The 113,399-nt window shown below is 65.1% G+C and carries 97 protein-coding genes (2 of these 97 running past the window's edge); 58 read left to right on the top strand and 39 right to left on the bottom strand.

From position 1 onward, the window contains the following. The 4 genes from lptB to ACFPQ5_RS24290 form a co-directional block, all read left to right on the top strand. On the top strand, nucleotides 1–368 hold the end of the coding sequence (gene lptB / locus ACFPQ5_RS24305) for an LPS export ABC transporter ATP-binding protein (protein ID WP_379761644.1). 394 nt of this gene lie to the left of the window's left edge; only the last 368 of its 762 coding nucleotides appear in the window; its start codon lies off the left edge, out of view; the stop codon is at nucleotides 366–368. Nucleotides 369–393: 25 nt separating this feature from the next. Further along, entirely contained in the window at nucleotides 394–1,860 is a 1,467-nt protein-coding gene (locus tag ACFPQ5_RS24300) for an RNA polymerase factor sigma-54 (protein WP_379761642.1), read from the top strand. A 63-nt stretch (nucleotides 1,861–1,923) separates the two neighbouring features. Continuing rightward, nucleotides 1,924–2,280, top strand: a complete 357-nt coding sequence (gene hpf, locus ACFPQ5_RS24295) for a ribosome hibernation-promoting factor, HPF/YfiA family (RefSeq protein ID WP_136219999.1) — start codon at nucleotides 1,924–1,926, stop codon at nucleotides 2,278–2,280. Between the two features lie 116 nt (nucleotides 2,281–2,396). Continuing rightward, nucleotides 2,397–3,482: an enoyl-CoA hydratase/isomerase family protein gene (locus ACFPQ5_RS24290; RefSeq protein WP_379761639.1), complete on the top strand. Its 1,086-nt coding sequence runs from the start codon at nucleotides 2,397–2,399 to the stop codon at nucleotides 3,480–3,482. Between the two features lie 181 nt (nucleotides 3,483–3,663). Here the strand turns inward: ACFPQ5_RS24290 and rapZ are convergent, their stop codons facing one another. The 5 genes from rapZ to ilvA all read right to left on the bottom strand — a co-directional run bounded on the left by rapZ (nucleotide 3,664) and on the right by ilvA (nucleotide 9,167). Beyond that, on the bottom strand, nucleotides 3,664–4,527 hold the full coding sequence (rapZ, locus tag ACFPQ5_RS24285) for an RNase adapter RapZ (RefSeq protein WP_379761637.1): 864 nt from the start codon (nucleotides 4,525–4,527) through the stop codon (nucleotides 3,664–3,666). A gap of 151 nt (nucleotides 4,528–4,678) precedes the next feature. Beyond that, a complete protein-coding gene (hprK, locus tag ACFPQ5_RS24280) occupies nucleotides 4,679–5,614 on the bottom strand; it encodes an HPr(Ser) kinase/phosphatase (RefSeq protein ID WP_056345175.1) in 936 nt (311 codons plus the stop codon). A 43-nt stretch (nucleotides 5,615–5,657) separates the two neighbouring features. After that, nucleotides 5,658–6,140, bottom strand: a complete 483-nt coding sequence (locus ACFPQ5_RS24275) for a PTS sugar transporter subunit IIA (protein WP_379761634.1) — start codon at nucleotides 6,138–6,140, stop codon at nucleotides 5,658–5,660. Between the two features lie 344 nt (nucleotides 6,141–6,484). Beyond that, nucleotides 6,485–7,315, bottom strand: a complete 831-nt coding sequence (gene queF, locus ACFPQ5_RS24270; protein ID WP_379761632.1) for an NADPH-dependent 7-cyano-7-deazaguanine reductase QueF — start codon at nucleotides 7,313–7,315, stop codon at nucleotides 6,485–6,487. A gap of 319 nt (nucleotides 7,316–7,634) precedes the next feature. Beyond that, a complete protein-coding gene (ilvA, locus tag ACFPQ5_RS24265; RefSeq protein ID WP_379761630.1) occupies nucleotides 7,635–9,167 on the bottom strand; it encodes a threonine ammonia-lyase, biosynthetic in 1,533 nt (510 codons plus the stop codon). A 180-nt stretch (nucleotides 9,168–9,347) separates the two neighbouring features. On the opposite strand from ilvA, the gene ACFPQ5_RS24260 reads away from it, so the two are divergent. The 5 genes from ACFPQ5_RS24260 to ACFPQ5_RS24240 all read left to right on the top strand — a co-directional run bounded on the left by ACFPQ5_RS24260 (nucleotide 9,348) and on the right by ACFPQ5_RS24240 (nucleotide 15,381). Beyond that, nucleotides 9,348–9,851, top strand: a complete 504-nt coding sequence (locus ACFPQ5_RS24260; RefSeq protein WP_379761628.1) for a YqaA family protein — start codon at nucleotides 9,348–9,350, stop codon at nucleotides 9,849–9,851. A 39-nt stretch (nucleotides 9,852–9,890) separates the two neighbouring features. Further along, nucleotides 9,891–10,310 (top strand): GFA family protein, encoded by a 420-nt coding sequence (locus tag ACFPQ5_RS24255; RefSeq protein ID WP_379761626.1) that lies wholly within the window; start codon nucleotides 9,891–9,893, stop codon nucleotides 10,308–10,310. 216 nt (nucleotides 10,311–10,526) lie between these two features. After that, the gene (locus ACFPQ5_RS24250) at nucleotides 10,527–14,534 is read left to right on the top strand and encodes a DUF3683 domain-containing protein (RefSeq protein WP_379761624.1); all 4,008 of its coding nucleotides are present in this window, start codon (nucleotides 10,527–10,529) and stop codon (nucleotides 14,532–14,534) included. Then, nucleotides 14,531–14,953 carry an HIT family protein gene (locus ACFPQ5_RS24245; protein ID WP_379761622.1) on the top strand — a complete coding sequence of 141 codons (423 nt, stop codon included), beginning with the start codon at nucleotides 14,531–14,533 and terminating at the stop codon, nucleotides 14,951–14,953. The genes ACFPQ5_RS24250 and ACFPQ5_RS24245 overlap by 4 nt, the downstream gene beginning before the upstream one ends. A 5-nt stretch (nucleotides 14,954–14,958) precedes the next feature. Further along, nucleotides 14,959–15,381 carry a gamma-butyrobetaine hydroxylase family protein gene (locus ACFPQ5_RS24240; RefSeq protein ID WP_379761620.1) on the top strand — a complete coding sequence of 141 codons (423 nt, stop codon included), beginning with the start codon at nucleotides 14,959–14,961 and terminating at the stop codon, nucleotides 15,379–15,381. A 284-nt stretch (nucleotides 15,382–15,665) separates the two neighbouring features. On the opposite strand, the gene ACFPQ5_RS24235 is transcribed toward ACFPQ5_RS24240, so the two are convergent. Both ACFPQ5_RS24235 and ACFPQ5_RS24230 read right to left on the bottom strand, forming a co-directional pair. Further along, on the bottom strand, nucleotides 15,666–15,869 hold the full coding sequence (locus tag ACFPQ5_RS24235; protein WP_379761618.1) for a cold-shock protein: 204 nt from the start codon (nucleotides 15,867–15,869) through the stop codon (nucleotides 15,666–15,668). 251 nt (nucleotides 15,870–16,120) lie between these two features. Further along, nucleotides 16,121–18,331, bottom strand: a complete 2,211-nt coding sequence (locus ACFPQ5_RS24230; RefSeq protein WP_379761616.1) for a hybrid sensor histidine kinase/response regulator — start codon at nucleotides 18,329–18,331, stop codon at nucleotides 16,121–16,123. A gap of 167 nt (nucleotides 18,332–18,498) precedes the next feature. On the opposite strand from ACFPQ5_RS24230, the gene ubiE reads away from it, so the two are divergent. The 9 genes from ubiE (at nucleotide 18,499) to nudB (ending at nucleotide 26,918) form a co-directional block, all read left to right on the top strand. After that, nucleotides 18,499–19,233, top strand: a complete 735-nt coding sequence (gene ubiE / locus ACFPQ5_RS24225) for a bifunctional demethylmenaquinone methyltransferase/2-methoxy-6-polyprenyl-1,4-benzoquinol methylase UbiE (RefSeq protein WP_379761614.1) — start codon at nucleotides 18,499–18,501, stop codon at nucleotides 19,231–19,233. An 18-nt stretch (nucleotides 19,234–19,251) separates the two neighbouring features. After that, nucleotides 19,252–20,223: a Tim44 domain-containing protein gene (locus ACFPQ5_RS24220; RefSeq protein ID WP_379761612.1), complete on the top strand. Its 972-nt coding sequence runs from the start codon at nucleotides 19,252–19,254 to the stop codon at nucleotides 20,221–20,223. A gap of 107 nt (nucleotides 20,224–20,330) precedes the next feature. Further along, nucleotides 20,331–21,038, top strand: a complete 708-nt coding sequence (locus ACFPQ5_RS24215; RefSeq protein WP_379761610.1) for a ubiquinone biosynthesis accessory factor UbiJ — start codon at nucleotides 20,331–20,333, stop codon at nucleotides 21,036–21,038. After that, nucleotides 21,038–22,606 carry a ubiquinone biosynthesis regulatory protein kinase UbiB gene (gene ubiB / locus ACFPQ5_RS24210; RefSeq protein ID WP_379761608.1) on the top strand — a complete coding sequence of 523 codons (1,569 nt, stop codon included), beginning with the start codon at nucleotides 21,038–21,040 and terminating at the stop codon, nucleotides 22,604–22,606. The genes ACFPQ5_RS24215 and ubiB overlap by 1 nt, the downstream gene beginning before the upstream one ends. Continuing rightward, nucleotides 22,590–23,204: a methyltransferase gene (locus tag ACFPQ5_RS24205; RefSeq protein WP_379761606.1), complete on the top strand. Its 615-nt coding sequence runs from the start codon at nucleotides 22,590–22,592 to the stop codon at nucleotides 23,202–23,204. Before ubiB ends, ACFPQ5_RS24205 begins: the two co-directional genes overlap by 17 nt. A 338-nt stretch (nucleotides 23,205–23,542) precedes the next feature. Further along, entirely contained in the window at nucleotides 23,543–23,857 is a 315-nt protein-coding gene (locus ACFPQ5_RS24200) for an FmdB family zinc ribbon protein (RefSeq protein WP_379761604.1), read from the top strand. Between the two features lie 49 nt (nucleotides 23,858–23,906). After that, on the top strand, nucleotides 23,907–24,494 hold the full coding sequence (locus ACFPQ5_RS24195; protein ID WP_379761602.1) for a DUF502 domain-containing protein: 588 nt from the start codon (nucleotides 23,907–23,909) through the stop codon (nucleotides 24,492–24,494). Between the two features lie 91 nt (nucleotides 24,495–24,585). Beyond that, a complete protein-coding gene (gene aspS, locus ACFPQ5_RS24190) occupies nucleotides 24,586–26,379 on the top strand; it encodes an aspartate--tRNA ligase (RefSeq protein ID WP_379761742.1) in 1,794 nt (597 codons plus the stop codon). Nucleotides 26,380–26,468: 89 nt separating this feature from the next. Then, on the top strand, nucleotides 26,469–26,918 hold the full coding sequence (gene nudB, locus ACFPQ5_RS24185; protein WP_379761600.1) for a dihydroneopterin triphosphate diphosphatase: 450 nt from the start codon (nucleotides 26,469–26,471) through the stop codon (nucleotides 26,916–26,918). Here the strand turns inward: nudB and ACFPQ5_RS24180 are convergent. From ACFPQ5_RS24180 to ACFPQ5_RS24160, 5 genes are read right to left on the bottom strand one after another with little or no spacing between them, the layout of a single operon-like run. Next, nucleotides 26,912–27,523, bottom strand: a complete 612-nt coding sequence (locus ACFPQ5_RS24180) for a pyridoxamine 5'-phosphate oxidase family protein (protein ID WP_379761598.1) — start codon at nucleotides 27,521–27,523, stop codon at nucleotides 26,912–26,914. The genes nudB and ACFPQ5_RS24180 overlap by 7 nt on opposite strands. 38 nt (nucleotides 27,524–27,561) lie before the next feature. Next, the gene (locus tag ACFPQ5_RS24175; RefSeq protein ID WP_379761596.1) at nucleotides 27,562–28,332 is read right to left on the bottom strand and encodes an IclR family transcriptional regulator; all 771 of its coding nucleotides are present in this window, start codon (nucleotides 28,330–28,332) and stop codon (nucleotides 27,562–27,564) included. A gap of 53 nt (nucleotides 28,333–28,385) precedes the next feature. Then, on the bottom strand, nucleotides 28,386–29,720 hold the full coding sequence (locus tag ACFPQ5_RS24170; RefSeq protein ID WP_379761594.1) for an MFS transporter: 1,335 nt from the start codon (nucleotides 29,718–29,720) through the stop codon (nucleotides 28,386–28,388). Between the two features lie 35 nt (nucleotides 29,721–29,755). Beyond that, entirely contained in the window at nucleotides 29,756–30,769 is a 1,014-nt protein-coding gene (dmpG, locus tag ACFPQ5_RS24165) for a 4-hydroxy-2-oxovalerate aldolase (RefSeq protein WP_379761740.1), read from the bottom strand. 20 nt (nucleotides 30,770–30,789) lie between these two features. Continuing rightward, a complete protein-coding gene (locus tag ACFPQ5_RS24160; RefSeq protein WP_379761592.1) occupies nucleotides 30,790–31,731 on the bottom strand; it encodes an acetaldehyde dehydrogenase (acetylating) in 942 nt (313 codons plus the stop codon). A gap of 132 nt (nucleotides 31,732–31,863) precedes the next feature. Between ACFPQ5_RS24160 and epsC the strand changes: the two genes are divergently transcribed. From epsC to ACFPQ5_RS24110, 10 genes are all read left to right on the top strand, one after another. After that, nucleotides 31,864–32,781, top strand: a complete 918-nt coding sequence (gene epsC / locus ACFPQ5_RS24155) for a serine O-acetyltransferase EpsC (RefSeq protein WP_379761590.1) — start codon at nucleotides 31,864–31,866, stop codon at nucleotides 32,779–32,781. A 564-nt stretch (nucleotides 32,782–33,345) separates the two neighbouring features. Beyond that, a complete protein-coding gene (locus ACFPQ5_RS24150) occupies nucleotides 33,346–33,549 on the top strand; it encodes a hypothetical protein (protein WP_379761588.1) in 204 nt (67 codons plus the stop codon). A gap of 99 nt (nucleotides 33,550–33,648) precedes the next feature. Then, nucleotides 33,649–34,461 carry an endonuclease/exonuclease/phosphatase family protein gene (locus ACFPQ5_RS24145; RefSeq protein WP_379761587.1) on the top strand — a complete coding sequence of 271 codons (813 nt, stop codon included), beginning with the start codon at nucleotides 33,649–33,651 and terminating at the stop codon, nucleotides 34,459–34,461. Nucleotides 34,462–34,465: 4 nt separating this feature from the next. After that, a complete protein-coding gene (gene clsB, locus ACFPQ5_RS24140; RefSeq protein WP_379761586.1) occupies nucleotides 34,466–35,626 on the top strand; it encodes a cardiolipin synthase ClsB in 1,161 nt (386 codons plus the stop codon). Nucleotides 35,627–35,637: 11 nt separating this feature from the next. Further along, nucleotides 35,638–36,024: an RNA-binding S4 domain-containing protein gene (locus ACFPQ5_RS24135; RefSeq protein WP_379761585.1), complete on the top strand. Its 387-nt coding sequence runs from the start codon at nucleotides 35,638–35,640 to the stop codon at nucleotides 36,022–36,024. Between the two features lie 300 nt (nucleotides 36,025–36,324). Further along, nucleotides 36,325–36,927, top strand: coding sequence for a TetR/AcrR family transcriptional regulator (locus ACFPQ5_RS24130; RefSeq protein ID WP_379761584.1), 603 nt, complete (start codon nucleotides 36,325–36,327; stop codon nucleotides 36,925–36,927). A gap of 59 nt (nucleotides 36,928–36,986) precedes the next feature. Further along, nucleotides 36,987–38,777: an acyl-CoA dehydrogenase C-terminal domain-containing protein gene (locus ACFPQ5_RS24125; RefSeq protein ID WP_379761583.1), complete on the top strand. Its 1,791-nt coding sequence runs from the start codon at nucleotides 36,987–36,989 to the stop codon at nucleotides 38,775–38,777. Nucleotides 38,778–38,797: 20 nt separating this feature from the next. Continuing rightward, nucleotides 38,798–41,215, top strand: coding sequence for a 3-hydroxyacyl-CoA dehydrogenase/enoyl-CoA hydratase family protein (locus ACFPQ5_RS24120; protein ID WP_379761582.1), 2,418 nt, complete (start codon nucleotides 38,798–38,800; stop codon nucleotides 41,213–41,215). 16 nt (nucleotides 41,216–41,231) lie between these two features. Continuing rightward, a complete protein-coding gene (locus ACFPQ5_RS24115) occupies nucleotides 41,232–42,428 on the top strand; it encodes an acetyl-CoA C-acyltransferase (RefSeq protein ID WP_379761581.1) in 1,197 nt (398 codons plus the stop codon). 173 nt (nucleotides 42,429–42,601) lie between these two features. Beyond that, nucleotides 42,602–43,375: an enoyl-CoA hydratase gene (locus ACFPQ5_RS24110; RefSeq protein WP_379761580.1), complete on the top strand. Its 774-nt coding sequence runs from the start codon at nucleotides 42,602–42,604 to the stop codon at nucleotides 43,373–43,375. Between the two features lie 117 nt (nucleotides 43,376–43,492). Here the strand turns inward: ACFPQ5_RS24110 and ACFPQ5_RS24105 are convergent, their stop codons facing one another. From ACFPQ5_RS24105 to ACFPQ5_RS24090, 4 genes are all read right to left on the bottom strand, one after another. Beyond that, nucleotides 43,493–43,984, bottom strand: coding sequence for a hypothetical protein (locus ACFPQ5_RS24105; protein WP_379761579.1), 492 nt, complete (start codon nucleotides 43,982–43,984; stop codon nucleotides 43,493–43,495). A gap of 267 nt (nucleotides 43,985–44,251) precedes the next feature. Then, nucleotides 44,252–46,252 (bottom strand): MHYT domain-containing protein, encoded by a 2,001-nt coding sequence (locus tag ACFPQ5_RS24100; RefSeq protein WP_379761578.1) that lies wholly within the window; start codon nucleotides 46,250–46,252, stop codon nucleotides 44,252–44,254. 115 nt (nucleotides 46,253–46,367) lie between these two features. Continuing rightward, entirely contained in the window at nucleotides 46,368–47,606 is a 1,239-nt protein-coding gene (locus ACFPQ5_RS24095; RefSeq protein ID WP_379761576.1) for an MFS transporter, read from the bottom strand. 97 nt (nucleotides 47,607–47,703) lie between these two features. Next, on the bottom strand, nucleotides 47,704–48,102 hold the full coding sequence (locus tag ACFPQ5_RS24090) for a hypothetical protein (RefSeq protein ID WP_379761575.1): 399 nt from the start codon (nucleotides 48,100–48,102) through the stop codon (nucleotides 47,704–47,706). A gap of 256 nt (nucleotides 48,103–48,358) precedes the next feature. Between ACFPQ5_RS24090 and ACFPQ5_RS24085 the strand changes: the two genes are divergently transcribed. From ACFPQ5_RS24085 to ACFPQ5_RS24055, 7 genes are all read left to right on the top strand, one after another. Then, nucleotides 48,359–50,761 (top strand): sensor domain-containing protein, encoded by a 2,403-nt coding sequence (locus ACFPQ5_RS24085; RefSeq protein WP_379761574.1) that lies wholly within the window; start codon nucleotides 48,359–48,361, stop codon nucleotides 50,759–50,761. Between the two features lie 215 nt (nucleotides 50,762–50,976). Further along, nucleotides 50,977–52,623, top strand: coding sequence for an acid phosphatase (gene acpA / locus ACFPQ5_RS24080; protein WP_379761573.1), 1,647 nt, complete (start codon nucleotides 50,977–50,979; stop codon nucleotides 52,621–52,623). A 255-nt stretch (nucleotides 52,624–52,878) separates the two neighbouring features. Next, nucleotides 52,879–53,703, top strand: coding sequence for a DUF4142 domain-containing protein (locus tag ACFPQ5_RS24075; RefSeq protein WP_379761572.1), 825 nt, complete (start codon nucleotides 52,879–52,881; stop codon nucleotides 53,701–53,703). A gap of 145 nt (nucleotides 53,704–53,848) precedes the next feature. Next, entirely contained in the window at nucleotides 53,849–54,415 is a 567-nt protein-coding gene (locus ACFPQ5_RS24070) for a DNA-3-methyladenine glycosylase I (RefSeq protein ID WP_379761571.1), read from the top strand. Further along, nucleotides 54,412–56,067, top strand: a complete 1,656-nt coding sequence (gene mnmC1, locus ACFPQ5_RS24065) for an FAD-dependent 5-carboxymethylaminomethyl-2-thiouridine(34) oxidoreductase MnmC1 (protein ID WP_379761570.1) — start codon at nucleotides 54,412–54,414, stop codon at nucleotides 56,065–56,067. The genes ACFPQ5_RS24070 and mnmC1 overlap by 4 nt, the downstream gene beginning before the upstream one ends. Before the next feature lie 94 nt (nucleotides 56,068–56,161). Beyond that, nucleotides 56,162–56,869, top strand: coding sequence for a sensor histidine kinase (locus tag ACFPQ5_RS24060; RefSeq protein WP_379761569.1), 708 nt, complete (start codon nucleotides 56,162–56,164; stop codon nucleotides 56,867–56,869). After that, nucleotides 56,866–58,548 carry a tetratricopeptide repeat protein gene (locus ACFPQ5_RS24055; protein ID WP_379761568.1) on the top strand — a complete coding sequence of 561 codons (1,683 nt, stop codon included), beginning with the start codon at nucleotides 56,866–56,868 and terminating at the stop codon, nucleotides 58,546–58,548. The genes ACFPQ5_RS24060 and ACFPQ5_RS24055 overlap by 4 nt, the downstream gene beginning before the upstream one ends. 198 nt (nucleotides 58,549–58,746) lie before the next feature. Here the strand turns inward: ACFPQ5_RS24055 and ACFPQ5_RS24050 are convergent, their stop codons facing one another. Beyond that, nucleotides 58,747–62,010 carry a patatin-like phospholipase family protein gene (locus ACFPQ5_RS24050; RefSeq protein ID WP_379761567.1) on the bottom strand — a complete coding sequence of 1,088 codons (3,264 nt, stop codon included), beginning with the start codon at nucleotides 62,008–62,010 and terminating at the stop codon, nucleotides 58,747–58,749. Between the two features lie 131 nt (nucleotides 62,011–62,141). Continuing rightward, nucleotides 62,142–62,792, bottom strand: a complete 651-nt coding sequence (locus tag ACFPQ5_RS24045; RefSeq protein ID WP_379761566.1) for a PhaM family polyhydroxyalkanoate granule multifunctional regulatory protein — start codon at nucleotides 62,790–62,792, stop codon at nucleotides 62,142–62,144. Between the two features lie 111 nt (nucleotides 62,793–62,903). Between ACFPQ5_RS24045 and ACFPQ5_RS24040 the strand changes: the two genes are divergently transcribed. From ACFPQ5_RS24040 to ACFPQ5_RS24015, 6 genes are all read left to right on the top strand, one after another. Next, nucleotides 62,904–63,995 (top strand): DUF3108 domain-containing protein, encoded by a 1,092-nt coding sequence (locus ACFPQ5_RS24040; RefSeq protein ID WP_379761565.1) that lies wholly within the window; start codon nucleotides 62,904–62,906, stop codon nucleotides 63,993–63,995. 2 nt (nucleotides 63,996–63,997) lie between these two features. Next, nucleotides 63,998–64,750 (top strand): DUF3108 domain-containing protein, encoded by a 753-nt coding sequence (locus ACFPQ5_RS24035; protein WP_379761564.1) that lies wholly within the window; start codon nucleotides 63,998–64,000, stop codon nucleotides 64,748–64,750. Between the two features lie 198 nt (nucleotides 64,751–64,948). Beyond that, the gene (locus tag ACFPQ5_RS24030) at nucleotides 64,949–66,322 is read left to right on the top strand and encodes a hypothetical protein (protein ID WP_379761563.1); all 1,374 of its coding nucleotides are present in this window, start codon (nucleotides 64,949–64,951) and stop codon (nucleotides 66,320–66,322) included. Continuing rightward, nucleotides 66,315–67,013 (top strand): hypothetical protein, encoded by a 699-nt coding sequence (locus ACFPQ5_RS24025; protein ID WP_379761562.1) that lies wholly within the window; start codon nucleotides 66,315–66,317, stop codon nucleotides 67,011–67,013. The genes ACFPQ5_RS24030 and ACFPQ5_RS24025 overlap by 8 nt, the downstream gene beginning before the upstream one ends. 6 nt (nucleotides 67,014–67,019) lie before the next feature. Then, nucleotides 67,020–69,842 (top strand): ATP-binding protein, encoded by a 2,823-nt coding sequence (locus tag ACFPQ5_RS24020; RefSeq protein WP_379761561.1) that lies wholly within the window; start codon nucleotides 67,020–67,022, stop codon nucleotides 69,840–69,842. Between the two features lie 143 nt (nucleotides 69,843–69,985). Next, nucleotides 69,986–71,158, top strand: coding sequence for an ABC transporter substrate-binding protein (locus tag ACFPQ5_RS24015; RefSeq protein ID WP_379761560.1), 1,173 nt, complete (start codon nucleotides 69,986–69,988; stop codon nucleotides 71,156–71,158). 4 nt (nucleotides 71,159–71,162) lie between these two features. Here the strand turns inward: ACFPQ5_RS24015 and ACFPQ5_RS24010 are convergent, their stop codons facing one another. After that, nucleotides 71,163–72,056 carry a LysR family transcriptional regulator gene (locus ACFPQ5_RS24010; RefSeq protein WP_379761559.1) on the bottom strand — a complete coding sequence of 298 codons (894 nt, stop codon included), beginning with the start codon at nucleotides 72,054–72,056 and terminating at the stop codon, nucleotides 71,163–71,165. Nucleotides 72,057–72,166: 110 nt separating this feature from the next. Here ACFPQ5_RS24010 and ACFPQ5_RS24005 point away from each other — a divergent pair, with 110 nt between their 5' ends. After that, entirely contained in the window at nucleotides 72,167–74,053 is a 1,887-nt protein-coding gene (locus ACFPQ5_RS24005) for an FAD-binding monooxygenase (RefSeq protein ID WP_379761558.1), read from the top strand. Nucleotides 74,054–74,062: 9 nt separating this feature from the next. Here ACFPQ5_RS24005 and ACFPQ5_RS24000 read toward each other — a convergent pair whose 3' ends face one another. Then, nucleotides 74,063–74,575 (bottom strand): CcdC protein domain-containing protein, encoded by a 513-nt coding sequence (locus ACFPQ5_RS24000; protein ID WP_379761557.1) that lies wholly within the window; start codon nucleotides 74,573–74,575, stop codon nucleotides 74,063–74,065. Nucleotides 74,576–74,695: 120 nt separating this feature from the next. Here ACFPQ5_RS24000 and ACFPQ5_RS23995 point away from each other — a divergent pair, with 120 nt between their 5' ends. Further along, the gene (locus tag ACFPQ5_RS23995; protein WP_379761556.1) at nucleotides 74,696–74,866 is read left to right on the top strand and encodes a hypothetical protein; all 171 of its coding nucleotides are present in this window, start codon (nucleotides 74,696–74,698) and stop codon (nucleotides 74,864–74,866) included. A gap of 40 nt (nucleotides 74,867–74,906) precedes the next feature. On the opposite strand, the gene ACFPQ5_RS23990 is transcribed toward ACFPQ5_RS23995, so the two are convergent. Both ACFPQ5_RS23990 and ACFPQ5_RS23985 read right to left on the bottom strand, forming a co-directional pair. Beyond that, complete coding sequence (locus tag ACFPQ5_RS23990) at nucleotides 74,907–79,346, bottom strand: translocation/assembly module TamB domain-containing protein (RefSeq protein WP_379761555.1); 4,440 nt, start codon at nucleotides 79,344–79,346, stop codon at nucleotides 74,907–74,909. Further along, entirely contained in the window at nucleotides 79,346–81,193 is a 1,848-nt protein-coding gene (locus tag ACFPQ5_RS23985; RefSeq protein WP_379761554.1) for an autotransporter assembly complex protein TamA, read from the bottom strand. Before ACFPQ5_RS23985 ends, ACFPQ5_RS23990 begins: the two co-directional genes overlap by 1 nt. 163 nt (nucleotides 81,194–81,356) lie before the next feature. On the opposite strand from ACFPQ5_RS23985, the gene queC reads away from it, so the two are divergent. Next, nucleotides 81,357–82,067, top strand: a complete 711-nt coding sequence (gene queC, locus ACFPQ5_RS23980) for a 7-cyano-7-deazaguanine synthase QueC (protein WP_379761553.1) — start codon at nucleotides 81,357–81,359, stop codon at nucleotides 82,065–82,067. Here queC and ACFPQ5_RS23975 read toward each other — a convergent pair. Beyond that, nucleotides 82,064–82,441 carry a hypothetical protein gene (locus ACFPQ5_RS23975; protein ID WP_379761552.1) on the bottom strand — a complete coding sequence of 126 codons (378 nt, stop codon included), beginning with the start codon at nucleotides 82,439–82,441 and terminating at the stop codon, nucleotides 82,064–82,066. The genes queC and ACFPQ5_RS23975 overlap by 4 nt on opposite strands. A 206-nt stretch (nucleotides 82,442–82,647) precedes the next feature. Here ACFPQ5_RS23975 and ACFPQ5_RS23970 point away from each other — a divergent pair, with 206 nt between their 5' ends. The 3 genes from ACFPQ5_RS23970 to ACFPQ5_RS23960 all read left to right on the top strand — a co-directional run bounded on the left by ACFPQ5_RS23970 (nucleotide 82,648) and on the right by ACFPQ5_RS23960 (nucleotide 85,055). Then, nucleotides 82,648–82,869 (top strand): hypothetical protein, encoded by a 222-nt coding sequence (locus ACFPQ5_RS23970; RefSeq protein WP_379761551.1) that lies wholly within the window; start codon nucleotides 82,648–82,650, stop codon nucleotides 82,867–82,869. Between the two features lie 132 nt (nucleotides 82,870–83,001). Then, nucleotides 83,002–83,502, top strand: coding sequence for a hypothetical protein (locus ACFPQ5_RS23965; RefSeq protein WP_379761550.1), 501 nt, complete (start codon nucleotides 83,002–83,004; stop codon nucleotides 83,500–83,502). 170 nt (nucleotides 83,503–83,672) lie between these two features. Further along, nucleotides 83,673–85,055, top strand: a complete 1,383-nt coding sequence (locus ACFPQ5_RS23960) for a GAF domain-containing sensor histidine kinase (RefSeq protein WP_379761549.1) — start codon at nucleotides 83,673–83,675, stop codon at nucleotides 85,053–85,055. Nucleotides 85,056–85,226: 171 nt separating this feature from the next. Here the strand turns inward: ACFPQ5_RS23960 and ACFPQ5_RS23955 are convergent, their stop codons facing one another. Continuing rightward, on the bottom strand, nucleotides 85,227–86,729 hold the full coding sequence (locus tag ACFPQ5_RS23955) for an HD domain-containing phosphohydrolase (RefSeq protein WP_379761548.1): 1,503 nt from the start codon (nucleotides 86,727–86,729) through the stop codon (nucleotides 85,227–85,229). Between the two features lie 155 nt (nucleotides 86,730–86,884). Further along, complete coding sequence (locus ACFPQ5_RS23950) at nucleotides 86,885–87,631, bottom strand: DNA-formamidopyrimidine glycosylase family protein (protein ID WP_379761547.1); 747 nt, start codon at nucleotides 87,629–87,631, stop codon at nucleotides 86,885–86,887. 192 nt (nucleotides 87,632–87,823) lie between these two features. Here ACFPQ5_RS23950 and ACFPQ5_RS23945 point away from each other — a divergent pair, with 192 nt between their 5' ends. Further along, nucleotides 87,824–88,327 carry a DUF3016 domain-containing protein gene (locus ACFPQ5_RS23945; RefSeq protein ID WP_379761546.1) on the top strand — a complete coding sequence of 168 codons (504 nt, stop codon included), beginning with the start codon at nucleotides 87,824–87,826 and terminating at the stop codon, nucleotides 88,325–88,327. 199 nt (nucleotides 88,328–88,526) lie between these two features. Continuing rightward, entirely contained in the window at nucleotides 88,527–89,024 is a 498-nt protein-coding gene (locus tag ACFPQ5_RS23940; protein WP_379761545.1) for a DUF3016 domain-containing protein, read from the top strand. A 54-nt stretch (nucleotides 89,025–89,078) separates the two neighbouring features. On the opposite strand, the gene ACFPQ5_RS23935 is transcribed toward ACFPQ5_RS23940, so the two are convergent. The 8 genes from ACFPQ5_RS23935 to ACFPQ5_RS23900 all read right to left on the bottom strand — a co-directional run bounded on the left by ACFPQ5_RS23935 (nucleotide 89,079) and on the right by ACFPQ5_RS23900 (nucleotide 95,030). Further along, on the bottom strand, nucleotides 89,079–90,074 hold the full coding sequence (locus tag ACFPQ5_RS23935; protein ID WP_379761544.1) for a hypothetical protein: 996 nt from the start codon (nucleotides 90,072–90,074) through the stop codon (nucleotides 89,079–89,081). A gap of 40 nt (nucleotides 90,075–90,114) precedes the next feature. Beyond that, entirely contained in the window at nucleotides 90,115–90,600 is a 486-nt protein-coding gene (locus ACFPQ5_RS23930; protein ID WP_379761543.1) for a hypothetical protein, read from the bottom strand. A gap of 12 nt (nucleotides 90,601–90,612) precedes the next feature. Then, nucleotides 90,613–91,188 (bottom strand): RNA polymerase sigma factor, encoded by a 576-nt coding sequence (locus ACFPQ5_RS23925; protein WP_379761542.1) that lies wholly within the window; start codon nucleotides 91,186–91,188, stop codon nucleotides 90,613–90,615. 72 nt (nucleotides 91,189–91,260) lie between these two features. After that, nucleotides 91,261–91,704 carry a thioesterase family protein gene (locus ACFPQ5_RS23920; protein ID WP_379761541.1) on the bottom strand — a complete coding sequence of 148 codons (444 nt, stop codon included), beginning with the start codon at nucleotides 91,702–91,704 and terminating at the stop codon, nucleotides 91,261–91,263. 112 nt (nucleotides 91,705–91,816) lie between these two features. Next, complete coding sequence (locus ACFPQ5_RS23915) at nucleotides 91,817–93,280, bottom strand: PQQ-dependent sugar dehydrogenase (protein WP_379761540.1); 1,464 nt, start codon at nucleotides 93,278–93,280, stop codon at nucleotides 91,817–91,819. Between the two features lie 93 nt (nucleotides 93,281–93,373). Beyond that, the gene (locus ACFPQ5_RS23910; RefSeq protein WP_379761539.1) at nucleotides 93,374–93,673 is read right to left on the bottom strand and encodes a hypothetical protein; all 300 of its coding nucleotides are present in this window, start codon (nucleotides 93,671–93,673) and stop codon (nucleotides 93,374–93,376) included. Then, nucleotides 93,670–94,341, bottom strand: coding sequence for a hypothetical protein (locus ACFPQ5_RS23905; protein WP_379761538.1), 672 nt, complete (start codon nucleotides 94,339–94,341; stop codon nucleotides 93,670–93,672). The genes ACFPQ5_RS23910 and ACFPQ5_RS23905 overlap by 4 nt, the downstream gene beginning before the upstream one ends. A gap of 152 nt (nucleotides 94,342–94,493) precedes the next feature. Then, nucleotides 94,494–95,030, bottom strand: a complete 537-nt coding sequence (locus ACFPQ5_RS23900) for a peptidoglycan L,D-endopeptidase MepK (RefSeq protein WP_379761537.1) — start codon at nucleotides 95,028–95,030, stop codon at nucleotides 94,494–94,496. Nucleotides 95,031–95,207: 177 nt separating this feature from the next. Between ACFPQ5_RS23900 and ACFPQ5_RS23895 the strand changes: the two genes are divergently transcribed. Together ACFPQ5_RS23895 and ACFPQ5_RS23890 are read left to right on the top strand one after the other, a co-directional pair. After that, nucleotides 95,208–96,323, top strand: a complete 1,116-nt coding sequence (locus ACFPQ5_RS23895; protein ID WP_379761535.1) for a PQQ-dependent sugar dehydrogenase — start codon at nucleotides 95,208–95,210, stop codon at nucleotides 96,321–96,323. A gap of 55 nt (nucleotides 96,324–96,378) precedes the next feature. After that, on the top strand, nucleotides 96,379–96,969 hold the full coding sequence (locus tag ACFPQ5_RS23890; RefSeq protein WP_379761534.1) for an isochorismatase family protein: 591 nt from the start codon (nucleotides 96,379–96,381) through the stop codon (nucleotides 96,967–96,969). Nucleotides 96,970–97,131: 162 nt separating this feature from the next. Here ACFPQ5_RS23890 and ACFPQ5_RS23885 read toward each other — a convergent pair whose 3' ends face one another. Then, nucleotides 97,132–98,118 carry an LLM class flavin-dependent oxidoreductase gene (locus ACFPQ5_RS23885; protein WP_379761739.1) on the bottom strand — a complete coding sequence of 329 codons (987 nt, stop codon included), beginning with the start codon at nucleotides 98,116–98,118 and terminating at the stop codon, nucleotides 97,132–97,134. Between the two features lie 154 nt (nucleotides 98,119–98,272). Here ACFPQ5_RS23885 and ACFPQ5_RS23880 point away from each other — a divergent pair, with 154 nt between their 5' ends. Together ACFPQ5_RS23880 and ACFPQ5_RS23875 are read left to right on the top strand one after the other, a co-directional pair. Continuing rightward, nucleotides 98,273–99,493 carry a serine hydrolase domain-containing protein gene (locus tag ACFPQ5_RS23880; protein ID WP_379761533.1) on the top strand — a complete coding sequence of 407 codons (1,221 nt, stop codon included), beginning with the start codon at nucleotides 98,273–98,275 and terminating at the stop codon, nucleotides 99,491–99,493. A gap of 141 nt (nucleotides 99,494–99,634) precedes the next feature. Continuing rightward, on the top strand, nucleotides 99,635–100,351 hold the full coding sequence (locus ACFPQ5_RS23875; RefSeq protein WP_379761532.1) for a hypothetical protein: 717 nt from the start codon (nucleotides 99,635–99,637) through the stop codon (nucleotides 100,349–100,351). A 66-nt stretch (nucleotides 100,352–100,417) separates the two neighbouring features. On the opposite strand, the gene ACFPQ5_RS23870 is transcribed toward ACFPQ5_RS23875, so the two are convergent. The 5 genes from ACFPQ5_RS23870 to ACFPQ5_RS23850 form a co-directional block, all read right to left on the bottom strand. Beyond that, nucleotides 100,418–100,756, bottom strand: a complete 339-nt coding sequence (locus ACFPQ5_RS23870) for a zinc ribbon domain-containing protein YjdM (protein WP_379761531.1) — start codon at nucleotides 100,754–100,756, stop codon at nucleotides 100,418–100,420. Nucleotides 100,757–100,804: 48 nt separating this feature from the next. Continuing rightward, a complete protein-coding gene (locus ACFPQ5_RS23865) occupies nucleotides 100,805–102,424 on the bottom strand; it encodes a methyl-accepting chemotaxis protein (protein ID WP_379761529.1) in 1,620 nt (539 codons plus the stop codon). Between the two features lie 198 nt (nucleotides 102,425–102,622). After that, nucleotides 102,623–103,546: a bestrophin family protein gene (locus ACFPQ5_RS23860; RefSeq protein ID WP_379761528.1), complete on the bottom strand. Its 924-nt coding sequence runs from the start codon at nucleotides 103,544–103,546 to the stop codon at nucleotides 102,623–102,625. Nucleotides 103,547–103,769: 223 nt separating this feature from the next. Continuing rightward, nucleotides 103,770–104,348 (bottom strand): lipocalin family protein, encoded by a 579-nt coding sequence (locus tag ACFPQ5_RS23855; RefSeq protein WP_379761527.1) that lies wholly within the window; start codon nucleotides 104,346–104,348, stop codon nucleotides 103,770–103,772. Between the two features lie 111 nt (nucleotides 104,349–104,459). After that, complete coding sequence (locus tag ACFPQ5_RS23850) at nucleotides 104,460–104,969, bottom strand: host attachment protein (RefSeq protein ID WP_379761526.1); 510 nt, start codon at nucleotides 104,967–104,969, stop codon at nucleotides 104,460–104,462. Nucleotides 104,970–105,370: 401 nt separating this feature from the next. Between ACFPQ5_RS23850 and ACFPQ5_RS23845 the strand changes: the two genes are divergently transcribed. The 5 genes from ACFPQ5_RS23845 to ACFPQ5_RS23825 form a co-directional block, all read left to right on the top strand. Further along, nucleotides 105,371–105,571: a DUF2905 domain-containing protein gene (locus tag ACFPQ5_RS23845; RefSeq protein ID WP_379761525.1), complete on the top strand. Its 201-nt coding sequence runs from the start codon at nucleotides 105,371–105,373 to the stop codon at nucleotides 105,569–105,571. Nucleotides 105,572–105,684: 113 nt separating this feature from the next. Next, the gene (locus ACFPQ5_RS23840; protein WP_379761524.1) at nucleotides 105,685–107,613 is read left to right on the top strand and encodes a PQQ-binding-like beta-propeller repeat protein; all 1,929 of its coding nucleotides are present in this window, start codon (nucleotides 105,685–105,687) and stop codon (nucleotides 107,611–107,613) included. 340 nt (nucleotides 107,614–107,953) lie between these two features. Further along, nucleotides 107,954–110,602 (top strand): TonB-dependent receptor, encoded by a 2,649-nt coding sequence (locus ACFPQ5_RS23835; RefSeq protein WP_379761522.1) that lies wholly within the window; start codon nucleotides 107,954–107,956, stop codon nucleotides 110,600–110,602. Nucleotides 110,603–110,606: 4 nt separating this feature from the next. Continuing rightward, complete coding sequence (locus ACFPQ5_RS23830; RefSeq protein ID WP_379761520.1) at nucleotides 110,607–113,081, top strand: family 20 glycosylhydrolase; 2,475 nt, start codon at nucleotides 110,607–110,609, stop codon at nucleotides 113,079–113,081. Then, nucleotides 113,074–113,399: the 5' portion of an MFS transporter gene (locus tag ACFPQ5_RS23825; protein ID WP_379761518.1), read on the top strand. The gene runs 988 nt beyond the window's last position; the window shows 326 of its 1,314 coding nt (coding positions 1–326); the start codon lies at nucleotides 113,074–113,076; its stop codon lies beyond the right edge, outside the window. Before ACFPQ5_RS23830 ends, ACFPQ5_RS23825 begins: the two co-directional genes overlap by 8 nt.

Below are 113,399 nucleotides of genomic sequence, written 5' to 3'. Positions count from 1 at the left end.
CGCTGCTGGCCGAACTGCAGATCGAGAAGCTGCGCGAGAACCCGGCGCTGTCGCTGTCGGGCGGCGAGCGCCGCCGCGTCGAGATCGCGCGCGCACTGGCGACCAATCCGCGCTTCGTGCTGCTGGACGAACCGTTTGCCGGCGTCGACCCGATCGCCGTGATCGAGATCCAGCGCATCGTGCGCTTCCTGAAGGAGCGCGGCATCGGCGTGCTGATCACCGACCACAATGTGCGCGAGACGCTCGGCATCTGCGACCGCGCCTACATCATCAACCAGGGCGCCGTGCTGGCGTCGGGCCGTCCCGACGACATCATCGCGGACGAGTCGGTACGGCGCGTCTACCTGGGCGAACACTTCCGCATGTAGTAACGGATCAGAACCTAAGCGGACCATGAAACAATCCCTGCAACTCCGGACTTCGCAGCACCTGGCGCTCACGCCGCAGCTTCAGCAGTCGATCCGCCTGCTGCAGCTCTCCACGCTCGAACTGCACCAGGAGATCGAGCAGATCCTGTCGGATAACCCGCTGCTCGAACGGCTCGACGATCCGCTCGACCACTCGGTTCGCCTGCTGGCCGACGGCGCCATCAATGCCGCGCCGGCACCGAGCGAAGCGCCTGCGCCGAACGGCGAAGAAGGTGCTCCTGCCCCCGATGCGCCGGAAGGCGGCGAGGGCGGCGACGTCGAACGCGGCGAAGCCGAGGGCGAGTGGGGCGACCTTTCTCGCAGCGGCAATGCCGAAGGCGACGACGACGGCCGTCCGCAGCTGGGCGCGATGGGCGTGACCCTGCGCGAGCACCTGTGCGAACAGATCCGCGTCACCGCCGTCTCGGCGCGCGACCGCGCGCTGGCCGAACTGGTGATCGATGCCATCGACGACAACGGCTACCTCGAAGAGCAGCTCGACGAAATTCACGCGCGCCTGCCGAGCGAACTCGAAGTCGAGATGGACGAACTGCGCTGCGCGCTGGCGCTGGTGCAAAGCCTCGATCCGGTCGGCGTCGGTGCGCGCAGCGCGGCCGAGTGCCTGGCGCTGCAGATCCGCGCCATGCCCGGCGTGCCGCTGGTGACGCGGCGCATGGCTTTGAAGATCGTCGAGGGTTACCTGAACTGGTTCGCGCAGCGCGAATTCACCAAGCTGAAAAAGGCGCTCGACTGCGACGACGAAGACCTGCGCGAAGCGCAGGCCGTGATCCGCCAGTGCAATCCGCATCCCGGCGCGGCCTTCGCATCGAGCGTCTCGGACTATGTCGTTCCGGACGTTATTGTCCGCAAATCGAAGAACGGCTGGAGCGTCTCGCTGAACAACGAGGTGATGCCGCGCCTGCGTGTGAACAACGTCTACGCCAACCTGCTCAAGCAGGGAAAAGGCGAAGGCCAGATGAGCGCGCAGCTGCAGGAAGCGAAGTGGTTGATTAAAAATATGCGCCAGCGCTTCGACACGATCCTGCGTGTTTCGCAGGCAATTGTGGAGCGCCAGAAGAACTTTTTCAGCCATGGCGCGGTTGCCATGCGTCCCCTTGTGCTTCGCGAGATAGCTGATACACTAGGTCTACACGAGAGCACTATTTCTCGGGTAACAACTCAGAAATTCATGCTGACCCCGCACGGCATGTTTGAGCTGAAGTATTTCTTCGGAAGCCATGTCGCCACCGAAGCGGGGGGCGAAGCATCGTCCACGGCGATACGGGCGCTCATTGCGCAACTGACAGGAGCAGAGGACCCAAAGAACCCATTATCCGACAGCAAGATCGCGGAAATGCTCGGTGAACAAGGCATGGTCATTGCGCGCCGCACGGTTGCAAAATACCGCGAGGCACTCAAGATTCCTCCCGTCAGTCTCCGCAAATCCTTGTAACAGCGGCCCCCATGCGCACTCCTTGCGCGGCGCGGGCGCCGCTCACTTTTCAAAGGAGTGTGTATGAATCTCACTATCAGCGGTCACCACCTCGACGTCACCCCCGCCATTCGTGAATACGTACAGAACAAGCTGGAACGCATCACCCGCCATTTCGATCAAGTGATCGATTCCCATGTCATCCTCGCGATCGACAACCTGACTGAAAAAGACAAACGACAAAAGGCCGAGATCAACCTGCGCGTCTCCGGCAAGACGGTGCATGTGGAAAGTGTGGCGCAAGACCTGTACGCAGCGATCGACCTCCTGATGGACCGGCTCGACCGCCAGGTAATGAAATACAAGACGATGTTGAAGGACCATAGTCGTGAGGCGCTCAAGCGCCTGCCTGAAGGCGGAGAGGCCGCTGCCGCGATGTAATTCTCGGCAAGCAAGCACCGTCTGAACGAGGGCGCCGGAAGGGCGCCCTTTTCATTTTGTGCGCGGCGTAGGCGGGCTTGGGTAAAATGCATGTCTTTTCATCTATTGCGCTGACCATGACCGACCACGTCCTCACCCGCGTTGCCAACGGCACCGGCGTCATCACGCTCGACCGCCCGAAGGCCCTGAATTCCCTCTCCCTGGCGATGGTGCGCCGCCTCGCCGACATCCTGCTGGCCTGGCGCGACGACGCGACCGTGTCCGCGGTCGTGCTCGGCAGCAGCAGCGAAAAAGCCCTGTGCGCAGGCGGCGACATCCGCTTCTTCCACGAAGCCGGCCATGCCACGCCGACGGGCGGCAGCGCGCTGCTGGAAGATTTCTTCACCGAGGAATACGCGCTGAATCACCTGATCCATTTCTATCCGAAACCGTATATCGCGATTATGGACGGCGTCGTGATGGGCGGCGGCATGGGCATCGCCCAGGGCGGCCCTGAGACCGGCCTGCGCATCGTGACCGAGCGCACGAAGATGGCGATGCCGGAAGTGAACATCGGCCTGTTCCCGGACGTCGGCGGCAGCCATTTCCTGTCGCACGCGCCTGGTCAGCTGGGCAATTACCTGGGCCTGACCGGGCTGACGATCGGTGCGGCGGATGCGCTGTATGTCGGCCTGGCCGACGTGTTTATTCCGAGCGCGCAGCTGGGGGAATTGAATGCGTTGATCGACGCGACGCCGGGTGCGCAGCTGGCCGACGCCATCCGGGCCTTCGCCGCGCCATTTGCCCTTGACGCGGGCCAGAGCGTATTGGAAACGCAGCGCGCCGCGATCGACACCCACTTCGGTGCCGGCTCGGTGGCCGCCATCATGGCCTCGTTGGAAAAGGACGAGAATCCCTTCCTGCAGAAGGCCGTGGGGGCGATGCGCCAGCGTTCGCCGCTGATGATGTGCGTGACCTGGGAGATGCTGCAGCGTGGCGCGTCGCTCGACGTGGCCGACTGCCTGCGCATGGAACGCTCGCTGGTGCGCCGCAATTTCGACCACGGCGAAGTGCTGGAAGGCGTGCGCGCGCTGGTAATCGACAAGGACAATGCTCCGCAGTGGAATCCGCCGTCGCTGGAGGCGGTGACGCCCGAGATGGTGGATGCCTTCTTCGCGCCGGTGTGGCCGGATCACGCGCACCCGTTGCGGCATTTGGACTAACGATATGGACGCGCACTTGACGCGGAATCCGCGTCAAGAGAACCGTAGGGTGGGCACTCCGTGCCCACGCGGACGCCCCATTTGATCAGTGTTGGTGGTGACCGACGCCGAGCGGTGCGCACAGGTACGACCGCGTGGGCACGGTGTGCCCACCCTACAAAAGCGTTAAGGCCGCGGGTTTTTAAGACTGCTCGCGATGCCGCAGAACCACGCGTTCCGTATCGCCGAAGTAGGCCGCCAGCCGCTCGGCCATGTACACCGAGCGATGCTGCCCGCCCGTGCAACCCACCGCCACCGTCAGGTAGCTGCGGTTATCGGTCTTGAACGACGGCAGCCATTTCTCCACGAACTTGCAGATGTCGTTCAGCATCTCGGTCGCGCTCGGCTGGGCGTCAAGGAAGGCGATCACGGGAGCGTCCTTGCCGGTCAGCGGGCGCAGGGACAGGTCGTAATACGGATTCGGAATCGCGCGCACGTCGAACACGAAGTCGGCGTCGAGCGGGACGCCCACCTTGAAGGCGAAGGATTCGAAGAACAGGGTCAGCGGCGCGTGCTGGACTTCAGCCAGCTCCTTGATCCAGGCGCGCAGCTTATTTGCCGAGGCCTCGGACGTGTCGATCACGTGGCCCAGCTGCTCGATGGCGCCGAGGCGCTCGCGCTCTTCGGCGATGCATTCGATCAGGGTGCGGCGCGAGGCCGGGTTTTCGCCGGGACGCAGGGTGTGCGAGAGCGGGTGGCTGCGCCGCGTTTCGGAGAAACGGGCAACCAGGGAATGGGTGCTGGACGTCAGGAACAGCACCTTGACCTGGTGGCCTTCTTCCTTCAGCGTGCGCACCGTCAGCGGCAGTTCGGTCAGGGATTCAGAGCTGCGCGCGTCGACCGCGACGCCGAGCTTGCCCGTGCCTTCGTTTGAGACGGCCTTCACCAGATGCGGCAGTAAGGCCGGCGGCAGGTTGTCGACGCAGTAGTAACCTGCGTCTTCGAGAACGTTCAGGGCAACCGATTTGCCCGAACCGGAGATACCGGTGATGAGAACAATGTGCATGGCCCGATGATACCGCAACCGTTAGCGCTTTGTCGCCGATCGTCCCATTTTTGACCGGTTAGGCGTGCATGCGTTCCGATCACGCCAGTTAGTGGAGAATGCGCGGTGTAAGGTGGGCAGTCTCTGCCCACGCGGAACGATGAGTCGTGTTTCAATCTCCGCTCATCGCTTGTCTCTGCCGCTCCATGAATTCCTGCAGCGTATCGATCCCGCGCAGCTGCAGGATCGTGTTGCGCACCGCGGCCTCGAGCAGCACCGCGATGTTGCGGCCGGCGGCAACGGGAATCACGACCTTACGGATCGGCAGTCCCAGCACCTCTTCGGTCGGAAAGTGGAAAGGAAGGCGCTCGACTTCCTCGTCCAGCACGCCGCGTTTGACGAGGTGGACGATCAGTTTCAGGCGCATCTTGCGGCGCACGGCGGTCTCGCCAAAAATCGCCTTGATGTCCAGCAGGCCCAGGCCGCGCACTTCGAGCAGGTTCTGCAGCAGCGGCGGGCAGCGGCCTTCGATCATGTTCGGGGCGATGCGCGAGAATTCGACGGCGTCGTCGGCCACCAGCCCGTGCGAGCGCGAGATCAGCTCCAGGCCCAGTTCGCTCTTGCCGAGGCCGGAGTCGCCGGTAATCAAGACGCCGACGCCGAGCACGTCCATGAAGACGCCGTGCATGATCACGCGCTGGGCCAATTTCTTGGATAAGTAGACCCGCAGGAAGTCGATCACCTGCGCGGCCGGCAGCGGCGTCGAGAACAGGGGGATGTTCTGCTCGTCGCAGATGGCGAGGATGTCGGGCGGGGTTTCCAGGCCTTGCGCGATGATCAGGGCCGGCGGGCCGCCGCCGATCAGTTCGCCGATCACGTGGCTGCGCGAACTCGATTTGAGGCGATGGTAGTAATTCAGTTCCTGGTGTCCGAAGACCTGGATGCGGCCGGGGTGGATCAGGTTCAGGTGGCCGACCTGGTCGGCGGCCGAGGCGACGTCGCCGGAGATCAGCCGCTCGCCGCCGGGAAAGCCGGCGAACCAGCCCAGTTGCAGGCTGTCGCGGTTGTCGTCGTACAGCCGTTGGATGGTAAGCGGAGTCTGCAGCATGGCGTCGTCAGGGAAACTGGAGGGAGGAAGGTCTCCCCCGAGTTTAACCCAAGGCCTGCAAGCTAGGTTGCCAGTTGATAATACGTTCGTGGATCGAGCGTGGATCGGTATCGGTGGCCAGCGCCGTGCGGATGGCTTCGTCCGAGAACAGTTCCGCGATTTCCGACAGGATTTCCAGGTGCTGCTGGGTCACGTGATCGGGAATGAGCAGGAAGAACAGCAGGCTGACCGGCTGGCCGTCCGGCGATTCGAAGGGAATCGGCGAGGCCAGGCGCACGAAGGCGGCGATCGGCTGCTTCAGACTCTTGCTGCCCTTGATGCGACCGTGCGGCACGGCCACGCCATGGCCGAGACCGGTCGAACCGAGGCGCTCGCGCGCGAACAGGTTGTCGGTGACGGTCGAACGTGCGATCCCGCAGTTGTTCTCGAAAATCAGTCCGGCCTGTTCGAAGGCGCGCTTCTTGCTCGACACTTCGATGTCGAGCTGGACGTTATCGAGAGAGAGGATTTTGCTCAGATTGGTCATTTCACGCTTTTCATGTTGCGGCGCACGGGGGCCGACTTGCGGAGCGGAATTATAGGCCTGTTTTTTGGCCCTGTAATTCGATTTCGCGTCGGTATGCTACGCCTGTCGCCGGCCTATTTCGACCTTTCAGCCAGCAGTGTCGTGAGCGCTGTTTGCGCTTACGCAAGGGTCCACGCAATTTCCGATACGAAAATCCATGCCTCTTGGATGAAACAGGGGATAGACGACATATTCGCCGTGTTTTCCCCACATTTGCCTAAAACTTGTGCAGGCTGATCATAGGCTGCGACTGTTGTTTTTTCGTCAGTTTCTGTGGCTGGAAGGCGACAGAAAGACGACTCAGCTTACTGGCGTGCGCCGCGCAAATTGTGCGGACGTCCCGTGCTGAAATTCGCGCGCCAGGGATTGATGTCGAGCCCGCCACGGCGGGTGTAGCGCGCATACACGGCCAGCTTGCTCGGCTTGCACTGGCGCAGGATGTCGATGAAGATGCGCTCGACACATTGCTCGTGGAATTCGTTGTGCTCGCGGAAGCCGATCAGGTAGCGCAATAGCCCTTCCTGGTCGATTTGCGGACCGGCGTACTCGATCTGCACGCTGCCCCAGTCCGGCTGGCCGGTGACGAGGCAATTCGATTTCAGCAGGTTCGACACCAGGGTTTCCTCGACCGGCGCTTCCTCGAAATTGGCGGTGAGCAGGTGCGGCGCCGGTGCGTAATTGTCGATCTCGATGTCGAGACGGTCCAGCGACAGGCCTTCGAGCTCGCCCATTTTGAGCTTGCCGAAGTTTTCGGGCTCGGTGAGGGTGATGTGGACCGGTGCGCCGAAAGCGTTCGACAGGTCTTCACGCAGCAGCGCCAGCAAAGCCTCGGGGCCGGCCAGGCGGGTCTGGTTGAAGGAATTCAAGTACAGCTTGAACGACTTCGATTCGACGATGTTCGGCGAATCGGCCGGTGCGCTGACGGTCGCGATCGCTACCTGCGGCTTGCCGCGCATGTTCAGCCACGACAATTCGTAGGCGTTCCAGATGTCCAGGCCGAAGAAGGGCAGGGTGCCCTGGATTTCCAGCTCGTCGCGCTTTTGCTGGCGCGGAATCGGGAACAGCAGTTCCGGGGCGTACTGGGTCTGGTAGGCGGAGGATTTGCCGAGTGGCGATTGATCGGGGGTATTGTTCATGGTTTCGTCTCGATGGCCGGCGCTGCGAAAGACTGCCGGCCCGGCGGCGGCAAAGCGGGGTATCGTACACCTTTTAGGGACTGTATGCGTGTCCAGTGTGTTACGCGACATTTCGGCTTCAACGCAGGGTTGAAACGATGCGAGGTTTCTGGGGCCGCGTGACGCGTGGGCTCGGAGAGCCCGGTGAACCCGTCATTGATGCCATTGGCATCAATGACCCCGTACGATACACGACGGTCAAGGACGAAGTCCGCGGTGGCGGTACACCGTAGGGTGGGCTCCCCGAGCCCACGCGTTACGGACGTATCACCGGCCGCAATCACAAGAACAGCTTATAGACCGGATTCGCCGTCTCATCCCAATACCGATACCCCAGCGTCGCCAGGAACTGCCGGAACTCGTCCATCTCCCCGCTCGGCACCTGCAGGCCGACCAGGATGCGCCCCACGTCGCCACCCTGGTTGCGGTAGTGGAACAGCGAGATATTCCAGTTCGGCGCCATGCTGTCGAGGAAGCGCATCAGGGCGCCCGGGCGTTCGGGGAATTCGAAGCGGTACAGCAGCTCGTCGCGCGCCAGCGCACTTTTTCCGCCCACCAGGTGACGCACGTGCAGCTTGGCCAGTTCGTCGTGGGTCAGGTCGAGCGTGGCGAAGTCGTGCTGTTCGAAGGTATGCGCCAGCAGGCTTGACTCGCCGCGGCTGCCGACCTGCACGCCCACGAACACATGCGCCTGGCGCTCGTCGCTGATGCGGTAGGTAAATTCGGTGACGTTGCGCGGACCGACCAATGAACAGAAGCGCTTGAAACTGCCGCGCTGCTCGGGGATCGTCACTGCGAACATGGCTTCGCGCGCCTCGCCCAGTTCGGCGCGTTCGGCCACGAAGCGCAGGCGGTCGAAATTCATGTTGGCGCCGCAGGCGACCGCCACCAGGGACTCGTTCTTGATCGGCTGGCGCGCCATCTGCGAGCGCTCGACATAGGCCTTGGCACCCGCTACCGCCAGGGCGCCGGCCGGCTCGAGGATGGAACGGGTGTCCTGGAACACGTCCTGGATCGCCGCGCAGATCGCGTCGGTGTCGACCAGGATGATCTCGTCCACGACTTCCTTCGCCACGCGGAAGGTTTCCTCGCCCACCAGCCGCACCGCGGTGCCGTCCGAGAACAGGCCGACGTCCGGCAGCGTGACGCGTTCGCCCGCTTTTAAACTTTTCGCCATCGCATCCGAATCGATCGACTGCACGCCGATGATGCGGATGTCCGGGCGCACCGCTTTCACGTAGGCGCCGATGCCCGAGATCAGGCCGCCGCCGCCGATCGCGACGAAAATCGCGTGGATCGGGCCGGAGTGCTGGCGCAGGATTTCCATGCCGATCGTGCCCTGGCCGGCGATCACGTCCGGATCGTCGAAGGGGTGCACGAAAGTCAGCTTCTGTTCGCGCTCGAGCGTGATTGCGTGGTTGTAGGCGTCGGTATAGGAGTCGCCATGCAGCACGACCTCCACCGCATTGCCGCCGCGCGCTTTCACCGCGTCGATTTTCACCTGCGGCGTGGTGGTCGGCATCACGATCAGGGCGCGGCAGCCGAGGCGGGCGGCGGACAGGGCCACGCCTTGCGCATGGTTGCCGGCCGAAGCGCAGATCACGCCGCGCTTCAGGGCTTCCTGCGACAGATGCGCCATCTTGTTGTAGGCGCCGCGCAGTTTGAAGCTGAAGACGCTTTGCATGTCTTCGCGCTTGAAATAGATGCGGTTGCCGAAGCGCTGCGACAGGGTAGGAGCGAGTTCGAGCGGCGTTTCCTCGGCGACGTCGTAGACGCGCGCGGTGAGGATTTTCTTCAGGTAGTCGATAGTCATGGTCGGGATAGGAAAGTGTGTGGCCAGTGTCCTGGTTCCTGTGACGCGAGACTGATAACCGTGGCGGGTGACCGGGCTGCAGTGCGAGACGAAAGCCTGGATTGCAGGCACATCGTATCGTGTCGGGGCGATGTTTTTTCCTCATTATAATGGACGCCTCCAACTGACGAATCCTCACCGATGATCGAAACCGCTGTCCTCTGGCTGCTCAAGGTCCTCGCCGCTCCCACAGTCGGGCTCACGTCGGTCTTCCTCATCGCATTCGTTTCCGCCACCCTGGTCCCGCTCGGCTCCGAACCCGCCGTGTTCGCCGTCGTGAAGGCCAACGAGGCCATGTTCTGGCCGGCGATCCTCGTCGCCACCGTCGGCAATACCCTGGGCGGCGCCGTCGATTACCTGATCGGCTACCGCGCCAAGATCGCCTTTGCGCGCGAGCGCCAGAGCCGCTGGTTCGGCTGGCTGGCGAAGTATGGGTCGAAGACCATGCTGCTGTCCTGGGTGCCAGGGATCGGCGATCCGCTGTGCACGCTGGCGGGCTGGCTGCATTTGCCGTTCTGGCCGAGCGTGATGTACATGGCGATCGGGAAGTTCGGGCGCTACCTGACCATGACGGCGGCGCTGCTCTACGTGCCGGACGGCTTCTGGAAGCGGGTCGGCGACATGATCACGCAGGTAACCGGTTGAGTTAGACTTCTGTCATCATTTTGACAACAGGAGAGCAGGATGCACCAGGCGTCTTCCGGCAACTGCACATGCGGCGATATTCGATACAGGATTACGGGCCCGGCACTGCAAGTCGTCGCCTGCCATTGCGGCATGTGCCGGCGCATGACGGGCGCGCCGTTTTCTTCCTATGTCGTCGTCAAGGAAGCGGAGCTCGAGCTCGCCGCACAGGACGAGGCGCTTGCCAGTTACCCGGTCACGGAGCGCACCACGCGGCACTTCTGCCGCCGTTGCGGCACGCCGGTATTCAATGCCAATCCGCACACTTACCGGGGCTTGGCCATGGTGTATCTCGGCACCCTCCAGGGGCACGAGGCGCTGGCGCCGGGCATCGCGATCTATTGCGAGAACAAGCTGCCCTGGCTGAGTGTGTCCGAATCGGCCAGGCACTTCGACGCCGCACCGAAGCGCTCATCCTGAACTGGTTCGCGCAGCCCAGGCGATTCGGGTAGGACAGACGGTGGGCATATCTTCGATGCACGCGGGCTGATTTTTGCAAAGAAAATTTGCATGAAGGCGGCTGTGTGCATATTTTGTTGCTCAGCCGGCTTTTCGGAAAATTCCCCAGCCCAGCGTTGTGCGCCGCAATAAGCTAGAATGGTTGTCCTTCGGGCCAGTCCAACGTCGATCTCATCCATGAACGCCCCAGTACACATCCAGACCCTGCTCGCCGATAACGCACCGGCGCGCCTGCGCGAAATTCCTTATAACTACACCTCGTTCTCGGACCGCGAAATCGTGATCCGCCTGCTCGGCGAGTCGTCCTGGCAGCTGCTCGACCAGCTGCGCGGCGCACGCCAGACAGGACGCTCCGCGCGCATGCTGTACGAGGTGCTGGGCGACATCTGGGTCGTACGCAGGAATCCCTACCTGCAGGACGACATGCTGGACAACCCGAAGCGCAGACAAAAGCTGATCGACGCGCTGCATCACCGCCTGGCCGAAGTGGATAAACGCCGCACCACGGTCGATGCGAACGAGGACGATGCCGCCACCGCCGCCAGCCGCAGCGCCGCGGTCGAGCAGCTACTCGCTGCAGCGCGCCAGGCCGTCGACGACTTCGGCCGCGAGTTCCGCGAGATGTATGACCTGCGCAAGAAGGCGAAATCCGTGCTCGGCGCCTACACCGATAAGCGCAACATCCGCTTCGACGGCATGCACCGCGTCTCGCACGTGACCGATGCCACCGACTGGCGCGTCGAATACCCCTTCCTGGTGCTGGTGCCGGACAGCGAGGAAGAGATGGCCGGCCTGGTGAAAGGCTGCATCGAACTCGGACTGACCATCATCCCGCGCGGCGGCGGCACCGGTTATACGGGCGGCGCGATCCCGCTGACGAACATGTCGGCCGTGATCAACACCGAAAAGCTGATCGGCCTGGGCGAAGTCGAGATGACGCGCCTGCCGGGCGTGGACCGCGACTACGCGACCATCCACACGGGCGCCGGCGTCGTGACGCAACGCGTCTCGCAGGCGGCCGAGAAGGCCGGCTTCGTGTTCGCGGTCGATCCGACCTCGGCTCACGCCTCCTGCATCGGCGGGAACATCGCGATGAACGCGGGTGGCAAGAAGGCGGTGTTGTGGGGCACGGCGCTGGATAACCTGGCCTCCTGGCGCATGGTCGATCCGAACGGCGACTGGCTCGAAGTCACGCGCCTGGATCACAACCTGGGCAAGATCCACGACGCGCCGACCGCCGTTTTTAAACTCGAATGGACGCACCCGAGCGTGAAAGGCGCGCCGCGCGGCGAGCCGTTCCGCACCGAGACGCTGACGATCGAAGGCCGCAAGTTCCGCAAGGAGGGCCTCGGTAAAGACGTCACCGACAAATTCCTCTCCGGCCTGCCGGGGATCCAGAAAGAGGGCACCGACGGCCTGATCACCTCGAGCCGCTGGATCCTGCACAAGATGCCGAAGTTCACGCGTACCGTCGCGCTGGAATTCTTCGGCCAGGCGCGCGACGCGATTCCGTCGATCGTCGAGATCAAGGATTACCTCGATTCGCTGCCGAAGAACGGCAAGCCCGAATTCGAGACCCTGCGTCTCGCCGGCCTCGAGCATTTAGATGAGCGCTACCTGCGCGCGGTCGGCTATGCCACCAAATCCAAGCGCGGCACGCTCCCTAAAATGGCGCTGTTCGGCGACATCGTCGGCGACGACGAGAACGCCGTCGCCATGGCTGCTTCCGAAGTGGTGCGCATTGCGAACACCCGCGTCGGCGAAGGTTTTGTCGCCGTGAGCGCCGAAGCCCGTAAAAAATTCTGGCTCGACCGCGCCCGCACCGCGGCCATCGCGCGCCACACCAACGCTTTTAAAATCAACGAAGACGTCGTCATCCCGTTGAACCGGATGGGCGAGTACACCGACGGCATCGAGCGCATCAACGTCGAGCTGTCGATCAAGAACAAGCTGCAGCTGGCCGCGGAACTGCACACCTATCTGTCGGGCGGCCACCTGCCGCTCGAGAAGAGCGACGACGCCACTGGCGACACGGTCGCGCGCGACGAGATCATGGGCGATCGTCCCGAGCAGGCCGTGGCCCTGGTCGAAGCCGTACAGGCGCGCTGGAACTACGTGCTGGCCAATCTCGACCAGAAGCTGGTCGCCATCCACCACCAGCTCGATGAACTCGGCCTCGGCCACCTGTCTTCCACCTTCGACCTGCGCATCGGCCAGCAGCCCGACGCCACCCTGTTCGACGTGGTGCAGGACCACACCCTGCGCATCTCCTGGAAAGCGGATTTGCGCGCGCCGCTGCGCCAGATCTTCAATGGCGCGGCCTACAAATGCATCCTCGACGAGACCGTCGCGATCCATAAACGCGTACTGCGTTCGCGCGTCTTCGTGGCGCTGCACATGCACGCCGGCGACGGCAACGTGCACACCAACCTGCCGGTGAACTCGGACGACTACGCGATGCTGCAGGACGCCCATAAAGCCGTCGAGCGCATCATGAAGCTGGCGCGTTCCTTGGATGGAGTTATCTCTGGCGAACACGGCATCGGCATCACCAAACTCGAATTCCTGACGGACGACGAGATCCAGGACTTCCGCGACTACAAACTGCGCGTCGATCCGGAAGGGCGCTTCAACAAGGGCAAGCTGCTCAATTTGAAAGAGGCCCACGCCGACCTGCGCAACGCCTACACGCCGTCCTTTGGCCTGATGGGCCACGAGTCGCTGATCATGCAGCAGAGCGACATCGGCGAGATCGCCAATTCGATCAAGGACTGCCTGCGCTGCGGGAAGTGCAAGCCGGTCTGCACGACCCACGTGCCGCAGTCGAACATGCTGTATTCGCCGCGCGACAAGATCCTCGCCACCTCCGCGCTGATCGAAGCCTTCCTCTACGAAGAGCAGACCCGCCGCGGCGTCTCGATCCGCCACTGGGAAGAGTTCGAGGACGTATCCGACCACTGCACCGTGTGCCACAAGTGCGTCACGCCATGCCCGGTCAACATCGACTTCGGCGACGTCTCGATGAACATGCGTAACCTGCTGCGCAAGATGGACAAGCGCAGCTTCAAGCCGGCCAACCGCGCGGCCATGTTCTTCCTGAACGCGACCGATCCGACCACCATCAACGCCACGCGCAAGGCGATGGTCGGCGTCGGCTTCAAGGCCCAGCGCCTCGGCAACAGCATCCTCAAGAAATTCGCCAAGGAGCAGACTGCGGCGCCGCCGCCGACCACCGGCAAGCCGCCGGTGCGCGAGCAGGTCATCCACTTCATCAACAAGAAGATGCCGGGGAACCTGCCGAAGAAGACGGCGCGCGCGCTGCTCGACATCGAGGACGACAAGGTCATCCCGATCATCCGCAATCCGAAGGCGACCAACGCCGACAGCGAAGCGGTGTTCTACTTCCCCGGCTGCGGCTCCGAGCGCCTGTTCTCGCAGGTCGGCCTGGCCACGCAGGCGATGCTGTGGGAAGTGGGCGTACAGACCGTGCTGCCGCCGGGTTACCTGTGCTGCGGCTATCCGCAGCGCGGCGCCGGCCAGTACGACAAGGCCGACAAGATGATGACGGATAACCGCGTGCTGTTCCACCGCATGGCGAATACCCTGAACTACCTCGACATCAAGACCGTCCTGGTATCGTGCGGCACCTGCTACGACCAGCTGGCGACCTATGAATTCGAGAAGATCTTCCCGGGCTGCCGCATCATGGACATCCACGAGTACCTGCTCGAAAAGGGCGTCAAGCTCGAAGGCGTCGAGGGCACGCGCTACATGTACCACGACCCTTGCCACACGCCGATGAAGATGCAGGATTCGGTCAAGACCGTGAACGCGCTGGTCTCCACGGTCGACAACGTCAAGATCGAAAAGAACGATCGCTGCTGCGGCGAGTCGGGCACCTTTGCCGTGACGCGTCCGGACATCGCGACGCAAGTCCGCTACCGCAAGGAGAGCGAAGTCGAAAAGGGCGCGGCCAAGCTGCGCGAAGACGGCTTCGAGGGCGAAGTGAAGGTGCTGACCAGCTGCCCGTCCTGCCTGCAGGGCCTGTCGCGCTACAACAATGACGCCGGCACCTCGGCCGACTACATCGTGGTCGAGATCGCGAAGCACCTGTTGGGCGAGAACTGGCTGCCGGACTACGTCGCGCGCGCCAACAACGGCGGCATCGAAAGGGTGCTGGTATGACGAACTGCGAGCTGTGCGCATTGGACGTGCCGACCGTTGTCGCCAACGACAAATTCGCCGTCATCATCGTCGACGATGCGAACTATCCGGGCTTCTGCCGCGTCATCTGGCGCGAGCACGTGCGCGAGATGAGCGATTTAACGCGCGAAGACCGCCTGCTGCTGAACGAAGCCGTGGTCGAAGTCGAGCAGGCGGTGCGCGAAGTGATGGCGCCGCATAAAATCAACGTCGCCAGTCTCGGCAACGTCGTGCCGCACCTGCACTGGCACGTGATCCCGCGCTACACTGACGATGCGCACTTCCCGGCGCCCGTGTGGGCGACCGCCGTGCGTGAAACGGACGCCGCCGTGCTCGATGCGCGGCGCGCCTTGTTGCCGCAGCTGGCCGACGCCATTGCGCGGCGTTTCAACAAAACTTAAAGACCATGCCGATTCCAACCGAACTCACCGTCCACCAGAAGTCCCGCCTGCTCGATATCGCCTTCGACGACGGCCGCGCCTTCTCGATTCCTTTCGAACTGATGCGCGTGTATTCGCCCTCGGCCGAAGTGAAGGGCCACGGACCGGGGCAGGAAGTGCTGCAGGTCGGCAAGCGCGAGGTCGGCATCCGCGGCGTCGAGCCGGTCGGGAATTATGCGGTGAAGCCGCTGTTCACCGATGGGCACGAGAGCGGGATTTTTACGTGGGATTATTTGTACAAGCTCGGTAACGAGCATGAGGCGCTGTGGCAGGACTACATGCAGCGCTTGCAGGCGGCCGGTTTCGAAGGCGACAGCGGGCGCGAGCCGGGCACGGTGTTGCCAGGTGCGCAGCCACGCGGCGGCGTCTGCGGCAGCCATAGTCACTGATTGCGTGGGCTTGTGGCGCTGTGGCGTCCGGCGTTCTTGGTTCGTTTGATCCGCGCGGGCATGCCCGCCCTACGTCACTGAAATATCGTAGGGTGGGCACTCTGTGCCCACGCGGTCGTGCCCATGCACACCCCAACGCCCGCAAATGGCGTCTCGGCTTGCATATGTCGTACCGCGTGGGCACGGAGTGCCCACCCTACGGAAGTCAGCCATAAAAAAACACCCGCGAGGGTGCTTTTTTGTTTGAGCCGCGTCGGCTGCCTGAGCAGCCGCACAAAACAACATCACTGCGGCTGGATGTTGGCAGCCTGTTTGCCCTTCGGGCCCGTGGTGATCTCGAAGCTCACGCGCTGGTTCTCGGACAGGGACTTGAAGCCCGGGGTGTTGATTGCCGAGAAGTGCGCGAACAGGTCCTCACCGCCGCCGTCAGGCGTGATGAAACCAAAACCTTTTGCATCGTTGAACCACTTAACAGTGCCAGTCGTCATTTTAATTCCCCAAAAGTTTATTGTAATGTGCCTTGTTACGGCGTGTCGGGAACCACGGATGACGCCAACGACTGTCTTAACAAAGCGAAATTATTATAGGCACAATTTCGCTTGTGTGAAGCACAATTCGACGTTGATTTTTTACTGTCGAGTTGGGTCAATACGACAAAAGCGTCGCGCTACGCATGAGATCGTTCTTAAGCGCAATGAAAGTTTCTGATTGTTGAGAAAAACATGATATTTGCAGGCGCTCAGGCCTTCGCCGTTGCCTTGGACAGGACAGCGACCAGCGCTTCGATCGCATACGGCTTCGCCAGCACCTGCACGCCCGGCAGGTCGATCTGCTGTTCGGTGTAGCCGGTGGCGAGGATGACCGGCAGGCCGGGATGGCGCTGGCGCAGGAGGCCGGCGAGATCGATGCCGCTGACCTGGCCCGGCATGACGATATCGGAGAACACGACGTCCGGACGCTGCGACGCCGTCTCCAGCAGGCGCAGCGCCGCTTCGCCGTCTTCGGCCACGATCACGTCGAAGCCGCTGTCGCGCAAGGCCCGCGTCACCGCCTCGCGCACGAGGACGTCGTCTTCCACGAACAGGACCGTGCCGCTGCCCTGCGCCGGCGCCGCGCCTTCGTCGATCTGCGGCGCGGCTGCGACTTCATCGCGGGCGCGCGCCAGGTACAGGTCGACGCGCGTGCCGATGCCGGGAATGCTGTCGAGGATGAGGGTGCCGCCGGCCTGGGTGGCGAAGGCGTAGGCCTGCGGCAGGCCCAGGCCCGTGCCCTGGCCCGGCGGTTTCGTCGTGAAGAAGGGATCGAGGGCGCGCGCCATCACGCCTGGAGTCATGCCGCTGCCGCTGTCGACCATGCTGACCAGCACGTAGTCGCCGCGCGCCAGGGTCTCGTGGGTCGAGTCGATCTCGACGTTCTTCGCTTCCAGGCGCAGCAGGCCGCCCTGCGGCATGGCGTCGCGCGCGTTCAGCGCCAGGTTCAGCAGGGCGACGTCGAACTGCAGCGGTTCGATCGTCACCGGCCACACGTCCTTCTCGCAATGCACTTCGACCGCCACGTCGCTGCGCAATGAACCCTTCATCAGCTGGACGGCGTTGCGCAGCTGCTCGCAGATGTCAACGGTTGTCACGCGCGCTTCCTGCAGGCGCCCGAAGGAGCCGAGCTGGCCGGTGAGGGCGGTCGCGCGCGCCACCGTGCGCTGGCAGGTCTGGATCAGGCCTTTGACCTTTTCCTCGCGCGTGGAGAAGGCGGCCAGCTGCAGCGCCGTGGTGAGCGTTTGCAGCAGGTTGTTGTACTCGTGGGCGATGCCGCCGGTGAGGCGCCCCAGCGCCTCCAGCTTCTGGTTCTTCAACAGCGCGCTTTGCGCCCGTTCGGTGGCGGCGATCGCGGCGGCGACGCGCGCCTCCATCTCGGTCTGGCCGTGGCGGATGCGGGTGCTGGCCTCGGCCAGCTGCCGCGCCACGCTGTCGAGTTCGGCCCAGCCGGCCGGCGCGTAGGGCACTTCGGCGCCTTCGCCCAGGGCTTTCGCGCTGTGGCCGAGCGCCTCGATCGGGGCGATGGCGCGGGTGGCGAAGCGGCGCGCCGCGGCCAGGCCGGCAATCAGGAGCAGCGCCATCACGCCGCCGAGCAGGGCGGCCGCGCGCAGGGGCGCGGCGCGCAGTTCGCTGTCCGGGATGCTGAGCAAGATCTTCCAGTCTGCCGCAGGCACGGTGCTGACGAACACCCGCGAATCGACACCGTCGAGAGAAGTCGATTCGAACATCGTCTCGCGCAGAACGGCCAGGCGCGCACGTGTTTGCGGACGGATCGGCTTGCCGACAAACCGCTCCGGCATGCGCGAGCGGGCGACGACGAGCCCGTTGCGGTCGACGATGGTCACCATCCAGCCTTGCGGCAATTGCTGGCGCTCGAGCAGGCGCTGCAGCGCGCTGGCATTCACACCCAGGGACAGCAGATAACGGAGATGTCCCTCCAGCTTGACCGGAACCTGGATCGCGAAATCATGACGCTGGCCCACTTGCGCCATGAACAGGTCCGACACCAGCGTGTGCTCGGCGCCATGGCGCTTCATCAATTCGGGGATGTTCGATGCGCCGCGCCGCGGCAGTTCGGCGCCATAGGGCCGGCGCGTATTGAGGAGCTGGCGGCCGTCGAGATCGAACAGGACCATGACCGATGCCGGCGGCGGCGCCGCGCGGCGTGCATACTCGTAGAACTCCGGCAAATCGCCGCGTTCGAGCGATGGCGCCCTGGCCAGCGCCAGCAGCAGCGTTTCCTTGGTTTCCAGCTCGTTATCGACCAGCAGCGCCATAGCGCGCGCCGTTTCCGTCATGCTGCGGTTCTGCGCCATCTGGGCGTCGCGATAGACGTAAGCGACGGCAAGCGCCGCCGCGATGAACGAGGGAACCAGGATCGACAGCACAAGCAGCAGAAAGCGTGTCCTGGTTCGCATGGAAATAAATATTGCGTGAAGGGAAGTGAAAGGCGGAGGAAGGAATTATACAAGAGTCAACAAAAACGGGCTGCACGGCTGAGCCCATTTCCAGGCGCCGGTCCGCTCCCGCGCTTGCCTCATGCATGTCGCTTGTATAATGCACACAGATCAACCGGCAGAGCACTATGACCAACACCACCCATTTCGGCTACAAGACTGTCTCCGAGGACGACAAGGTCCACGAGGTCGCCAAGGTTTTCCATTCCGTCGCGTCGAAATACGACGTCATGAACGACCTCATGTCCGGCGGCCTGCACCGCATCTGGAAGACCTTCACCATTGCCCAGGCCGGCGTGCGTCCGGGCTTCAAGGTGCTCGACATCGCCGGCGGCACCGGCGACCTGTCGAAGGCTTTTGCGAAGCAGGCGGGGCCGAGCGGGGAAGTCTGGCTCACCGACATCAACGAGTCGATGCTGCGCGTGGGCCGCGACCGTCTATTGAATAAGGGTCTGGTCACCCCCACCTTGCTGTGTGATGCGGAAAAGCTGCCTTTCCCGGACAATTACTTCGACCGGGTCAGCGTGGCCTTTGGCCTGCGCAACATGACGCACAAGGACCAGGCGCTGGCGGAAATGCGCCGCGTGCTGAAACCGGGCGGCAAGCTGCTGGTGCTGGAGTTCTCGAAAGTGGCGGCGCCGCTGCAAAAGCCGTACGACGTGTATTCGTTCTCGGTGCTGCCTTGGCTGGGCCAGCGCATCGCGAACGATGCCGAAAGCTACCGTTACCTGGCCGAGTCGATCCGCATGCACCCGGACCAGGAAACGCTGAAGACGATGATGGAAACCGCAGGACTGGAGCGCGTGCAGTACTTCAACCTGACGGCGGGTGTGGCGGCGCTGCACACCGGTATCAAACTTTAAGGTTTAAAGGGGACGACAATGAAAAAATTCCTGGTCACGATGGTGCTGGCCCTGACCACGACGGCAATGATCAGCGAAGCGATCGCCCGTCCGATGGGCAGCCGCCGTTCGATCGGCCGCCAGTCGCAGACGGTGCGCCAGATGCCTGCCCCGGCACCGGCCCCGATGACGCCGATGAACCGGCAGGCGGCCACCCCGGCCCCGAACGCCCCGGTCGCCGGCGCCGCTGCCGGCGCCGCCGGTGCGCGTGCCGCGACCCAGCAGCGTCCGAGCATGTGGAAGGGCTTGCTGGGCGGCGCGCTGCTCGGCCTTGGCCTCGGCGCCCTGTTCTCGCACCTGGGCATCGGCGGCGCCATGGCCTCGGTGCTGTCGACCCTGCTGATGCTGGCGCTGCTGGCCTTTGCCGTGATGTTCATCGTGCGCATGTTCCGCCGCAAGGATACGCCGGCGAATGCGCAGTTCCGCAATGGCGGCTTCAACCAGCCGATGCCGGCGGGCGGGCCGTCGAGCTTCTCGACCCCGGATATCGGTTCCGGCCTGCAGCAGCCTTATCAGCCGCATCCAGCTTCGGGCGTCTCGCTGAACAAGGCTCCAGCCCAGCACACCCCATGGGGCGTGCCGGCCGACTTCGACACCGACGCTTTCCTGCGCCATGCGAAATCCTCCTTCATCCGCATGCAGGCAGCCTGGGATAAAGGCGACGTCGCCGACCTGCGCGAATTCACGACCCCTGAGGTGTTCGCCGAACTCAAAATGCAGATCGCCGAGCGCGGCGCCAATGCCGACTTCACCGACGTCGTTTCGATCGACGCCCAGCTGCTCGGCATCGAAACCGGTCCGGCCGACTACCTGGCCAGCGTCCAGTTCAACGGCATGATCCGTACGGCGCCGAATGCGCCGGCCGAGCCTTTCGCCGAAGTCTGGAACATGGAAAAGCCATTGTCCGGCAACACCGGATGGGTCTTGGCGGGTATCCAGCAGCTGGCGTAATGTTTTTCTGAAAACTTCCTGTGCGGCCGGGTTTGTGCCCGGCAAACTGGTAAGATCGAAACCGCCCGCGTGACAACGGGCGGTTTTGTTTTTTAGCGACCCTATTTATGTTCCCGAGCTCTTTCATTTTGTCGCCGCAGCATGCGCTGAGCGCTTCCGCCGTCGCCACGATCAACCACTTGCTGGTCGACGAGTCCTGGGCGCGCGCGTCCCTGCAGCGCCATACCGGCAAGATCGCCGTGATCGATACCGGCCACCTGGCACTGCGCCTGCGCGTGGCCGCGGACGGCCTGCTCGAAGCTGGGCTGCCGGATGCGGTGCCGAACGTCACCATCCACGTGAAACTGTCGGACCTGCCGCTGATCGCCCAGAACCGCGAGCGCGCCTTTTCCTACGTGCGCATCGAAGGCGACGCCGAATTCGCGAATACCATTTCCCAGCTCAGCCGCGGCTTGCGTTGGGAGCCCGAGCACGACCTGGAACGCCTGTTCGGTCCGATCGGCGCCCAGCGCCTGGCCGGCGGCGCCCGCAGCGCCTTTGCCAATGCGAATGCCGCCGGACGCCGCCTGGCCGAAAACCTGGCCGAGTTCCTGGTCGAGGAGCGCCCGGTGCTGGTGCGCCCGAGCGACGTCGATGCTTTCGGCGCCGACGTGGTGCGCCTGCGCGACGACATCGAGCGCACGGCCAAGCGCATCGCGCGCCTGGAACAATTGATGAAGCAGCCGCCGGTTCCAGTCGCGCCGACGGCGCCGGTGCTCGCCGGCACCGCCATTCCGACAACCCGCCCGAGCGGGGACCACACCCTGGATAGCTGATGATATTGAAATTCCTGCGCCTGCTTAAAATCTTCACGGTCGCAACCAAGTACGGCCTCGATGAAATCGCAATGTCCGGCCTGGGCGTACCGCGTACCGCCCGCATCATCAACGGCATGTTTTTCTGGCGCAGGATCACCAGCCCGCGCGCGGTCCGCCTGCGCCTGGCGCTTGAGGAGCTAGGCCCCATCTTCATCAAGTTCGGCCAGGTGCTGTCCACACGGCGCGACCTGATGCCGCCCGACATCGCCGACGAACTGTCCCTGCTGCAGGACCGCGTTCCGCCTTTCGATTCGAACCTCGCCATTGCCCAGATCACGGCCGCGCTCGGCGCCCATCCTGATCAATTGTTCGCCAGCTTCGATCCGGTGCCGGTGGCCTCGGCCTCGATTGCCCAGGTCCACTTCGCGACCCTGAAAAACGGCAAGCAGGTGGCGATCAAGGTGCTGCGCCCTGGCATGAAGAAGACCATCGACGAGGACATCGCCCTGATGTACATGGCGACCGGCCTGATCGAGCGCGTCTGGGCCGAAAGCCGGCGCCTGAAACCGCGCGAAGTCGTGGCCGAGTTCGACAAGTACTTGCACGACGAACTCGACCTGATGCGTGAAGCGGCAAATGCCGCCCAGCTGCGCCGCAATTTCGCGGATTCGGAATTGTTGATGGTGCCGGAAATGTACTGGGACTATTGCACCAGCAGCGTGATCGTCATGGAGCGCATGAACGGCATTCCGGTCTCGCAGATCGACCGCCTGGCGGCCGAAGGCGTGGACCTCAAAAAGCTGTCCAGCGACGGCGTCGAAATTTTCTTTACTCAAGTTTTCCGCGACGGCTTTTTCCACGCCGATATGCACCCGGGTAACATCCTGGTATCGATCGAGCCGGAGACCTTTGGCCGCTACATTGCGCTCGACTTCGGCATCGTCGGCACCCTGAACGACTTCGACAAGGATTACCTGTCGCAGAATTTCCTTGCCTTCTTCCGGCGCGACTATAAACGCGTGGCCGAAGCCCACATCGAATCGGGCTGGGCGCCGCGCACTACCCGCGTCGACGAACTGGAAGCGGCCGTGCGCGCCTGCTGCGAGCCGATCTTCGACCGGCCTCTGAAAGATATTTCCTTCGGCCAGATCCTGCTGCGCCTGTTCCAGACCTCGCGCCGCTTCAATGTCGAAGTGCAGCCGCAACTGGTGCTGCTGCAGAAGACCCTCTTAAATATCGAGGGCCTGGGACGCCAGCTGGACCCGGACCTGGACTTGTGGAAGACGGCGAAGCCGTATCTGGAGCGCTGGATGGCCGAGCAGGTCGGCTGGCGCGGTTTTGTCGAGAAACTCAAGGACGAGGCGCCACGCTACGCCCACATCTTCCCGCAACTGCCGCGCCTGGTGCACCGCGCCCTCGAGCACCAGGCCCAGCCGCATGCGGCCACGCACGACCTGCTGACGATGCTGGTGCTGGAGCAGCGCCGCACCAATCGCCTGATCGGTTTCGTCGCCTGGCTGGCCGGCGGCATCGCCTCGGGCATCATCTTCGCTGCCCTGTTTGCGCGCTATGGCCAACACCTCTGACATTCCCAGCTTCAAAAGCCGCGATCCGCTCAGCCCGGAATTCTGGGACGAGCGCTTCGAGCGCGATTTCACGCCCTGGGACCTGGGCGGCGTACCGCAAGCCCTGCGTACGTTTGTCGAACGCAACCCGGCGCCGCGCACGGCCCTGATTCCTGGTTGCGGCAACGGTTACGAACTAACTTTCCTGTCTGAAGCTGGGTGGAACGCGACTGCGATCGATTTTTCACCGGCCGCCGTGCAGCGTGCACGCCGCTTGGTGGGGCAATGGGCGGAGCGCGTAGAGGAGGCCGATTTCTTCGCCTGGCAGCCGCAGCAGCCGCTCGAGCTCATCTACGAACGCGCCTTCCTCTGTGCGTTGCCGTCGACGATGCGTCCGCAAGTCGCGGCGCGCTATGCGGAGCTGTTGCCTGCGGACGGTTTGCTGGCCGGGTTCTTTTTCTTCGGCAGTGCGCCGAAAGGGCCGCCATTCGCGATCCCGCGTTCCGAACTGGAAGCGCTGCTGGCGCCGCATTTCGAGCTGGTCGAGGAAGGGGAGGTGGTCGACTCGCTGCCGGTCTTCGGCGGGCAGGAGCGCTGGATGGTGTGGCGCCGTCGCTGAGATAAAAAAAAGCCCGCTTGAGCGGGCTTTTAACTGCAGCATTCTTGTACGGCCATGCGGCGATCAGGGATCGCGCTAACTTCTGTTTCTTAGACCTAGTCCCACCGGCCGAAGCCTGGCGGCAGCTTGCGCTGTCGAAGATGCTATTTAAACAGCTGAGTTGATTTTCGGCAAATGAATCGGCCGAAAGACGCCTTCGGATGGTGATTAAAAACAACACTTCGCACAACTGCTGCTTTCCTGGGCAGTGCCGGGCGGCTCCAGCAAGGCCATCAATCGGCCAGAGCCCGCTAAAAGCTTTATAATTCAGGGTTTTGAAGATTTTTGCGGAGTATCAGATGCCGATCTACGCCTACCGCTGCGATGAATGCGGTTTTTCCAAAGATGTGCTGCAAAAAATTTCCGATCCGGTCCTGACGACCTGCCTGTCCTGCGGCAAAGACGCGTTCAAAAAGCAGGTGACGGCGGCCGGTTTCCAGCTCAAGGGCACCGGCTGGTATGTGACCGACTTCCGTGGCGGCAGCGCCCCGGCCACCGGCACCGCTCCCGGCACGACGGCTGCAGCAGCCCCGGCTGCGGCGAGCAGCGAGAGCACGACGGCCGCCAGCCCGGCGCCGGCGGCTCCGGCCAAGAGCGACACGAGCGCGTCCTGACGCGACACTGCGGCCTGCGGGCCGCAGCAATAAGAACAATGAGAATCTGATGCGCAAATATTTCCTGACTGGCTTGCTGATCCTGGTGCCGCTGGCGATTACCGCCTGGGTGCTGAGCATGATCATCGGCACCCTCGACCAGTCGCTGCTGTTCGTGCCTGCGCGCTGGCAGCCGCGGGCCCTGTTCGGTTTCGACATTCCCGGCATCGGCGCGATCCTGACGCTGGCCATCGTCTTCCTGACCGGCCTGCTGACGAACAACCTGGTGGGCAAGTACATCGTGCGCATCGGCGAGCGTCTGCTCAAGCGTATCCCGGTCGTCAGCTCGCTCTACGGCAGCGTGAAGCAGGTGTCCGACACCCTGTTCTCGTCGTCCGGCAACGCCTTCCGCCAGGCCGTGCTGATTCCGTATCCGCATGCGGATTCCTATACCATCGCTTTCCTCACCGGCGTGCCGGGAGGCGATGTGAAGAACCACCTGGTCGGCGAGTACGTCAGCGTCTACGTGCCGACCACGCCGAACCCGACCTCGGGCTTTTTCCTGATGATGGAGCGCAGCAAGGTCGTCGAGCTGGACATGACGGTCGATGCGGCGCTGAAATACATCGTCTCCATGGGCGTCGTCGCTCCTGAATAAGCCTCCCGAGCGGACTACAATAGCAAGAATATGACCCGCCGCTGGCGGGGCAATCGATACACCAACCTGGAATAGAGAAAATATGTCCTCCATGCGTACCAACTACTGCGGCCTCGTCACCGAAGAACTGCTGGGCCAAACCGTCAGCCTGTGCGGCTGGGTGCATCGCCGTCGCGACCACGGTGGCGTCATCTTCATCGACCTGCGCGACCGCGAAGGCCTGGTGCAGGTCGTCTGCCACCCGGACAACGCCGAGGTCTTCAAGGCCGCCGAGCACGTGCGTAACGAGTACTGCCTGCGCATCACCGGCACCGTCGCCAACCGCCTGGAAGGCACGGCCAACGCCAACCTGAAGTCGGGCAAGATCGAGATCAACGCCGCCACCGTCGAAGTGCTGAACGCATCGGTGCCGGTGCCTTTCCAGCTGGACGACGACAACCTGTCGGAAACCACCCGCCTGACGCACCGCGTGCTCGACCTGCGCCGCGACCAGATGCAGCACAACCTGCGCCTGCGTTATAAAGTGTCGATGGAAGTGCGTAAATACCTCGACAACCTGGGCTTCATCGACATCGAAACCCCGATGCTGGGCAAGTCGACCCCGGAAGGCGCACGCGACTACCTGGTCCCGTCGCGCGTGAACCCGGGCACCTTCTTCGCGCTGCCGCAGTCGCCGCAGCTGTTCAAGCAGCTGCTGATGGTCGCCAACTTCGACCGCTACTACCAGATCACCAAGTGCTTCCGCGACGAAGACCTGCGCGCCGACCGCCAGCCGGAATTCACGCAAATCGACTGCGAAACCTCCTTCCTGACCGAACAGGAAATCCGTGACCTGTTCGAAGACATGATGCGCGTCGTCTTCAAGAACGCCGCCGGCATCGACCTGCCGAACCCGTTCCCGGTGATGGACTTCGCGACCGCCATGGGCTCCTACGGCTCGGACAAGCCGGACATGCGCGTGAAGCTGCAGTTCACCGAACTGACCGAACTGATGAAGACCGTCGAATTCAAGGTCTTCAACAGCGCCGCCAACATGACCGGCGGCCGTGTGGTCGGCCTGCGCGTGCCGCAGGGCGGTTCGATGCCGCGTTCGGAAATCGACGCGTACACGCAGTTCGTCGCCATCTACGGCGCCAAGGGCCTGGCCTACATCAAGGTCAACGAAAAAGCGAAGGGCCGTGAAGGCCTGCAGTCGCCGATCGTCAAGAATCTGTCGGACGAAGTCCTGGCACAAGTGCTGGAACTGACCGGCGCCCAGGACGGCGACCTGATCTTCTTCGGCGCCGACAAAGCCAAGGTCGTCAACGACGCCATCGGCGCGCTGCGCGTAAAAATCGGCCACTCGGAATTCGGCAAGAAGGCCGGCCTGTTCGACGACGTCTGGTCGCCGCTGTGGGTGATCGACTTCCCGATGTTCGAGTACGACGACGAAGCGAACCGCTGGAGCGCTACCCACCACCCGTTCACGGCCCCGAAAGACGGCCACGAAGACATGCTGGAAACGGATCCGGGCGCGTGCATCGCCAAGGCCTACGACATGGTCCTGAACGGCTGGGAACTGGGCGGCGGCTCGATCCGTATCCACCGCGAAGAAGTGCAGAGCAAAGTGTTCCGCGCGCTGAAGATCGACGCCGAAGAAGCGCAGCTGAAGTTCGGCTTCCTGCTCGACGCCCTGCAATACGGCGCGCCGCCGCACGGTGGCCTGGCCTTCGGCCTGGATCGCCTGATCACGCTGATGACCGGCTCGACCTCGATCCGCGACGTGATCGCCTTCCCGAAAACCCAGCGCGCGCAGGATCTGCTGACCAACGCGCCGTCGGAAGTCGACGAGAAGCAACTGCGCGAGCTGCACATCCGCCTGCGCAACGAGCCAAAGGTAGGCTAATCGCGCTCGGCCGTATGGCTGGGTAGAATAGGGGCCGCAGCGTCATCGACGCTGCGGCCCTTTTATTTTGTTTTTCGGAGTAGCCCCGCGTGCACAAGATTCCTGAATCGGTCCTGGTCGTAATCCATACGGTGGAGATGGAGGTGCTGCTGATCGAGCGCGCCGACCGGCCGGGGTTCTGGCAATCGGTGACGGGTTCGCTCGATGCGCTGGATGAACCCTTGCTGGAAACGGCGACGCGCGAGCTGTTCGAGGAGACGGGGATTGTTGCGGACGGCGATACAATCCGCCTTCTGGACTGGGGATTGTCAAATATTTACGAGATCTATCCGACCTGGCGCCACCGCTATGCGCCGGGCGTGACCCACAATACCGAGCACGTGTTTTCGGTATGCGTGCCGCGCGATATTCCGATCACCTTGAGTCCGCGCGAGCATGTGCGGTACGCGTGGCTGCCGCTGCTCGAAGCGGCGGATCGCTGCTTTTCGTCGTCGAATGCGGAGGCGATCCTGCAGCTGCCGCGGCATTTTTCTCAGTAAAGCGTTTCGCGCTGGCGCTTTGGTAAAGCGCTGTCATAGGCCGGGCCATCGATGCCGCCTGCCGTCAGCGCGGCCAGCATCGCGCCTGGCGTAGGAACGCTCGAGGTATCGGCTTCCTCGCGCCATAGACCGGAGCGCAGGATCGAACGTGCGCACTGGAAAAATACCTTCTCGACCGCGATGCGCAGGACGCAGATGGGCCGCTTGCCGTCGACAGCGAAGGAGTCCAGCAAGTCCGGCGCGACGCATATCTCCGCGCGGCCACGCACGCGCATCGTTTCGCCGATGCCGGGAATCAGGAACAGCAAGCCGACGCGCGGATCGGCAATGACGTTGCGCAGGCTGTCGATCCGGTTGTTGCCGCGCCGCTCGGGGAGCAGCAGGGTGTGCTCATCCACAATCCGCACCAGGGCCCCGGCGTCGCCACGCGGCGATATGTCCACGCCATGCGGGCCGCTGGTGGCCAGCAGGGCAAAGCGCGCGTTTTCGATCCAGCGCGCGTACAGCGGATGCAGGCGGTCGGTCTCCTTGGCGATCGAGGGCGCTGCGACGGGGCCGAACAGGGCTTCGAGGGAGCTGAGGTCGGTGATGAGATGGTCGGACATGGTGCGCTGGTCGGATGGTGGGAATCGAATTGGCGCGCTTAGCCCAGCCTGCCGCCGATCTTTTCGCTGATCGTCTGCGCGACCCGCCGCACCACCGGGATCAGGGCGCGCAGCTGCGCTTCGTCGGTGTAGTCGGTGGTGCCCGTGACGCTGATGGCGGCGACGGTCTGGCCGCTGACGTCGCGGATCGGCACGGCGACGCAGCAGATGCTCGGCGCGTCTTCCTCGAGGTCGAAGGTGTAGCCGCCGGCGGCATAGCTGCGCATGGCGGCGAGCCAGGTGTCGAGCGGGACGCGCACGTTGCCGCGCTCTGCATCGTAGGCGTAGCGGGCCCGCCACTTGTCCTCGTCCTCGTCGAGGATCAGGGCCTTGCCGACGCCGGTCGAGCAGACCGGTTTGCGTCCGCCGATGCGCGAATTGACGCTGATCGGGCGCTGCCCGCCGATCTTGTCGAGGTAGATGATCTCGTCGCCGTCGAGCTGGGCGAGGTGGATGGTGTCCTTGGTCTGCTCGGCCAATTGCTCCATGCCGGCGCGCGCGCTGCGGGTGACGTCGGAATCGCGGTAGGCGGCAAAGCCGAGTTCGAGCAGGCGCGGGCCGAGGCGGTAGCCGCGGCGCGGCTCGAACTGCAGGTAGCGCGCCTGCACCAGGGCCGAGGCCAACCGGTGCGTGGTGCTGAAGGCCAGGCCGGTGCGGTCGGCGATGTCCTGTACGGTCAGGGCGCCGGCGGCGACGGCGTCGACCACGTCGAGGCCGCGGAACAGCGTCTGGCTGGCGGGAGTGCGGGTGGAGTCGGTGCTGTTCGTCATGTCTTCAAGTATACCGCCGCCGCGACGTGCGGCGGCGGAAAACCTGGCGCTCCTCAGTCGTCGAGCGACTGGCCGCTGCGGTCCTGGGTCCGGCTAACGGCCACCAGCGAGATCACGCCGCAGCCGATGATGAACAGGCCGACCGGCAGGTAGCTGCCGCCGTAATAGGCCATCAGCGCGGTGGCGATCAGCGGCATCGGGCCGCCGACGATGGCCGCGCCGACCTGGTAGCCGAGCGAGACGCCGGTGTAGCGCACGTCGGGCGGGAAGCTCTCGGCGAAGAAAGTGCCGAGCACCGAGCCGTAGGTCGGCCAGATCACCGAGAAGCCGATGACGACCGCCACGCAAGCGAGCCATGCCGAGCCCTGGTTCATCAGCCAGAAGAAGGGCAGCACATAGGCCATCGCCGCCACGGTGCCGAACATGAACAGCTTCTTGCGGCCGATGCGGTCCGACAGTGCGCCGTACAGGAGCATCATCGGCGAACCGAGGACGGCGGCGAGCAGCACCATGTTCAGGGCGTCGACGCGGGCGAAGTTCAGCTGCACCAGGTAGGACACGGCATAGGTGGCGAACAGGAAGAAGGTCGAGGTCTCGACGAACTTGGCGCCGATCACGACCAGCACCGCGCGCCAGTGTTTGGTCATCGTCTCGACCAGCGGCATCTTCTTCTCGGTACGCGTGGACAGCACCTTGCGGAAGGACGGGGTCTCGTCGACGTTATTGCGGATCCACATGCCGATCAGCACCAGCACGATCGACAGCACGAAGGGAATGCGCCAGCCCCAGGACAGGAAGGCTTCCTCCGACATGCCCGAGCTCAGGCTCGAGGTGACCAGGTTGCCCAGCGCCAGGCCGATCAGCGCGCCGATCTGCGGCACGGCGCCGTAGAAGCCGCGGCGCCTGGCCGGCGAGTATTCGACCGCCAGCAGCAGCCCGCCGCCCCATTCGCCGCCCAGCGCCAGGCCCTGCAGCAGGCGCAGCAGCGTCAGGATCACGGGCGCCCACAGGCCGATGGCGGCATAGGTCGGGGTCAGGCCGATCAGGACGGTCGACACGCCCATGATCCCGAGCGTCATGGCCAGCGTCTTCTTGCGGCCGATGCGGTCGCCTATGTGGCTGAACACGATGCCGCCCAGCGGGCGGATCAGGAAGGCCAGCGCGAACGAGGCCAGCGCCAGCAGCTGGCTGGTGACGGCGTCGCCCGACGGGAAGAACAGCTTGCCGAACACCGTGGCCGACATGGTCCCGTACAGGAAGTAGTCGTACCACTCGATGGTGCTGCCGACCGCGCTGCCCATCAGGGCGCGGCGCCGGTCGCTTTGCGGGATCAGGGTCTCCTTGGATGCCGCCATGCCCTGGCCGGGGCTTGCGATGGTCTGGTTCATTGTTTGTCTCCTCGTTTGAATGGGGTCGCGCTGCTTTATTGTTTGTTGAGCAGGTCCAGGGCGACGTCGACGATCATGTCTTCCTGGCCGCCGACCATGCGGCGCTTGCCCAGTTCCACCAGGATGTCGACGGTCTTGACGCCGTATTTTTTCGCGGCGACTTCGGAGTGGCGCAGGAAGCTCGAATACACGCCGGCATAGCCCAGCGCCAAGGTTTCGCGGTCGACCCGTACCGGGCGGTCCTGCAGCGGGCGCACCAGTTCGTCGGCGGCGTCCATCAGCGCATACAGGTCGGTGCCGTGGTCCCAACCGAGGCGGTCGGCCGCGGCGATGAAGACTTCCAGCGGCGCGTTGCCCGCACCCGCGCCCATGCCGGCCAGGCTGGCGTCGATGCGGTCGCAGCCTTCCTCGACGGCGACGATGGAGTTGGCCACACCCAGCGACAGGTTGTGGTGGGCGTGCATGCCGGTGGTGGTGGCCGGGGCGAGCACCGCCTTCAGGGCGCGGAAGCGCGCGCGCACGTCGTCCATGCCGAGCGCGCCGCCCGAGTCGACCACATAGATCGTCGTCGCGCCATAGCTTTCCATCTTCTTCGCCTCGAGTGCCAGGTTTTCCGGCGTCGTCATGTGGCTCATCATCAGGAAGCCGACCGTGTCCATGCCCAGCTCGCGGGCGCGCTCGATGTGCTGGCGCGAGACATCGGCCTCGGTACAGTGCGTCGCCACGCGCACGATGCGCGCGCCGGCTTTATAGGCGTTGTCGAGGTCGTGGATGGTGCCGATGCCGGGCAGCAGCAGGGTGGCGATCTGCGCATGCGAGATCTCGCCGGCCACCGCCTCGATCCATTCGAGGTCGGTATGGGCGCCGAAGCCGTAGTTGAAGCTGGAACCCTGCAGGCCGTCGCCATGGGCTACTTCGATCGAATCGACGCGGGCCTTGTCGAGCGCGCGGGCGATGTCCTTGACGTTCTGGATCGAGTACTGGTGGCGGATTGCGTGGCTGCCGTCACGCAGGGTCACGTCGGAAATGTAGAGCTTCTTGCCGGGGATATAGGGCATGGGGTGTCTCCTCAAGGGGTCAGGATGGCCTGGGCCATGCGCTCGGCGGTGGCGAGGGCGGCGGAGGTCATGATGTCGAGATTGCCGGCGTAGGCGGGCAGATAGTGGGCGGCGCCTTCGACCTCCAGGAACACCGAGGTCTTCAGGCCGCTGAATTTACCCAGGCCGGGAATGTTCAGCGGAGCGTCGGCCGGAATCTCGTCGAACTGCACCTTCTGCTTGAGGCGGTAGCCGGGCACGTAGCGCTGCACTGCTGCGGCCATTTCCTCGACCGAGGCCGCGATTTCGACCTGGCTGGCGGCGGCGCTCAGCACATACACGGTATCGCGCATCATCAGCGGCGGCTCGGCGGGATTGAGGACGATGATGGCCTTGCCCTTGGCGGCCCCGCCGATCACCTCGATCGCCTTGGAGGTCGTCTCGGTGAACTCGTCGATGTTGGCGCGCGTGCCGGGACCGGCCGATTTACTGGAAATCGACGCGACGATCTCGGCGTAGTGGACTTTCGCCACGCGCGAGACCGCCGCGACCATCGGGATCGTCGCCTGGCCGCCGCAAGTGACCATGTTGACGTTCAGAGCGTCGAGGCATTTGTCCAGGTTCCCCACCGGGACGCAGTAGGGACCGATCGCAGCCGGCGTCAGGTCGATCATGCGGATGCCCGGCTTCACTTCGCGCAGGCGGGCATCGTTCTTGACGTGAGCGCCGGCGCTGGTGGCGTCGAACACGACGTCGATCTGGTCGAAGTTCGGCAGTTTGATCAAGCCTTCCACGCCTTCGTGCGTGACCGGCACGCCCATGCGCGTGGCACGCGCCAGGCCGTCGGAAGCGGGGTCGATGCCGACCATGGCGCCCATTTCCAGATATTTGCCATTGCGCAGGATCTTGATCATCAAGTCCGTGCCGATGTTGCCGGATCCAATGATCGCGGCCTTGAGTTTCCTTGTTACCAATTGATCCTCCTTGGCGGGCAGGTCGCTGCCGGCCTTCGTGTGTTTGTGGGGCGCTGCGTGGGGGACCGCCGCATATAAGGAAGTGTGATTAAAATCGTTCGTTTCCGATCCGGCTTGGAGTAGTCTGATCAAATGGACAACTACGACACGGAGCAGGCCGGCTCCAGCCCCTGGCACCTCGGCCCCATCATCGACGCGCTGCGCACCTCGCGCGAATCGACCCACAACATCCGCCATCAGGGACGCGTACGCGAGCTGCCGTCGCGCACGGTGCTGCGCCAGGTAATCGAAGGCGTGTCGGCGGCGCTGTTCCCGACGCATTACGGGCGGCCGGACCTGAACGACGAGAGCATCGATTACTTCGTCGGCGACACCCTGAACGTCGCGCTCGACCGCCTGGTCGAGCAGGTGCGTCGTGCGCTGCGCTTCAATACGGAGCTGGAGAACGCGGGCGAAGCGGAACTGGCCGAGCGGGCGCGGGCGATTACGCGCAGCTTCGCGAGCAGCCTGCCGGAGATCCGCGCGCTGCTGGTGTCCGACGTGCAGGCGGCATTGGCCGGCGACCCGGCGGCCAGTTCGGTGGCCGAGATCATGCTGTGCTATCCGGGCACGATCGCCGTGCTGTACCACCGTCTCGCGCATTGCCTGCACCGCCTCGGCACGCCGTTTTTGGCGCGCCTGGCCGCCGACATCGCGCACACGCTGACCGGGATCGACATCCACCCGGCCGCGCAGATCGGCGCCAGCTTCTTCATCGACCACGGCACCGGCGTCGTCATCGGAGAGACGGCGATCATCGGCAAGCACGTGCGCCTGTACCAGGCCGTCACCCTGGGGGCGCGCCGCTTCCCGACGGACGACAGCGGGGCCCTGGTGAAAGGCGCACCGCGGCATCCGATCGTCGAGGACGATGTCGTCATCTATGCCGGGGCCACCATCCTCGGGCGGATCACGGTCGGTGCTGGGTCCACCATCGGCGGCAATGTCTGGCTGACGCAAAGCGTGGCGCCGGGCAGTAACGTGACCCAGGCACAAATGCGTAATACTTGAGCATCAGCGACGGGCCGTCCCGTATCTGTCTCGGTATTGTTGAGGCGCCGCAGCGAGCAATCGCTGCGGCGCTTTGCTTTTTATCAAGAAGACAGTCGGGCGCGATCTCAACTTTGCAATCGATATGCCGAAGTATTTACAAGTCAAGCGTTTTTTGTTTGTAGGCGAAAATACAACACATACCTTCTCCTTGTCCTACAAAACAGCGGCATTGACACGGACAAAATTTTGCTTTGTTGAAAATAATGCATTCGATTGTTACCGAAAGTAATTAATGTTGTATCGAAAGTTCGTCGGACAAGTGTAAAACCTCGGCGAATATGCATACAAATTGATACAAATATGTCGCCTGCCTAAATAAATTATCTACGGAAACGTTTCTTGTTACACATTGAAACAAGTTCAGCAAGCAAAAATGGCTGAAGGAAATTCGCTATGTTAGGTAGCGCACAATAGAATCTGCGTTTGACAATCAGAAACCAGTCCCCTATTGTCAGCAATTCGCGTGACGCGAAGTTGTGAACTGCAACACGTCCAACCAACGGATTCTGGGAGAAGAAAGAGATGAACCAATTCGAACTGAAGCACGAGGAAAAAGTGAAGGCAGTGAGCGTGGACGATGATTGCTTCTACATCGACCTGCAATGCGGACTGCGCCTGAGCGGCCCGCGCCTGGTTTCCATTCCACTGTCGGAAGCCGAACACCTGGCGGCGCCGCGCAATGCCGCATTGCGCCAGAACTGGGAAGCAGCACCAGCGTTCGAATGAACTGCGTGCGGGGTAGCGGCTCCCAGAGGCCGCGCCCCGTGGCGCACGATTGGCAATGTTATAAAAATGAACACGGGCTGATGGGGTTAGAATGTTCCCATGAAGATTCGTGTCGCAACCTACAATATCCATAAGGGTGTCTCCTCGTTGCGCAGTACCCCCCGGGTGCTGGCGCTGAAGAAGGCGATCTCCGAATTTCACGCCGATATCGTCTTCCTGCAGGAAGTGCAGGGGCGGCACGACCGCCACCATGCGCGCTACGGCCAGCACAAACGCGAAACCCGCATCTGGCCGGAAACCGCCCAATACGAATACTTTGCCGGCGACTCGCATCATTCCGCGTATGGCATGAATGCGGTCTACGACCACGGGCACCACGGCAATGCCCTGCTCAGCAGTTTTCGGATCGAAAACTCGCATAACCACGACGTCTCCGACCACGCCTACGAACAGCGCGGCATCCTGCACTGCGTGCTGGAAACCCCGGCCGGCAAGGTGCACTGCTATGTCGTGCACCTGGGCCTGTTCGAAGGCGGGCGCGGCCGCCAGACCGAGCAATTGATCGAAGCGGTGAACAAGTCGGCGCCGCACGGCGAGCCGGTCATCATCGCCGGCGACTTCAACGACTGGCGCAATACCCTCAGCGACCGCCTGCGCAATGCGCTCGGCGTGGTCGAGGTGTTCGACGAGCTGGGGCCGAAATCGGCCCTGGGCGACATGGTGCGCAGCTGGGCCGGCCGCCAGCCGCGACTCGCGCCGGCGCGCACCTTCCCGGCCGCGCTGCCCTGGTTCCGCCTCGACCGCATCTACGTGCGTGGCTTCAAGGTCGACAATGCCCAGGTCATGGCCGGCCCGATCTGGGCCAAGCTGTCCGACCACGCGCCGATCGTCGCCGAATTGCAGCTGGCCTGACGCGATGCGCAGCGTTAGCTATGTAGCGAACAACGACATCACGCTGCTGGAAACCGGACAACAGCTGTTCCCGGCGATGATTGCGGCCATCGACGCCGCCGCCCACGACATCCTGTTCGAAACCTATATCTTCGCCGAGGACGAGGTCGCGCGCGGCATCGAAGCGGCCCTGATCCGCGCCGCCGGCCGCGGCGTCAAGGTACGCGTGCTGGTCGACTGGTTCGGCACCGGCCACCGCGCCTGCTGCCGCCGCGCCGAGGCGTTCGCGCAAGCCGGCGTGCATTACCGCGTCTTCAATCCCTGGTTCAAGCGCGGGATCGCCCGCACCCATCGCAAGATCACGGTGGTCGATGGCGAGATTGCCTTTATCGGCGGCATCAACATCAATGACGACATGCTGTGCGATTACGAGCCGCACCGGCCGCTGCCGGCCCCGCGCTGGGACTTTGCGGTGCAGGTGCGCGGCCCGCTGGTGGCACAGATCCACTTCGAGGCCCAGGCGCAATGGATGCGCGCCGGACGCCTCGACCTGTTCAGCCGCATCGGCCTGTTCCGCGAAACGCGGCGCACGCCGCCGACCGAGGGCGCGCGTCCGATGCGCGCCGCCTTTGTCGTGCGCGACAACCTGAGAAATCGCCGCACCATCCAGCGCGCCTACCTGCAGGCCATCGGCCAGGCCAGGAAAAGCGTGCTGCTGGCCAACCCGTATTTCGCGCCGGGCCGCAAGTTCCGCGAGGCGCTGGCCAGGGCCGCGCGGCGCGGGGTGAAAGTCACGCTCCTGATCGGCGTGGGCGAGTTCAAGATGCAGGATGCGGTGGCGCGCTCCTTCTATCCCAAACTGCTGGCGCACGGCATCCACGTGGTCGAATACCGCAAGACGCAATTGCACGCCAAGATCGCCGTGGTCGACGACGATTGGTCTACCGTAGGCTCGAGTAATTGCGACGGCCTGTCCCTGTTCGTGAACCAGGAAGCGAACATTGTCGTGAAGAACGCCGCCTTTGCCCGTGCCGTCCGTGCCCACATCGAGCGCGGCATTGCCGACGGCGAAGTCGTGCACATGGCGGATTTCGAGGGCATCGGTTGGGTGCGCCGCGTGCGCTATGAAATGGCTTACCTTCTCTATAAACTGACCATGAGAATTTTCGCCATAGGTTACGCGTAAGGAAGGGTTTTATGGACAAGGACGACGGACACGTACGGATCGACAAATGGCTGTGGGCGGCGCGTTTCTTCAAGACGCGCTCGCTGGCGGCGGATGCGGTCGAGCGCGGAAGGGTGCGCATCGGTGGGGAGCCGGTCAAGCCAGCCCGCAACGTCAAGGTCAACGACAAACTGGTCATCGATAATGGTTCCGATCGCTGGGAAGTGATCGTTGCCGCCATCTCGGACAAGCGTGGCCCGGCACCGGTGGCGCGCGAGCTCTACTTCGAAACCGAGGAGAGCATCGCCAAGCGTGAGAACGACAAGACGGCGCGCCGGCTGTTCCCGGAGCCGAGCCTGGATATCAAGGGGCGGCCGACCAAGCGGGATCGGCGGGCGATCGAGAAGGCAGGCGGGTAGGGGTGGTCGGGGCCAATGGCCTCGACTGGCGGTTGATCACGGGTAGGGTGGGCGCCCCGTGCCCACCAGGACGCGGCGGCAGCGCCCACAAGCCAACACAGTTCACCGAGTGGTGGGCGTGGTTTTATAGGGTGGGCGGGTTTTCCCGTCCACGCGTTCAACAATCATAAGCACAGCCGCATAGAGTAGAACCGCGCCTCTAAGTTCCCGTTTGACATTCACAGCGCGATAGATAATAGTACGAGCGTTCGGATTTTTCGATTCACGCAGGGGAAACCTATCAACACTTCAGCAAAATTCATGCGCAAGGGCGAGCAGACGCGGGCGGCGATTCTCGACGTCGCGCTCGAGCTCGCCAGCCGTAACGGCCTCGAGGGCCTGACCATCGGCTTGCTGGCCGACCGCATGAACATGAGCAAGTCGGGCGTGTTTGCCCACTTCGGTTCGCGCGAAGACTTGCAGATGGAAGTGCTCAAGCTCTATCACCATCGTTTCGAGCAAGAAGTGTTTTTCCCGAGCGTCAAGGAGCCACGCGGCCTGCCGCGCCTGGAATCCATGTTCGCGCGCTGGCTCAAGCGGGTATCGGTCGAAATCGCATCGGGCTGCATTTATATCAGCGGCGCGGTGGAGTACGATGACCGGCCAGGCCCGATCCGGGACGCGCTGGTGGCGATGGTGCGTGCCTGGCAGGGCGCACTGCTGCGTGCCGTACAGCAAAGCGTCGACTGCGGCGACCTGCAGACAGGCGCCGACCCGCAACAGCTGGTGTACGAGATGTACGGGCTGATCCTGGCCCTGCACCATGACGCACGTTTCCTGCGGATCCCCGGCGCCGTCGACCGCGCCAACCGCGGCTTCGCGCGGCTGATCGAAAATTACCGTAATCCCGTTCAAAGCAAATAAGCGGCTTCAACGCCTGCTTTCCAGTTACACACAAATCTCACCTTCATCAGGAGAACACCATGGGTCAGTACGTCGCGCCAATCCGGGATATGCAGTTTGTGCTGCATGAATTCCTCAACGTCACCGAAGAATTCAAGAACCTGCCTGCCTACCAGGAAATCGACGCCGACATCATCAACCAGGTGCTGGAAGAAGGCGCGAAATTCACGCAGGAAGTGCTGTTCCCGCTGAACCATTCCGGCGACCGCGAAGGCTGCCATTACGACGCGGCCACCAAGACCGTGACCACGCCGAAGGGCTTCAAGGAAGCGTATAAGCAGTACGTCGAAGGCGGCTGGGCGGCACTGGGCTGCGATCCGGAATACGGCGGCCAGGGTCTGCCTATTACGCTGAACAATTCGTTCTACGAAATGCTGAACTCGGCCAACCAGGCCTGGACCATGTACCCGGGCCTGTCGCACGGCGCCTACGAGTGCCTGAAGGAACACGGCAGCGAAGAACAGAAGAAGCTCTACCTGCCGAAGCTGGTCTCGGGCGAGTGGACCGGCACCATGTGCCTGACCGAAGCGCACTGCGGCACCGACCTGGGCCTGCTGCGCTCGAAGGCCGAGCCGCAAGCCGACGGCACCTATAAAATCACCGGCTCGAAGATCTTCATCTCGGCCGGCGAGCACGACGTTTCCGAAAACATCATCCACCTGGTGCTGGCGCGCCTGCCGGACGCACCGGAAGGCTCGAAGGGCATCTCGCTGTTCCTGGTCCCTAAATTCCTGCCGAACGCGGACGGTTCGGTTGGCGAGCGCAACCCGATCTTCTGCGGCGCGATCGAAGAAAAGATGGGCATCCACGGCAACGCCACCTGCCAGATGAACCTGGACGGCGCCGTCGGCACCCTGATCGGCCAGCCGCATAAAGGCCTGAACGCGATGTTCGTGTTCATGAACGCCGCCCGCCTGGGCGTCGGCATGCAGTCGCTCGGCCTGACCGAAGTGGCTTACCAGAACGCCCTGGTCTACGCCAAGGACCGCATCCAGATGCGTTCGCTGTCGGGCCCGAAGGCACCGGACAAGCCGGCCGACCCGATCATCGTGCACCCGGACGTGCGCCGGATGCTGCTGACGGCGAAAGCCTATGCCGAAGGCGCGCGCGCGCTGACCTCCTACGTCGCGCTGCAGATCGACCGCGAACTGAACCACCCTGACGAAGAAGTGCGCAAGGAAGCCGCCGGCGAAGTCGCGCTGCTGACCCCGATCGTCAAGGCTTTCATCACCGACAACGGCTGGATCGCGACCTCGGAAGCGATGCAGGTCTACGGCGGCCACGGCTACATCAGCGAGTGGGGCATGGAGCAGTACGTGCGCGACGCGCGCATCAACATGATCTACGAAGGCACCAACACCGTGCAGTCGCTGGACCTGCTGGGCCGTAAGATCCTGATGGACAACGGCGCCAAGCTGCGCGCTTTCGGCGAAAAGGTCAAAGCCTTCGTCGAAGAGAACGGCCTGGATGAGTCGATGTCCGAATTCGTGACCCCGCTGGGCGAACTGGGCGAGAAAGTCGGCAAGCTGACGATGGAAATCGGCATGAAGGCCTTCACCAACCAGGACGAAGTCGGCGCGGCTGCCGTGCCTTACCTGCGCGTCGTCGGCCACCTGGTGTTCAGCTACTTCTTCGCGCAAATGGCGAAGATCGCGCTGGCCAAGAAAGACTCGGGCGACAAGTTCTACGAAGCCAAGCTGCATACCGCGCGCTTCTATTTTGCCCGCCTGTACCCGGAAACCGCGATGCTGATCCGCCAGGCACGTTCGGGCGCAAGCAACCTGCTGGCGCTCGACGCCGACCTGTTCTAAGAACTTCTAGGGATAAAACCATGACCAATTTCACCGTCAAGAAAGTCGCCGTCCTGGGCGCGGGCGTGATGGGCGCGCAGATCGCTGCGCACTGCGTCAACGCCAAGGTGCCTGTCGTCCTGTTCGACCTGCCGGCTAAGCCGGAGCAAGGCTCCGGCGGCAACGCCAATAAAAATGCCATCGTCCTGAAAGCCATCGAGAACCTGAAAAAGCTGTCGCCTGCACCGCTGGGCAACAAGGAAGACGCGTCGCTGATCGAAGTGGCCAACTACGAGGACAACCTCGACGTGCTGGCCGGCTGCGACCTGATCATCGAAGCCATCGCCGAGCGCATGGACTGGAAGCACGACCTGTACGCCAAGGTCGCTCCGCACATCGGCGCCAACGCCATCTTCGCCTCGAACACCTCGGGCCTGTCGATCAACAAGCTGGCCGAAGGTTTCGATGAGAACCTGAAGGCGCGCTTCTGCGGCGTGCACTTCTTCAACCCGCCGCGCTACATGCACCTGGTCGAGCTGATTCCGACCACCTCGACCAATCCGGAAATCCTCGACCAGCTCGAGACCTTCCTGACCTCGGTGCTCGGTAAAGGTGTCGTGCGTGCGAAAGACACGCCGAACTTCATCGCCAACCGCGTCGGCATCTTCGGCATGCTGGCCACCATCCACGAAGCCGAGAAGTTCGGCCTGAGCGTGGACGTGGTCGACGACCTGACCGGCGCCAAGCTGGGCCGCGCCAAGTCGGGTACCTTCCGTACCGCCGACGTCGTCGGCCTGGACACGATGGGCCACGTGATCAAGACCATGCAGGACACCCTGCAGGACGACCCGTTCTTCAGCGTGTACAAGACGCCTGACGTGCTGGCCAAGCTGATCGAGAAGGGCGCCCTGGGCCAGAAGACCGGTGGCGGCTTCTACAAGAAAGTCGGCAAGGAGATCCAGCGTCTCGACTTCGCGACCGGCGAATACGTCGCCGGCGGCGCCAAGGCTGCCGACATCGTCGGCCGCATCCTCAAGGAAAAGGATCCGGTCAAGAAGTTCAAGGCCCTGCGCGAATCGACCAACCCGCAGGCGCAGTTCCTGTGGGCGATCTACCGCGACGCCTTCCACTACATCGCCGTCCACCTCGACACCATCGCCGACAACGCGCGCGACGTCGACTTCGCGATGCGCTGGGGCTTCGGCTGGAGCGTCGGTCCGTTCGAGACCTGGCAAGCCGCAGGCTGGAAGCAGATCGCCGAATGGGTCAAGGAAGACATCGACGCCGGCAAGGCGCTGACCAACACCCCGCTCCCGAGCTGGGTCTTCGAAGGCCAGGTCGCCGAGAAGGGCGTGCACACCCCAGAAGGTTCTTACTCGGCCGCATCGAACAGCTACGTGCCGCGCTCGAACCTGGCCGTCTACGAACGCCAGGCTTTCCGCGCGCCGGTGCTGGGCGCAGGCGCGCAGGACGCGAAAACCGCCGGCACCACCGTGCACGAGGACGATTCGGTCCGCATCTGGCACACCGGCGACGACGTGCTGATCATCTCCCTGAAGACCAAGATGCACGTCATCGGCGACGGCGTCGTCAAGGGCCTGCAGCGCGCGATGGCGGAAGCCGAAAAGAACTTCAAGGGCCTGGTCATCTGGAACACCGACGCCACCGAAGGCGGCGCCTTCTCGGCCGGCGCCGACCTGCAATCGGCCCTGCCGGCCTTCATGACCGGCGGCGCGAAAGCGATGGACCCGATGGTCAAGGAACTGCAGAACGTCTTCATGCAGATGAAGTACTCGAACATCCCGGTCGTCGCCGCTGTCGCGGGCCTGGCGTTGGGCGGCGGCTGCGAAATGGCGCTGCACGCATCGAAGCGCGTGGCCTCGATCGAGTCCTACATCGGCCTGGTCGAAGTCGGCGTCGGCCTGGTGCCGGCCGGCGGCGGCCTGAAGGAAGCGGCCGTGCGCGCCTTCACGGAAGCGAAGGGCAACGACATCCTGCAATTCCTGAAGACCGGTTTCACCAACGCCGCCACCGCGCAAGTGTCGAAGTCGGCACTGGAAGCGAAGGCGATGGGCTACCTGAAGGAAGACGACATCATCGTCTTCAACACCTACGAGCTGCTGCACGTGGCGAAGGTCACCGCGCGTTCGATGTTCGACGCCGGCTACCGCGCGCCGGCGAAGCGCCCGGTGCAAGTCACCGGCCGCTACGGCTGGGCGACGATCCGCGGCCAGCTGGTCAACATGCGTGACGGCGGCTTCATCTCGGCCCACGACTTCAAACTGGGCGACATGATCGCCGAGATCGTGACCGGCGGCGACGTCGACCAGGGCAGCGTGGTGTCCGAGCAGTGGCTGCTCGACATGGAACGCAAGGCCTTCATCGAACTGCTGAACAACCCGAAGACGCAAGAGCGGATCATGGGCATGATGCAGACCGGCAAGCCGGTGCGGAACTAATTACAGGACGACTGACATGAGCAAACAACTTCAAGACGCATACATCGTCGCAGCGACCCGCACCCCGATTGGCAAGGCGCCGCGCGGCATGTTCAAATCGACCCGCCCGGACGACCTGCTGGTGCACGCGATCCGCGGCGCCATGGCCGCCGTGCCGAACCTCGACCCGGCCCTGATCGTCGACGCCATCGTCGGCTGCTCGTTCCCGGAAGCGGAGCAGGGTTTCAATATCGCCCGTAACTCGGTGGTGCTGGCCGGCCTGCCGAACACGGTCGGCGGCGTGACCGTCAACCGCTACTGCGCGTCGGGCATCACCGCCCTGGCAATGGCGGCAGACCGCATCCGCGTCGGCGAAGCCGACGTGATGATCGCCGGCGGCGTCGAATCGATGTCGATGGTGCCGATGATGGGCCACCACCCGTCGATCAACATGGACACCTTCAAGGACGAGAACGTGGGCCTGGCCTACGGCATGGGCCTGACCGCCGAGAAGGTGGCGCAGCAGTGGAAAGTGTCGCGCGAAGACCAGGACGCATTCGGCCTGGAATCGCACCGCCGCGCCATCGCCGCCCAGCAGGCAGGCTACTTCAAGGACGAGATCACCCCGGTCGAAATCGTCACCCGCACGCCGAACCTGGCCACCGGTGAAATTTCGGTCAAGCGCCGCACCGTGGACCTGGACGAAGGCCCGCGCGCCGACGCCAGCGCCGAGGGCATGGCCAAGCTGAAGCCGGTCTTCGCGGCCAAAGGCACCGTCACCGCTGCGACCTCGTCGCAGATGTCGGACGGCGCCGGCGCCCTGATCGTCGTCAGCGAGAAGATCCTGAAGGAGCACAACCTGACTCCGCTCGCGAAATTCTCGTCCTTCGCCGTGCGCGGCGTGCCGCCGGAAATCATGGGCATCGGTCCGAAGGTCGCGATTCCTGCCGCCCTGGCCGCCGCCGGCCTGACCCAGGACCAGCTGGACTGGATCGAGCTGAACGAAGCCTTCGCCGCGCAGGCGCTGGCCGTGATCCGCGACCTCGACCTGGACACCAGCAAGGTCAACCCGATGGGCGGCGCGATCGCCCTGGGCCACCCGCTGGGCGCCACCGGCGCCATCCGCGCCGCGACCGTCGTGCACGCACTGCGCCGTAACAACCTGAAGTACGGCATGGTGACGATGTGCGTCGGCGCCGGCATGGGCGCGGCTGGTATCATCGAGCGCGTTTAATCCGGATAGGGCTGCATCGACGTGTGCGTTGATGCCGCTGCCAACTATCACCGCGTGGGCGGGAGACCCGCCCACCTTACGAGTTTCTGCACCTTGTGCGGTTGACCCGTAAGGTGGGCGGGTCTCCCGCCCACGCGTCCAACCAGCTTCAGAACATTCGGGAGACCTGAACCATGACGATTCAGACCAAAAAAGAAAACGGCATCCTCACCATCGAATTCGACCGCCTCGAGCGCAAGAACGCTATCACCGGCGCCATGTACACGACGATGGCCGACGCCCTGCTCGACGCCGAACAAGACCCGGCCGTGCGCGCCGTCCTCCTCACCGGCAAGCCTGAAATCTTCACCGCCGGTAACGACCTCGACGACTTCCTGAACAACGTCGGCGAAGGCGCCATGACCGAGGACCGTCCGGTCTTCCGCTTCATGAAAGCCCTGGAAGGCTGCACCAAGCCGGTCGTCGCAGCGGTGAGCGGCGCAGCAGTCGGCATCGGCACCACGATGCTGATGCATTGCGACCTGGTCTATGCCGCCGACAATGCGAAATTCTCGATGCCCTTCAGCCAGCTCGGCCTGTGCCCGGAATTCGCCTCCTCGCTGCTGGTCGCGCAAGCCGCCGGCTACACCCGCGCCGCCGAAAAGCTGATGCTCGGCGAAGCCTTCGGCGCCCAGGAAGCCTTCGAGATGGGCATCGTCGCGAAAGTGCTGCCGGCCGCCGAACTGCTCGCGTTCGCGCAAGGCCAGGCCGCCAAGCTGGTCGCCCTGCCGGCCGCCTCGATCCGCGCCACCAAGGCCCTGATGCGCCGCCCACGCGCCGCCATCGTCGCTGAGACCATGGGCGTCGAAAACAAGCAGTTCAGTACCATGCTGGTCGGCGCCGAAGCGAAAGAGGCGTTCACCGCCTTCTTCCAGAAGCGCAAGCCGGACTTCTCGAAGTTCGACTAAGTCATTTTTAAAGCTGGGGTCAGGTCTGGCATTCGGACACGGCCTCAGCCTTATTTGATCGCTACAGTTGAGTTTGTGTCCGATTGCCAGACCTGACCCCAGCCGTTCGAAGTTCGACTAGATCCCGTCCCCGATCGCAGTCTCGTCATCGTTCGCGCCTGGGGACACCAGGCGCCGCGCGATGACGGCGGTCAGTACGCCCTGCAGCACGTGGATGAACCAGCGCTCGCCGGCCTTGCGCGGACCGGCTGCGAATTCTCCCTGCGTGATCCCGAGCACGGGCGCGATGGCGCCAATGTTCACCGCGTACAGGGCCGTGCCGTAGAGCGCGCCGAGCGTCACTGGCGACAGCGAGGGCGCCATGTCCTCCAGTTTCGGCAGCGCCGCTCCGAACGCGGCCGACGCGCCCAGGTGGTTGGCGAACTCTGCAATGCTGGTGCCGGTGTCGCCGATGACTGCGCGCGAACCCGTCTTTTCGTCGATCCAGTCGACGGCATCCCGGTCCAGCGTCTTGGTCATCAGGCCGCTCTTGCGGCCCGCAAACATGACTGCGCTCGTCACTACGCCCGCGATGATTCCGCCTACCATGGCGGCTGCCTGTCGTTGCATGAAAGCTCTCCTTTAAAAAGATGAACCGGCGGCGGCTGTACAGCACTGCCGGGGTCGTCTTGCGACCTTACTCCGGCAGGCGGCGTGCTTCGGTTCGATATCGTACGGAGTGCGCGCAGTGCGTCGGCGCAGCGAGACGGACAGTGCCGCTCGATGGAGAATTGGTGCCGGAATGTTTCCCGACCGCCGGCGCCGGTAGGGCAGCGAAGCTGCCGCGTTCTTGAGAACGAGGCCTATCTTCGCTCCCCAATATGACAGCAGTTTGACCTAGACGCGCTTCGGTTCGGGAACCGGTTTTTGCACAGCGTTGTCGCACAGCGTCAGCACCGCGCGCACCAGCTCCGCCGGCGCCACCGGCTTCGACAGGTATTCGTCAAAACCCGCTTCGAGCGAACGCATGCGGTCTTCGCGGCGCGAGAAGGCGGTCAGGGCCAGGGCGCGCACGCCGGCCACGTGCGGATTGCCCGACGCACGGATACGGCGCATCAGTTCCATGCCGTCCATGCCCGGCATGCCGATGTCGCTCACCATCAGGTCGGGTTTTAAACGGTCGATCATCTGCAGCGCTTCATAGGCGGTCGAGGCGGTGACGATGGTGGCGGCCATGTCGGCCAGCACGTAATGGACGATGTCGAGCGAATCGCGTTCGTCGTCCACCACCAGGATGGTCAGGCCGGCCAGCGCACCGCTGCCGGCGCGCACGGCGTCGAGGTCGTGCGGCTTGATCAGGCAGTCGGGGGCGGCAGGCGTGTCGTCGATGCCCTGCAGCGGCATGGTCAGCGTGAAGCTGGCGCCTTCGCCTTCGCCGGCGCTGGTCGCCGTCAATTGTCCGCCTTGCAGCTCGACCAGCTGCTGGGCGATCGACAGGCCGAGGCCCAGGCCGCCGTGACGGCGCGTGGACGAGGAATCGGCCTGGCGGAAGCGGTCGAACACGTGCGGCAGGAAGTCGGGGGCGATGCCGATGCCGGTGTCGCTGACCTCGATAACGATGGCGTCGCCCACGCGCTTGGAGCTGACGCGCACCATGCCGCCACCGGGCGTGAACTTGATCGCGTTCGACAGCAGGTTCGTCATCACCTGCTGCAGGCGGCCGGCGTCCGCCGCCAGCGGGCCGGCATGGCTTTCGATCAGCATTTCCAGGCGCACGCCCTTGGCCAGCGCGACCGGGCGCACCGTTTCCACGGCGGCGGCGATGAAGTCCGACGGCCAGGTGCGGTCGACCTCGATGCGGATCTTGCCGGCGATCAGGCGGCTCATGTCGAGCATGTCCTCGATCAGCTGCGACTGCGCGCGCGCATTGCGCTCGATCGTCTGCAGGCCGCGCTTCAGCATCTTTTCGTCCTTGCCGCCGTCCATCAGCAGCTGGGCCCAGCCGAGCATGGCATTGAGCGGGGTACGCAGCTCGTGCGACAGGGTGGACAGGAATTCGTCCTTCATGTCGGACAGGCGCTCGGCCTCGAGGCGCGCCTTCTGTTCGTGCAGGTACAGGGTCTGGCGCTCGGCCGAAGTCGCGAGCGAGGCGGCCAGGATGCGCGAGCGGTCTTCCAGGCGCGAATCGTAGACGGCGACCAGGGTGGCGATGGTCAGCAGCAGCAGGGCGGTCACGGTCACCATGCCGGCCAATAAATCCTGGCTGATGCCGACGTCGGCTTCCAGGCAAATACTGCCCGGTAAAAAGTGCGCCGCTTCCATGCCGGTGTAGTGCATGCCGACGATGGCGCCGCCCATCACGGCGGCGGCGGCCAGCTGGGCGAGGCCGGCGTGGCGCATGCGGTGGCGCAGGTGGAAGGCGAGCCAGAGGGCGCCGGCCGAGGCGCCGATCGCGATCAGGACCGAGAGGGCGAACAGCAGCGGATCGTATTCGATGCCGGGACGCATGCGCATGGCGGCCATGCCGGTGTAGTGCATGGCATTGATGCCGATGCCCATCAGCACCGCGCTGAGGGCGAAATGGCTGGCGCGCGGCGCCGGCCGGCTGATCTGCGACAGCGCCAGCATCGATGCCAGCACCGGCAGCAGCCAGGAAATGAAGGTGATGCCGATGTCGTAGCCGACCGGGAAGGGCAGGCGGTAGGCTTGCATGCCGATGAAGTGCATGGCCCAGATGCCGCTGCCCATGGCGAAGGCGCCGCCGCCCATCCACCACCAGGTGGCGCGGCCGTGCGAATGGCGCACGCGTTCAGCCAGGCTCAGCGCGGTGTAGGAGGCGTAGACCGCGACCAGGATCGACACCGCGACGAGTGTCGGTTCGTAATGGCCAAGAGACATGGCGAATTGGAGTAAAAGACGAGTGAGCAAGTCTACACGGCGACAGCCCAGTACGCATCAAATTTCCTAAGCGCAACACCCAAGCGGCGCAAGGGCGCAACAGCGCCGGCAGTGCTCAGGCGTGATGCCTGCGGGTCGCGGGCAGGAAGGCGGTTGCCAGCCCCAGCAGCGGCAGGAAGGCCAGCGCGCCGTAGACCTGGACGATGCCGTAGCTGTCGGCCAGCTTGCCCAGGCTGGCGGCGCCGATGCCGCCGATGCCGAACATCAAACCGAACATCAGGCCCGAGACCATGCCGACGCGTCCCGGCACAGCTTCCTGCGCATACACCACGAGCGCGGCGAAGGCCGAGGACATCACCAGGCCGATGACGATCGCCAGCACCGCCGTCCACCACAGGTTGGCGTGCGGCAAGATCAGCGCAAAAGGAGCGACGCCGAGGAAGGAAATCCAGATCACCGCCTTGCGGCCGATGCGGTCGCCGACCGGCCCGCCGGCGAAGGTGCCGGCCGCCACCGCCGCCAGGAACATGAACAGGAACATCTGGCTGTGCTGCACGCCCAGGTGGAAGCGCTCCATCAGATAAAAAGTGAAATAGTTCGTGAACGAGGCGATGTAGACGAACTTGGCGAACATCAGGATGCAGATCACGATCACGGCGCGGATCACGCCGGCGCGGTCGAGGCCGACATGGTGCTTGCCAGATAAGCTTTTCGCCTTGGCGCTGCCGTGATGCCGGACCCAGTGCGTCAGGCGCAGCAGCAGCAGGATCGCGGCCAGCGCCACGACCATGAACCAGGCCACGGCGCCCTGGCCGTGGGGAATGATGATCGCCGCCGCCAGCAGCGGGCCGATCGCCGAGCCGCTGTTGCCGCCCACCTGGAAGGTCGACTGCGCCGTACCGAAGCGCCCGCCGGAAGCCAGGCGTGCGATGCGCGAGGCTTCCGGGTGGAAGGTTGCGGAGCCGACGCCGATGGTGCCCGCCGCGACCAGCAGCATGGCGTAGCTGCCGGCGCTGGCCAGCAGCGCGATGCCGATCAGGGTCATCACCATGCCGAAGGGCAGCAGATACGGTTTCGGGTGCTTGTCCGTGTACAGGCCGATCCAGGGCTGGAGCAACGAGGCGACTACCTGGTAGACGAGGGCGATGATGCCGATTTCTCCGAAGCTCAGCGCGAAATTCGTTTTCAGCAGCGGAAAGATCGCAGGCAGCATGGCCTGGATCATGTCGTTGAGCAGGTGCGCGACCGCGGCGCCGCCGACGACGGGCAGCAGGAAGCCGTGCGGCTGTGGTGCAGAAGCCGGCAAGGCAGGCGAGATGTCGGGCGTGGCGGTATGCGAGGAGGGAGCAGTCATGGGAAGAGGAGTGCGGGTATGCAAGTACGCGTGCCCGGGCCACCGTGTTGACGCGGCAAGAGGGAGGCACGCCTCCCCGGATTCTACAGTGAGCTGCTCAGCGCTGCAGGATCAGCGCCGCCATCGCTGCGACCGCGCCGGCGGCCGCCACGGCCCAGGGACCGATGCGCATGATCTCGCCGGATTGCCCGGCCTGCACCGCCAGCGGTCCGGAGATCGGACGCCATTCGTCGCGGCCGGCAGCGGCGGCCCGCGCGGCGGCCGCTTCCTGTTCGTACAAGGTGGAAAAGCGTTCCAGGTCGAGCGGATTCAGTGTGGCCATGTAGGCAACGATCTGGTCGTGCTGGTCGAGCCTGACTTGGTAGCGGTTGCGTCCGGCGGCCACGGCGCTGCGCAGGTGGGTGGCTTCGGTTTCGACCAGTTCACGCACGTGTTCGCGCGTGATGGCGGCCAGCGCGATCCTGGGTCGTTCAACGCTTCGTCGTTCGGCTTGCACTTGCTGTCTCTCTCGACGTTTCATCTGATCTGAAGAAGCAGTCTACGCCGCCGGCTCCTTCTTTGCCAACACGCTTGGCGCGTCGCAGCCGCTGTCGAGAAGACAAGAGCGTCCGCTAAAGCGTCTCAAAATTTCTACAAAGAAAAATAAATTTCCCGTTGTTACCAGATTGGTATTTAGTCCGCCTGCGGAAATGCGTAACCTGAGCGGCTCGCCGCCTTCGGCGAAGGACACACCGCATTAGACGGAACACGACTTGAACGACAAGACAACGACGGCGGACCTGGCGCGGCTGGCCGAAGAAAACACCGCCCTGATCGAAAATTCCCTGGACCTGATCGCCCTCATCGACGCCGAGGGCCGTTTCCAGCGCCTGAACGCGGCCACCTACGACATCCTCGGTTATCTCCCGGAGGAGCTGGTGGGGCGCCGCTATTGCGAATTGCTGGTCGAGGAAGAGCGCCCGCTGTTCGAGGTCCTGCGTGCCAACCTGCGCGCGGGCGTGTCGATTCGGCGCAACCTGCACAGCCGCTGGAAGCACATGGATGGGCGCACGGTCGTGATGTCGATCTCGGTGCGCTGGTGCGCGCTCAACCAGGTGACCTATGCGACGGCGCGCGACGTCACCGAACAGCATGCCGCGCGCCAGGCGCTGGACAAGTCGCAGCAGCAGTTGCAGGTCATGCTGGAAAGCATCGGCGACGCCTTTTTCGCCGTCGACCGCAACTGGCGCGTGACCTACGCCAACCGCAAGGCAGGTAACTTTGTCAACGTCGACCCAGGTTCCGCCATCGGGAAGAATCTGCTCGAGGTCGCCCCCGACCTGCACAGCTCGCCCTCGCTCGGCTATTACCGGCGCGCCATGGAAACCGGCGAAGCCTGCACCTTCGAGACTTATTGGGAGCCCTCCGGTGCCTGGGTCGAGGCGCGCGCCTATCCGAGCGAGGAAGGGCTGTCGGTCTATTTCCACGACATCAGCTTCAAGCGCCAGGCCGAGCAGGCGCTGCGCAAAAGCGAACAGCGCTTCCGTAACCTGTTCCAGCAGGCGGCCGACAGCATCGTGATTGCCGACCGCGAGCTGCGCATCGTCGCCGCCAACGGCCGCGCCTGCAGCGTGTTCGGCTATACCGAAGAGGAATTCCTGGGCCTGCGCGCGCCCGACATCGACAGCGACTTCAGCTACACGGCAGAACTGGGTGCGGCGCTCCAGGACGGACAAACCCGGCTGCTGCGCATCACCAAGCGGCGCAAGGACGGCAGCACCTTCCCGGCCGACGTCCACATCTCGCGTTTCGAGGATGGCGGCAAGGCGTTCTACCAGGCGATCATCCGCGACGTCACCGAACGCGAGGAAACGCAGAACCGGCTGCGCGAGCTGGCCACCCACGATACGCTCACCGGCCTGCCGAACCGCGCGCTGCTGGGCGAACGCGTGCAGCGCCTGCTCGATACCTGCCCGCGCGGCACCACGGTGGCGGCGATGTTCCTCGACCTCGACCGCTTCAAGGAAGTCAACGACTCCTTCGGGCACGAGTTCGGCGACATCCTGCTATGCGAAGTGGCGGCGCGCCTGCGCGCGGTGATCCGTCCGAACGACGTCATCGCCCGCCTGGGCGGCGACGAATTCGTGATCGCGGCCCATTGCCCCAGCGGCCAGGCGGCGGCCGGGCGCATCGGCGAGAAACTGCTGGACGTGCTGACCAGCCCGATCACGATCGCCGGCCAGGACGTGATCATCGGCGCCTCGATCGGCATCAGCCTGTTCCCGCTTGATGGCAACAGCAAGGAGCAGCTGTTCCAGGCGGCCGACACGGCGATGTACCGCGCCAAGGCCGCCGGGCGCAACCGCTACCGCTTCTTCGAACCCGAAATGGCTTTCGCCACGCGCGAGCGGATGGCGCTGGAAACCTCGCTGCGCCCGGCCCTGGCGCGCGGCGAATTCGAGCTGCACTACCAGCCGCGCATCGACCTGCGCAGCATGGCCATGGTCGGCATGGAAGCCCTGATCCGCTGGAACCATCCGGAACGCGGCATGGTCTCGCCGGCGCAATTCATCCCGATCGCCGAGGAAACCGGCCTGATCGCGCCGATCGGACGCTGGGTACTGACGGAAGCCTGCCTGCAGACGCGGCGCCTGATGACGGAGTTCGGGCGCGAGATCTGCGTCTCCGTGAACGTCTCGGCGCGCCAGCTGGCGCATGCGACCTTTGTCGGCGAAGTGCGCGAGGCGCTGCAGGAATCCGGCATCCCGCCGCATTGCCTGGAACTGGAACTGACCGAAAGCGCGCTGATCGCCGACATCGAGCGCACCGCGCTGATGCTGCGCGAACTGCACGGGCTGGGCGTGAAACTGGCCGTCGACGATTTCGGCACGGGGTATTCGGGCCTGGCCTACCTGCGCAGCTTCCCGATCGACGTCCTCAAATTGGACCGCTCCTTCGTGCTGCAGGAGGACGAGCGCATCAGCGCCTTCGATTTCGTGAAGGCCTTTGTCGACATGGCGCATGCCCTGAAGCTGGCGGTGGTGGCCGAGGGCGTGGAGACGGCCGAAGTGGTCGAGTTCCTGCGCGCGGCCGATTGCGACGAGGCGCAGGGGTATCACTTTGCGAAGCCCTTGCCTTTGGCTGCATTACGCGAAAGACTCGCGGCCGAAAAGTAGGGTGGGCATGCCCACGCGGTTGCATCGCGTGCATCACGTTGGCTTCGTTCGGGATGCTAGCTGTACCAACTTCGGCATTGCCGTGTCAACGCCACCGTTTGAACGCGTGGGCATGCCCACTCTACGGTGCGCCCCAGCAAACGGTCATCGTCAATATTTTCACTGAGCAAGAAACGGGCGATAATCGCTGTTTCCCTCATTCAAGCGACGCCCTCATGTCCGACCGCGATCTCAACGAACAACCGGCGCAAGCCCCTGCCAGCCCATCCCGCCGGCGCATCTTCCAGGCCGCGGCCGCAGTCGGCCTCGGCGCCAGCCTGCCTGCCGCCGCCGAAGCCGCACCACGCGCCAAGGCGAAACCCGCATCCTCGCTCGACGCCAAACTCAAGGCGCACGTGAAAAACGTGGTCGTGATCTACCTCGAAAACCGCAGCTTCAACAACCTGTTCGCCGGCTTCCCCGGCCTGGCCGCGCCGATGCCTGACAGCGCGCCGCAGCTCGACCGCGACGGTTCGGTGCTGCCGCAATTGCCGAAGATCTGGGGCGGCATGGTGCCGGGACGCCAGAACATCGGCGGCAAGGATTACCTGATCGGCGAAGACAAGATCGCCAAGCTGCCGAACGGTCCCTGGAAGCTGCATGACGGCGAGGGTCAACCGCTGCCGGAAGCCCTGGTCACGCGCGACCTGGTGCACAATTTTTATCACAACCAGATGCAGATCAACGGCGGCAAGAACGACGGCTTCGTCGCCTGGGGCGACTCCGGCGCGCTGGTGATGGGGCACTACGGCGAGACCGATAAGAACCTGGGCCTGTGGCAGATCGCGCGCGAATACACGCTGTGCGACAACTTCTTCATGGGCGCCTTCGGCGGTTCCTACCTGAACCACCAGTTCCTGATCAGCGGCCGCACGCCGGAATTCTTCAACGCCGCCGAGACGCCGGCAAAGAAGAAAATCACGGTGCTGGAAGACGGCCCGCTTGGCAAGCGCCTGGCGGTGGCGCCGGATTCGCCCAAGTCCGCGCTCGAAGGCAAGCCGAAATTCGTCAACGCCAGTGCGATCACGCCCGACGGCTATGCGGTCAACACGATGGCGCCGCCTTACCAGCCGAGCTGGGTACGGCCGGCGCCTGGGGGCGACGCCAACGCCGCCGATCCGCAGGATCCGTCGGTCCTGCCGCCGCAAGGCTACGACACCATCGGCGACCTGCTGTCGCGCGCGAAAGTGAGCTGGGCCTGGTACGGCGGCGCCTGGCAGGCGGCGATCGACGGGCGCGGCGCCGGCCAGCGTCCGAACTTCCAGCACCATCACCAGCCCTTTAATTATTTCCGCCAGTTTGCGCCGGGCACCGCGGCGCGCGCCGCGCACCTGCGCGACGGCGGCCTGGGCGACAGCCCGATCTCGAACCGCTTCATTGCCGACGCCCTGGCCGGCAAGCTGCCGGCCGTGGCCTTCTACAAGCCGCAGGGCAACCTGAATCTGCACGCCGGCTATTCCGACGTCGAATCGGGCGACGCCCACGTGGCCAACGTGATCGCGCACCTGAAAAATTCGCCGCAGTGGAAGGACATGGTGGTCGTCATCACCTTCGACGAGAACGGCGGCTGGTGGGACCACGTGGCGCCGCCCGAGGGCGACCGCTGGGGACCGGGTTCGCGCATTCCGGCGATTGTCGTCTCGCCGCACGCGAAGAAGGGCGCCGTGGACCACAATTTCTACGACACCACCTCGATCCTGCGCTTCATCACGCGCCTGCACGGCTTGCCGAAGCTCGAAGGCCTGGCTATGCGCGATGCCGCCTTTGCCGCCCGCGGCGCACGCGGTCCGGGCGACCTGACGGCAGCCCTCAGCTTTCGCTGATCGCGTTCCTTCCTTGCCAAAGCCGGCCTGCGCGCCGGCTTTTTTCATGTCCGCTCCCTCGACAATATTGCTAAAAGGCTACCGCGCGCTAGCTTGCCAAACCCGGCGATACACTGCCGCTTGGCTCGAAAACGTGCACGGGCGTGCTGCCGTCAAACGCGGCGCAGACGGTGCACGACATGCCGAAGTCATTTGACAGGAGCGGCGCATCGGAGACGTGATGCCGGCTCCAATCCCCAACCCCAGGAGAGCATCATGCAGAAAAATAAAGCGTTGAAAGGACTGCTCGCCGTTTCGGCCGCAGCCGCCATGTTCGCCAGCTTTGGCGTGCAAGCACAATCCGCCACCACCCAGAATCCACAGGGCCAGCCGAACATGACCGGCAAGACCGCGGGTGACGGCACCGTCAACAACACCAACAGCCAGGGCATGGAAAACCGCAGCAGCCAGGTCGGTTCGAGCACCGCCGGCGCTACCTCCAGCTCCACCGCGGCCGGCCACTCGATGCACGGCCAGAGCGGCGCCGGCATGAGCGGCAGCACCGGCAGCACCAGCACCGGCATGGCCGACACCACCTCGGGCCAGTCGGGCACGGCCGGCGCAACCGCGTCGGGCGCAACGAAGATGAACAAGGCCGACAACAAGGCCATCATGGACATGGCGATGGTGAACATGGCCGAGGTCGAAATGGGCAAGCTGGCACAGAGCAAGAGCCAGAACCAGGAAGTGAAAACCTTCGCCCAGCAGATGATCGATGACCACACCAAGGGCCTGGCCGAAGTGCAGGCCGTGGCGCAAGCCAAGGGCATCACCCTGCCGACCGAACTCGACGCCAAGCACAAGGCCATGTCGGCCAAGCTGGCCAAGCTCGAGGGCGAGAAGTTCGACCGCGAGTACATGAAAATGGGCGGCACCGGCGGCCACAAGGAAGCGCTCGCCATGCTGAACAAGAACGAGAAGAACGCCAAGGATGCCGACGTCAAGGGCCTGGCCACCAAGATGAAGCCGACGGTGGAACAGCACCTGAAGGCGGCCCAGCAGATGCCGGCTGCGAAGTCGGGCACGACCTCGGGCAAGTAATCCATCGTTGATGGCGAAGGCACTGCCTCAGGCGGCGCCTTCCGCTTTTGTAGGGTGGGCACTCCGTGCCCACGCGGTACTTCGCATGCGTAATCGAACAATGTGAGATGCCCGGCCTACAGGCGGCTGACGTATACTCCATGGCATGACCACCCACCGCTGCAGCTGGGCCAACCCGGCCAACCCCCGCTACCTCGACTACCACGACCACGAATGGGGCGTGCCCTGCCACGACGAGCGTCGCCTGTTCGAGATGCTCAACCTCGAAGGCGCCCAGGCCGGCCTGTCCTGGGAAACCGTCCTGAACAAGCGCGAGAGCTACCGCGCCGCCTTCGACGGCTGGGACGCGGAAAAGATCGCCCGGTACGACGACGCGAAAGTCGCCGAACTGCTGGCCAACCCCGGCATCGTGCGCAACCGCCTGAAGGTGGCGGCGGCCATCGGCAACGCGCGCGCCTACCTCGCCTTGCGTGCCGAAGGCCAGACCCTCGACAGCTACCTGTGGGCCTATGTCGACGGCAAGCCGCTGGTGGGCGACTGGGCCGACGGCACCCGCCCCAGTAAAACGCCGCTGTCCGACCGCCTCTCGAAAGATCTCAGTAAACGCGGCTTCAAGTTCGTCGGCTCGACCATCGTCTATGCCTACATGCAGGGGATCGGCATGGTCGACGACCACCACCCGGACTGCTTCCGTTACGCAGGGATGAAGTGAACCCGAGTCGTTTCTGGCAGGGGCGCGAGCGCTACACGGTCTTCGACAGCGCCTACGGCGACGGCTCGCGCACGGCCGCCCTGATCGAGGCCTGGCGCCAGGACCCGGACCGTCCCGCGCGCCTGCACATCGTCGCCCTGGCCGAGGGCCTGCTGCCGGGCTTTCACCGCATCCCGCAGCAGGAATCCTGCGTCACCCTCGACCTCCTGAACGCGCCCCTGGACGCGGCGCTGGTCCAGCTGGCGGCGCGTATCGATTTCGCCCGGCTGCACGGCCTGCGCGGTCCGAACACGGGTTTTGCGCGCGCGCTGGCGCGGCTGGCCGCAAGCGACGCCCGTCTCGCTTTCGACTGGCTCGAGCAGGAGCAGGTCGCCGCGCTGATGGCGCAGGGTTTCGTGTTCGAAGGCGGCGGCGCGCGCTTCGCAAGCCGCAAGCCGCGTCCGGTGCTGCCCGAAGTCCCGGCGCGCCATGCGATCGTGATCGGCGCCGGCCTGGCCGGCTGCGCGGCGGCCGAACGCCTCTGTGCGCGCGGCTGGGACGTGACCCTGGTCGAGCGCCACGCCGCGCCGGCCAGCGAAGCCTCGGGCAACCTGGCCGGCATCTTCATGCCGCTGCTGTCGAAAGACGACAACATCCCGACGCGCCTGACGCGCGCCGCCTACCTGTACGCGCTGCGTTATTGGGAGACCCTGGGCGGCATCGGCAAGCGCATCGAAGGCGCGGCCTGCGGCGTGATGCAGCTGGCGCGCGACGCGCAGCACGCGGCCGCCTCGCGCGCGATCGCCGCCGGCAAGCGCTATCCGCGCGCCTTTGCCGAATGGCTGGAAGCGGAGCAGGCGAGTACGGCGCTCGGCCTGCCGGCGCCCGACGGCGCCTGGCTGTTCCGCCAGGGAGGCTGGGCGCGTCCCGGCAGCGTGTGCGAGGCGATGCTCGATGCCTGCGGTGCGCGCCTCACGCGGCGTTTCGGCGTCGGCAGCGTGCGGATCGAGCGCGTGGGCGAGGAATGGGAAGTGCACGGCGACGCAGGCATGATCGCGCGCGCCGCGACCGTGGTGCTGGCCGCCGGCGCCGCGTCGACCCGGATTGCGCAGGCGGCGCGCCTGCCGCTGTCGGCGCTGCGCGGCCAGGTGACGCACCTCGACGCATCCACGCTGCCGCAACTGCCCTATGTGCTGTGCCGCGAAGCCTACCTGACGCCGGCCGCGAATGGCGTCGCCTGCGCCGGCGCCACCTACGACCTGGATGCCGATCCGCGCCTGCGCGCCGCCAGCCAGCAGGAAAACCTGGAACGCCTGCAAGCCCTGGTCTCCGATCCGGACGCAGGGCTGGGTGCGCCGCTGCGTGGCCGGGTGGGTTTCCGCTGCGTGGCGCCGGACCGTTTGCCGCTGGTCGGCGGCCTGCCCGATTTCGACGCGGCCGGTAGCACCGAGCGCCTGCGCGACGTGCCGCGCCATCCCGGTGTTTTCAGCCTGCTCGGTTACGCTTCGCGCGGCCTGATCTGGGCGCCGCTGTGCGCCGAGCTGCTGGCCGCGCGCCTGGAAAACGAGCCGCTGCCGCTGGAAGCGGCGCTGGTCGACGCCCTCGATCCGGCCCGCTTCGTGTTGCGTGCGCGCCGCAGCGTACGCATGCCGGCCACGTTTGCCCCTGATTAAGCGCATTGCCGGGCGTGCAATGTGAAATGAAACGTCCAATCCGCGTATAATTTACGTACGGCAACTTTTTGCGCCACTCAACTGGCGCCGGCGCATGGACGACACCGCACATTCCCAGGACCTGCTCCTGTTCCTGGCCTCGACCGCCCACGACATGAAGAATTCGATCAGCGTGCTCTCCGGGACCCTGGAGCGCCTGCTGCTCGAGAGCGGGCCGCAGAATTCAAACGCCTATCCGCAGATGGCGCAGATGCTGTACCAGACGCGCCGCCTGAACGACAACCTGATGCAGCTGCTGGCCCTGTATAAACGGGTCGGCACGCCCGAGTATCCGTTCGACGTGCAGCCGATCGAAGCGGGCCAGCTGGTCGAGCAGGTGGTGGCGCTCGGGCGCGTGCTGCTGGAGGCGAAAGGCATCGCGCTCGAGGTCGACGCCGATCGCGACCTGATCTGGCACCTGGACGAAGACCTGGTCGTCGGCGTCGTCTCGCACGCCGTCAACAACGCCGCCCACTACACGCGCGACCGCATCCGCCTGGCGCTGCGCGAAGCCGACGGTCTGCTGGAAATCCGCGTCGAAGACAATGGCGCCGGCTATCCGCAAACCTTGCTGGAGGCTGGCGCCGCGAGCCTGCACGGCACTGCCAGCGGCATCGACTTCCGCACCAACAGCGCGGGCCTCGGCCTGTACTTTTCGCGCGAAGTCGCGCGCATGCACCGTCACCGCGGCCGCGAAGGCAGCGTGCGCCTGGAAAACGGCGGCCCCCTCGGCGGCGGCTGCTTCATCCTGAACCTGCCATGAACCTGCCCGTCAAAGCCGCGGCCGAGCCGATCGACTGGGCCGGCAAGAACTACCTGGTGGTCGACGACTTCGTCGGCGTGCGCCAACTGCTGCGCGAGGCTCTGCGCAGCCTGGGCGCGAAGAACATCGACCAGGCGGCCAGCGGCGGTGAAGCGATCGGCCTGCTGGCCAAGACGCGCTACGACGTGGTGCTGTGCGACTTCAACCTCGGCGACGGCAAGAACGGCCAGCAGGTGCTGGAAGAAGCGCGCGTGCGCAACCTGCTGCTGCCGTCGAGCGTGTGGATGATGGTCTCGGCCGAAAAGAGCGTCGAATCGGTAATGGGCGCGGCCGAACACCAGCCCGACGCCTACCTCGTGAAACCGATCACCGAAGGCGTGCTGCTGACGCGCCTGAACCGCGCCTGGCACCGCAAGCAGGTGTTCCGCCCGATCGACCAGGCCTACGCCGAGAAGGACTACCTGCGCGCGGCGCGCCTGTGCGACGAACAGATCGAAACGAACCGGGTGCACGAAATCGAACTGCTGCGCATGAAGGCGCGCCTGATGGAGAAAAGCGGCGAGCCGGAAAAGGCGCGGGAGGCCTACGAGCGCGTGCTGAACCAGCGCGAATACCAGTGGGCGCGCGCGGGCCTGGCCAAGATCCGCCTCGCCAACGGAGAGTTCGAGCAGGCGCGCCAGATGTTCCAGGGCGTGATTGCCGAGAACCGCTACTACATCGACGCCTACGACCAGCTGGCCCTGGTCTGGCAGGGCATGGGCAAGCTGGAAGAGGCCTGTTCCATTCTCGAGCGCGCAGCAAAACTGTCGCCGAATTCGGTGCCGCGCCAGCGCAACCTGGGGCAGGTGTGCCTCAAGTTGGGGAATGTCGCCATGGCCGAAAAGGCCTTCCGCAAGTGCATCGCGGTCGGAGAGTATTCGGTGCGGCGCACGCCCGATGCCTACCTGGGCCTGGCGCGCGTCTGCGGTTTAAAAAACGATCCGAAGGAAGCGCAGGCGCTGCTGCTGGCGGCGCAACGGGAGTTTGGCGACGCCCACCCCGACATCGACCTGCGCGCCAAGATCACCGAAGGCCTGGTCTGGCACGAGAGCGGAGACTACCGGCGCGCGCGCAAGGCCGGCGACGAACTCGAAGCCTTGTTGGGCACGCGCGAAGACCGGCCGGACACGGCCACCTGCCTCGAGATGGCGACCCTGCTGTTCGCGGTCGGCGTCAAGGAAGCGCCGGTCGAGCTGCTCTGCTACGTCATCCGCAACAACCACGACAACGCGGTGCTGCTCGACGAGGTGCAGGCGATCTTCGACAAGGCGCGCCTGAGCGACGAGGGCGGAGAGCTGATCCGCGCCGCGAAGAAGGAAGCGTCCGACCTGATGAACCAGGGCGTGCTGCTCTGGAAGACCGGCAAGCTGAAGGACGCCGTCGCGTGGATGCGCGAAGCGCGCGCCAGGCTGCCGAACAACCAGCGCATCCTGTTCAACGCGGCCCAGGTGCTGATCTCGCACATGCGCGAGAAGGGCTACGACGAAGCCCTGTCGCTGGAGGCGCACGAGGTGCTGGCCCACGTCGACCGGTTGCAGCCGGGGCAGCAGCGCTTTGCGCAGCTGATGGAGCAGCTGGCGGCGCTGGCGCCGAAGGTAGAGCCGGAGACACCATCGGCCGCAGTCGACACCACCGCCTGATCGTTGATCGTCGCGTAGGGTGGGCACTCCGTGCCCACGCGGTACGGCGTATCCATTTGCCGTTGGCGGGGATGCTTCGCTCCGCGGCATCCCCAAAAGCCCACACCTGATCGTGATGTTTGCAAACGTCGGCGGGCGATACATCATGGGCCTGGATTGACGCATACGCACGTACCGCGTGGGCGCGGAGCGCCCACCCTACCGGAATGCGTCCCGCACCTCTGTTACAGGAGGCGTCGGCGTGACAGGCGCCGGTGCCACCTCCATCCCATGCTCACGCAGCAGGAAATCGCATAGCTGCGCCACATCGTGCCGCCCGCCCGCCAGCAGCGAGGCCGCCGCCGCCTTCGCCAGCGCCGCCTTGGTGATGTGGTAGCCCAGCGCCCGATAACTTTCGAACTGCGCCTCGTCGAACCACTGGTCGGCCGTGCTCTGGTGCGGGTACTGCGGGTTCGCCTTGCAGTAATTGAGCACGTCCGCATTTTCCGAGCCGACGATGGCCGGCTTGATGTAGAGGAGGGTGCCGTCGACGCCGTCCGGATCGGCGTGGCTGTAGCGGATCGCGCCCACCGCGCAGCTGGCGCCGCACAGGCCTGTCGCCTTGACGATGTCCATTTTCGAGACGTCGATGTCGATGCTGACGTGCAGGTCGGTGGCGCACTTGCGGATGGCGTTGCCGAGGTCTTCGAAAGCCATGGTCCTGTCGCTGGCGACATCGACCGCGATCACCAGGCGGCAGCGCCGGCGCACCAGTTCATAGATCCCCAGGTTCTCGAAGTGGCCGCCGTCCGACAGGTAGACGTAGTTGGCGTCGGCATTCGTCATGCCGAACAGTTCGGCGATCAGGCTGAACAGACCGATGCCGGGCGAGGAGCGGGTCCAGCTCGACTTGAGCGGGTTCGGGCACCAGCGTCCCAGGCGCACGTTAAACATCGTCATCAGGAAGTTCAGCGGCGGCGACGAGTGGGTGCCCATGTTCGGACTGGCGGCCGCGCCCGACAGGGCCACCGCCATCCCGAGCCGCACGTGGGCATCGTCGTCGCCGGCGTTCGGGCCGGAGGCGTACTCGCGCGTGGGCCGGTAGGTGCCGCGCCGGGCCGCGTGCAGGTCGGGCATCAGGGGCATCTCGAAGCCGCAGAAACGCGGCGTGAAGACGAAGGAGGCGGCCTTCCTCGTCTGCCAGGCCAGCTCTTCGCCGCTGACCAGGTTCAGCGAGGTGTTGACGATGTGGTAGGGGCGCTGGTTCTCCATGTCCGCCAGCTGCGGGTCGTCGTGCGGGTCGAAGCCGGTGAAGGGATGCGGGATGCGGCGCGCGCTGCTGGCGCCGAAGTAGGCGCGCACCAGGCGGTTCCGGTACAGCATGTACAGCGAGAACTTGTTGATGTCGACGCGCCAGCCGAGCAGCAGGGCCGCGCCCAGGAAGCAGCAGAAGGCAATCGCCAGCGTGCTGCCGCTGGTGGCCAGGGTGGCATTGGCGTGGGCCGCGTACACGCAGGGCAGCGAGACCGGCCCCGGACAGGCGATCCGCGGCATGGCGACCACCACCTGCACCAGGCTGGAAAGCAGGGCGAAGATGCCGACCGTGAAAAAGTAGGGCGCCAGGCGCGCCGCGATTTCGCGCTTGGCGCAGTTGCCCTCGCGCGAACCGGTGGCGCTGCCGCTGCCGGCCTTCAGGCCGATCACGGTCATCACCACCCAGCCGATGGCGGTGCCGGCATTCGCGATCGGGTCATAGGTCAGCCAGGCCCAGTGCAGCAGGGGCGCGAAGAAAAAGGCGACGCCGAACATGATCAGCCAGGCCAGCGAGAAGATCGAGGACCAGGCGCCCTGCCGGCTCCACCATTCGCGGCTGGCGTCGCTGTAGAGCGATCCGATCAGGCCGATCATCAGCGTCATCGTCACCGAGAACAGGGTCATCATCAGCGGCATGCCGAAGCTGCCCAGCGCAATGGCATTGTTCAGGACCGGATGCACCGCTGGATCGGGCAGCAGCGCCAGGCCCACCAGCAGTAACAACGTGCCGGCGGCGAGGGCGCCGATTGCGCACACGAAGTGGCTGAGGCCTTCGAGCAGTTCGGCGCGCGAGATGTCGGGGATCGGGCGGTGCAGGCGCAGGCGCTGCTCGAGCGCCAGCGCCCCGCCGGCGGCGACCATCAGCACACACAGGGCCGGGCACAGGCGCCAGGCCAGCAGGCGCCCGACGTCGATGGTCAGCAGGTGCGCCACCGCGCCGGGCGCGAACTCGAGCGCGGCCGAGAGCGACAGGCTCGCCACCAGCATCGCGCCGGCGCCGCACAGCACGTAGCCGGCGGTGCGGTAGGGACTGGTGCGGTCGTGCGCCAGGTACCAGCCGCTGGCCCAGACCACGAAGTAGACCAGGCCCGGCACCAGCAGCCAGCAGGCTCCCCAGCCGTGAAAGCGCGCCGGCAGGCCGTCTTCCCACAGCGCCGGCACCACGCCGCCGTGGCGCCACAGGCCGATGCTGACCAGGAAGCCGGCCAGCAGCAGCGGCAAATTAATGCAGCGCAGGACCGCGCCCTGCTGCAGCGGAAAGCGGCGCAGGCCGCGCGAGCTTTCCGGCTTGCTCGAGATCGACAGGGCGATACAGAACACGGCGAACAGGAACAGGCCCATCCCGCCCAGCCAGATCGCATCCGACCAGCCGGCCCAGGGCGCGCTCGGCCCGATCACCCGGTGCACGGCCCAGACCGCGAAGCGCGGCAGCAGCAGCAGGGCGCACAGCCAGGCCACCAGCATCGCGAGGTTCAGGCAGGTGTTGCGCACATAGGTGCCGATCAGGGTCCAGGTGTCGGCGCTGAAGGTGCCGCTCTTCGGCGACAGGTAGTTACTGTACTGGCGCAGGAACTGGATCTCGACCGGCTCAGTCGCCACCGTCTGGCCGGCCGCGCCGGGCGTCAGCAGGGCCTCGACGGCGGCCACGTCGCCGCGCCGCTCGCGGATGCATTTCGATAGCCAGCCGCCGATGAAGCCGCCGCCCGAGACGGTGGAGAGATAGTCGACGTCGCGCAGCAGGCGCAGTTCGGCCAGGGCCTGCAGGGCGCCGAGATTGAAGGTGGCGCTGCGCACGCCGCCGCCGGACAGCGCCAGGCCGGCCAGGCGCGCATCGTGGGCGCGCACCAGCAGGTCGCAGGTAGCGGTCGGCTGCACGTCTTCCGGGCCGCCGCTGGCGCCCGCACCAGGTTCCGGCCGCAGCAGGCCGAGTTCATTTTGAAACACTTCGCTGAAGACGGTGCCGCTGCAGGCGTTCAGGCGGCGCCAGGTGGCTTCGTCGAGGGGGCCGCCGCCGGGCAGGCCCTGCTGGCGGCGGAAGGCGGCGATCGCACCGGCCAGTTGTTCGACGCGGCGGGCGCCGGGCGGCACCGGACAACCGGCGCGCTCGAGCTTGCGCCGTACATCAGTGACCTGCTCGGGCGTGAGACGGGAAAAATCGATGGTGGACATGCCGGTCTCCAACAGAAGAACGCGGCGGCCGGCTGCCCCGGCCGCACTGTCAAGTTCAGCACGGCAGGGGCGGGTGTGATGCCCGTCAAATCAAGACATGGGCGCGGCGGGAGGACTTTCCTGCCTGCGGATTACGCTTTGTCGGATTTCGTACGGGAAGGTTTCTGGGAGGAAGTGCCGGGCGTGCCGCCGGTGTCGCCGCCGGTCGTTGCACGGTCGGCAGGAGGCGGTACGTCGGCCGCCGGAGCGTCTGCTGCTGCGCTCTTGTCGCCGGCGTTGCTTGCGCCGCCGTCGGCAGGCATCGCACTCGCCACCGCTTGGCGGAACTGGTCTTGCAGCAAGTTCCACCACGCCATGGCTGCTGGCATCATGGCGTCCGGTGCGGCGCCGTCGGCCGGCGGCGTCCCCGCCTGCTGGACGCCGGCCGCGTTGAAGAAAGCGGCGAATGGCGGCAGCGAGGCGGTCTGCTCACCTTTCTGGCCCATGGCTTGCGCCATGTTGTCGCTCATCGTTTTCAGGGTGGCAAGGGTGCCGCGCTGCACTTCGAAAGCCTGGATCGAGGTGCGCAGCATCGACAGGTTCAGGTTGAGCCAGTTTTCGACGGCCTTCAGGTCGGTGATGCGCTTGTCGAGTTCTTCGACGGAGAGGGCGGGGGTGCCGAGGCTGCCGGCGCCGGAGCCGGGCATGGTGACGCCGGGCACGCCCATGCTGCCCCAGAGATTCTTCACGAACTCGAGCGTATCGGTCATGCCGGGAACGTTCTGCGAAGGTGGTTTCAGCATTGTAGTCTCCATGGATTATTGGGCTAGCGTAGCAGATAAATAACATGTGCACCAAGCTGGATGAGTACTGCTGAGCAGCAGGCGGGCACGTGGGCAGGTACACTAGGCGTTATGGGTATTGTCGATGCCATTTCGCGACAGCGCCGCCCTGTGCTGGTTGGCGCGCTGATCGTCCTGCTGCATATCGCACTGTTGTCCTTCATTTCGGGAACGGTGTCGCTGCCGCGCATGCCTGTTGCGCAGGACACGGCTTTCATACAGACGAAGCTGCTGCAGGCACCGCCGCCGCCTCCGCCTCCGCCGGTGGAACCTTTGCCCCCGCCCAAGCCGGTTCCGCCTCCTCCACTGCCGCAGCTGGCCCAGGACAGCGCGCCGGTGCTGAACGAGGAGGCCGTCGGCCCTCCGGTCGAGCCGGGAAGCGGCGGCGCAGGCGAGGGCGCCCCCGAGCAGGCGCCAATGGCCGCGGCCGAACCTGTGCCGGCACCGGTTCCCGCGGAAGTGCCGCCCCCGCCGCCCGAGCCACGCCGTTATAAAGTCGACGTGCCGCCGCCGGCCAGGATCACGATGGACGTCGCCCGCGTCGACGCCGACGGCACGCGCTGGAGCGGCGAAGCGCAATTGACCTGGCTTTTCAAGGACGACAGCTACCGGATCGAGTTCGAAGCCGGCATCCGCATCGTGTTTACGCGCGTGAACCTGGCCGTGCTGACCAGCGAGGGCGCGCTCGCGGCGACCGGCTTCGCGCCCGTGAAAATGACGGAAAAGCGGCGCGGCCGGGCGCTCACCGCGACGCACTTCGATTGGGCGCACGACAAGATCAGCTTCTCGTCCTCGCAAAAGACCGTGCCCCTGACGGCCGGCGCCCAGGACAAGGCCAGCGTGCCGCTGCAGCTGGCGGCAATCGCGCGCGGCGACCCCAATCAACTTTCTGGCGACATCGACATCCAGGTCGGCGAAGACCGCGATGCCGTCGTGTTCCGCTTCGTCGTGGTCGGGCAGGAAGAGATCGACACCAAGCTCGGCAAGCTGCAGACAGTCCATCTGTCGCGTCCGCCGAAAGAGGGCTCCTACCGCTCGCGCCTGGACATCTGGCTGGCCCCAGACCGGGGCTGGTATCCGGTGCAGATTCGCAATTCGGAAGCCAACGGTGCAGTGACCACGCAAACCGTGAATAATATAGGCCTTACCGATACAGGAAAATGATAATGCGAAGCAATCTTCTGAAAGGTGGAGCAGCGGCTGTCCTGCTGAGCCTGGGTCTGCAGGTGCAGGCTGCGGCCCCTGTGAAACGCGCGGTCGAGCTGCCGCCGGCGGCCGATTTGTCCTATGAACTGAACGCCCAGCAGCGCGGTTTCGGCCTGAAAGGCGAAGCACTGATCGCCTGGCGCAATAGCGGCAATAGCGACGGCAAGTACGAAGTCAACGTGGAAGCGCGCGTGCCTCTCATCGGCAAACTCACGGAATACCGCAGCCGCGGCACCGTCGACAGCTATGGCCTGGCGCCGGACGAATTCTACGAAAAGCGCTACCGCAAGGACGCCACCACGACCACTTTCGAGCGCGATAACAAAACGATCACGTTCACGGATGCCAAGGAGCCCTACGTCCTGAAAGGCGGCGAGCAGGACCGCGCCTCGGTCACCTGGCAATTGGCCTCGGTGGCGCGCGCAGCGGGCGAAAGCAAATTCAAGCCGGGCAGCGAATGGAGCTTCGTCGTCGCCGGCCGCCGCGACGCCGAGCCCTGGACCTTCAAGGTGGTGAAACGCGAAAAGATCCAGACCGGCATGGGCGAGCTCGACACCTTATTGGTGACGCGCGAGCCGCGTGCGGACGGCAAGAGCGAATCCGTCGACATCTGGCTGGCCCCCGGCCAGGAATGGTATCCGGTCAAACTGCGCTTCCACGACGGCGAGCGCGAGACGATCGAGCAGACGGTTACCAAAATCACGAGAAAATAATCGAAAAGCAACATTTGCATTCCGAGCCCGCTCGGGTTCGGAATTGCAAGCTCACTGCGCCAACTGTGTCATTCCTGCCAACGGGCAACATCATCCCTCCTGATTGCCAGTCCTGAACTGTTATACTGGCGCCCCCGCGGACATCCCGGCCGGCAACACGCCGCCCGCGCCTCCGCGCTCGCAAAACTGGTATCCCACATGATCGACATACAGGCAGGCGCGGCCCTCGCCGCCGAATCCCATGGCGTAGTCCCCGACGAGCTCGACCCGCTCGCCGCGCATTTCCAGAATGGCATCGCGCCGGACGAAATCGAGCAGGTGTTCCATTTAAAACGCGCGCAGCCCATGCTGTCCGCCTTCACGGCCCTGTTCCACGGCACCCAGGACGGCGTGCTGGTGCGCCTGCTGGTGCTGCGCGAACTGGCGGCCGATACCGGCAGCTCGGCCTTTTCGCGCGCCGACATCAACCAGAAGCTGGCCTACCTGATCCCGGAAAGCCTGGAAACGGTGCTGAACCGCCTGCGCTCGCACGGCCTGCTGGCCTGGGACGCGCCGAGCGCCGTCTACCGCATCACGCCGCTGGCGCGCAACGTGTTGTCCGCGCTGGACACCCTGATCGCGCTGGCCAAGCCCGAGGAAGACGATGCCGAGATGGGCTTCCTGCTGTCGCAAGTGGCCGGCGCCCAGGCCGTCGGCGGCGTCACGGTCGAACAATTGAAACACCTGCTGGGCCGCCTGGTCGAGCTGACCGAGGAATTCCGCGACGCGATCGCCTCCGGTTCCGAGTTCAAGCTGCGCAACTCGCAGGCAAAGTGGCACATGGCGTGTGATTGGGTCGAGAAGGGTTCCGTGATCCTGCGCGCGATCACCTCCGACGAACGCGCCGATTCCGCCACCCATAAAGCGGCGCAGGCGATCGGCCGCGCGCAGAGCGCCCTGCTCAACATGCAGGGCATGTTCTCGCGCGCCCTGAACCAGATCGAGCGCCAGCGCGTGCACCTGGGCCAGTCGGGCCTGTCGACCACCGACGTGAAGCGCTGGCTGCTGGCCCACGAAGACCTGGCCAGCCTGGCGGCCGATGCGATCGACCGCCCGGTGGTGCCGCTGTTCGGCACGCCAGCCGAGATGATCGACGTGGCCGAAACCGAATTGCTCCTCGAGCGCGTCACGACCGCCGGTCCGAAAGGCCTGCCGAGCGGAGAAGATGCGCCCCTCACCATCAACGACAACCCGGCCATGCAGGCCGAACTCGACGACTGGATCAACAAGCTGGCCGACTTCGCCAACCTGGGCAACTTCCCCGAATTTTCGGAGACGGGGCCGAAGAAGGTGCAGCTGCACGAGTCGCTGCTGCCGGCCGGCTTTGCGGTCGCCTCCTACCGCGCCTCGCTGCTGCCGCTGCTGGGCGACGCCGCCGAAGCCAGCCTGCAGGGCGCGACCGCCGAACTGGCGCGCCTGCCGATCCGTTTCGAGCCGACCGACGAAATGGTCCAGCTGGACGATCCGGAAGTCGCGGCCATGTCGTTTGCAACCCTCTCACTGAATCTGGAGTTAGGCCCGGACCATGAATGACGATTCCCAAATCCTGATCGCGCGCCTGCTGACGCACCAGACCCTGCGCCGCGACGACAAGATGGTCAAGCGCGCGCTGTCGGACGACCAGTTCCGCGCCGAAGTCGACAAGCGCCTGCTCGAATGCGGCCTGAAACTGCTCGACAACGTCTACGCCGACCACGTGACGCTCGCCCTGCACCGCAACGTCGAGCCGAAGATCTTCGGCGCCAAGGACATCTGGCAGAACAATAACTTCGGCCTCACCCGCGACGGCGTGGCTTTGCTGGTCGTGCTGTGGGCGCAGATCATCCTGCCGAAGCGCGAGCGCCAGGAAACCCACGTCACCGTAGACGACGACCAGAACGACCTGTTCGACAAGGACAACCCGATCCCGCGCGCGGAAGACACCTCGATCGGCATCTCCTACACGGCGCTGCTGTCGGACTTCGGCGACAAGCTGGGCAAGAAGACGCGCATGGACATGAACCTGGGCCAGCTCTCCAAGCTCGGCTTCATCGAACGCCGCGGCGACGTGATCCTGGAAGGCCCGCTGCTGGACCTGATGATGGACACCGACGTCCTGAAGGAGCGCATCATCAACGGCGCCCTGTCCGACGTGTTCAAGCGCGCGCCCCTGGCCGCGGTGCCGCGCAAGAGCGATGCCGCCAACGATGCCGAGGCCGTCGAGCCTCTAGATACTCCGAACTGAGACACTATGTTCCACATCAAATCACTCGAGCTGGTCCACTGGGATTACTGGCAGCGCATCAAGAACATCCCGCTCGACGCCAAGATCATCACCATCGCCGGCCAGAACGGCTCCGGCAAGACGACCCTGCTCGACGCGCTGCGCACCCTGTTCGGCCTCGACTGCTCGATGGGCCGCACCTATAAACACTATGCGCGCCACTCGGGCCAGCAGAGCGCCTGGATCCGCGCCGTGGTCGACAACAAGGCGGTCGGGCGCCAGCTCTCGAACCGCCCGTTCCGCCATTCCGGCTTCTTCGCCGACGACGAAGTCACGCTGTTCTGCCAGGTGCAGAAGAACGGCGGCGACTGGAAGCGCCAGTACCTGATGCGTCCGGGGAACGTCGACATCGAGGAAGTGACGGAAGCGACCGACTGGCTCGGCGTCGAGAACTACAGAAAACGACTCGCGTCAGCAGGATTGTCGCCGGCGATGTCGAAGGTGCTGGCGCTGGAGCAGGGCGAGACCGACAAATTGTGCGAATACGCGCCGCGCCAGCTGCTCGACCTGGTGTTCCAGGTCTTCGGCGATAAAGAGGTGCTGGACGCCTACGACGAAGCCAAGCGCCACCAGCGCGACACCGAGACGGAACTGAAGCGCTTCGAGGCCGAACTGGAAACCTCGCGCATCAACCTCGAGGGCCTGCGCCTGCGCGTGGCCAACTATCACCAGTGGGAAGACCTGCACAAGGAACGGCGCGACCTCAAGGAGGAAGTGCTGCCGAGCCTGGAGTACCACGAGGCGCGCGAAAAGGCGGCCAACATCAGCCGCGCCCTGCACGAGCAGCGTAAGCCGCTGGCGCAGGTCGACAGCGTGCTCACCGAGAAGCGCCAGGCGCTAGCCGCGCAGCAGCGCGCGCTGACCGAAGCCCAGCAGCAGGAAACCCTGCTCGAGCAGGAAGGCACGGCACTGGCGAGCCGCCTTACGCAGATCAACAGCAGGATAAAACCGCTGGAGAACCTGATCGAGCAGAAGGAACGCCTGCAGAAGCTGGCGGCGGAAGCCGGCGCCGACATGGCGGAAGTGGCGACCCAGCTGGAAGAAAAGGAAGCGGAGCTGGCGCGCCAGCGGGCCGCGCGCGAAGCGCTGGGCGCGAAGATCGCCGCGGAGATGGCGACCATCTCGGCGCTGCAGGGCAAGAGCGCGATGCCGGAACCGGAAGCGCAGCGCCTGATGCGCCGCGCGCTGCGCGACGAGGGCATCCCGCACGCCATGCTGTCGGACATCGTCGAAGTGACGGATCCGAAGTGGCAGGGGGCTGTCGAGGGTGTGCTGGGTGGCTACGCCTCGGTCGTGCTGCTCGAGCGCGCAAAGGATGCCCCGGCGGCGTACCGCCTGGCTGAAAAAGAGCGCTATCGCCACTTCATCGTCCCGGACTGCATCGAAGCGCCGAAGATGAAGGACGACAGCCTGCTGTCGGTGGTGAACTTCTCGGCCCCGGCGCCGGGCTGGCTGATCGATCAGCTGGCGCGCATCGACCGCGTCGATTCCGTCGATGCCGGTTTCAAGTCGGGCGTTGAGGAGTGGATCACGCCGGACGCCTACCACCGCGAACGCCGCGGCGGACGCTCGCTGTTCGTCGAGCCGTCGCGCTACCGCTTCGGCGCCGCCGGTAAAACCCAGCGCCTGGAGGCGATCCAGAAGTCCTTGCCGGCACTGGAAGCGAAGGAAGATGCGCTCACCCTCACCATCAGCAAGCTGGCGGCGGAAGTGGGCGGCCTGAAGGCGCGCATCGCCGGCGTCGACGCAGCGAAAGAGCTGGCGGCACGCCAGGCCGAGTTCGAGGAAGCGGCGCGTAGCATGACGCCACTGCGCGCGGAACGGTTGGAAGTGGGCGCGCGCCTGGGAGAATTGCAGACGCTGACCAAGAACGCGACGGTCGCGCGCACCCGCGCCGACACCGTCTGGCAGAACGCGCGCATGGCGCTGTCGGAAGCGGAGGCGGGCCTGCGCCTGAACAGCCGCCGCCAGATCGAGCAGCGCAGCGAGCACGCGAAGGCGCTGCTGGAACTGCGCCGCGGTTGGAAGAACATCCCGGCCGCCTGGAAGCGGGCGGCGCGCCGTGCGGCGCTGGTGTCCCAGCACCAGAATGCGCACCAGGTCAACCTGCGCATCTCCTCGCTCGAGCACGCGCTGGCGCGCGACGACTGGGAACTCGACGCCACCGTGATCGACCAGTACGCGCGCCTGAACGACCAGCTCTCGGGCCGCCAGGTCGAGACCGAAGAGCGCCGCTACCAGAACAACCGCGCGATCGAAGCGACCGGCAATGCCCGCGGTGCCTACATCGAGCGCCTGCGCTACACGATCAAGACCTATTCGAAGAACATCAAGGAACTGGGAGAATTGGCCGGCATCGACGTGCAAGCCGACCCGGTGCGCCTCGAGAACGACGACGTGCAACTGGCGCAAGCCGGCCTGCACGTGCGTTTTAAATTCGACGGCAAGGACCAGATCGGCATGAACGACGGCGAAGCCTCAGGCGGCCAGCAGGTGATGAAGTCGCTGGTGCTCTTGATCGGCCTGTTGAAATCGGAAGAGGGTTCCGGCGGCTTCGTGTTCATCGACGAACCCTTCGCGCACCTGGACATCCGCAACATCCAGCTGGTTGGCGAGTTCCTCAAGAACACCGACGCCCAGTACCTGATGACGACGCCGCTGACCCACAACACCGACGTCTACGACCCTTCGGAACTGACGCTCATCACGAGCAAGAAGAAGAAGGACACGCAGTGGGCGCAGCCGATCTTCGTGCTGCAGCGTAGAAAGGAAGAGGCGCAAGCCGCGTAAGTTGAAAGGGACCCGACGGGTCCCTTTTTCATGGGGCCGCCAGCACCATTATTAGAAAAGCTGATTGCCCCAATCAAGGTCGGCAAGTAGGCAGTCTCCTGGAACCTGTGCACACTAGCCGCACAAGACAACAGGAGACAAACATGAAACAAGCAGCGTCCAGGATCATCCTGGCAGTAGCCGCATTTGCCGTCGCCATGCAAGCGCAGGCCGCCGACACGATCAAGGTCGGCCTGATCGCTCCCTTCTCCGGCCCCTTCGCCGATTACGGCAAGCAGATGGAAGGCGGCATCAAGGCCTATATGGCGCAGCATGGTGCCACCGTCGCCGGCAAGAAGGTCGAGATCGTCATCCGCGACACGACCGGCCCCGCGCCCGAAGTCGCCAAGCGCCTGGCCCAGGAATTGGTGGTGCGCGAGAAGGTCGATTTCCTGGCGGGCTTCGGCCTGACGCCGGAAGCGCTGGCCGTCGCGCCGCTGGCCGAGCAGGCGAAGAAGCCGATGATCGTCATGAATGCGGCCAGTTCCATCGTCACGACCAAGTCGAACTACATCGCCCGCGTGTCGATGACGCTGCCGCAAAGCTCCGCGCCGATGGCGACCTGGGCGCTGAAGAACAAGATCCGGAAAGTGGTCACCCTGGTCGCCGACTACGCGCCGGGCATCGATGCCGAGGCGGCCTTCAAGGAGACGCTCACCGCCGGCGGCGGCACCGTACCCGAGACGATCCGCGTGCCGCTGAAGAACCCGGACTTCGCGCCTTACATCCAGCGCATCAAGGACGCGAAGCCGGATGCGGTCTTCGTCTTCGTGCCGCCGGGAGAACACACGATCGCCTTCATGAAGGGCTACCGCGAGCGCGGACTGGCCGAAGCCGGCATCAAGGTGATCGGCACCGGCGACCTGACCGACGACCACATGCTGCCGGCGATGGGCGACGCGACCCTGGGCGTGATCACCACCTTCCACTACTCGGCGGCGCACAAGTCGCCCGAGAATACGGCCTTCCTTAAAAGTTTCGCGAGCGTGAATCCAGGCGCGGGCCGGCCCAACTTCATGGCCGTCGGCGGCTACGACGGCATGGCGGCGATCTACGAGGTGGCGCGCAAGCTGAAGGGCGACATCGACGGCGACAAGGCGATGGCGGTTTTAAAAGGCCTGAAGCTGAACAGCCCGCGCGGGCCGATCATGCTCGACCCCGCCACGCGCGATGTGGTGCAGACGGAATACGTGCGCCGCGTCGAGAAGGTGAACGGCGAGCTGTACAACGTCGAATTCGACCAGTTCCCGAACCAGAAGGACCCGGGCAAGAAATAAGCCGCTAGCCGGCGAACAGCGCGGCCACCATCTGGCGCAGCCAGCGGTTCGAGACGTCGGCGTGGTAGCGCTCGTGCCAGTGCTGCTTGACCTGGTAGCTGGGCAGCTCGACCGGGATCTCGAGGAAGCGGACCGCCTCGCTGGCCGCCATCAGCCTGGCGTAGCGCTCGGGGACGATGGCGAGCAGCTCGGTCTGCGCCACGATGGAGGCCACGCCCAGGAAGCTGGGCAGGTTCAGCACCACGCTGCGCTCGATCTCCTCGCGCGCCAGGACCTTGTCGACGATCGCGTGCCCCGTGCCGGAAGTCCGTACGCGCACATGGCCCTCCTGCCGCAAAGCTTCGACCGTCAGCGTGTCGCCCACGCGCGGGTGCGTTTTCGCGGCCAGGCAGACGAAGTGCTGGTCGAACAGCTTTTGCTGGTAGAAGCCCGCCTCCAGGTGCGGCATGAAGCCGACGGCGAGATCGACGAGGCCGTCGGCCAGTTCGCCTGGCGAGTCCGGCGAAATACGCGATATCTCGAGATGGATGCCCGGTGCGACACTGCGCAGGTGGTTGAGGATGCGCGGCAGCAGTACGATCTCGCTGATGTCGGTCATGCAGATGCGAAAGCGGCGCGTGCTGGCGGCGGGATCGAACACGGGCTGGTCGGCCAGCGCATGCTGCAGGGCCGCGATCGCACGGCGCACGTCCTCGATCGCGTTCTGCGCGCGCGGCGTCGGCACCATGCCTTTCGCCGTACGGCTGAACAGCTGGTCATTGAAATGCTCACGCAGCTTGGCCAGGGCCAGGCTGACGCTCGACTGCGGCAGGCCGAGGTTGTGCGCGGCCCGGGTCACGTTGCCCGTCTTGAAAATCTCGTCGAACACCAGCAGCAGTTCCAGGTCGAAGCGCTTCATGGCCAGCCCAATATGTGGATTCCTGATTATAGCAATCAAGAACCATCCGTTTTCAACATACTCCTTTTGCGTCACAGTAGCCACATAACAGCAGCTTTCAGGAGGCCATCATGCAATTCCATCTCGACGGATTTCGTCCCGGCGACCCGCAGCGCCACCCCGTTTCGCCGCTGGCCCTGCCGCACGGCGATGCCGTGCCGGCGCAGGTCGACGTGCTCATCGTCGGCTGCGGCCCGGCCGGCCTGACGCTGGCGGCGCAGCTGGCCGCCTTCCCGGAGATTCGCACGGCGATCGTCGAGCAGAAGGCGGGCCCGCTGGAGAAAGGGCAGGCCGACGGCATCGCCTGCCGCACGATGGAAATGTTCGAGGCCTTCGATTTCGCCGGACGCGTGCTGCAGGAATCGTGCTGGATCAACGAGGTGACCTTCTGGAAGCCGGACGAGCAAAACCCGCAGAACATCACGCGCCACGGCCGCGTGCAGGACACAGAAGACGGCCTGTCCGAGTTCCCGCACGTGGTGCTGAACCAGGCCCGGGTCCACGATTTTTATCTCGAGACGATGCGCAATTCGCCCAGCCGTCTGGAACCCCATTACGCGCGCAAGCTGATCGGCGTGGAGGTGGACGAGACGGCTGCCGACTATCCGGTGACGGTGACCCTGGAGCACGCCGGCCGCCGCGAGAGCGTGCGTGCGCGCTACGTGGTCGGCTGCGACGGCGCCCGCAGCGCCACGCGCGCCGCCATCGGGCGCGAGTTGAAGGGAGAAGCCGCGCACCAGGCCTGGGGCGTGATGGACGTGCTGGCGGTGACGGATTTCCCCGACATCCGCTACAAGGTCGCCATCCAGTCCGAAGCGGGCAGTATTTTGATCATTCCGCGCGAGGGCGGCTATCTCACCCGGCTCTACGTCGAGATGGACAAGCTGGGCGAGGACGAGCGGGTGGCGCAGCGCCAGATCACGGCCGAGCAGCTGATCGCGGCGGCGCAGCGCATCTTTTATCCCTACCAGCTCGACGTGAAGGAAGTGGCCTGGTGGTCGGTGTACGAGATCGGCCAGCGTATCTGCGACAAGTACGACGACGTGATCGCGGGTGAAGAGGGCAGCCGGCCGCCGCGCGTCTTCATCGCCGGCGACGCCTGCCACACGCACAGCCCGAAGGCCGGGCAGGGCATGAACTGCTCGATGCAGGACGCCTTCAACCTGGGCTGGAAGCTGGCCGCCGTCCTGCGCGGACAGTGCCCGCCCGCGCTGCTGCACAGCTATAACGCCGAGCGCCAGGCCGTGGGCAAGCAGCTGATCGACTTCGACAGCGAATGGTCGCGGATGATCAGCGAAAAGCCGGCGGACGGTGGAGGAGCTGGCCTGGACCCGAAGGAGTTCCAGCGCTACTTCGAGCAGCACCTGCGCTACACGGCGGGCGTGGGCACCCAGTACCGTCCTTCGCTACTGTGCGGCGACGACCAGCATCAAGGGCTTGCTACCGGCTTCGCTGTCGGCACGCGTTTTCACTCGGCCGAGGTGCTGCGCATCAGCGACGCAAAAGTGGTTCAATTGGGACATGCGGGCAAGGCCGACGGACGCTGGCGCCTGTATGCCTTCGCCGGAAGGGACGACGAGGACGTACGCGCGCTGTGCCGCTTTCTCGAGGAGTCGCCCGATTCGCCGGTGCGCAGGTACACGGCCGCGGGCCAGGATCCGGACGCCGTGTTCGACCTGCGCGCCGTGTTCCAGCAAGCGCACGCCGAGCTGGAGATCGGGACCATGCCCGCGCTGCTCTGGCCGCGCAAGGGCCGTTACGGCCTGCACGACTACGAAAAGGTGTTCAGTTCAAGGCTCAAGCACGGGCCGGACATCTTCGACCTGCGCGGCGTGGACCGCGAGCAGGGCGCGCTGGTGGTGGTGCGTCCCGACCAGTACGTGGCGCAGGTGTTGCCGCTCGATGCGCACCAGGCCCTGGCCGATTTCTTCGCGGGGTTCATGCTGCCCCGGGCGTGAACGCGGGCCTCAGGCCCGTTCGATCGCCTGACGCAGCTTGCGGCGCCACAGCAGCAGGCCTACCGAATAGGCCGCGAAGTAGGCGCCGGTCAGCCCGACGCACAGCATGGTCAGCGGGCTGTCCGTGAAGCGCGGCGCCGGCACGTTGCCCTGCTGGCTCGCATAGATCTCGACCCCGAGATAGAGCACGCGCGCCACCAGGATCATGGCCATCACGATCCCCAGGCGCATCGGCGGCGTGAAGAAGTAGCCGCCTTCGGTATCTTCATACACCGTGCGCTTCAGGGCGAACACGCCCCAGAACACGCCCAGCGCCGTGCCGGCCGCCAGCGCACCGAGCGCATACGGCCGCGTCAGCACTTCCGACAGCGACACCAGGATCATCCCGGCGAACACCAGCACGCCCGTGTAATGGCGCGAGACGATCGAGCGCTGGCGCGCCATCTGCGTTTTGAGGCGCGAATAGATGCGCCAGACGAGGATCGGCGTCAGCAGGAGCAGGGCGAGCGTGGTGATGGTCATCGGATGGTTCAGGATTACTGGTTGAGTCGCGCTGTTGCGTTGAGACTGGCATTGTAACCGGGCGTCGGATGGAAGCGCGTCATGGTAAGGTGACAACACCGTTTTCAGGAGAGCCGACCCATGTTTGCAGCCATCCCCATCCCGGTGCGCCTGCACCGCGCCCCCGATCCCGTCCCGGCCGACGAGCCGGCGCCGGAGCCCTTCGACGCGCCTCATCATCCGCACCACGCGCCGGCGCATACGCCGGCCAACGAGGAACCGGTGCCGGACCCAAAACCGAGCCTGCATTGAAAAGAGGTCCCCGCGGGGACCTCTCTCTTTTCAGGCCAGCTTAATCGAAGGCCCAGGCATACAAGACATCGAGCGCCGTATTCGTCCCCGCCTGGAACTGCAGCGTGAACTTCGGCGTCAGTTTATAGCGCAGGCGCACCAGGCTCGAGGCCGTCGTCGCACCCTGCTCGAAGCTGATGTAGGCGCGCGAGGAAATGCGCTTGCCCACCGTAACGACCGTGTTCGCCAGCCCTTCGGCCTCGCCGTTGCGGCCCTGGCCGATGCCGAGTTCGTCCACGCCCAGCGAGTTCGCCAGCTTGGACTGGATGCCGCCGGTGCCGCCTTTGCCGCCCAGCAGGGCGCCGGCCGCGGCGCTCAGCACGTCCTTCTCGTTGCCGCTGGTGCCCTCCATGCCGTGGCCCAGCACCAGCCAGGACAGTTTTTCGCTGTCGGGCACGTTCGGCGTCGACACCAGTTTCGCTTGTGGCGAGCGCGCCGTGCCGCGCACCTGCACGCCGGCTTCGACATTGGTCTCGCTCAGCTGCGTGCCCTCGGGCTGCTTGCGCAGTGCGAGCACGTCGAGCGCCGGGTTGTCGTAGGGGCCGCTGAAGGTGATCACGCCGCGCTCGATCGCCAGCTTCTGGCCATAGGCCGCGTAATTGCCGCTGGCGACGCGGATGGTGCCGTTCACGCGCGGCGCGCCGCTGCCCGTCATGCGCACCCGGGCACTGCCTTCCAGCATGGCGTCGATGCCGAGGCCGCGCAGGTGGAAGTTGTCGCCCAGGTCGGCGCGCAGGTCCACCACCAGCGGCACTTCCGCTTCCTTCTTCGGCGGCGACATCGGTTTGCCGCGGCCCAGCACGATGACGTCATCCGACATCGTCGGCCGTCCTTGCGGCGCGAACTCGATCAGCGCGCGGTCGACGTTGACGCGGCCTTCCAGCGCGAAGCGGGTCGCATCGCGCACCAGCGCCGCATTGCCCGAGACGATCACGGTGCGGTCCGGACGCGACAGGGCTTCCAGCTTGTCGGCGACGAGATTGAGCTGCATCGCCGGATCGCCCGCACCGAAGCGGATCGAACCGTCGGCGGTGGCGCTGCCCGACAGGCCCTGCAAGTAAAGCCTTTGCAGTACCAGGCGGTCGCCCGCGAGCTGGGCGCGCAATTGGCCGTTCTGCAGGCGAACGCCCTGTTCCGGCCAGCGCACCGACAAGGCATCGCCATTCACGGTGCCGTTCAGGATCGGGGTGCCGATGGTGCCGGCGCCGGTGACGGCGAGTTTCAGGCTGCCGTCCAGGTCGAGGTCGCGCTGGCCGGCGAAGGGCGCGAGCCAGGCGATCGAGGCCATGTCGGCGTTCGCCGTCATGCGCAGCGGGCTGTCGCGGTTGACGCGCCCGCCGATCATCTGCACCGTGCCGTCCACGCGCGCGGTGCCGGTGCGGGCGCCGTCGATGCTCAGCTGGGTGCGCAGCGAGCTGCCCTGCACGTCGGCGCGCGCGTCGAAGGTGCGCAGACCCAGCGCGACCGGGGTGCCCGAACCGACCAGGGCGTCGCCGCCTTCGCGGAACACGTGCACGCTGCCGGCCAGCGCCGGGGCACCGCCGGTGGCGGTGGCGGTGCGCAGGTCGAGCGCCCAGTCGGCGCCGATGGTCAGATTGCCCTGCACGTTTTCGCGCAGCGCTTCCGAGAACTGGCCGAGATAGTTCAAAGGCACGCCGGCAGCTGCGCCACGGCTGTTCCAGCGCGCGCCCGTCTTGGTCAGCTGGTCGATCCGGACCGTGCCCGCCGGCAGGCGGATCACGGCGCCGTTGAAGGCCAGCGATTCCGGCTTCGCCAGGCCCGCCACGCCGGCTCCGGGCGCGACGCCGATGCGCAGCGGGACCGGCTGCGCCAGCGTCATCGCATAGCGGCCCTTGTTCTGCAAGGCGGCCAGCGTGCCGGCCCAGGCATTGCCGCTCCAGCCGCCGCGCACCTCGGTGGAGGCGTCGAAGTCGTCGCCGCGGGCGGCCGCGCGCAGGGTATGGGCGGCGCGCGTGCCGTTCGTTTGCAGGCTGGCGGCGGCAATGCGCGTTTCCCCACTGGCGAATTCCACGATCTGGATGTCGCTGACCAGCGGATCGGCGCCGCCGCGGCCCGCGCCGAGATTGGCGCTGGCGCGCAGCGACTTCAGGCTGTGTTTGCCGAGCAGGCGCAGGTTCTGGCCTTCGAGATTTGCAGTCAGCGACGGCGTGTCCATCGTGCCGCTAACGGTACCGGCGCCGCGCAGCAGGCCCGCGTAGTCGGGACCGAGGGCGCCCAGTTGCGGCGCGTCGATGCGCCAGTCGAGGCGGTCGCCGCCGGCGCCGAAGCTGCCCTTGGCCGCGATCACGTTGGCGCCCACGTGCAGGTCGACGTCCGCACCCGACACGTGGCGTTTATCCGCCGCCAGGCGCGCATAGCCCCACAGCGGCGATTTCGCCAGCGTCGATTCCTCGAGCTTCAGGTTTAGTGCGCCGCGCCAGTCGGCGCCGGAGCGGCCGCTGGCGTCAAAGCTGCCGTTGATCGAACCGGGCAGCGGGCTGCCGAAGGCGGCCGGATTGAAGCGCGCCATGTTGCCGCTGCCCTTGGCCTCGACGAAGCGCGCGCCTTCGCCACCTGCGAGCCAGGCTTCGCCGCTGACGTGCAGCTTGCTGTTGTTGGCCTTGCGCTGGGCAGCGACCCAGCCGAGTCCATTCGCATCGGCGACGAAGGTGGTGCGCGGATTGCTCATGGTGCCGGTGATGACGCCGTTGGCATTCACCGCGCCGTACAGGTCGGCGCGCAGGGTGGCCAGGTTGCGGCCTTCCACGCGCCAGGCCAGGCGTTCGCCCGGCGCGCCGAAGGCGCCGTTCAGGTTGACCGTGTTCTGGCCCAGCGCCAGATTGGCATCGACGCCGCTCACGTGTTTCGCATCGGCGGTCAGCTTGCCTTTACCCGACAGCGGCTGGTCGAACAGCCGACTCGGACGCAAGGCGAAGTCGGTGTTGACCTTCCATGCCGGCGCCAACACGCCGCTGGCGTTGACAGCGGCATTGATGTCGGCCTGCGGATAGTCGCCCAGCGCGGCCGGATTGAAGCGGCTGGCGTTGGCGTTGACCTTGAAGGCTTTATCCTCGCCCAGCTTCATGTTGCCGGTCAGGGCGACGCTGCCGCTGCCGGCCAGCAGGCGCGCCTCGGAGACGTCGACCACGTTGTTCTCGAGCTTCGCCTTGGCCGTCAGGCGCAGGCCGCTCTCGACCAGGCGCACGTCGAGCGACTGCACCTGGCCGACGTTGGCCACCGCGATGTCGCCGGCGATCTTGGTCGGCTTCATGCTGCCGTGGATGCCCTTCAAATCGAAGCGGTCGGTGTGCAGGGCGAAGTTGGCGGTGCCGAGGCCCTCGGTGTCTTCGCCGCGCTGCACGCTGCCGCTGCCCGTGAAGCGGCCGGCGGCGCCGAAGTCGAGCAGCACGTCGGACAGGCGCATGGCTTCCAGGTTGCCGCCCAGCTGGCCGCGGAAGGCGCGCAGCGGCAGGCGCTGCTGGTCGATCGTGCCTTCGGGGCCCTCGTTGACCAGGTTGACGCTGCCGGAGATGGCGCGCTTGTCGTCTAGCTTCGCCGCGATCGTCAGGCTCAGGTCAGCGGTGGGTAGCGAGGGATTGAAGAAGCCCGGATCGATGTTGTGCGCCTTGAGGTCCATCGTGCGCAGCGGGATCTCGGCAAAGGGCGACAGGGTCAGGCGCGCGTCGCCGCCGGCGCGGCCGGCATTGCCGGTGGCGTCCAGGGTCGTCAGATTCAGGTCGCCGCCGGCACGCAGTTTCAGTGCTGCCGGCGTGGCACCGGGGCCGACTGTTGCTTGCGACAGGCTGGCATTCGCGTCGAGTTTGAACGGCTTCGTCGCCGCGATCTTGCCGTCGGCCGCCACCTTGCCCCAGGGCGTGGTCGCGACCGCGTCGTTCAGCTGCCATTGCACCTTATCGCCATGCAGGCGCATGCGCACGTCGGTAATTACGGTGCTGGCGCCCTTGTTGACGAAAGTCGCTTTCGCCAGGCGCGCGTCGTCGAGCGCGATGCGGAAAGGGGCGGCGAGCGAGTTCGGCATCGTGGCCGGTTCGTCGCTTTCCTTCAGCGTCTCCATGCGCAGGTCGGCCGCATGCAGCTTGTTGATCTCGATGCCTTTCGAGAGCAGCTGGCGCGGCGACCAGGACAGGTCGATGTTGGTGACGGTGGCCAGCTGGGTCTCGGTGCGCCAGACGATGCGGTCGATGTGCATGTCGCCGTAGATCGAGCCGCGCACGCCGGTCATCGTGAGTTTGCCGTCGGTCGCGCGCGCGGCGCGTTCGGCGATCATCTGCAGCGTCGTTTCGCGGCCCAGGTACCAGAGGGCGCCGCCGACGACCACGCCGGTGGCCACGAGGCCGATGGCGACGCGGCGCGGCCAGCGTCGGGCCTTGGGCGCCGGCGCCTTGGCCGGCGTGGGAGGGGTGGTGTTGTGGTCGTCCATCAGAACGTGAATCCAAGTGAGAAGTGCAGGCGCGCTTTTTTCACCGCCTGGCCGTAGGCGATGTCGACGTTGATCGGGCCGACCGGGCTGCGCCAGCGCGCGCCGACGCCGTAGCCGTATTCGGGTTTCAGGTCCTTGAACTTGTCGGCGGCGTTACCGGCGTCGACGAAGAAGGCCACGCCCCATGGTGGACGGAACCAGTACTGGTACTCGGCGCCGCCGGTGAGCAGGTAGCGCCCGCCGACGACGGCGTCGCCTTCGCGCACGCCCAGCTGCTGGTAGCCGTAGCCGCGCACCGACTGGTCGCCGCCGGCACGGAACAGGAAGGTGCTCGGCACGCCGACCTTGTCCTTCGAGAAGACGGCGCCGGCTTCGCCCTTCAGGATCAGGGCGCCGCTGGTGCCGACCGGCTTGTAGTACACGCCGCGCGTATAGCCGCGGATGAATTTTTCGTCGGTGAAGATCGGCAGCGGCGCGATGCCGACCTGCCAGTTGAGCGCGTAGCCGCGCGTCGGCTGCAGCAGGTTGTCGAGCTTACGGCGCGTGACGCTGTAGGTGACCGGAATGCTCTTGCTGTATTCGGTATCGATGCCCGCGCCCTCGACCTCGCGCTTTTCGGCCAGCAGCTCGATGCCCAGGCTGCGTTCGAGTTCCGGCGTGCCCCAGGCGCGGCGCGCGCTGATGCTGGCGGTGGTGGTGATCTCGCCGCGCAGGTCGGTGCGTTCGAAGCCGCCGCCGGCGCTGTCGTTGTAGCCGTTCGGCTTCGTCGGCCAATAGAAATCGGCGCGTGCCAGCTGGTGCTTCTGTTCGTAGATCAGGTCGCTCTTCATGCGCTTGCCGAACACGTTCAGGTCGTCGTAGCCGAGCGAGGCGCGCCCGCCCGTGTTGGTCGAGAAGCCGAGGCCGACCTCGAGGTTCTTCTGCTTGTTCTCGGTGACGCGCACCAGCACCGGCAGCATGGTCGGGCCGGCCGCGGTGGGCGGCTTGACGCCGGTGGTGGCCTGGCCGGGCACCTCGGGTGCGGCCTGGGCCGCAGCCTGGCCGGTGCCATCGTCGTCTTCTTTGAGTTCCTTGATCTCGGCGTTGAGCACCGCGCGCATGTCGGCGCTCACCTCGACGGTGGCAAAATATCCCGTTTCCTGCAGGCGGGCCTGTAAAGCCTGCAGCGCCGCCTCGCTGTAGATGTCGCCCGGCTTGATCTTGTTCAGGTTGGTGATGACCTCGCGCGGATAGCGCTTCAGGCCGCGGATGCGCAATTCTCCGAAGCGCATTTCCGGGCCGCTGTCGATCACCACGCGCAGCGAGGCTTTATAGGCATCGGGGTCGACGGTGGCGCTGGTTTCGACCAGCTGGGCGCGCGGGAAGCGCGACTGCATCACTTCGCGCAGCAGATCGCGCTTGGCCGCTTCCCAGTCGCCCTGGACGAAGCGGGCGCCTACCGGCAGCGACCAGCGGTTGCGCAGGGCCGCCGCGTCGTAGGGCGCGCCGCCCTGGTCGAAGGAGACGAAGCCCTGCAACACCAGGTCGAGGTCGCTGACCAGCACCGGCTGGCCCGGATCGACGACGATGCGCGCCACCGGCGTGCCGCCGCTGGTATCGAGGCCGGCGCTGATCTTGGGCGAATAATAGCCTTCGGTGGCGATCAGGGTTTTCGCTTCCTCGGGCACGGCTTTCACGAGGCGCTGCAATTGTTCGAGGTCGACGCGCGGGTTGCCGCGCCAGCGCAGCAGGTCGAGGTTATCCTCGAGCAGGTCGTCGAGTTTGCCGGGCGCGTCGATGCGCACGGTGTAATTGATGCCCTGGGCATACGCGGATTGCGCGCCCAGTACGGCATACACGGACAGCATGATTTGTGCCAAAATCCGTGATTGCCTTGGCCCCGCCTGTGCGGTCCGGTGGGATGTTGCGGGAACCATGTGTCTCCGTCTCAGTATTCAGTATCAATGCTGAGCGCATCTTAGCGGAATTGCAAAATTGACGGCGAACGATTAACTACCAAAAATACGACACATGCACGCTCCCGATACCGCGCTCGTTCTCTTCAGTGGAGGACAGGATTCGACTACCTGCCTGGCCTGGGCCCTGCAGCGTTATCCACGCGTTGAAACCATCGGTTTCGATTATGGCCAGCGCCATGCGATCGAGCTGGAAGTGCGGCCGACCGTGCTCGCCAGGATGCGTGAGTTGTCGCCCGAGTGGAATGCGCGCCTGGGCGAAGATCACATGATCGACCTGTCGCTGATCTCGCATATTTCCGATACCGCGCTGACCAGCAATGTCGCCATCGAAATGCAGGCCAACGGCTTGCCGAATACTTTTGTTCCTGGCCGCAACCTGCTGTTCATGACGGTGGCGGCCACCGTCGCCTACCGGCGCGGCCTGACGGTGCTGGTGGGCGGGATGTGCGAGACGGATTTTTCCGGGTATCCGGACTGCCGCGACGACACGATGAAGGCGCTGCAGGTGGCCCTGAACCTGGGCATGGCGACGAGACTGAAAGTCGAGACGCCGCTGATGTGGATCGACAAGAAGCAGACCTGGGAACTGGCCGAGCAGGCCGGGGGACAAGCGCTGGTGGACCTGGTGCGTTTCGAGACCCACACCTGCTATCTCGGCGAGCGCGGCGCGCGCCACGACTGGGGTTATGGTTGCGGCACCTGCCCAGCCTGCGAACTGCGCGCAAGGGGCTATGCGCAGTTCGCCGCAGAGAAAACTTCTTAAACCGCCACCTTCTCGACGGCGCGGTTGCGGCGCGCCCGGCTGACGAGGTACCAGATCAGGGCCAGCGGCAGCAGCAGGGGCAGCAGGAAGGGCACGATCGCGGCCGCCACGGCCAGGCCGGCAATCGCCAGCGCGCCGATGACGACGATGCCGACGCCGGCAAACACCACCGCCAGCACCGCGCCCACCACCAGCGCCACGAACAGGCCGATCAGCGTGCCGCCGCCCGCGAACAGGATGCCGAGCGCCGCGCCCAGCGGGCCGCCGACTTCCTCGCCGTCGATATGGAAAGTCGCGTCGCCGAAGGTGAACAGCAGGTCCCACAGCAGCAGCGCGCACAGGAACAGGACGAGATAGGGGACGATCTTTTTCATGGCGTTTTCCTCGAAGGAGTGGAGATGCTGGAGTGGGATTGGCTTTACTGTAGGCATGAACGGGATCGGGGGCGAGCCGTCTGCGACGAGCGGCGCTTTCGGCGGGCCGGAGCGCAGCCAGGGCCGACGAATGACCCGTTTTTCGACCTTGTAATGCGCAGATCGCCGCCTATACTGACAGCCTGCTCTGTTGTAGGAGGGACCCCATGCCTGTCGTCAGTTCAACGATGAAGGCGCACCGCAGCGCGCCGCCGCCAGTCTGGCTGGGTGGAGGACCGAAGGGGCCGCCATCGGCTCCGCCTACCATCCCGCCCATCATCATCAACCCGTTCAATCGGGAAGCGCCGAAAGAGCGCATCATCGACCCGTTCCGCACGCCGCCACCGCCGCCGGTGCGTCCGCCCGGCTTGCCCGGCATGCGTATGTAGGCTCTGCGCCAGCCTGCAACATATTTGTACAAATCAATCCGCTGGTCTTGTGCGTTTGCTATCGCTTCGCACCTGCTGTTCCTCTAAAATCTTACCTTTGGGCGATAGCCTTTCAGAAGGAAACAGCGAGCGATGAACGACGACGTAACCGACCTGGAATCGGGCGAAAACGACGCGCCGGTGCAGGAAGCGCGCCTGTGGCAAGGCAATGGCTGGACCGCACGTGTGATCAAGAACGAAGATGACGAGGGCTGGGCCGTCGCCATGTACAAGGATGGCGAACCGGAGCCGGCATTGGTCGGTCCATGGACCATGGGCCGCGACAAGAAAAACCCGAAGCCGCTCGACGTCAATGCCTTCAATACGCTGATCAAGACGGCTTCGGAAGTCATCCGCCGCCACGAGCAGCACCTGCATGCGATGTTGCATAAAAGCACCGTCGTGTGGTGGGAAGGCAGCGAGCTGAAGGTCACGCTCGACATCAAGCCGGACGACGACGATCCGTACGCCTTGCTGACGGCGATCGACGAGATGGGCGAGCAGCTGGCGCAGGTGCGCGTGGCGGCGAGCTTCAAGCTGACGCCGTCTTCGGCGCAAGCCTGGATCGAGAACGGCTACAAAGCCCCGCGCTAATTGCTTTTGTAGGGTGGGCGCGCCGTGCCCACCGAAACGTGACGCATCGATTTGGTGGGCACAGGGCGCCCACCCTACGACCGCCGCACCACAGTTTCGCTCACGAAGCGTGCGTTCCGGCGCGCCCGCTGCTAATATTTCCCTTGAGAATTAATTCTTCAAGGGAATCCATGGAACGTCTAGCCCGGCTCGAAGCGGTCCAGTCGATGTTGCTCGAAATCGGGCAGACCTCGACCAGCTGCAGCGACATCACCGAATTCATCCGCGCCGTGCATCGCGCGCTGGGCCGCATCATGTATGCGGCCAACTTCTATGTTGCCCTGTCCGACCGTGACGAGGGCACTGTGCGCTTCGTTTATTTTGTCGATGAATCCGACGAAGGCCCGCCGCTGAATCACCCCGTCAAGCTGGCCTCGCCGGACGAATCGCCCACCGCCTGGGTCATCCTGAACCGCCAGACCCTGGTCGTGACCGCGGAAGATTTCAAGGCGCGCCTGAACTTCGGCGCCGGCAGCGCGGCCGAGCACTGGATGGGCTGCCCACTGCTCGACCAGCAGCACCTGCCGCTGGGCGCGATCGTGATCCAGAGCTATACCCCGGACCACACCTACAGCATTGAGGACCAGGCCCTGTTCGGCGTGATCGCCAATCACGTCTCGGTCGCGCTGCAAAGCCTGCAGAGCATGGACCGCCTGGAACGCGCCGTGCACGAACGCACCGCGCGCCTGGAAGAAAAGAACGCCGCGCTGAACGCGGCGCTGACGCAACTCCAGCAAGCCCAGGGCGAACTGGTGCGCCAGGAAAAGCTGGCCTCGCTGGGGCGCCTGGTAGCCGGCGTCGCGCACGAAATCAACACGCCCTTGGGCATCTGCGTGACGGCAACGAGTCACCTCGTCGAGGAATTGCGCCTGACGCGCGAGGAACTCGGCGCCGGCGAGATGACCGAAGACAGCCTGAACAGCTTCCTCGACATCGTCGACCAGTCGCTGCGCATCATGACCACCAACACCCAGCGCGCAGCCAGCCTGGTGCGCAGCTTTAAACAGGTGGCGGTGGACCAGTCCTCGGACGACATCCGCAGTTTCAATTTGCGTAATTACCTGAACGAAGTGCTGCTCTCGCTGCAGCCGAAGCTGAAGGGCCGGCCGGTGAAGGTCGAGGTCGAGTGCCCGGCCGACCTGGTGCTGGAAAGCTATCCGGGCGCCGTCTCGCAGATCGTCACCAACATGCTGATGAATTCGCTGGTGCACGGCTTCGAGCACGACCAGAAGGGGGCGATCGCGATCCGCGCTGCAGTGGAGAACGATGTCGTCTCGCTGACCTATGCCGACGACGGCGCCGGCATGGACCAGGACACGCTGGATAAATTGTTCGATCCGTTCTTCACGACCAAGCGCGGCAATGGCGGCAGCGGGCTCGGGGCGCACATCCTGTACAACCTGGTGACGGGCCCGCTCGGCGGCAGCGTGCAGGCGTACAGCGCGCCGGGGGATGGATTGCGGTATGAGTTGAGTTTCCCGCGTAGCCGGCGCGAGCAAAAACTGGCGGCTTGATGGCGTTGGACGCGTGGGCGGGGGACCCGCCCACCTTACAGCGTAATAAGCAAGATGTAAGGTGGGCGGCTCCACCTCGCAAGGCGCATCGACGCGGCGTATAACGCCGCCCACGCGTTCAACGCACGTATGCGTCGCGCGTTTTCAAAGATCGTCGAGCACGTAGCGAGATCAATCCGGCCACTGCTGGTTGATCTCGACCGCCTTGTCCATATTCTTGATGAGCAGATCGACATAGTGCGGATCGAGATGCTTGCCGGCGACTTCGCGCAGGTAGTCGGTCACCTGCTCGGCCGGCCAGGCCGGCTTGTACACGCGCTCGTGGCTGAGGGCGTCGAACACGTCGGCGACTGCGACGATGCGCGCATACGGGTGGATGTCTTCGCCCTTCAAACCCTGCGGATAGCCGCTGCCGTCGTATTTCTCGTGGTGCTGGTGCGCGATCACGGCGGCGGCTTTCAGGATCGGGCGGCTCGAGCCGTCCAGGATCTGCAGGCCCACGGTCGGGTGCTGCTTCATGACTTCCCATTCTTCCGGCGTCAGGCGGCCCGGTTTCAGCAGCACGGCGTCGGGCGTCGCGATCTTGCCGATGTCGTGCATCGGCGCGGCGTGCATCAGCACGGCCGTCTCGTCTTCGGGCAGGCCCGAGGCTTGCGCCAGCAGGTGGCAGACTTGCGCCATGCGGCGCACGTGGTTGCCGGCTTCGTTCGAGCGCGATTCGACCACGTCGCCCAGGCGCAGGATCAGTTCGGCTTGCGTGTCGGTGATTTCCTGGTTCAGCAGGATGTTATCGAAGGCGATGGCCACGCCCGAGCAAAACACTTCGAGCAATTGCGCGTCGATGTCCGAGATTTCCTCAACGCCCTGCAGCACCAGCAAGGATGCCTTGCCGCTGTTATTCGGGAAGTAGCCGACATAGGTGTCGCCATGTAGTTTCGAGATGCGGTTATGCCGCGCCTCGTCGAGCTGGGCCAGCAGGGCCGGGTCGATGCCGTCGCCGAACTCGCCGATCTTGGCCAGCACCTCATACTGGCTCTCGCCCGTGATCATGCTCGCGCCTTTCAAACGAAGCAGCATGCTTTGCTCCAGGCGCAGCAGGGCGACGACCTGCTGCAGCAGGCCGCCTGCGAAGTCCTTCAAATTGCGCTGCTTGAAAATGTGCGAGGAGGCGGCCAGTACGCGCTCGAGGCCTTCGCGGTAGCTCTGCTGCACGCGGCGGGCGTCTTCCACCTTCATGATGTCGCGGTAGGCGCGCAGGGCCGCGAAGGTGGTGGTGAACAGTTTTGTCCGGTCGAGTTCCGTCTTTTCCTTGTAGTCGTTGATGTCGTAGTCGACGATCACGCGCTCTTCCGGCGCCTGGCCCGGCTGGCCGGTGCGCAGCACGATGCGGCTGAACTGGTTGTCCAGGTCTTGCCGCATCCAGCGCGCCACCTCCAACCCGCTGTCTTCGCGCTCCATCACCACGTCGAGGAAGACCAGCGCGATGTCCTTTTCGCGCGCCAGGATTTCCTTGGCCTCGGCGCCGCTATAGGCGTGCAGGAAGCTGAGCGCACGGCCGTCCAGGCGGAAGCGGTTCAGCGTGAGCTTGGTGATGTCGTGGATATCCGGCTCGTCGTCGACGAGCAAAACCTTCCAGGGCGCGAGCTTGGGCGTGGCGGCAGACAAAAAAGACATGGTGTTTCCGATACCGTAATTAGTCGATACGAACGAAACAAAGGTGAAATGCGGGTCGAATCGATTGTAGTACGGCTACGCGGCATTAACAACAGGCAATATAATGGGATGGAATGCAATGAATACGGAGTGTTGGAAGGATGAGTCAATAACCGTCAGTTATACCGTTTTTGGCAGTTCTCGCAAAAGAAGCTGCGGCGGTTGGTACGCCCGAGGTGGGCCTTTTTGAAGGGAATGTCGCAGCGCGGACAGATTTTCTTGGCGTGGGCGAGCCAGTGCTGCTTGAGGACGTACTGCTTTTTCCAGCCCAGGAAGTCGAAGCTGTATTGACGCGCTTCCTCGACCAGGGCGCGCAGCTTGGGGGCGGGCAGGGCGCCCACGGTCGAGGCGGGGTGCACCCGGATGCGAAACAGCACCTCGTTCTTGATGATGTTGCCGACGCCGGAAAAGATGTCCTGGTCGAGCAGGGCGTCGCAGGCCAGCATGTCGGGACAGGCGCGCAGCTTCTTGCGGGCCCCTTTCGGGTCCCAGGCGTCGCTCATCACGTCGGCGCTCCAGTCGTACTGGCTGTCGAGGTCGGTATCGATTTCGCGGATCGCGCAGGCATACAGATTCAGCAGGTCGCCCTCGGCGGTACGCAGCCAGAGGCGCGGCACCTTGCCTTCGCGCTCTTCGTTCACGCGATAGGTGCCGAACAGCAGGAAGTGGACGCGGATCGCCATGGTCGGCAATTCGATGAGGAAATGCTTGCCCCAGGTGCGCAGCGAGACGATGGTCTGGCCACGCAGGCGCGCGGGATCGATGGCGCGCATGTTGCCGCCGGCGTCCACGATCTGCTGGCCGACGAAACGGGCGGTTTCTTCTTTCAGGATGACGAGCGATGGTCCTTCTGGCACGGGCATTCCTCCTTGCCTGTCAGGATGCGCCGGACGGGAGAGGCCGGCTGTGCGAGGACTAACAAAACCGCGCATCCGGGACACTAAGAGCGCGCTCTAACAATCGGATACAGAATTTACCTGGCGTAGACTTCGCTTCCTGGCAAAGAAGCGTATATTGATACAGTAAAAACCAGGACATCCAAGAGAGGAATCGCCATGAAGAACGTGATTCGAACACTGGCCGCTAGCGGCCTGCTGGCATTGGCCGCGGGGGCGGCCTCGGCGGGGAACGTGACCGTCAACTATATCCAGCCCGAACGCTTCTCCGACCTGCCGTTTTCGAACTGGGATCGCGAGGAAGTATTGAAGGACCTGACCGATCATTTCGCCAAGCTCGGCGCCAAACTGCCGCCCGACCAGAACCTGCGCATCGACGTGACGGACGTCGACCTGGCCGGCCGCGAAATTCCAGGCCGCGGCGCACGCGACCTGCGCATTATTCGCAGCAACGGCGCCGAATGGCCGCGCATCGACCTGCATTACACGATCGAAAGCAATGGCCAGGTCTTGCGCAGCGGCGATGCGCAGTTGCGCGACATGGCCTTCATGGACCGCATCAGCCGGTATTCCGATGGCGACAACCTGCGCTACGAACGGCGCATGATCGACGACTGGTTCTACGAGACGATCATGCCGCGCGAGCGCTCGGCGCGGCGCTGATGTGTTTTCGACGATGCGGTAAACCGATGCATTCCAGGCAGCTTGCATAAAAATACGCGCCCGCGGTAAAGGGGCGCGTTTTTTTGTGCTGAATCGGTCGCAATTTACAAGCTGTCACATTTCTGGACATAAGCAAGGGTATATTCAAGTCGCAGTCACCAGGTATGTTATTTCTGCAATGCGAAAATAAGGAGCCGTTATGAAAAACGTCATTCGTATGCTGGCAGCAGGCGGTTTATGGGCGCTGGTAGTGGGCAGCGCCTCGGCGGAAGTGGTCGTCAATTATGTCCAGTCCGATCGTTTCACGGATTTGCCCAGGATGCAGCAAGAGCGCGAGCAGGTGTTGGCCGAGCTGACCAAACACCTCACCAAACTGGGCGCGGACCTGCCTGCCGGGCAGACCCTGCGTATCGATGTCGACGATATCGACCTCGCCGGCCGCAGGCTGCCGACGACCGGAACGCGCGAAGAGCGCATGTTTCATTCCGCGGTGGACTGGCCGCGTATCGAGCTCGAGTATGAAGTCGAAAGCAATGGGCAAATCGTGCGCAGCGGTAAAGTGGCCCTGCGCGACATGGCCTATCTCTCCCGTACCCAGCGCTATTTCGACGGCGATCCGCTCCGCTTCGAAAAGCCGATGATCAACGAATGGTTTTATACGGCCGTGGCGCCCCGCGAACGCACTGCAAGCCGTTAAGCGTTTTCCGCGGCTCCCTTGTGCTCATGCCGGCTCGCGCCGGCATATTTGTTTTTATTCCCCGCCTTTTTCCGTAGCGCGCTTGCCGGGTTCGCGTACCTGGTAATCCGACGGAACCGCGAACAGCGACGCATCGGGCTCGCCGCGCTTGAGACCTTCGAGCCGATACACGTACTCGCCGCTGCGCGGGTCGCTGTGCTTCGAATACACCGTTACCTGCAGGTCCGGCGCATACCAGGTTTCGTCGCTGACCACGATCGGATTGCGGTTGCCCACCTCTCCGGCCGGGATCTCGTAGCTGCGCTGTTTGCCTTCGGCCTTGATGCCGTCGAAGTCACGCGTGCCGAGATCGCGGCTGCTCGCCTTCGCTGCCCACTTGTGGTCGGCCAGCGCGCCCGTCACCGCGCCGGCGATCATCGGGCCGATGCGCGGCCCGATCGCGGCGGCGTCGAAGGCCGGGCCCGGCGCCATCCGGATCACGCGGACCGTTTCGCGGCGGCTGTCGCGCTCGTCATCGGTCCTGCGTTCGACCCTGACTGCGACCCTGTCCTCGTTCTCGCGGCGCTCGAGTGCCGGCAAACGGCCTTCGCGGCGCATGCGCTCGACCTGGGCGCGTGCCTTCTCGCGCGCGTCGCGGGCGATGCGTTCGATCTCGACCCGCGAGGGCAGGCGCTGGGCGCTGCGGCTCTGCGGATTCAGGATCCAGGTCACGCCTGCAACCGGGTCGTTGATGGTCACGTTGCGCAGTTCTCCCTTCTCGTTGCGCACCTCATGGCGCGTGCGGCCGGCGCTGTCGCGGTAGCTGGCCGAACGCGTGCGGCGTTCGATCTGGTTGCCGTCGGGTAGTTGCTGCAGCCGTTCGGAGACCGCCTGGGCGCTGTAGGGCGCGTTCTTGATCGTCTGGCCGCGGTGGAACGCGCGCAGGGCCTCATCGGGATGACCGAAATCGCCCTGCGCGGGGACGGCAGGCGCGGGCGCGACTTCCTCGGCCAGGGCAGGCAGGGCAAGACAGGCAAGCAGGGCGGCGAGCAGCAGACGGTTCGTGTTCATGGTGTCCTCGTGTGAATTAGGGAAGTGGTAACAGACGCGGTCAGTCGATCGAAGTCAGGCGCAGGGCCAGCGGTTCGCCGGCGGCGCCGACCAGCATTTCGGCGCGCACGGCCTCGCCCGCGTTTTCGGGCGTGACCGGCAGGCCGAGCGCGGCCAGCATGGTGCGCGACACTTCGGTCTCGATCAGGCGCGGCGCCGGGTCGGCCTCGATGCGCTCGACGGAATCGAGGGCGATGAAGGCGCCGCCGTTGTCGATGCGCACCAGCGGGCTGTCGTCGAAGCCATCCGCCAGCCGTGGCGGCAGCGACAGCAGGCCGACCACGGCGACGCAGACCAGCGCACAGGCCACGGCCGCGCTCCATTCGAGCATGCCGAGGCGTCGGTACCAGGGCCGCGCGCGGGCCGACTGGCTGGCGAAGGCTTGCATCAATTCCTTTTCCACGCAGCGTGGGGCGTCGACCTGGGCCAGCGCGCCGCGCAACTGGGCCAGGCGGGTGTCGAGTTCGGGGAAATCGTCGTCGTGCATGATGGTGTCCATTCAGGTAGCGCCCAGCGCATGCAGGCGCAGGGCCTTGGCCAGGGCGGCGCGGCCGCGCGCCAGGCGCGAGCGCACGGTGCCGATGTCGATGGCGCAGATCGTGGCGATCTCGCCGTAGGAGAGGCCGTGCATTTCGTAGAGGATGACGGCGTCGCGGTAATGCGGCGCCAGCCGGGCCAGGGCGCGCCGCACTTCCTCGGCCGCTTCGCTGGCGAGCACGCGGGTCAAGGGGCAGGCCTCTTCCAGAACCGGCTCGGCCTCGTCGTCATCTGGTTCAGGCAGGGGCGACTCGCGCCGGCGCGGCTCTTCGTGCTTCAGGATCAGGAGGCGCGCCACGCCGAACAGGAAGTTGGGCAGCGAACCGCGCAGCGGGTCGAAGGCGAGGCGGCCGCTCAGCAGGCCCATGAAGGCTTCCTGGACGACATCGGCGGCGGTGTCGCCGGAGCCGCAGCGCAGCAGGGCGAAGCGGTAGACCGGGCCCTGGTGGCGCCGGTAGAGCGCGGCAAAGGCCGGTGCATCGCCACTGCGCATGCGGCGCAGCAGCTCGTCGTCGGAAGTGGTCGGGGTGATCGTCATGGTCGTCTCTCACCCATATTCCGGCAGAGACGCCGAAAAGTTCCAACTATTTTTCGATCAGGGACCTGGTCCTTAGTCGACCCAGTTTACGCGATCGAACTTGGCGCGGAACTCATCCGACATCGCCACGACCTGGCTGGTCTTGTAGTTATAAAAAACGAAGCCGGACTTGGCCATCGCGACCAGGGCCTTGTCCTTCGGGCGGGTGATGCGGAAGGTGATGTCGCCGCCGTATTTATTGAAATCCATGACGCCGACTTCGAACAGCAGCTGGTCGCGCGCATGGGCTTCGGCGCGGTAGGTCGTGGCCAGGTCGGTGACGATGATGCCGGTGCCGTCGCGCTCGGTTTCGGGAACGCCGAACTCGAACAGGAAGCGGGCGCGCGCCTCGGAGATCATCGAGATCATCGAGTCGTTGCCGAGGTGGTTGGCGCCGTTGATGTCGGTAACCCGGACGGTCAGCGGCGTGGAATAGTAGTACTGGTCTTCGGGGAAGTGGAGATGTAAGCGTGCCATCGCTTCATTCTACATTGCTTGGAGCGCCTAACAAACCACCCCGACGCCCGCTACGCGCGCGCCGCCATGGCTGCGTTGCAGCGCCTTGCCCTGACGGTTCTGTTAGGCGCTCTCATCCTCCGCTGCCCCGCACCAGCTTGAAGACGCGCCCGCCGGCGCTGACCACGTACAGCTCGCCCGCGCCGTCGCGTCCGAAGGAGACGACCTGGCCGGCGCCCGTCAGGTTCCAGTCGCGCTGCTCGACGATGCCGGCGCCGCTGGCGAAGAAGCTTTTGATGTAGCCGCGGCAGTAATCGGAATAGAAGTAACGGCCGGCGAGCTCGGGAATCGCCGTTCCCCGATAGACATAGCCGCCGGTGATGGAGCAGCCGTTCACGTCGTTGGCGCCATGCTCGTATTCGAACACGGGCAGCGTGAGGCCGCTGCGGTCGCAGGTGCTGGCCTCATAGCAGGCCGTGCCCTCGAGGATGTCCCAGCCGTAGTTGAGGCCGGCTTGCGAGCTGCTGGCGAGGTTGACCTCCTCGCGCGCAGCCTGGCCGACGTCGGCGATATACAGCTGCTCGCCGTCGAAGGCGTAGCGCCATGGATTGCGCAGGCCGGCGGCCCAGATCTCGGGCCGGCGTCCGGCCTGGGTTAGGTAGGGATTGGTCGATGGAATCGTGTAGGGCTGGCCGCTGGTGGCCGTGCGCACGTCCACGCGCAGCAGCTTGCCGAGCAGGACGTTCAGGTTTTGCGCATTTCCGAACGGGTCGCCGGCGCCGCCGCCGTCGCCCAGCCCCGCATACAGCATGCCGTCCGGCCCGAAGGCGACCAGGCCGCCGAAATGGTTGTTGAACTGCGGATGGGCCACGCGCAGGATGGTCAGTGCGGAGGTCGGATCGGCGACGTTGGGCGTGGGCGAGCTGCCGTAGCGTTCGACGACGATGTTCTGGGCCAGGTCGGTGTAGTACACATAGAAATAACCGTTGCTGGCGAAATTCGGGTCGAAGGCCATCGACAGCAGCCCGCCTTCGCCGCCGGTGAAGACGTTGGCGCTGATGTCGAGCCAGGCCTGGGCCAGCACGGCGCCGTTGCGCACGACGCGGATCACGCCGCGCCGCTCGACCACGAACAGGCGGTCGTCGCCCGCCGGGGCGGTAACGAAGGTGGGACTGGTGAAGGTAGGCCCGATATCGGACAGGGCCAGACTCAGGTTGGCGCCGGCATAGGCCACCGTCGCCGTGGCGGTGGCGCCGGCGGCCACGACCACGCTCTGGGTGGCGGGCGTGGGCGTATAGGTGGCGTTGCCGAGCGTAACGGTGGACGCGGCCACGCTGTAGCTGCCGGGCGCGAGGTTGGCCAGCAGCTGGGTGGAGGTCAGGTCTTGCGAGAAGTTATTCGGACCGGTGACGCGCACGGCCCCGTTGACGCCGGCCGGCAGGGCCGTGATCGACACCTGCAGCGAACCGGTAATCGCCGCCGGCGGAGCAGTAGGGGGCGTGCCGGGATCGCCGCCGCCACCGCCGCAGCCGGCGAGCAGCAGCAGGAACATGAGCGGCAGGGACAGGATGAACATCCGTACGCGATCGACCAGCATGATGGCCCCCACAGTGAACGGAACATCTGGAACAGCTGTGAGGCAGATTCTGCCAGTATCAGGCAAGCTGGCGCGCACGCCAGCGCGCAGGCTCTATGGTGCTGCGGGTGCGCGCTGACGGGTGCGGACGACGATGCCTTGCGGATCGATCAGGACGACGAATTCGGCAAAGCGCCCGCCGCCCGCAGGCGACTGATACAGCCAGCTTTCATAGCCGCTGTCGAAGACGACAGCCTTGGTCTTGCCAAAGGCGGCCAGCAGTTCGGCCTTGGTGGTGCGGCCCGGCACGATCGAAGAGCTCAATCGCTCGGCCGGCACCTGGGTGCCGATGGTGGCCTGGCCGGTGGCGCAGCCGGCCAGCACGAGGCTTATCAGGAGGGCGGCGGCCTTCATTGCCGCACCTCCGGCGCCGGCGCGGATTCGGCCGGCGTCATGTAATCGAATTCGACCAGGGTGTCGTCGGGCCAGCTGCGGTCCCAGAGCGGCGCGTAATAAGTGCGGTCCAATAAAACCTGGCAATCGCAGAAACGCAGCATTTCCGGCGTCTGGTCGCCGCCGGCGTAGAGCATCTTGAAGGGCAGGTCTTCGACCCGGTCGCCGGCGCGCAGGCGTACGCCGAACAGGGGGCGGTCGGCGAAGAACAGGTAATTGCCTTCGGGGCTGTTGCAGACGTGATCGGCGCTGAGCAGCGCATTCGACAGCCAGGCGAACAGCTGGGAATTATTCGATACCAGCCCGGCTTCGGTGCCGACGCGGCATTCCAGGCGCAGGTCGCCCAAGCGGCGCGTATCGGGCGGCAGGCCGGGCGTGCGGATCAGGGCGCGCCAGGTCATGCTGACCGTCTTGCGGTTGGCGAGCACGGCCGCGTCTTCGCGCAGGGCCTGCTCGTTGCGGGGAAGGATGAAACTGTTATCGGGCCCGACCGGCACCGGCACCGAAACCGTGTCGCCGGCCACGCGCAGCGTGATGCCGTCCATCCTGACGTCGGGGGTACGCGGCAGCAGCTGGAAATGCAGCGGCGCGTTGGGGGCGAAGGCATGCTCGCGCTCGAAGCGTTCCATGCCTTTGATCATCTTGCGGTAGGATTTGTCGACCGGGTCACGTGTCGTAGAAACATTGACCTTCGCAACAGGCTCCTGCGCCGCACTGCCTCCCGCCGCCGAAACGGCAAGAACGAGGAGGAAGGTGGGCAGGAGCGGGCGCATGCGCTAGCTTACCAGTAACGCACCCGGCCGGTATCCATGTGGACGAATTGCGAATCGGGGTAGTAACCGACGCCGCCGGCTTTCATCGACATGGCAGCCTTGTGCAGCTGGGCCAGGTTCTTGCCCGGCATGCGGATGTCGATCGCCTTGCCGTCCATGTGCATGCTGTGCTTGGCCACGCCATTGGAAGCGGCCGCCAGCTTGGCGTTCGATTCGGGCGAACGGTAGCCCGAGATGATGTGCAAGACCTGGTTGTCGCCAAATTTGTCGCTGACGTCGTTAAGCAGGACGATCAGCTTCGGGTCCATCTCGGCGATCTTGTCGTTGCGATGGTCGCGCAGCAGTTTGTTGATGTCTTTCAGTGCGTCGGGAATGAACTGGCCTTCGGCCCAGAAAACACTACGCAGGCTTTCACCAGTGTGGGTGTTGTACAGACGCAGGACGCGTTCGGCAGGAGCGGGCTGGGCAGCTTTGGCCAGGGCCGGCATGCCGATGGCGGATGCGAGCACAACAGAGCTTTTGAGGAAAGAGCGTCGCTGGTTCATTGAACATCCTTACGCAAGTTCAGAAACAAAGATGATACTCCGATTTCGCTCCCTGTGCAGCGGATTCGCGGTTTTTGTACCACGATGACGGTTAGATAACAACTTTTAACGGAGTTTTGCATGCAAATCAGTCAACTCAAGTGCCGAACGTTAACTCTTGCGTGCCTGGCCGGCCTCATGCCGGGCGCATGGGCCCAGGTCCAGGCCAGCGGCGAACCGCCGGCGATCAAGGGCTGGCGGGCCGAGACCGTCACAAGCGCCCTGCCGCAAGCCTGGGCCATGGCCTGGCTGCCCGACGGCCGCATGCTCGTGACCGGTAAAGAAGGAACGCTGCACCTGGTTGCCGGGGGCAAGGTGCAGGAGGTGGCGATGGAAGGTCTGCCGAAATTGATGTCCAGCGGCCAAGGCGGCCTGCTCGACATCGCCATTCACCCAGCGGACAAGGGGCCGAACATCCGCGTCTACATGACGATGGCCAACGGTAGCAGCAGCGAGAACCGGACCATCCTGGTGCAGGGCATGTTCGACGGTAAAAAGGTCGGCGGCATCAAGACCCTGTTCACGGCGTCGCCCTCGAAAAGCGGCGGCCAGCACTTCGGCTCGCGCCTGGCCTGGCTGGCGGACGGCACCTTGTTGATGAGCATCGGCGACGGCGGCAATCCGCCCCAGCGCGTCGGCAACATGCTGGCGCGCGACCAGGCCCAGAACCTGGGCAGCCACAACGGTTCCTTGCTGCGCCTGACGGCCGAGGGCAAGCCGGCGCCGGGCAATCCGCTGGCCGCGCGTGCAGGCGCGCTGCCGGAAATCTGGTCTTACGGCCACCGCAACATCCAGGGCTTGACGGTCGATGTTGCGAGCGGACGCGTGTATGCCAGCGAGCACGGCCCGCGCGGCGGCGACGAGATCAACCGCATCGAAGGCGGCAAGAACTACGGCTGGCCGCTGCAATCCTTCGGCGCCGACTACAGCTCGCGCGAGCCGATCGGCAAGACCAGCGTGCCCGGCATGGTCGACCCGCTGGTGGCCTGGGTGCCGTCGCCGGCGCCCTCGGGCCTGGCGTGGTACACGGGCGCGGCTTTCCCGCAGTGGCGCGGCAGCCTGTTCAGCGGCAGCCTGGCCGGGATGGACCTGCGCCGCATCGTCTTCGACAGTAACGGTAAAGTCGTGCGCCAGGAAAAGCTGGACATCGGCAAGCGCGTGCGCGACGTGCGGCAGGGGCCGGATGGGCAGCTGTACGTGCTGACCGACGAGGATCGTTCGCAGCTGCTGCGCATCGTGCCCGACAAGTCCTGACCTGCGTGCGCCGTGACCGGACCGTTTGGCCGATACTGGCGACAAGGAGGAAGCGATGGACGACTTATCGATCGATCTGGCCGGCACGGCCCTGGTGCTGATTGACCTGCAAAACGGAAACATGGCGCGCGAACTGGCGCCGTATTCGGCGCAAGCCGTGCTCGGCAACTGCGTGCTGCTGGCGCAAGAGATGCGCAATCGCGGTGGCATGGTAGTGTTCGTACGGGTGCTGATGAACGAGCTGCAATCGCCGCCCGCCGACGCGCCCCTGCGCGCGCCCGGCTCGCCGCCGCCCCCGCCCGACGCCTCGCACTTCGCGCCGGAGGCGGGTGTGGAGGCGACCGATATCGTGATCACCAAGCGGCAGTGGGGCGCCTTCTATGGCACCGAGCTCGACCAGTTGCTGCGGCGGAGGCACGTCAAGACGCTGATCCTGGCCGGGATCGTGACGAACATCGGCGTCGAGTCGACCGCACGGGCGGCCTACGACCGCGGCTACAGCCTCGTGTTTGCCGAGGATGCGATGAGCGGCATCACGGCGGAGGCGCACGAGTTTGCGTGCAAGAACATGTTCAGGATGATGGGGAAGGTGAGGACGACCGCCGAGTTGATCGACGCGTTGCAGGCGGGGACCGGGGAGGCATAGGCGCGTCAATGAATTGACGGCGCGTGTGTTCACACGGCGCAAACGCGCGGGCATGCCCGCCCTACGTTACGCCGGAGCCCGTGGCCGATGCATAACGTAGGGTGGGCATGCCCACGCGTACGTGCCGGTGCGCACCACGGGCGTACCGGCAAACGATATCGCTTACGCCCCTTCGTGCACCTGCGCCGTAATCTCGTACGAACGCAAGCGTGCCGCGTGATCGAAGATCTGCGAGGTAATCATCAACTCATCCGCCTTGGTATAGGCAATAAACGCTTTCAACTGCTGCGCCACCGTCTCCGGCGAACCGATCGCCGAGCACGACAGCACCGCGTCGAGCATCATGCGTTCCGACGGCCCCAGCGCTTCCAGGTAGCCGCGCACCGGCGGCTGCAGGCGCGTCGGGCGGCCGCTGCGCAGGTTCACGAAGGCCTGCTGCATCGAGGTGGCGCGGAACTGCGCCTCGTCGTCGGTGTCCGCCGCGAACACGTTAAAGCCGAGCATGACGTAAGGCTTGTCCAATTGTGCCGACGGCTTGAAGTTGGCGCGGTACAGTTCGATTGCCTGCATCATCATCTGCGGCGCGAAGTGCGAAGCGAACGCATAGGGCAGGCCCAGATGGGCGGCCAGCTGGGCGCCGAACAGGCTGGAGCCAAGGATCCACAGCGGCACGTTGAGGCCGGCGCCGGGCACGGCGCGCACCTGGCGGCGCGGCGAGTCGGCAAAATAATCCTGCAGTTCCAGTACGTCCTGCGGGAATTCGTCGGCATCCGAGGCCAGGTTGCGGCGCAGGGCGCGCGCGGTTGTGTGGTCGGAACCGGGCGCGCGGCCCAGGCCCAGGTCGATGCGGCCCGGGAACAGGGACTCCAAGGTGCCGAACTGTTCCGCAATGACGAGCGGCGAATGGTTCGGCAACATGATGCCGCCGGCGCCGACGCGGATCGTCGAGGTACCGGCTGCCACATAGCCCATCAGCACCGAGGTGGCGGCGCTGGCGATGCCCGGCATGCCGTGGTGTTCGGCCAGCCAGAAGCGGTTGTAGCCCCAGCGTTCGCCATGCTGGGCGAGGTCGAGGGAATGGTGGAAAGAAGTGCGTGCGTCGCTGCCTTCGGCAATCGGCGACAGGTCGAGTATCGAGAAAGGAATCATGCGGTCCATGATACGCCGAAGGATTTTTTCGCGCTGGACGAGCCCGGAAAATGCGGCGCGGCAAGATCTCGGCGTAAAGATTGACCGGCAGAACTTGCCTACCTATCATCGGCGTCCACGTCACGTCCGCCACCTCCTTCTGCCCGGGTTTTCCATGCACACGTTTTCCTTCCGCCGCCTGTTCCAGCACAGGCGCGCGCTGGCCGCCGCCTGCTTCGCCGTACTGACTGCCGGCTGCGCCCATACGCCGCCAGCGGACCGGCTCGACCGCACACAATTCGCCCGCATCGACGCTGCGATCGAACAGGCCATCGCCGAGCGCCGCATGCCGGGCGCGGTCTTCCACCTGGAGCGCGACGGCGCCGTCCACGAACGCGCCTACGGCCGCCTCAGCTACGAACCGGATGCGGCGCCGGTCACGCCCGACACCGTGTTCGATGCCGCCTCGCTCACCAAGGTGCTGGCGACGGCGCCCTCGATCCTGCTGCTCGCGGAGGACGGCAAGCTCGACCTGGACGCGAAGCTCGTCGATTATTTTCCGGAGTGCAGGAGCGGCGGCAAGGACGCGATCACGATCCGCCACCTGCTGACCCACACCTCGGGCCTGGCGGCGGGGCTGCCGGGCAAGCCGGCCTGGCAGGGCGACGCCACGGCCCACGCCATGGCCTGCGCGCAGACGGTCACGCATGTGCCGGGCACCTATTTCCGCTATTCCGACATCAACTACATCCTGCTGGGACAGTTGGTGAGAAAACTGTCCGGCATGGAACTCGATGCCTTCGCGCAGCAGCGCCTGTTCGGGCCGCTGCGCATGACGCATACCGGCTACCTGCCGCTGCGCCGCATGCGTGTCGCCGGCATCGCGCCGACCCACAAGGCAGGGGAGGCCACTGCGCTGCACGGCGACGTCGGCGCGGGTACGCTGCTGCAGGGCGTGGTCCACGACCCGACGGTGCGCCGCATCGGCGGCGTGGCCGGCTCGGCCGGCGTATTCGGCACCGTGGGCGACATCGCCCGCTATGCGCGCATGCTCCTGAATGGCGGCGAACTCGAGGGCGTGCGGGTGCTTTCTCCGGAAAGCGTGCGTCTCCTGAGCACCGTGCAGAGCCCGCCTGGCATCGCGGCCCTGCGCGGGCTCGGCATGGACATCGATTCGCCCTTTGCCCAGCGCCCGCGCGGCACGCTGTTTCCGATCGGCAGTTTCGGCCACACCGGCTTCACGGGCTGCGTGCTCTGGATCGATCCCGGTTCGCGCAGCTTCTATGTCTTCCTGTCGAATCGCGTCTATCCGGACGACAAGGCGAATGTGTTGCCGCTGTACACCGAGATCGCCACCCTGGCGGCACGTGCCGCGGGGCTAAAAAACGCGCACTGATGCGTGTCGCGTATCTTTCCAATCGGCTAACGTGCGCTGCTCTCCAAATGACCTCTCTAAACTCGGCCACCTGCTCAATCAATGTTGTATGCCATTGATATTGTTGAGCTTTCCTCAAGCCCGAATCATTAGGAGATAAACATGACAATGCATAAACTGTTGAAAGGCCTGCTGGCCGCCTCGATCACCGCCGCGATGGCGACCTCGTTCAATGCAAGCGCACAAACGAGCACCACCGAAGGCCAGAGCGGCAGCAGCGCATCGGGCTCGCAGACCACGAGCGCCCAGTCTGACGACCACAAGAAATCGTCGACCAAGAAGCACAAGAAGCAAAAGAGCAAGTCGAGCAGCAGCAGCGGCTCGAGCAGCAGCGGCACCACCGGCTCGAGCGGCGCATCGAGCAGCGGTTCGATGGGCACCAGCGGTAGCGGCAGCGCCAGCGGCACCAGCGGCAGCGGCACCACGGGCGGCTCCAGCGGCACGTCCGGCACGAGCGGCACCTCGGGTACCAGCGGCACGTCCGGCACCTCGGGCACCAGCGGTTCGATGGACAGCGGCACCAGCGGCACCAGCGGCACCACCGGCGCGACCGGCACCAGCGGCTCGATGGGCAGCGGCGCCAGCGGCACCAGCGGTTCGATGGGCACCGGTACCAGCGGCAGCAGCGGCATGAGCGGCTCGACCGGCACCGGCACCTCCGGCTCGATGGGCACCTCGGGCACCAGCGGCACGTCGGGTTCGATGGGCACGTCCGGCTCGATGGGCACCAGCGGTACCTCGGGCACCTCGGGCACGACCGGCACCTCGGGTACGAACAGCACCGGCACCGGCACCACCACGACCGGCACCGGACGCTAATTTCTCCGGCGCATAAAAAAACACCAGCCTGCGGGCTGGTGTTGTCGTATCAGGGGCAGCTGAACGCTACACCTTGCGCACGAATTCCGTTTTCAGGCTCATCGCACCGAAACCGTCGATCTTGCAGTCGATGTCGTGGTCGCTGTCGACCAGGCGGATGTTCTTGACCTTGGTGCCCTGCTTGATGACGCCGCCCGAACCCTTCGGTTTCAGGTCCTTGATGACGGTGACCGTGTCGCCGTCCTGCAGGATGTTGCCGGCTGCATCGCGGTAGACGCGGGCCGTCTCCGCCGACGTGGCGGCGCCGGGCTGCCATTCATGGCCGCATTCGGGACAGGCCAGGTTGGCGCCATCCTCGTAGGTATAAGTGGACTGGCAGCTGGGGCAGGGAGGCAGGGCGCTCATAGGTCAAGGCAAAAGGAGAAAGGGGCGAGTATATCGCCCCGGCCATGATCAAGCGTGGCGCAGCGCCAGTGCCGGCGCGCGCCGTGCCGTGCGCGTCGGCGCCGCGGCGCGCGCGCCGCCATCGTCGAAGCGGAAGGTCGACACCAGTTCCGACAGCGTGCGCGACTGTCCGCGCAAGGCTTCCGAGGCGGCCGCCGCTTCCTCGACCAGGGCCGCGTTCTGCTGGGTCACCTGGTCCATCTGCGCAATGGCCGTGTTCACCTGCTCGATGCCGAGCGACTGCTCCTGGCTGGCCATGGCGATGCCCGACATGATCGCGGTGACGCGGCCGATGCTGTCGACGATCTCCTGCATCGTGGCGCCGGCGTCGGCCACCAGGCGGCTGCCTTCCTCGACCTTGCCGGCCGAGTCGCCGATCAGGGCCTTGATTTCCTTGGCGGCGCCGGCCGAACGCTGGGCCAGTACCCGCACTTCCGAGGCGACGACGGCAAAGCCACGTCCCTGCTCGCCGGCGCGCGCCGCTTCCACCGCGGCGTTCAGGGCCAGGATATTGGTCTGGAAGGCGATGCCGTCGATGACGCCGATGATGTCGACGATCTTTTTCGACGCTTCCGTGATCGCGTCCATGGTCTCGACCACGCGGCCGACCGTGACGCCGCCGCGTCCGGCCACGTCCGAGGCCGACTGCGCCAGCACGTTCGCTTCGCGCGCATTGTCCGCGTTCTGGCGCACGGTCGAGGTCAGTTCTTCCATCGAGGAGGCGGTCTCTTCCAGCGCGCTGGCCTGCTGCTCGGTGCGCGAGGACAGTTCCAGGTTGCCGGCCGTGATCTGGTCGGCGGCCTCGGCGATCGTCGCCGTGCCGCTGCGGACTTGACTTACGATGCCGACCAGGTTGGCGTTCATGTCCTTCAGCGCACCCATCAGAGCGCCGGTTTCGCCGTGTCCCTGCGGCACGATTCTGCTGCTCAGGTCGCCTTCAGCCACGGTGCGCGCCACATCGAGGGCGGCGCGCAGGGGGACCGCGATCGCACGGCTGATGAAGAAGGCGAAGCCGATGCCGGCAGCGAGGGCCACGGCGGCCAGCGCCAGCAGCATGCGGCGTCCCGATACGAAACCGTCGGCAATGCGCGCGCTGTCGGCGGCGACTGCCTGCTGTTCGTGCGCCAGCAGCTTGCGCAGGGCGCCGACATAGGCCTGCACCTTTGGCACCATGTCGCTCTCGAAAAACTTCGCGGCCGCCTCGAGTTCGCCGTCGGCCTTGTGCTTGAACGCGGTCTTGCGCGCGTCGACATACTGCTTGCGTGCCGTGCCAAGTTCGTCGAGCAGCGCCAGCGCGGCCGGATCGTCCGCCACGCCTTCCTTGACCGCCTTCTGCAATTCGTCGGCGCGCTTGGAGGAGGCAGCCATGGCGTCGAGGAAGAATTTTTCGGCGGCCGGGTCGGCCAGCTTGGCGACCGCCAGGGTGCGCGCCGCATTGGTTTCGACGATCCCCAGCCACTCCTGCAGTTCGTCGGCGCGCTGCATGCTGTCGGCCGTCAGGTGGGTGGTGAGGGTATTGGCCTTGTCGATCTGGAGGATGCCGATCGCGGCCAGCAGCAGCATCAGGGACAGGACCGTGCCGAAGCCGGCCAGGAGGAGGGTACGAATCTTGAAATCAGCGAGTTTCATGGGACGCCTTACCGTGCAGCCAGACATGGCAAAATGTTAAATTCTTCTGATTTCCTGATGGAAATCAGAATCATCTTTGCACTTTTTGCCGATTTCGTCTTTAAATTCCGGACACGACGACGAAATTGCGCCTTTATGTAGCCACAAGGCAACGAAATGATTACTGCCGGTTATCGGTACGCCCTGCGCGCCGGTGGCTCAGCGCAGCCAGTAATTGACCGGCAGCAGCGGCGGCGGCAATTCGGTCTCGCCGAGGGCATCGCGCAGGTCGATCTCGATCGTGCGGCAGATGGCGTCCAGCGGCAGGTCGTTGGGCGACAGGCCGAAGGGTTCCTCGATCTCGTCGCCCAGCGCGTCCAGGCCGTAGAAGGTATAGGCGACGATGGCGACCACCAGCGGCGTCAGGTAGCCGATCGAATCGACCAGGCCGAAGGGCAACAGGTAGCAGTAGAGGTAGGCGGTGCGGTGCAGCAGCAGCGTGTAGGAAAACGGGACGGGCGTGTTCTTGATGCGCTCGCAGGAAGCGGCGGTGGCGACCATGCTCGACACGGTCGCGTCGAGCGCGGCGGCGCGCACGCTGTCGAGCATGCCGGCACGGCGGCAGCGCGCCAGGTCGGCGCCCATTTCCAGCATCAGCGCCTGGCTCAGGTTGACGCGGCCGCGCAGCGCCGTCCATTCGGCCGGCAGCAGGTGCGGCGCCACGTCGGGCGCGGGATCGCTGCAACGCAGTTGGTGCCGCAGGGCGTGGGCGTAAGCAATGGCGCGCCGGATCATGCGCTCGCGCAAGGCGGGTGCCTCTCCATCTTCATCGATCAGGCTCAGGCACTGGCGCGCGAAATTGCGGCTGCGCAGCACCAGTTCTCCCCACAGCTTGCGGCCTTCCCAGTAGCGGTCGTAGGCCGAATTGTTGCGAAAGCCGAGGAAGATCGCCAGCGGCAAGCCCATCAGGGTAAACGGAACGACGGTGAGCTGGATCTTGTGGTCCCACAGGCGGCCGTGGCTGAGGGTGACGAACACCGCCAGCAAGGTCGTGATCGCCAGGCTTTTCCAGATGCTCGGCAGGACCGAGCCGCGCATGGTGAGAAAGAGACGCAGGCCGTTTGGACGTTCACGCACGATCATGGCGCACCTCCGCAAAGTAGGGCGGAGACGCTGGCGATCGGGTGGCTCATGCTGGATTTCCGGAGGAGTGAACGAACTAAGCCAGACCGGCAAATGGCCGGCGCGGCAAAAAACGGGAGGCCATTCTCGCTGCCCGGCGCGATCTTGCCCAATTCACATTCCCGATTCCTGATATTGATAGCGTGAATGCTTGCCGCTGGATTAACACCCGCGTAAATACTCCTTACTCCTGGGGCGTGCGTACCAGCTTGCGCACGTCGAGCCCCTGACCGGAAAGGCGCGCCACCAGCGCATCGTAGGCCGGCTTGCCGACGGTCGGCGTGCGCGACAGGATCCACAGGTAGTCGCGTCCCGGCTCGCTCACCGCGGCCAGGCCGTAATCGCGGTCGAGGTCGATGATCCAGTAATCTCCCCAGACTTGGGGGATGAAAGACAGCAGGGCCGGCGCGAAGCGCACCTTCAGGCGCGGCGAGTCCGGGCCGCCGACCTGGCGCGCCACCCCGACGGCCACATCGGTGCTGCCATCGGCCTGGCGGCAGCGGTTCTCGACCTGCACCCGGCCGTCGGGCAGGGCGGTATAGGTCGCCGTCGTGAAGCCGGCGCATTTTCTCTGGAAGCGGTTCGGGAACTTCGCGATCTCGTACCACTGGCCGAGGTAGCGCGGCAGGTCGAGCGCGGGAATGGTCGCCAGGTCGCTGCGCGGATTGGCTTCCTTGCTGGCGGCCCAGGCCTTCATGCCGAGCAGGACCACGGAAGCCAGCAGCGTGCCCTTGACCAGGGCCGGCGTCAGTCGCTTATTCATGGATGGATCCTCGTTCTTCGATACCGCCATGGTAGGGCGCAACGGCGAACCCGGCCGCACGAATAAAAAAACCGGCCGCAAGGGCCGGTGACGCATGGGTGTGCAGGGTGCTTAACCTGCGGACTTGGCCTGGGCCGCGTGCAGCTGCTCGCGCAACTGGTGGACAGGCACTTGCGTGTAGTCCTTGTTGAATTCCTGCTTGATCGCAGCCCGGACGTGCGGATCGAGATTGTTACGCAGGGTACCGAGGAATTGCGGCGACGCCGACAGCACCAGATGCTGGTAGCGGCCCTCCTGCTGGGCTTTCAGCAGGTATTGCGCGAGGTCCTTCGCGAACAATTCGGTTTCGTGCTCGGCCGGCGTCTGGTTCGGTTCGTACTGGCTGTTCGGCGCTCCGGCGGCGGCATTGTGCTGCGACGGGCCGCCCTGTGCGCCGCCGATGTTGTGGCCGGTCTTGCCTGCTGCCAGCGTTCCGAGCCGGTCGGTTTCGGCTTCCTGGGCGCGCAGGCGCGCGCCATTGTTGACCATGTCTTGCATTTCTTGCAGTGGTTCTGCTGGACCGTCCTCGGAGAAGAACCTTGCTCGGCCCGCATTGGCCGTGATAATCCAGGTTGTTGGCATGCTACCCCCTGTCAGTAATGAAGCGTGAATGATGTTCGATCCCGTGGCCGGCCGATGCCGGACCGGGTGCAAACGCGAAAGACCGGCGACCGCATGCAGATGCGCCCCGTCAGGGTCCGCCGATGCCTGCGCACACCCGGCATGGGCACTGCGCACACACATCGGCCGACCGACCGCCGTGACGGTGGGCGGAGCACGGATGGGCCGAGCCAGCTGGATGGCCGGCGCCCGATCCGCGCGACCGGGATCACTGCATCCGATCGTCGTGTTAATTCAGTGTAGCACCGGGGTTTCCTGTCCGACGCACACCACGATGCATCCCCTGGCGCGCGCCGCCGCGGCTCCCGGCAGGGGCACAATGAGAGCGTAAGGAGCTCCTGTCCACCATCCTGGAACCGCCCATGCAGCGCACCCTGATCGTCCTCGGCATCGTCATCGCCGCCATCGGCCTGGCCTGGCCCTGGCTGCGCCGGCTCCCCTTCGGCCGACTGCCGGGCGACATCCACGTCGTCCGGGACGGCTTCAGCTTTCACTTTCCGATCGTGACCTGCATCGTCGTCTCGATCGTCATCTCGGTCATTCTCTGGATTTTCCGGCGCTGAAGATGACACTGTCTCTTCCATACGTCATTGTGAAATAATTGTTATTTAAAAGAAAACTTCGCTCGTATAATTTTGTTTCTTATTTTTAATAACAAAATAACAGGGCGGAGAACATGGGTTTCGGAAAATCGGCGATAGCCGGGATGCTCGTTGCGGTGTTCGTCGCGGGCTGCGGCGGCGGCGGTGGTGGTAGCGCAGGACCGGGCAGTCCGTCCGGCGGAACGTCCGGAACGACGACGACACCCGTCGTCGCGGATGGATCGTGGCTGACGCTGACACCGGGAACCGTGTCGCTCAAGACCTATCAGGGCGAAACGGTCCACTTCACCGTCAGGGCCACGTCGAGCAAGACCTTCGACAAGCCATTCAACGTCGCGGTCATCGACGACAAGGGCCTGGTCTCGCCCCAGATATCGATCAGCAAGCAATCCGACCTCGACTACATCGTCGGCTTGCAGACGGCCATGCTGGCAGCGGGCACCCATACGACCAGGCTCCAGGTCCGCCTGTGCGAAGACGATCCCAAAGTCTGCGCCAAGCCCTTGCCAGGTTCGCCCTGGTCGGTGCCGCTGACGGTAGACGTCGCCGCGGCCGCGCAAGCCCAGGAGCGCATGACGTTCACGCCGGCGGCGCCCGACCTGGTCGCCTACGAGGGCGAGCCGATGTCGATGCAGCTCGGGATCACAGTCAATTCCACCTTCGACGTGCCGGTTTCCGTGGGCGTATCCGGCGGCACCGGCGTACTCGCACCGGGGATCACGGTCACCCAGGAAAGCCGCACACAGTACCGGGCCAAGCTGACTACGCTTGCCTCCCTGGCGCAAGGCGACTATACGGCTTCGCTCGAGGTACGCCTGTGCTACGACAATGCAAGCGAATGCAAGAATCCGGTGGTCGGCTCGCCATGGCGCGTGCCGGTGAAGGTGGCGGTCAAGGCAGGCACGAACCTGACGACGCTGGCAGCCATTCCCGGTCTGGCGCCGTGGAGCAATGCCGACGGCAATGCCGCGCATAACGCCTACGTCCCCGCCAGCTTCGATCCGGCACGCTTCACGCGCCGCTGGAGCAAGCCCGATACCGAGCTCGGTATCATCACCGCGCCGGCAATCGAGAACGGCAAGCTGTTTACGGTCGCCAGTACCGCGTATGCAACCCGCGAACTGATCGCCATCGACGAAGGAAGCGGCAACGTCCTGTGGCGTTCCGACCTGGGCGCCGCAGGCGCCGTCAACCCGCCCGCTGTTGCGAACGGCAGGGTGTTTGTGACATCGCCCCGGAGCGTGTTGTCCTTCTCAATGTTCGACCAGGCACTGAACATCCTGCTCAGCACGAGAATGAACCGCTTCATCTCGGAATGCCGTTCCTCGCTGACCGTTGCAGACGGCATGGTCTATAGTTCCTTCGACCGCGTCTCGAAGTATGACCCGGCACCAAGAGCCGTTGCCTGGGACAATGCCCTGGACACGACGATTGTCTGCGCGCCGGCGGTCGACGGCGCCCTGGCATATGTCTACACTTCCAACCAGGTCCGTGCGCTCAATACCGCCGATGGCAGCACTGCGTACACGATCGCCGACCAGGGCGCGCCGCTTACCGTTCCGGTGGCTACCCAGATGGTGCTGGGCGACGGCATGGGTTTTGTCATCGACCACAATCGCCTGCTCGGATTCGACCTGCGTGCGCGGACGCGTGCATGGGTCATCGAAGGCAAACCGGTCGGACAAGCAGTCGTGGCAAACGGGATCGTTTATTCCCTGGCGGAGGATGGCAATGCCGTCGAAGCGCGCGCAGCGGCGACCGGCGCCCTGCAGTGGAAGTCGGTCGGCCTGACCAACTGGTCGCTCTACACTCCCTTCGAGCGCATGGTGGTGACGTCGAACCTGCTGTTCGTCAGCGCGCCGAACGCGACGGTGGCGCTCGACCTGGCTACCCGCCAGGTCGTGTGGAGCTATCCGCTCGGCGGCGAGCTGGCCATTTCCGATCGCGGCGTGCTGTACATCTTCGGGACGAACGGCAAGCAGGTCGCCATCAACCTGCGCTGACCGGCTCCGCGCACGACACGACGCCACCTCCGGGTGGCGTTTTTTTTCGCGCATACGCTTGCCATACGCGCATGTCCGAAATATGACACAGCCATACGCTCAGCAAGATTTGACAAACATGGCGCTCGAAATGACAACACAATGCGCTCCATACGAAGAGAGAGGCGCCCACCTAAGAGCGCCTAACAAAACCGTCAGGGCAAGGCGCAGCGCCGAAGACAGTACGAGGGTACGGCGAGGCGCTGCAACGCGGCCATGACGGTTTTGTTAGGCGCTCTAAAGCGCCCGACGGATTCGATACGGGTTTGCACGACAATCGAACGAATGTTTTGGAGAGAACATGAACCAGTTGATGGCACGGCAGGAGTACAAGGTCACGGCGATCGCCGCGGCGGTGATGGTGTTGGCGCTGAGCGCGGCGCAGCAGGCGCGCGCTCAGCAGGCTGAGGGCGAGGCCGGCATGCAGCAAGTCGTCGTCACCGGCGTGCGCGCCGCGCTCGAGCAGTCGCTGCGCCAGAAGCGCAACGCCGACGGCGTCGTCGAAGTCGTCACCGCCGAGGACATCGGCAAGATGCCGGATAAAAACGTCGCCGATGCGATCCAGCGCCTGCCGGGCGTGAACACGCAGTCCTCGGCCGGCGGCGAAGGCGGCTTCGGCGAGAACGACCGCGTCAGCCTGCGCGGCACCAGCCCGAGCCTGCAACAAACCCTGTTCAACGGCCACGCCATCAGCACCGGCGACTGGTTCCTGCTGAACCAGATCGGCGGCAACGTCGGCCGTTCCAGCAGCTTCTCCCTGCTGCCCTCGGAACTGGTCGGCTCCATCGTCGTGCAAAAGAGCGCCAGCGCCGACCTGGTCGAAGGCGGCGTCTCCGGCGCCATCAACGTCATCACCCGCCGTCCGCTCGACTTCCGCCAGCCGCTCACGGTGGAGGGCTCGATCCAGGCCAACTACAACGATTTGTCGGGCAAGGCCGAGCCGCACCTCTCGGGCCTCGTCGCCTGGAAGAATGCGGACAATACCGTCGGCTTCCTGCTGCAGGGCTTCAGCGAAAAGGCGGCCGTGCGCCGCGATGGCCAGGAAATCCTCGGCTACACGCCGATCGCTGCGACCAGCGCGGCGGCGGTGGCCGATCCACGCCTGGCCGGCGTGCTGGTGCCGACCTTCATCGGCGCGACCCTGTTCGAGCAGACGAAAAAGCGCAGCGGCGGCGCCTTCGACGTCGAGACGCGCCCGATGCGCGGCCTGAGCCTCGACCTGAACGGCTTCTATTCCGAGCTGAAGGCCCCGCACCAGAACACCAACTGGCTGGCCGCTCCAGCCAATTCGATCAACAGCGCCAACCAGATCCCGCAAAATCCGGTTGTGCGCAATAACACCCTGGTCGGCGCCGGCTTTGCCGTCAACAACGGCGAAGTCGACAACATCTACCGCCCGAACGCCGGCGGCGAATCCTGGTACCTCGACTTCAACGGCAAGTACAAGGTCAACGACGATTTGACCGTCTCCGGCAAGCTCGGCAAGACGCACGGCGTCGGCTACGACCGCGACGACGTCTTCTACCAGAACAACGTCGACGGCGGCATGGTGTATGCGCTGAACGGCCTGTCGCCGGCAAGCGTCAGCTACCCGGGCGGGAACACCACCTCGCCGGGCAGCACGGCCTGGGCCGGCGGCGGCGAAGCGCAATCGGTGGACCAGGAAAAGTATGCGCAGCTCGATGCCGACTGGCGCGTACGCGATTCGCTGGTGACCAACCTGCGTTTTGGTGCGCGCTTTACCGACCACCACCGCACCGCCGAACACCCGCTGGAAACGCGTCCGGGACCGCTCGGCTTCACCAATCCCGGCCCGGCCTGGAACGGCCAGATGTACCCGTCCGACTTCGCGAACGACCTGGGCGGCAACCTGTCCTCGAACTATTTCAAGTACGACGGCGCGGCCCTCGGCGCCTGGGGTGCGGTGCCGGGCAACCGCCTGCTCGACTACACCGTGCGCCACAACTGGATGGACGAATTCCAGGTCGGCGAGAAGACTTCGGCCCTGTACGGCATGGCGGAATTCGGTGTCGACCGCTGGAGCGGCAACCTCGGTCTGCGCGCCGTCGAGACGCGCCAGACCACGGTCGTCAACCTGCCGGGCGGCCCGAACCCGATCACGGGCTCGGCCTTCGGCCCCTACACGCCGACCACGTTCAAACGCACCTACCGCGACTACCTGCCGAGCGTGAACCTCAAATTCGATGCGCGCGACGACCTGGTGCTGCGCGCGGCCGTGGCCAAGACCATCGCCCGTCCGGATTATTCGGCGCTGGGCGGCTCGGTCTCGCTGAACGACGACGCCCTGAGCGGCAGCGGCGGCAACGTCAATCTCGACCCGGTTCGTTCGACCAATTTCGACCTCTCGGCCGAATGGTATTTCGCTCCGAAAGCGCTGCTCTCGGCCGGCCTGTTCTACATGGACCTGCGCTCGATCGTGGCCCAGGGCACCAGCACCGGCACCTACTACAACAACAAGCGCAGCAGCCCGGCCGAGTACCAGATCACCTCTCCCTTCAACACCACCGGCACCAACAAGGGCGTCGAGTTGAGCTGGCAGCAGCCCCTATGGAACAACTTCGGCTTCCTCGCCAACTACACTTTCGCCGACGGCGAACTCGATGACGGCGGCGAGCTGCTGAACTCCTCGAAGCGCACCTGGAACCTGACCGGCTACTTCGAGAACGAGCGCTTCAGCGCGCGCCTGGCCTACAACTTCCGCTCGGCGTATAAAGCCGGCGTGGACCGCGGCGCCAGCCAGCACGTGGACGACATGCCTTCGCTGGCGGCCTCCGTCAACGTCAAGCTCACCGAGCAGCTGACGCTGACCTTCGATGCGCTCAATCTGACCAACGAGACCATCAAGATGTACGCCGAGAACAAGGACCGCCCGCGGGCCTTCTACTCGAACGGCCGCACCTTCTACGTCGGCCTGCGCGGCAAGCTCTGATCCGATGCCGACGACACATCCGGGCCCGCCATGCGGCGGCGCCCCGGTGGCGATCGGCTGGGAGTGTGTGGCGAACGGTGTCGACGGCGACCGTTTTGCCGCGCGGCTGACGCTGCGTAACGCTTCCACGCGGCCGATCGCACCGGGCTGGCAGCTCTACTTCAACACCTGCCGCAAGCTGCTTCCCGAAACGGTGAGTACGGGCTTCAGGATCGATCATGTGAACGGCGACCTGTTCCGCCTGCGTGCGCTCGATACGGGTTCCTGGCTGCCCGGCGGCGCTTTCGAGGTCGGCTACCAGGCGCGCTTCTGGGCGATCAGCCGCACCGATGCGCCGCTCGGGTTTTATCTGGTCACGGTGGGCGGAGAAGTCATCGACCTGGGCGATCCTGACATTGCGCCGTTCACGCGGCCGGAGCAGCTGCGGCGCAGTGCTGGCGACGTCGTGCCGCCGATGGATGCGGCGCGGCGTTTCGGCGTCAACGGCGCCGTGTCGCTGCTACCGATCGAGACAGTCGGACGCATCACGCCGCAGCCCGTGTCCGCGAGTTTTTCGGAAGGAACCAGCCACGTCGGGCGCGACACCGTCGTGCGCTGCCAGCCGGGGCTGGAAAACGAAGCCCTGTTCCTGCGCGCGATCCTGGCCGGCTTGCCGCCGGCCCGGTCGAACGCCGTCATCGTGCTCGAGACCGGCCCGGTCGATGCCGCTACGCCGGCGCCCGACGAGGCCTACCTGCTGGAGATCGAGGCGAACCGGGTGCACCTGCGCGGAGCGAGCGCCCACGGCGTCTTCAACGGCGTGCAGACCCTGCGCCAGCTGGCCGGTGTGGATGGCAGTTTGCCGTATGGGCGCGTCCTCGATGCGCCGCGTTTCGCCCATCGCGGCATGATGCTCGACGTCGCCCGCCATTTCGCCGATGTCGACACGGTGCTGCGCCTGCTCGACTGCATGGCCCTGTATAAACTGAACCGCTTTCATTTTCACCTCACCGACGACGAAGGCTGGCGTCTGCCCATTACAGCCCTGCCGGAGTTGACGGAAGTCGGCGCGCGGCGCGGCGTCAGCAGCGACGGCCGTCCCTGCCTGCAGCCTTCCTTCGGCTCCGGCGCGCGCGTCGATGCGTCCGCCGGCAGCGGCCACTACACGCACGACGAATTCATCGCGATCCTGCGCTACGCCCATGCGCGCCACATCGAGGTGATCCCCGAGTTCAACATGCCTGGTCATGCGCGCGCCGCGGTGCAGGCCATGCGCGTGCGCCACGACCGTCTGCTGGCGGCAGGCGACGTCGAAGGCGCCAATGCCTATCGGCTCGACGATCCGGACGATGCCTCCGTCTACGAATCGGTGCAGCTCTGGCACGACAACGTGATCTGCATCGCACGTCCCTCCGTCGACCGCTTCATCGATACCGTGGTGGCGGAAGTGGCGCGCCTGTTCCGCCAGGCCGGCGTGCCGCTGCGCGCGATCCACACCGGCGGCGACGAGGTGCCGCACGGCGCCTGGCTCGGCTCGCCCCTGTGCCGCCAGCGCATGCAAGAGCAGGGCTGGAATGAGGTCGCCGAACTGCGCGCCGATTTCGTCGCCCGCTGCCGCGCCATCCTCGCGCGCCACGGTGTCGCCTTCGCCGGCTGGGACGATACGGCCCTCGTCGCGACCGGGGAGGGCGTGGCGGCCGATCCGCGCTTCGCCGGGCCGGGCTTCGAAGTCTATGTCTGGAACAATGCCAGCGGCTCGGGCCAGGAAGACTGCGCCTGGAAGCTGGCCAACGCCGGCTACGAAGTGGTGCTGGCGAACGCCTCGCACCTGTACTTCGACCTCGCCTATGCCAAGGATCCGCAGGAGCCGGGCTATTACTGGGCCGGTTTCGTCGATACCCGCAGCGCCTTTGCTTTCTGTCCGCTCGATTTGAACGCGTTGCCCGGCGCCGACCAGATGGGGCGCGCGCTCAGCCCCGAAGCCCGCGCGCGCCTGGTGCGGCTGGCGCAGCCCGGCCGCGTGCTCGGTCTGCAGGGCCAGCTGTGGGGAGAAAATGCCCACTCGCGCGAACGCATCGAATACCTGGCTGCGCCGCGCCTGCTGGCATTGGCCGAACGGGCCTGGAGCCCGGACCCCGGCTGGCACGATGTTGCCGACGAGGCCGAGCGCGCGCGCCGCATCGACGACGCCTGGAACGAGTTCGCCAACCGCCTCGGCCAACGCGCGCTGCCCTTCCTCGATCGTGCGCTGGCCTACGGCTACCGCCTGCCGCCGCCCGGCGCCGTTCATGAGGGTGGATGGGTGCATGCGAACACCGCCTTCCCGGGCCTGGCGCTGCGCTACACTCTCGATGGCACCGAGCCCGATGCCGCCAGTGCGCGCTACCGCGAGCCGGTGGCCGTGCCGCCGGATGCCGTGTTGAAGATCGCCAGCTTCGACACGCGCGCACGCAGCAGCCGCGTGCTCACTCTTGAACTGAAAGACCGTACCGATGCCTGACGTCCCGATCGCCGCCGCGCCGGCCGCGCCTATCCGCCACCCGCTGGCCTGGGTACCGACCCTGTACCTGGCGCAGGGCTTGCCCTTCTACGCGGTGGCGCTGGTGGCGGGGCTGATGTTCAAGAGCATGGGCGTGCCGAACGAGCAGATCGCGCGCTGGACCGGCGTGCTGGGCCTGGCCTGGGTGTTCAAGGCACTGTGGAGTCCATTCATGGAACTGGCACGCAGCAAGAAGAGACTCGTGGTGGCCTTCCAGCTGCTCGGCGGCGCCGCCCTCGCTGCGCTGGCGCTGGCCCTGCAGCTGCCTGGCTGGTTCGG

It is taken from the genome of Massilia suwonensis (genome assembly GCF_042655665.1).
Lineage (GTDB): Bacteria > Pseudomonadota > Gammaproteobacteria > Burkholderiales > Burkholderiaceae_D > Telluria > Telluria suwonensis.
The sequence above is the reverse complement of the archived record's forward strand: the minus strand, read 5'-3'. Positions and strand labels throughout refer to the sequence as shown.

What these genes read in the sequence shown, in the direction of transcription:
- ACFPQ5_RS24290 (WP_379761639.1), top strand. Translation starts at nt 2,397, where the DNA reads ATGACCGACCACGTCCTCACCCGCGTTGCCAACGGCACCGGCGTCATC.
- ACFPQ5_RS23855 (WP_379761527.1), bottom strand. Translation starts at nt 104,348, where the DNA reads ATGAATAAGCGACTGACGCCGGCCCTGGTCAAGGGCACGCTGCTGGCT.
- epsC (WP_379761590.1), top strand. Translation starts at nt 31,864, where the DNA reads ATGGACAACTACGACACGGAGCAGGCCGGCTCCAGCCCCTGGCACCTC.
- hpf (WP_136219999.1), top strand. Translation starts at nt 1,924, where the DNA reads ATGAATCTCACTATCAGCGGTCACCACCTCGACGTCACCCCCGCCATT.
- ACFPQ5_RS23915 (WP_379761540.1), bottom strand. Translation starts at nt 93,280, where the DNA reads ATGCTGGTCGATCGCGTACGGATGTTCATCCTGTCCCTGCCGCTCATG.
- ACFPQ5_RS24045 (WP_379761566.1), bottom strand. Translation starts at nt 62,792, where the DNA reads ATGCTGAAACCACCTTCGCAGAACGTTCCCGGCATGACCGATACGCTC.
- ACFPQ5_RS24020 (WP_379761561.1), top strand. Translation starts at nt 67,020, where the DNA reads ATGTTCCACATCAAATCACTCGAGCTGGTCCACTGGGATTACTGGCAG.
- ACFPQ5_RS24215 (WP_379761610.1), top strand. Translation starts at nt 20,331, where the DNA reads ATGTTCCCGAGCTCTTTCATTTTGTCGCCGCAGCATGCGCTGAGCGCT.
- ACFPQ5_RS23895 (WP_379761535.1), top strand. Translation starts at nt 95,208, where the DNA reads ATGCCGGGCGCATGGGCCCAGGTCCAGGCCAGCGGCGAACCGCCGGCG.
- ACFPQ5_RS23930 (WP_379761543.1), bottom strand. Translation starts at nt 90,600, where the DNA reads ATGCACGACGACGATTTCCCCGAACTCGACACCCGCCTGGCCCAGTTG.
- ACFPQ5_RS24205 (WP_379761606.1), top strand. Translation starts at nt 22,590, where the DNA reads ATGGCCAACACCTCTGACATTCCCAGCTTCAAAAGCCGCGATCCGCTC.
- ACFPQ5_RS24105 (WP_379761579.1), bottom strand. Translation starts at nt 43,984, where the DNA reads ATGCAACGACAGGCAGCCGCCATGGTAGGCGGAATCATCGCGGGCGTA.
- hprK (WP_056345175.1), bottom strand. Translation starts at nt 5,614, where the DNA reads ATGCTGCAGACTCCGCTTACCATCCAACGGCTGTACGACGACAACCGC.
- ACFPQ5_RS23990 (WP_379761555.1), bottom strand. Translation starts at nt 79,346, where the DNA reads ATGGACGACCACAACACCACCCCTCCCACGCCGGCCAAGGCGCCGGCG.
- ACFPQ5_RS23935 (WP_379761544.1), bottom strand. Translation starts at nt 90,074, where the DNA reads ATGAACACGAACCGTCTGCTGCTCGCCGCCCTGCTTGCCTGTCTTGCC.
- rapZ (WP_379761637.1), bottom strand. Translation starts at nt 4,527, where the DNA reads ATGCACATTGTTCTCATCACCGGTATCTCCGGTTCGGGCAAATCGGTT.
- ACFPQ5_RS24175 (WP_379761596.1), bottom strand. Translation starts at nt 28,332, where the DNA reads ATGACGAACAGCACCGACTCCACCCGCACTCCCGCCAGCCAGACGCTG.
- ACFPQ5_RS24010 (WP_379761559.1), bottom strand. Translation starts at nt 72,056, where the DNA reads ATGAAGCGCTTCGACCTGGAACTGCTGCTGGTGTTCGACGAGATTTTC.
- ACFPQ5_RS23950 (WP_379761547.1), bottom strand. Translation starts at nt 87,631, where the DNA reads ATGCCCGTGCCAGAAGGACCATCGCTCGTCATCCTGAAAGAAGAAACC.
- ACFPQ5_RS23860 (WP_379761528.1), bottom strand. Translation starts at nt 103,546, where the DNA reads ATGATCGTGCGTGAACGTCCAAACGGCCTGCGTCTCTTTCTCACCATG.
- ACFPQ5_RS24005 (WP_379761558.1), top strand. Translation starts at nt 72,167, where the DNA reads ATGCAATTCCATCTCGACGGATTTCGTCCCGGCGACCCGCAGCGCCAC.
- ACFPQ5_RS24300 (WP_379761642.1), top strand. Translation starts at nt 394, where the DNA reads ATGAAACAATCCCTGCAACTCCGGACTTCGCAGCACCTGGCGCTCACG.
- queF (WP_379761632.1), bottom strand. Translation starts at nt 7,315, where the DNA reads ATGAACAATACCCCCGATCAATCGCCACTCGGCAAATCCTCCGCCTAC.
- ilvA (WP_379761630.1), bottom strand. Translation starts at nt 9,167, where the DNA reads ATGACTATCGACTACCTGAAGAAAATCCTCACCGCGCGCGTCTACGAC.
- ACFPQ5_RS24100 (WP_379761578.1), bottom strand. Translation starts at nt 46,252, where the DNA reads ATGTCTCTTGGCCATTACGAACCGACACTCGTCGCGGTGTCGATCCTG.
- ACFPQ5_RS23840 (WP_379761524.1), top strand. Translation starts at nt 105,685, where the DNA reads ATGGGTTTCGGAAAATCGGCGATAGCCGGGATGCTCGTTGCGGTGTTC.
- aspS (WP_379761742.1), top strand. Translation starts at nt 24,586, where the DNA reads ATGCGTACCAACTACTGCGGCCTCGTCACCGAAGAACTGCTGGGCCAA.
- ACFPQ5_RS23900 (WP_379761537.1), bottom strand. Translation starts at nt 95,030, where the DNA reads ATGAACCAGCGACGCTCTTTCCTCAAAAGCTCTGTTGTGCTCGCATCC.
- ACFPQ5_RS23995 (WP_379761556.1), top strand. Translation starts at nt 74,696, where the DNA reads ATGTTTGCAGCCATCCCCATCCCGGTGCGCCTGCACCGCGCCCCCGAT.
- ACFPQ5_RS24200 (WP_379761604.1), top strand. Translation starts at nt 23,543, where the DNA reads ATGCCGATCTACGCCTACCGCTGCGATGAATGCGGTTTTTCCAAAGAT.
- ACFPQ5_RS24115 (WP_379761581.1), top strand. Translation starts at nt 41,232, where the DNA reads ATGAGCAAACAACTTCAAGACGCATACATCGTCGCAGCGACCCGCACC.
- ACFPQ5_RS24275 (WP_379761634.1), bottom strand. Translation starts at nt 6,140, where the DNA reads ATGACCAATCTGAGCAAAATCCTCTCTCTCGATAACGTCCAGCTCGAC.
- ACFPQ5_RS24145 (WP_379761587.1), top strand. Translation starts at nt 33,649, where the DNA reads ATGAAGATTCGTGTCGCAACCTACAATATCCATAAGGGTGTCTCCTCG.
- ACFPQ5_RS23920 (WP_379761541.1), bottom strand. Translation starts at nt 91,704, where the DNA reads ATGGCACGCTTACATCTCCACTTCCCCGAAGACCAGTACTACTATTCC.
- ACFPQ5_RS24245 (WP_379761622.1), top strand. Translation starts at nt 14,531, where the DNA reads ATGACGAACTGCGAGCTGTGCGCATTGGACGTGCCGACCGTTGTCGCC.
- ACFPQ5_RS24150 (WP_379761588.1), top strand. Translation starts at nt 33,346, where the DNA reads ATGAACCAATTCGAACTGAAGCACGAGGAAAAAGTGAAGGCAGTGAGC.
- ACFPQ5_RS24025 (WP_379761562.1), top strand. Translation starts at nt 66,315, where the DNA reads ATGAATGACGATTCCCAAATCCTGATCGCGCGCCTGCTGACGCACCAG.
- ACFPQ5_RS24015 (WP_379761560.1), top strand. Translation starts at nt 69,986, where the DNA reads ATGAAACAAGCAGCGTCCAGGATCATCCTGGCAGTAGCCGCATTTGCC.
- ACFPQ5_RS23890 (WP_379761534.1), top strand. Translation starts at nt 96,379, where the DNA reads ATGGACGACTTATCGATCGATCTGGCCGGCACGGCCCTGGTGCTGATT.
- ACFPQ5_RS23835 (WP_379761522.1), top strand. Translation starts at nt 107,954, where the DNA reads ATGAACCAGTTGATGGCACGGCAGGAGTACAAGGTCACGGCGATCGCC.
- ACFPQ5_RS24050 (WP_379761567.1), bottom strand. Translation starts at nt 62,010, where the DNA reads ATGTCCACCATCGATTTTTCCCGTCTCACGCCCGAGCAGGTCACTGAT.
- ACFPQ5_RS24040 (WP_379761565.1), top strand. Translation starts at nt 62,904, where the DNA reads ATGGGTATTGTCGATGCCATTTCGCGACAGCGCCGCCCTGTGCTGGTT.
- clsB (WP_379761586.1), top strand. Translation starts at nt 34,466, where the DNA reads ATGCGCAGCGTTAGCTATGTAGCGAACAACGACATCACGCTGCTGGAA.
- ACFPQ5_RS23850 (WP_379761526.1), bottom strand. Translation starts at nt 104,969, where the DNA reads ATGCCAACAACCTGGATTATCACGGCCAATGCGGGCCGAGCAAGGTTC.
- ACFPQ5_RS23970 (WP_379761551.1), top strand. Translation starts at nt 82,648, where the DNA reads ATGCCTGTCGTCAGTTCAACGATGAAGGCGCACCGCAGCGCGCCGCCG.
- ACFPQ5_RS23880 (WP_379761533.1), top strand. Translation starts at nt 98,273, where the DNA reads ATGCACACGTTTTCCTTCCGCCGCCTGTTCCAGCACAGGCGCGCGCTG.
- ACFPQ5_RS23885 (WP_379761739.1), bottom strand. Translation starts at nt 98,118, where the DNA reads ATGATTCCTTTCTCGATACTCGACCTGTCGCCGATTGCCGAAGGCAGC.
- ACFPQ5_RS24255 (WP_379761626.1), top strand. Translation starts at nt 9,891, where the DNA reads ATGCACCAGGCGTCTTCCGGCAACTGCACATGCGGCGATATTCGATAC.
- ACFPQ5_RS23985 (WP_379761554.1), bottom strand. Translation starts at nt 81,193, where the DNA reads ATGCTGTCCGTGTATGCCGTACTGGGCGCGCAATCCGCGTATGCCCAG.
- ACFPQ5_RS24075 (WP_379761572.1), top strand. Translation starts at nt 52,879, where the DNA reads ATGCAGAAAAATAAAGCGTTGAAAGGACTGCTCGCCGTTTCGGCCGCA.
- ACFPQ5_RS24135 (WP_379761585.1), top strand. Translation starts at nt 35,638, where the DNA reads ATGGACAAGGACGACGGACACGTACGGATCGACAAATGGCTGTGGGCG.
- ACFPQ5_RS24260 (WP_379761628.1), top strand. Translation starts at nt 9,348, where the DNA reads ATGATCGAAACCGCTGTCCTCTGGCTGCTCAAGGTCCTCGCCGCTCCC.
- ACFPQ5_RS24130 (WP_379761584.1), top strand. Translation starts at nt 36,325, where the DNA reads ATGCGCAAGGGCGAGCAGACGCGGGCGGCGATTCTCGACGTCGCGCTC.
- ACFPQ5_RS23960 (WP_379761549.1), top strand. Translation starts at nt 83,673, where the DNA reads ATGGAACGTCTAGCCCGGCTCGAAGCGGTCCAGTCGATGTTGCTCGAA.
- ACFPQ5_RS24195 (WP_379761602.1), top strand. Translation starts at nt 23,907, where the DNA reads ATGCGCAAATATTTCCTGACTGGCTTGCTGATCCTGGTGCCGCTGGCG.
- ubiE (WP_379761614.1), top strand. Translation starts at nt 18,499, where the DNA reads ATGACCAACACCACCCATTTCGGCTACAAGACTGTCTCCGAGGACGAC.
- ACFPQ5_RS24035 (WP_379761564.1), top strand. Translation starts at nt 63,998, where the DNA reads ATGCGAAGCAATCTTCTGAAAGGTGGAGCAGCGGCTGTCCTGCTGAGC.
- ACFPQ5_RS24125 (WP_379761583.1), top strand. Translation starts at nt 36,987, where the DNA reads ATGGGTCAGTACGTCGCGCCAATCCGGGATATGCAGTTTGTGCTGCAT.
- ACFPQ5_RS24095 (WP_379761576.1), bottom strand. Translation starts at nt 47,606, where the DNA reads ATGACTGCTCCCTCCTCGCATACCGCCACGCCCGACATCTCGCCTGCC.
- ACFPQ5_RS24220 (WP_379761612.1), top strand. Translation starts at nt 19,252, where the DNA reads ATGAAAAAATTCCTGGTCACGATGGTGCTGGCCCTGACCACGACGGCA.
- ACFPQ5_RS24250 (WP_379761624.1), top strand. Translation starts at nt 10,527, where the DNA reads ATGAACGCCCCAGTACACATCCAGACCCTGCTCGCCGATAACGCACCG.
- ACFPQ5_RS23965 (WP_379761550.1), top strand. Translation starts at nt 83,002, where the DNA reads ATGAACGACGACGTAACCGACCTGGAATCGGGCGAAAACGACGCGCCG.
- ACFPQ5_RS23830 (WP_379761520.1), top strand. Translation starts at nt 110,607, where the DNA reads ATGCCGACGACACATCCGGGCCCGCCATGCGGCGGCGCCCCGGTGGCG.
- ACFPQ5_RS23945 (WP_379761546.1), top strand. Translation starts at nt 87,824, where the DNA reads ATGAAGAACGTGATTCGAACACTGGCCGCTAGCGGCCTGCTGGCATTG.
- ACFPQ5_RS24180 (WP_379761598.1), bottom strand. Translation starts at nt 27,523, where the DNA reads ATGTCCGACCATCTCATCACCGACCTCAGCTCCCTCGAAGCCCTGTTC.
- ACFPQ5_RS23905 (WP_379761538.1), bottom strand. Translation starts at nt 94,341, where the DNA reads ATGGAACGCTTCGAGCGCGAGCATGCCTTCGCCCCCAACGCGCCGCTG.
- ACFPQ5_RS24060 (WP_379761569.1), top strand. Translation starts at nt 56,162, where the DNA reads ATGGACGACACCGCACATTCCCAGGACCTGCTCCTGTTCCTGGCCTCG.
- ACFPQ5_RS24240 (WP_379761620.1), top strand. Translation starts at nt 14,959, where the DNA reads ATGCCGATTCCAACCGAACTCACCGTCCACCAGAAGTCCCGCCTGCTC.
- ACFPQ5_RS23865 (WP_379761529.1), bottom strand. Translation starts at nt 102,424, where the DNA reads ATGAAACTCGCTGATTTCAAGATTCGTACCCTCCTCCTGGCCGGCTTC.
- ACFPQ5_RS24030 (WP_379761563.1), top strand. Translation starts at nt 64,949, where the DNA reads ATGATCGACATACAGGCAGGCGCGGCCCTCGCCGCCGAATCCCATGGC.
- ACFPQ5_RS24110 (WP_379761580.1), top strand. Translation starts at nt 42,602, where the DNA reads ATGACGATTCAGACCAAAAAAGAAAACGGCATCCTCACCATCGAATTC.
- ACFPQ5_RS24120 (WP_379761582.1), top strand. Translation starts at nt 38,798, where the DNA reads ATGACCAATTTCACCGTCAAGAAAGTCGCCGTCCTGGGCGCGGGCGTG.
- ACFPQ5_RS24070 (WP_379761571.1), top strand. Translation starts at nt 53,849, where the DNA reads ATGACCACCCACCGCTGCAGCTGGGCCAACCCGGCCAACCCCCGCTAC.
- ACFPQ5_RS24230 (WP_379761616.1), bottom strand. Translation starts at nt 18,331, where the DNA reads ATGCGAACCAGGACACGCTTTCTGCTGCTTGTGCTGTCGATCCTGGTT.
- ACFPQ5_RS23975 (WP_379761552.1), bottom strand. Translation starts at nt 82,441, where the DNA reads ATGAAAAAGATCGTCCCCTATCTCGTCCTGTTCCTGTGCGCGCTGCTG.
- ACFPQ5_RS23925 (WP_379761542.1), bottom strand. Translation starts at nt 91,188, where the DNA reads ATGACGATCACCCCGACCACTTCCGACGACGAGCTGCTGCGCCGCATG.
- ACFPQ5_RS24000 (WP_379761557.1), bottom strand. Translation starts at nt 74,575, where the DNA reads ATGACCATCACCACGCTCGCCCTGCTCCTGCTGACGCCGATCCTCGTC.
- ACFPQ5_RS24170 (WP_379761594.1), bottom strand. Translation starts at nt 29,720, where the DNA reads ATGAACCAGACCATCGCAAGCCCCGGCCAGGGCATGGCGGCATCCAAG.
- ACFPQ5_RS23845 (WP_379761525.1), top strand. Translation starts at nt 105,371, where the DNA reads ATGCAGCGCACCCTGATCGTCCTCGGCATCGTCATCGCCGCCATCGGC.
- ACFPQ5_RS23910 (WP_379761539.1), bottom strand. Translation starts at nt 93,673, where the DNA reads ATGAAGGCCGCCGCCCTCCTGATAAGCCTCGTGCTGGCCGGCTGCGCC.
- ACFPQ5_RS23875 (WP_379761532.1), top strand. Translation starts at nt 99,635, where the DNA reads ATGACAATGCATAAACTGTTGAAAGGCCTGCTGGCCGCCTCGATCACC.
- ubiB (WP_379761608.1), top strand. Translation starts at nt 21,038, where the DNA reads ATGATATTGAAATTCCTGCGCCTGCTTAAAATCTTCACGGTCGCAACC.
- acpA (WP_379761573.1), top strand. Translation starts at nt 50,977, where the DNA reads ATGTCCGACCGCGATCTCAACGAACAACCGGCGCAAGCCCCTGCCAGC.
- ACFPQ5_RS23870 (WP_379761531.1), bottom strand. Translation starts at nt 100,756, where the DNA reads ATGAGCGCCCTGCCTCCCTGCCCCAGCTGCCAGTCCACTTATACCTAC.
- ACFPQ5_RS23955 (WP_379761548.1), bottom strand. Translation starts at nt 86,729, where the DNA reads ATGTCTTTTTTGTCTGCCGCCACGCCCAAGCTCGCGCCCTGGAAGGTT.
- queC (WP_379761553.1), top strand. Translation starts at nt 81,357, where the DNA reads ATGCACGCTCCCGATACCGCGCTCGTTCTCTTCAGTGGAGGACAGGAT.
- ACFPQ5_RS24235 (WP_379761618.1), bottom strand. Translation starts at nt 15,869, where the DNA reads ATGACGACTGGCACTGTTAAGTGGTTCAACGATGCAAAAGGTTTTGGT.
- ACFPQ5_RS24055 (WP_379761568.1), top strand. Translation starts at nt 56,866, where the DNA reads ATGAACCTGCCCGTCAAAGCCGCGGCCGAGCCGATCGACTGGGCCGGC.
- ACFPQ5_RS23940 (WP_379761545.1), top strand. Translation starts at nt 88,527, where the DNA reads ATGAAAAACGTCATTCGTATGCTGGCAGCAGGCGGTTTATGGGCGCTG.